Source organism: Enterococcus sp. DIV1315a, assembly GCF_051712325.1.
In the GTDB taxonomy this organism is placed as follows: domain Bacteria; phylum Bacillota; class Bacilli; order Lactobacillales; family Enterococcaceae; genus Enterococcus; species Enterococcus faecalis.
Window position 1 is genome coordinate 1,048,186 of record NZ_JBIOOS010000001.1, and the last position, 115,343, is coordinate 1,163,528.

The 115,343-nt window shown below is 37.3% G+C and carries 103 protein-coding genes, 3 tRNA genes and 2 riboswitches (2 of these 108 only partly in view); of the genes, 82 read left to right on the plus strand and 24 right to left on the minus strand.

Translation table 11 applies throughout. The features are described 5' to 3' along the window. The 23 genes from IGJ03_RS05085 to IGJ03_RS05195 form a co-directional block, all read left to right on the plus strand. Positions 1–122, plus strand: partial view of a hypothetical protein gene (locus IGJ03_RS05085; RefSeq protein WP_002369529.1) — the 3' portion only. It extends 61 nt beyond the left edge of the window; the window shows 122 of its 183 coding nt (coding positions 62–183); its start codon lies off the left edge, out of view; it ends in the stop codon at positions 120–122. Positions 123–167: 45 nt separating this feature from the next. After that, entirely contained in the window at positions 168–923 is a 756-nt protein-coding gene (locus IGJ03_RS05090; RefSeq protein ID WP_025190711.1) for a DnaD domain protein, read from the plus strand. A gap of 18 nt (positions 924–941) precedes the next feature. Beyond that, positions 942–1,784 (plus strand): ATP-binding protein, encoded by an 843-nt coding sequence (locus IGJ03_RS05095; RefSeq protein ID WP_002384644.1) that lies wholly within the window; start codon positions 942–944, stop codon positions 1,782–1,784. Positions 1,785–1,850: 66 nt separating this feature from the next. Then, on the plus strand, positions 1,851–2,243 hold the full coding sequence (locus tag IGJ03_RS05100; protein ID WP_002360492.1) for a hypothetical protein: 393 nt from the start codon (positions 1,851–1,853) through the stop codon (positions 2,241–2,243). 19 nt (positions 2,244–2,262) lie between these two features. Beyond that, positions 2,263–2,670: a RinA family phage transcriptional activator gene (locus tag IGJ03_RS05105; RefSeq protein ID WP_002360491.1), complete on the plus strand. Its 408-nt coding sequence runs from the start codon at positions 2,263–2,265 to the stop codon at positions 2,668–2,670. Positions 2,671–2,891: 221 nt separating this feature from the next. Next, positions 2,892–3,308, plus strand: coding sequence for a hypothetical protein (locus tag IGJ03_RS05110; RefSeq protein ID WP_002382237.1), 417 nt, complete (start codon positions 2,892–2,894; stop codon positions 3,306–3,308). A 12-nt stretch (positions 3,309–3,320) separates the two neighbouring features. Further along, complete coding sequence (locus IGJ03_RS05115; RefSeq protein ID WP_002369526.1) at positions 3,321–3,833, plus strand: phage major tail protein, TP901-1 family; 513 nt, start codon at positions 3,321–3,323, stop codon at positions 3,831–3,833. 32 nt (positions 3,834–3,865) lie between these two features. Beyond that, complete coding sequence (locus tag IGJ03_RS05120) at positions 3,866–4,225, plus strand: tail assembly chaperone (protein WP_002357848.1); 360 nt, start codon at positions 3,866–3,868, stop codon at positions 4,223–4,225. Positions 4,226–4,242: 17 nt separating this feature from the next. Further along, a complete protein-coding gene (locus tag IGJ03_RS05125) occupies positions 4,243–4,611 on the plus strand; it encodes a hypothetical protein (protein ID WP_002366558.1) in 369 nt (122 codons plus the stop codon). Further along, the gene (locus IGJ03_RS05130; RefSeq protein ID WP_429861468.1) at positions 4,601–7,534 is read left to right on the plus strand and encodes a phage tail protein; all 2,934 of its coding nucleotides are present in this window, start codon (positions 4,601–4,603) and stop codon (positions 7,532–7,534) included. The genes IGJ03_RS05125 and IGJ03_RS05130 overlap by 11 nt, the downstream gene beginning before the upstream one ends. Position 7,535: 1 nt before the next feature. After that, positions 7,536–8,462, plus strand: a complete 927-nt coding sequence (locus tag IGJ03_RS05135) for a distal tail protein Dit (RefSeq protein WP_002377703.1) — start codon at positions 7,536–7,538, stop codon at positions 8,460–8,462. A gap of 12 nt (positions 8,463–8,474) precedes the next feature. Next, a complete protein-coding gene (locus tag IGJ03_RS05140; protein ID WP_002397217.1) occupies positions 8,475–9,932 on the plus strand; it encodes a phage tail protein in 1,458 nt (485 codons plus the stop codon). A 32-nt stretch (positions 9,933–9,964) separates the two neighbouring features. Next, positions 9,965–11,734: a hypothetical protein gene (locus IGJ03_RS05145; RefSeq protein WP_375804698.1), complete on the plus strand. Its 1,770-nt coding sequence runs from the start codon at positions 9,965–9,967 to the stop codon at positions 11,732–11,734. A gap of 23 nt (positions 11,735–11,757) precedes the next feature. Beyond that, entirely contained in the window at positions 11,758–12,153 is a 396-nt protein-coding gene (locus IGJ03_RS05150) for a phage holin family protein (RefSeq protein WP_002357842.1), read from the plus strand. Between the two features lie 118 nt (positions 12,154–12,271). Continuing rightward, positions 12,272–13,396, plus strand: coding sequence for an SH3 domain-containing protein (locus tag IGJ03_RS05155; protein WP_375804699.1), 1,125 nt, complete (start codon positions 12,272–12,274; stop codon positions 13,394–13,396). Between the two features lie 153 nt (positions 13,397–13,549). Then, entirely contained in the window at positions 13,550–14,470 is a 921-nt protein-coding gene (gene truB / locus IGJ03_RS05160) for a tRNA pseudouridine(55) synthase TruB (RefSeq protein ID WP_375804700.1), read from the plus strand. A gap of 25 nt (positions 14,471–14,495) precedes the next feature. Then, the gene (gene ribF, locus IGJ03_RS05165; RefSeq protein ID WP_375804701.1) at positions 14,496–15,446 is read left to right on the plus strand and encodes a riboflavin biosynthesis protein RibF; all 951 of its coding nucleotides are present in this window, start codon (positions 14,496–14,498) and stop codon (positions 15,444–15,446) included. Continuing rightward, complete coding sequence (locus IGJ03_RS05170) at positions 15,446–16,042, plus strand: GNAT family N-acetyltransferase (RefSeq protein WP_174125739.1); 597 nt, start codon at positions 15,446–15,448, stop codon at positions 16,040–16,042. The genes ribF and IGJ03_RS05170 overlap by 1 nt, the downstream gene beginning before the upstream one ends. Before the next feature lie 280 nt (positions 16,043–16,322). After that, positions 16,323–16,646: a PadR family transcriptional regulator gene (locus tag IGJ03_RS05175; RefSeq protein ID WP_002357837.1), complete on the plus strand. Its 324-nt coding sequence runs from the start codon at positions 16,323–16,325 to the stop codon at positions 16,644–16,646. A gap of 3 nt (positions 16,647–16,649) precedes the next feature. After that, entirely contained in the window at positions 16,650–16,991 is a 342-nt protein-coding gene (locus IGJ03_RS05180) for a DUF1048 domain-containing protein (protein ID WP_002361700.1), read from the plus strand. A gap of 25 nt (positions 16,992–17,016) precedes the next feature. Next, entirely contained in the window at positions 17,017–17,277 is a 261-nt protein-coding gene (locus tag IGJ03_RS05185; protein WP_002360471.1) for a DUF2087 domain-containing protein, read from the plus strand. A 158-nt stretch (positions 17,278–17,435) separates the two neighbouring features. Further along, positions 17,436–18,611, plus strand: a complete 1,176-nt coding sequence (locus IGJ03_RS05190) for an FtsW/RodA/SpoVE family cell cycle protein (RefSeq protein ID WP_002357834.1) — start codon at positions 17,436–17,438, stop codon at positions 18,609–18,611. Continuing rightward, complete coding sequence (locus tag IGJ03_RS05195; protein ID WP_002357833.1) at positions 18,577–19,725, plus strand: FtsW/RodA/SpoVE family cell cycle protein; 1,149 nt, start codon at positions 18,577–18,579, stop codon at positions 19,723–19,725. The genes IGJ03_RS05190 and IGJ03_RS05195 overlap by 35 nt, the downstream gene beginning before the upstream one ends. Positions 19,726–19,786: 61 nt before the next feature. Here IGJ03_RS05195 and IGJ03_RS05200 read toward each other — a convergent pair whose 3' ends face one another. Together IGJ03_RS05200 and IGJ03_RS05205 are read right to left on the minus strand one after the other, a co-directional pair. Beyond that, on the minus strand, positions 19,787–20,674 hold the full coding sequence (locus tag IGJ03_RS05200) for a LysR family transcriptional regulator (RefSeq protein WP_010824580.1): 888 nt from the start codon (positions 20,672–20,674) through the stop codon (positions 19,787–19,789). 23 nt (positions 20,675–20,697) lie between these two features. After that, on the minus strand, positions 20,698–21,573 hold the full coding sequence (locus IGJ03_RS05205) for a LysR family transcriptional regulator (RefSeq protein ID WP_002382245.1): 876 nt from the start codon (positions 21,571–21,573) through the stop codon (positions 20,698–20,700). Between the two features lie 252 nt (positions 21,574–21,825). Further along, positions 21,826–21,996: riboswitch (M-box (ykoK) riboswitch) on the plus strand. 113 nt (positions 21,997–22,109) lie between these two features. On the opposite strand from IGJ03_RS05205, the gene mgtA (IGJ03_RS05210) reads away from it, so the two are divergent. The 12 genes from mgtA (IGJ03_RS05210) to IGJ03_RS05265 all read left to right on the plus strand — a co-directional run bounded on the left by mgtA (IGJ03_RS05210) (position 22,110) and on the right by IGJ03_RS05265 (position 36,796). Beyond that, positions 22,110–24,770 carry a magnesium-translocating P-type ATPase gene (mgtA, locus tag IGJ03_RS05210; protein ID WP_002357830.1) on the plus strand — a complete coding sequence of 887 codons (2,661 nt, stop codon included), beginning with the start codon at positions 22,110–22,112 and terminating at the stop codon, positions 24,768–24,770. A gap of 243 nt (positions 24,771–25,013) precedes the next feature. Beyond that, a complete protein-coding gene (gene hemW, locus IGJ03_RS05215; RefSeq protein WP_181366911.1) occupies positions 25,014–26,162 on the plus strand; it encodes a radical SAM family heme chaperone HemW in 1,149 nt (382 codons plus the stop codon). Between the two features lie 225 nt (positions 26,163–26,387). Continuing rightward, the gene (gene hrcA / locus IGJ03_RS05220; protein ID WP_002357828.1) at positions 26,388–27,431 is read left to right on the plus strand and encodes a heat-inducible transcriptional repressor HrcA; all 1,044 of its coding nucleotides are present in this window, start codon (positions 26,388–26,390) and stop codon (positions 27,429–27,431) included. Between the two features lie 54 nt (positions 27,432–27,485). Next, positions 27,486–28,025: a nucleotide exchange factor GrpE gene (gene grpE / locus IGJ03_RS05225; protein WP_002357827.1), complete on the plus strand. Its 540-nt coding sequence runs from the start codon at positions 27,486–27,488 to the stop codon at positions 28,023–28,025. A 59-nt stretch (positions 28,026–28,084) separates the two neighbouring features. Continuing rightward, positions 28,085–29,914, plus strand: coding sequence for a molecular chaperone DnaK (dnaK, locus tag IGJ03_RS05230; protein WP_002357825.1), 1,830 nt, complete (start codon positions 28,085–28,087; stop codon positions 29,912–29,914). A 114-nt stretch (positions 29,915–30,028) separates the two neighbouring features. After that, a complete protein-coding gene (locus IGJ03_RS05235) occupies positions 30,029–30,151 on the plus strand; it encodes a hypothetical protein (protein WP_002357824.1) in 123 nt (40 codons plus the stop codon). Between the two features lie 54 nt (positions 30,152–30,205). Further along, the gene (gene dnaJ / locus IGJ03_RS05240) at positions 30,206–31,375 is read left to right on the plus strand and encodes a molecular chaperone DnaJ (RefSeq protein WP_002357822.1); all 1,170 of its coding nucleotides are present in this window, start codon (positions 30,206–30,208) and stop codon (positions 31,373–31,375) included. Between the two features lie 238 nt (positions 31,376–31,613). Continuing rightward, positions 31,614–32,348 (plus strand): metallophosphoesterase family protein, encoded by a 735-nt coding sequence (locus tag IGJ03_RS05245; protein ID WP_002369513.1) that lies wholly within the window; start codon positions 31,614–31,616, stop codon positions 32,346–32,348. A 97-nt stretch (positions 32,349–32,445) separates the two neighbouring features. After that, positions 32,446–34,638: a Tex family protein gene (locus IGJ03_RS05250; protein ID WP_002366578.1), complete on the plus strand. Its 2,193-nt coding sequence runs from the start codon at positions 32,446–32,448 to the stop codon at positions 34,636–34,638. 26 nt (positions 34,639–34,664) lie between these two features. Further along, the gene (locus IGJ03_RS05255; RefSeq protein ID WP_002365561.1) at positions 34,665–35,126 is read left to right on the plus strand and encodes a SprT family protein; all 462 of its coding nucleotides are present in this window, start codon (positions 34,665–34,667) and stop codon (positions 35,124–35,126) included. Between the two features lie 68 nt (positions 35,127–35,194). Continuing rightward, positions 35,195–35,278: transfer RNA gene (locus IGJ03_RS05260), tRNA-Leu, on the plus strand. Positions 35,279–35,578: 300 nt separating this feature from the next. Beyond that, positions 35,579–36,796: a pyridoxal phosphate-dependent aminotransferase gene (locus IGJ03_RS05265; protein ID WP_429861503.1), complete on the plus strand. Its 1,218-nt coding sequence runs from the start codon at positions 35,579–35,581 to the stop codon at positions 36,794–36,796. 65 nt (positions 36,797–36,861) lie between these two features. Here IGJ03_RS05265 and IGJ03_RS05270 read toward each other — a convergent pair whose 3' ends face one another. Further along, positions 36,862–37,038: a hypothetical protein gene (locus IGJ03_RS05270; RefSeq protein ID WP_002357816.1), complete on the minus strand. Its 177-nt coding sequence runs from the start codon at positions 37,036–37,038 to the stop codon at positions 36,862–36,864. A 177-nt stretch (positions 37,039–37,215) separates the two neighbouring features. Here IGJ03_RS05270 and IGJ03_RS05275 point away from each other — a divergent pair, with 177 nt between their 5' ends. Continuing rightward, complete coding sequence (locus tag IGJ03_RS05275) at positions 37,216–38,043, plus strand: helix-turn-helix domain-containing protein (RefSeq protein ID WP_002381942.1); 828 nt, start codon at positions 37,216–37,218, stop codon at positions 38,041–38,043. A 100-nt stretch (positions 38,044–38,143) separates the two neighbouring features. Beyond that, positions 38,144–39,292, plus strand: a complete 1,149-nt coding sequence (gene nagA, locus IGJ03_RS05280; protein ID WP_002357814.1) for an N-acetylglucosamine-6-phosphate deacetylase — start codon at positions 38,144–38,146, stop codon at positions 39,290–39,292. A 42-nt stretch (positions 39,293–39,334) separates the two neighbouring features. Here nagA and IGJ03_RS05285 read toward each other — a convergent pair whose 3' ends face one another. Together IGJ03_RS05285 and IGJ03_RS05290 are read right to left on the minus strand one after the other, a co-directional pair. Continuing rightward, a complete protein-coding gene (locus tag IGJ03_RS05285) occupies positions 39,335–39,721 on the minus strand; it encodes a hypothetical protein (RefSeq protein WP_002357813.1) in 387 nt (128 codons plus the stop codon). A gap of 13 nt (positions 39,722–39,734) precedes the next feature. Then, a complete protein-coding gene (locus tag IGJ03_RS05290; RefSeq protein WP_002363828.1) occupies positions 39,735–40,394 on the minus strand; it encodes a DNA/RNA non-specific endonuclease in 660 nt (219 codons plus the stop codon). A gap of 160 nt (positions 40,395–40,554) precedes the next feature. On the opposite strand from IGJ03_RS05290, the gene IGJ03_RS05295 reads away from it, so the two are divergent. From IGJ03_RS05295 to IGJ03_RS05330, 8 genes are all read left to right on the plus strand, one after another. Then, a complete protein-coding gene (locus tag IGJ03_RS05295) occupies positions 40,555–41,256 on the plus strand; it encodes an ABC transporter ATP-binding protein (protein WP_002363831.1) in 702 nt (233 codons plus the stop codon). Positions 41,257–41,265: 9 nt separating this feature from the next. Beyond that, positions 41,266–43,902 (plus strand): FtsX-like permease family protein, encoded by a 2,637-nt coding sequence (locus IGJ03_RS05300; RefSeq protein ID WP_023895309.1) that lies wholly within the window; start codon positions 41,266–41,268, stop codon positions 43,900–43,902. A 192-nt stretch (positions 43,903–44,094) separates the two neighbouring features. After that, on the plus strand, positions 44,095–44,619 hold the full coding sequence (locus IGJ03_RS05305) for a hypothetical protein (RefSeq protein ID WP_002388852.1): 525 nt from the start codon (positions 44,095–44,097) through the stop codon (positions 44,617–44,619). 16 nt (positions 44,620–44,635) lie between these two features. Then, positions 44,636–46,105: a flotillin family protein gene (locus IGJ03_RS05310; protein WP_002357808.1), complete on the plus strand. Its 1,470-nt coding sequence runs from the start codon at positions 44,636–44,638 to the stop codon at positions 46,103–46,105. A gap of 146 nt (positions 46,106–46,251) precedes the next feature. Beyond that, positions 46,252–46,485, plus strand: a complete 234-nt coding sequence (locus IGJ03_RS05315; RefSeq protein WP_002357806.1) for a DUF2969 domain-containing protein — start codon at positions 46,252–46,254, stop codon at positions 46,483–46,485. A gap of 96 nt (positions 46,486–46,581) precedes the next feature. After that, positions 46,582–46,662, plus strand: a tRNA-Tyr gene (locus IGJ03_RS05320). Between the two features lie 9 nt (positions 46,663–46,671). Then, positions 46,672–46,743, plus strand: a tRNA-Gln gene (locus IGJ03_RS05325). A gap of 154 nt (positions 46,744–46,897) precedes the next feature. Next, entirely contained in the window at positions 46,898–47,077 is a 180-nt protein-coding gene (locus IGJ03_RS05330; RefSeq protein WP_002357804.1) for a hypothetical protein, read from the plus strand. A gap of 55 nt (positions 47,078–47,132) precedes the next feature. Here IGJ03_RS05330 and IGJ03_RS05335 read toward each other — a convergent pair whose 3' ends face one another. Beyond that, complete coding sequence (locus IGJ03_RS05335; protein ID WP_002357803.1) at positions 47,133–47,744, minus strand: TetR/AcrR family transcriptional regulator; 612 nt, start codon at positions 47,742–47,744, stop codon at positions 47,133–47,135. Between the two features lie 175 nt (positions 47,745–47,919). Here IGJ03_RS05335 and IGJ03_RS05340 point away from each other — a divergent pair, with 175 nt between their 5' ends. The 8 genes from IGJ03_RS05340 (at position 47,920) to IGJ03_RS05375 (ending at position 58,843) form a co-directional block, all read left to right on the plus strand. Then, on the plus strand, positions 47,920–52,167 hold the full coding sequence (locus IGJ03_RS05340) for an acyl-CoA dehydratase activase-related protein (protein WP_429861486.1): 4,248 nt from the start codon (positions 47,920–47,922) through the stop codon (positions 52,165–52,167). A 206-nt stretch (positions 52,168–52,373) separates the two neighbouring features. Further along, positions 52,374–53,081: a GntR family transcriptional regulator gene (locus IGJ03_RS05345; RefSeq protein WP_002357800.1), complete on the plus strand. Its 708-nt coding sequence runs from the start codon at positions 52,374–52,376 to the stop codon at positions 53,079–53,081. A 661-nt stretch (positions 53,082–53,742) separates the two neighbouring features. Further along, positions 53,743–54,876: a ThiF family adenylyltransferase gene (locus tag IGJ03_RS05350; RefSeq protein ID WP_375804703.1), complete on the plus strand. Its 1,134-nt coding sequence runs from the start codon at positions 53,743–53,745 to the stop codon at positions 54,874–54,876. Then, complete coding sequence (locus IGJ03_RS05355) at positions 54,840–55,712, plus strand: hypothetical protein (protein ID WP_375804704.1); 873 nt, start codon at positions 54,840–54,842, stop codon at positions 55,710–55,712. The genes IGJ03_RS05350 and IGJ03_RS05355 overlap by 37 nt, the downstream gene beginning before the upstream one ends. Positions 55,713–55,734: 22 nt before the next feature. Further along, a complete protein-coding gene (locus IGJ03_RS05360) occupies positions 55,735–56,679 on the plus strand; it encodes an ABC transporter ATP-binding protein (protein ID WP_002363836.1) in 945 nt (314 codons plus the stop codon). Continuing rightward, entirely contained in the window at positions 56,657–57,415 is a 759-nt protein-coding gene (locus tag IGJ03_RS05365) for an ABC transporter permease (protein WP_002382254.1), read from the plus strand. The genes IGJ03_RS05360 and IGJ03_RS05365 overlap by 23 nt, the downstream gene beginning before the upstream one ends. An 8-nt stretch (positions 57,416–57,423) precedes the next feature. After that, positions 57,424–58,137, plus strand: a complete 714-nt coding sequence (locus IGJ03_RS05370) for an ATP-binding cassette domain-containing protein (protein ID WP_002378341.1) — start codon at positions 57,424–57,426, stop codon at positions 58,135–58,137. Next, the gene (locus IGJ03_RS05375) at positions 58,109–58,843 is read left to right on the plus strand and encodes a hypothetical protein (protein ID WP_002382255.1); all 735 of its coding nucleotides are present in this window, start codon (positions 58,109–58,111) and stop codon (positions 58,841–58,843) included. The genes IGJ03_RS05370 and IGJ03_RS05375 overlap by 29 nt, the downstream gene beginning before the upstream one ends. Positions 58,844–58,864: 21 nt before the next feature. Here IGJ03_RS05375 and IGJ03_RS05380 read toward each other — a convergent pair whose 3' ends face one another. Both IGJ03_RS05380 and IGJ03_RS05385 read right to left on the minus strand, forming a co-directional pair. Continuing rightward, on the minus strand, positions 58,865–59,896 hold the full coding sequence (locus IGJ03_RS05380) for a sensor histidine kinase (protein ID WP_224785632.1): 1,032 nt from the start codon (positions 59,894–59,896) through the stop codon (positions 58,865–58,867). Between the two features lie 278 nt (positions 59,897–60,174). Then, positions 60,175–60,879: a LytR/AlgR family response regulator transcription factor gene (locus IGJ03_RS05385; RefSeq protein ID WP_002399975.1), complete on the minus strand. Its 705-nt coding sequence runs from the start codon at positions 60,877–60,879 to the stop codon at positions 60,175–60,177. A gap of 575 nt (positions 60,880–61,454) precedes the next feature. On the opposite strand from IGJ03_RS05385, the gene IGJ03_RS05390 reads away from it, so the two are divergent. Continuing rightward, on the plus strand, positions 61,455–61,886 hold the full coding sequence (locus tag IGJ03_RS05390) for a cupin domain-containing protein (RefSeq protein WP_104806596.1): 432 nt from the start codon (positions 61,455–61,457) through the stop codon (positions 61,884–61,886). Positions 61,887–62,054: 168 nt separating this feature from the next. Then, on the plus strand, positions 62,055–62,969 hold the full coding sequence (gene trxB / locus IGJ03_RS05395) for a thioredoxin-disulfide reductase (protein WP_002357780.1): 915 nt from the start codon (positions 62,055–62,057) through the stop codon (positions 62,967–62,969). A 42-nt stretch (positions 62,970–63,011) separates the two neighbouring features. Here trxB and IGJ03_RS05400 read toward each other — a convergent pair whose 3' ends face one another. The 3 genes from IGJ03_RS05400 to IGJ03_RS05410 all read right to left on the minus strand — a co-directional run bounded on the left by IGJ03_RS05400 (position 63,012) and on the right by IGJ03_RS05410 (position 66,629). Then, positions 63,012–63,473, minus strand: coding sequence for a phage tail protein (locus IGJ03_RS05400; RefSeq protein ID WP_104846116.1), 462 nt, complete (start codon positions 63,471–63,473; stop codon positions 63,012–63,014). A 196-nt stretch (positions 63,474–63,669) separates the two neighbouring features. Further along, positions 63,670–64,170 (minus strand): plasmid sex pheromone cAM373 precursor, encoded by a 501-nt coding sequence (gene camE / locus IGJ03_RS05405; RefSeq protein WP_002358931.1) that lies wholly within the window; start codon positions 64,168–64,170, stop codon positions 63,670–63,672. 119 nt (positions 64,171–64,289) lie between these two features. Then, the gene (locus IGJ03_RS05410; RefSeq protein WP_375804705.1) at positions 64,290–66,629 is read right to left on the minus strand and encodes an ABC transporter ATP-binding protein/permease; all 2,340 of its coding nucleotides are present in this window, start codon (positions 66,627–66,629) and stop codon (positions 64,290–64,292) included. A gap of 124 nt (positions 66,630–66,753) precedes the next feature. Here IGJ03_RS05410 and IGJ03_RS05415 point away from each other — a divergent pair, with 124 nt between their 5' ends. After that, complete coding sequence (locus IGJ03_RS05415) at positions 66,754–67,263, plus strand: MarR family winged helix-turn-helix transcriptional regulator (protein ID WP_002365578.1); 510 nt, start codon at positions 66,754–66,756, stop codon at positions 67,261–67,263. 37 nt (positions 67,264–67,300) lie between these two features. Here IGJ03_RS05415 and IGJ03_RS05420 read toward each other — a convergent pair whose 3' ends face one another. From IGJ03_RS05420 to IGJ03_RS05430, 3 genes are all read right to left on the minus strand, one after another. Then, positions 67,301–68,164: a sugar ABC transporter permease gene (locus tag IGJ03_RS05420; RefSeq protein WP_002360454.1), complete on the minus strand. Its 864-nt coding sequence runs from the start codon at positions 68,162–68,164 to the stop codon at positions 67,301–67,303. A 3-nt stretch (positions 68,165–68,167) separates the two neighbouring features. Then, a complete protein-coding gene (locus IGJ03_RS05425) occupies positions 68,168–69,511 on the minus strand; it encodes a carbohydrate ABC transporter permease (protein WP_002357775.1) in 1,344 nt (447 codons plus the stop codon). 85 nt (positions 69,512–69,596) lie between these two features. After that, complete coding sequence (locus tag IGJ03_RS05430; RefSeq protein ID WP_048736998.1) at positions 69,597–70,847, minus strand: extracellular solute-binding protein; 1,251 nt, start codon at positions 70,845–70,847, stop codon at positions 69,597–69,599. 259 nt (positions 70,848–71,106) lie between these two features. Between IGJ03_RS05430 and IGJ03_RS05435 the strand changes: the two genes are divergently transcribed. From IGJ03_RS05435 to lpdA, 9 genes are all read left to right on the plus strand, one after another. Further along, a complete protein-coding gene (locus IGJ03_RS05435; RefSeq protein ID WP_033599063.1) occupies positions 71,107–72,873 on the plus strand; it encodes a glycoside hydrolase family 13 protein in 1,767 nt (588 codons plus the stop codon). 27 nt (positions 72,874–72,900) lie between these two features. Beyond that, positions 72,901–74,526 (plus strand): glycoside hydrolase family 13 protein, encoded by a 1,626-nt coding sequence (locus tag IGJ03_RS05440; protein WP_002394410.1) that lies wholly within the window; start codon positions 72,901–72,903, stop codon positions 74,524–74,526. Between the two features lies 1 nt (position 74,527). Next, positions 74,528–76,141: a glycoside hydrolase family 13 protein gene (locus IGJ03_RS05445; RefSeq protein ID WP_141439622.1), complete on the plus strand. Its 1,614-nt coding sequence runs from the start codon at positions 74,528–74,530 to the stop codon at positions 76,139–76,141. Between the two features lie 169 nt (positions 76,142–76,310). Then, positions 76,311–76,892: a TMEM175 family protein gene (locus IGJ03_RS05450; RefSeq protein WP_141439625.1), complete on the plus strand. Its 582-nt coding sequence runs from the start codon at positions 76,311–76,313 to the stop codon at positions 76,890–76,892. An 81-nt stretch (positions 76,893–76,973) separates the two neighbouring features. Continuing rightward, positions 76,974–77,141, plus strand: a riboswitch (M-box (ykoK) riboswitch). Positions 77,142–77,364: 223 nt separating this feature from the next. Further along, on the plus strand, positions 77,365–79,977 hold the full coding sequence (mgtA, locus tag IGJ03_RS05455) for a magnesium-translocating P-type ATPase (protein WP_002413922.1): 2,613 nt from the start codon (positions 77,365–77,367) through the stop codon (positions 79,975–79,977). A gap of 598 nt (positions 79,978–80,575) precedes the next feature. After that, on the plus strand, positions 80,576–81,691 hold the full coding sequence (pdhA, locus tag IGJ03_RS05460) for a pyruvate dehydrogenase (acetyl-transferring) E1 component subunit alpha (RefSeq protein ID WP_002357768.1): 1,116 nt from the start codon (positions 80,576–80,578) through the stop codon (positions 81,689–81,691). A gap of 2 nt (positions 81,692–81,693) precedes the next feature. Continuing rightward, positions 81,694–82,671 carry an alpha-ketoacid dehydrogenase subunit beta gene (locus IGJ03_RS05465; protein ID WP_002357767.1) on the plus strand — a complete coding sequence of 326 codons (978 nt, stop codon included), beginning with the start codon at positions 81,694–81,696 and terminating at the stop codon, positions 82,669–82,671. 142 nt (positions 82,672–82,813) lie between these two features. Further along, on the plus strand, positions 82,814–84,433 hold the full coding sequence (locus tag IGJ03_RS05470; RefSeq protein ID WP_425135833.1) for a dihydrolipoyllysine-residue acetyltransferase: 1,620 nt from the start codon (positions 82,814–82,816) through the stop codon (positions 84,431–84,433). A 7-nt stretch (positions 84,434–84,440) separates the two neighbouring features. Then, positions 84,441–85,847 (plus strand): dihydrolipoyl dehydrogenase, encoded by a 1,407-nt coding sequence (gene lpdA / locus IGJ03_RS05475; protein WP_002357765.1) that lies wholly within the window; start codon positions 84,441–84,443, stop codon positions 85,845–85,847. Between the two features lie 112 nt (positions 85,848–85,959). On the opposite strand, the gene IGJ03_RS05480 is transcribed toward lpdA, so the two are convergent. Further along, complete coding sequence (locus IGJ03_RS05480) at positions 85,960–86,946, minus strand: PocR ligand-binding domain-containing protein (protein WP_375804707.1); 987 nt, start codon at positions 86,944–86,946, stop codon at positions 85,960–85,962. Positions 86,947–87,106: 160 nt separating this feature from the next. Between IGJ03_RS05480 and IGJ03_RS05485 the strand changes: the two genes are divergently transcribed. The 5 genes from IGJ03_RS05485 to IGJ03_RS05505 all read left to right on the plus strand — a co-directional run bounded on the left by IGJ03_RS05485 (position 87,107) and on the right by IGJ03_RS05505 (position 91,162). Next, the gene (locus tag IGJ03_RS05485; RefSeq protein ID WP_002363858.1) at positions 87,107–88,246 is read left to right on the plus strand and encodes a glycerol dehydrogenase; all 1,140 of its coding nucleotides are present in this window, start codon (positions 87,107–87,109) and stop codon (positions 88,244–88,246) included. A gap of 12 nt (positions 88,247–88,258) precedes the next feature. Further along, entirely contained in the window at positions 88,259–88,657 is a 399-nt protein-coding gene (gene dhaM, locus IGJ03_RS05490; RefSeq protein ID WP_010712393.1) for a dihydroxyacetone kinase phosphoryl donor subunit DhaM, read from the plus strand. After that, entirely contained in the window at positions 88,658–89,641 is a 984-nt protein-coding gene (gene dhaK / locus IGJ03_RS05495; RefSeq protein ID WP_002357760.1) for a dihydroxyacetone kinase subunit DhaK, read from the plus strand. 12 nt (positions 89,642–89,653) lie between these two features. Beyond that, positions 89,654–90,256, plus strand: coding sequence for a dihydroxyacetone kinase subunit DhaL (gene dhaL / locus IGJ03_RS05500; RefSeq protein ID WP_002357759.1), 603 nt, complete (start codon positions 89,654–89,656; stop codon positions 90,254–90,256). Positions 90,257–90,379: 123 nt separating this feature from the next. After that, positions 90,380–91,162 carry a hypothetical protein gene (locus IGJ03_RS05505; protein ID WP_181366861.1) on the plus strand — a complete coding sequence of 261 codons (783 nt, stop codon included), beginning with the start codon at positions 90,380–90,382 and terminating at the stop codon, positions 91,160–91,162. A 72-nt stretch (positions 91,163–91,234) separates the two neighbouring features. Here IGJ03_RS05505 and IGJ03_RS05510 read toward each other — a convergent pair whose 3' ends face one another. Then, a complete protein-coding gene (locus tag IGJ03_RS05510) occupies positions 91,235–92,386 on the minus strand; it encodes a hydroxymethylglutaryl-CoA synthase (protein ID WP_375804708.1) in 1,152 nt (383 codons plus the stop codon). Positions 92,387–92,571: 185 nt separating this feature from the next. Here IGJ03_RS05510 and IGJ03_RS05515 point away from each other — a divergent pair, with 185 nt between their 5' ends. Beyond that, positions 92,572–94,983, plus strand: a complete 2,412-nt coding sequence (locus IGJ03_RS05515) for a hydroxymethylglutaryl-CoA reductase, degradative (protein ID WP_375804709.1) — start codon at positions 92,572–92,574, stop codon at positions 94,981–94,983. Between the two features lie 19 nt (positions 94,984–95,002). Here IGJ03_RS05515 and IGJ03_RS05520 read toward each other — a convergent pair whose 3' ends face one another. The 6 genes from IGJ03_RS05520 to IGJ03_RS05545 form a co-directional block, all read right to left on the minus strand. Continuing rightward, complete coding sequence (locus IGJ03_RS05520; protein WP_002357754.1) at positions 95,003–96,055, minus strand: AI-2E family transporter; 1,053 nt, start codon at positions 96,053–96,055, stop codon at positions 95,003–95,005. A gap of 16 nt (positions 96,056–96,071) precedes the next feature. Further along, a complete protein-coding gene (locus IGJ03_RS05525) occupies positions 96,072–97,277 on the minus strand; it encodes a YdcF family protein (RefSeq protein ID WP_010817250.1) in 1,206 nt (401 codons plus the stop codon). A 155-nt stretch (positions 97,278–97,432) separates the two neighbouring features. Beyond that, positions 97,433–97,633, minus strand: a complete 201-nt coding sequence (locus tag IGJ03_RS05530; protein WP_002357750.1) for a cold-shock protein — start codon at positions 97,631–97,633, stop codon at positions 97,433–97,435. A gap of 297 nt (positions 97,634–97,930) precedes the next feature. Beyond that, positions 97,931–99,052, minus strand: a complete 1,122-nt coding sequence (locus IGJ03_RS05535; protein ID WP_002357749.1) for a baeRF6 domain-containing protein — start codon at positions 99,050–99,052, stop codon at positions 97,931–97,933. A gap of 288 nt (positions 99,053–99,340) precedes the next feature. Continuing rightward, a complete protein-coding gene (locus IGJ03_RS05540; RefSeq protein WP_010777601.1) occupies positions 99,341–100,477 on the minus strand; it encodes a hypothetical protein in 1,137 nt (378 codons plus the stop codon). After that, positions 100,478–101,173, minus strand: coding sequence for an ATP-binding cassette domain-containing protein (locus IGJ03_RS05545; RefSeq protein WP_010777602.1), 696 nt, complete (start codon positions 101,171–101,173; stop codon positions 100,478–100,480). It abuts the gene before it with no gap. 142 nt (positions 101,174–101,315) lie between these two features. Between IGJ03_RS05545 and IGJ03_RS05550 the strand changes: the two genes are divergently transcribed. Continuing rightward, positions 101,316–101,684, plus strand: coding sequence for a hypothetical protein (locus tag IGJ03_RS05550; protein ID WP_010777603.1), 369 nt, complete (start codon positions 101,316–101,318; stop codon positions 101,682–101,684). Positions 101,685–101,844: 160 nt separating this feature from the next. On the opposite strand, the gene IGJ03_RS05555 is transcribed toward IGJ03_RS05550, so the two are convergent. Further along, the gene (locus tag IGJ03_RS05555) at positions 101,845–102,195 is read right to left on the minus strand and encodes a helix-turn-helix domain-containing protein (RefSeq protein WP_002377642.1); all 351 of its coding nucleotides are present in this window, start codon (positions 102,193–102,195) and stop codon (positions 101,845–101,847) included. Between the two features lie 191 nt (positions 102,196–102,386). On the opposite strand from IGJ03_RS05555, the gene IGJ03_RS05560 reads away from it, so the two are divergent. The 5 genes from IGJ03_RS05560 (at position 102,387) to IGJ03_RS05580 (ending at position 107,447) form a co-directional block, all read left to right on the plus strand. Then, a complete protein-coding gene (locus IGJ03_RS05560; protein ID WP_002357746.1) occupies positions 102,387–103,820 on the plus strand; it encodes an MFS transporter in 1,434 nt (477 codons plus the stop codon). A 204-nt stretch (positions 103,821–104,024) separates the two neighbouring features. After that, on the plus strand, positions 104,025–104,699 hold the full coding sequence (locus IGJ03_RS05565; RefSeq protein WP_375804710.1) for a metal-dependent hydrolase: 675 nt from the start codon (positions 104,025–104,027) through the stop codon (positions 104,697–104,699). A gap of 9 nt (positions 104,700–104,708) precedes the next feature. After that, complete coding sequence (locus tag IGJ03_RS05570) at positions 104,709–106,028, plus strand: DRTGG domain-containing protein (RefSeq protein ID WP_002357743.1); 1,320 nt, start codon at positions 104,709–104,711, stop codon at positions 106,026–106,028. 13 nt (positions 106,029–106,041) lie between these two features. Next, complete coding sequence (locus IGJ03_RS05575; RefSeq protein ID WP_010712398.1) at positions 106,042–106,995, plus strand: DHH family phosphoesterase; 954 nt, start codon at positions 106,042–106,044, stop codon at positions 106,993–106,995. 113 nt (positions 106,996–107,108) lie between these two features. Then, the gene (locus tag IGJ03_RS05580) at positions 107,109–107,447 is read left to right on the plus strand and encodes a zinc ribbon domain-containing protein YjdM (protein ID WP_002357741.1); all 339 of its coding nucleotides are present in this window, start codon (positions 107,109–107,111) and stop codon (positions 107,445–107,447) included. Positions 107,448–107,504: 57 nt separating this feature from the next. Here the strand turns inward: IGJ03_RS05580 and IGJ03_RS05585 are convergent, their stop codons facing one another. Beyond that, a complete protein-coding gene (locus tag IGJ03_RS05585) occupies positions 107,505–107,906 on the minus strand; it encodes a hypothetical protein (RefSeq protein ID WP_375804724.1) in 402 nt (133 codons plus the stop codon). A 55-nt stretch (positions 107,907–107,961) separates the two neighbouring features. Between IGJ03_RS05585 and IGJ03_RS05590 the strand changes: the two genes are divergently transcribed. The 5 genes from IGJ03_RS05590 to IGJ03_RS05610 form a co-directional block, all read left to right on the plus strand. Beyond that, complete coding sequence (locus IGJ03_RS05590) at positions 107,962–109,143, plus strand: VanZ family protein (protein WP_002377637.1); 1,182 nt, start codon at positions 107,962–107,964, stop codon at positions 109,141–109,143. Between the two features lie 53 nt (positions 109,144–109,196). Beyond that, on the plus strand, positions 109,197–110,555 hold the full coding sequence (locus IGJ03_RS05595) for a DEAD/DEAH box helicase (RefSeq protein WP_002385937.1): 1,359 nt from the start codon (positions 109,197–109,199) through the stop codon (positions 110,553–110,555). A 546-nt stretch (positions 110,556–111,101) separates the two neighbouring features. Then, positions 111,102–111,785 (plus strand): helix-turn-helix domain-containing protein, encoded by a 684-nt coding sequence (locus IGJ03_RS05600; protein WP_002381934.1) that lies wholly within the window; start codon positions 111,102–111,104, stop codon positions 111,783–111,785. A 345-nt stretch (positions 111,786–112,130) separates the two neighbouring features. Continuing rightward, entirely contained in the window at positions 112,131–114,773 is a 2,643-nt protein-coding gene (gene alaS / locus IGJ03_RS05605; protein WP_002366615.1) for an alanine--tRNA ligase, read from the plus strand. A 202-nt stretch (positions 114,774–114,975) separates the two neighbouring features. Next, positions 114,976–115,343, plus strand: the 5' portion of a protein-coding gene (locus IGJ03_RS05610; protein ID WP_425135834.1) for a tRNA (adenine(22)-N(1))-methyltransferase. It continues 349 nt past the right edge of the window; 368 of the gene's 717 nt are visible here — the first part of the coding sequence; the start codon lies at positions 114,976–114,978; its stop codon lies off the right edge, out of view.

Here is a 115,343-nt window from a genome sequence, read left to right on the forward strand (position 1 = left end):
ATAAAAAAACGTTGTCGGATATGTTACTTTTAGCAATTATTTTATTAATAAGCAGTGTCTCAATAAAAATTGGGGCCATCGTGATTGGTATGATTGGCCTCATGGAATTACTAACAGAGTAACAATAATTTAGTCAAAAGGAGAGAAGCGGATTGGCAGAACGACGCATGTTTGCAAAAACGATTATTGATAGTGATGCGTTTTTAGATATGCCCTTATCAAGTCAGGCCCTGTATTTTCATTTAGCGATGCGTGCCGATGATGATGGATTTATCAATAATCCCAAAAAATTGCAGCGAATGGTTGGTTGTGGGGAAGACGATCTAAAATTGCTAATGGTTAAAAAATTTATTCTAGTATTTGAAAGTGGTGTGATCGTTATCAAACATTGGAAAATTCATAATTATATTCGCAGTGATCGTTACAAACCAACCTTGTATCAAGAAGAGAAAAATCAGATTGTTGAAAAAAATAGCAAAGCTTATACGTTTAAAGCAGAATCGTCTGTCAGTGGTCAACCAGCTGACTACCAACGGTTACCACAGGAAAGCATAGTCCAGTCTAAGTTAGGTCAGAGTCAAGGTAGTAGTTCAGAAAACGATTGTTTAAAGATGATTTATCATTTTTATGAGGAAAACGGCTTTGGTACACTGGCCTCAAAAACAAGCCAAGATTTTAAGTATTGGTTGCAAGATTTTATGCAAAAAGGGGCTAGCCAAGAGGAAGCATGCCAATTAATCTTGCATGCTTTAGGAATTGCCGTCGATCGAAATAAACGGAATTACGGCTATGTAAATGCTATTTTGAAAAGTTGGGAGCAACAAAATTATTTATCCGTACATGAAGTTCTGATAAATGATAAAAAACAAGTGTTGGAGCATACGCCGCAAATGACAGAAGAATATCAAGAGTTAGGTTTTTAAAGAAAGGAGGAAATCAGTATGCATGCGACAGATCAAACTTTTCAAATACTATTGAGTCAATTGTTAGAAAAAGTTGAAGACCGTTGTCCTGAATGTGGCAGTGAACAATATGTTTGGCAACAAAAAAATAAAGATGGCACAGAACGTTGTGCCCCAACTTGTTGGTCGTGTGGGTATAAAATGCTAAAAAAACATGAACAAGAAGCTACTCAACAACGTTCTCAAGAGAGTTTTATGGCACGTACACAAAAATTTTTTCATCAAGGGTCCTTAATTGCTGATGATGCGCTACGGCAATGTCGTTTAACCAATTACCAAACCACTGAATTAGAAACAAGACAAGCAAAAGAACGGGCCTTAGCAGCAGTTTCAGCGATTGTTGAAGGAAAGCCAATCCACGTTATTTTTTCAGGGAAACCTGGTGTCGGTAAAAGTCATTTGGCTATCAGTATTTTAGTTGAAGTCTTAGAACGCTCTGCATATCAAAAGTATTGTTTATTTGTCAGCTACTCTGAGTTATTAGAAAAACTAAAAATGTCCATGAATGAATCGGCCAAAAGCCAAGCAAAGGCTCAAGCGTATATTACTAGAATGAAAAAAGCAGACGTTTTGGTCTTAGATGATTTAGGTGCTGAATTAGGAATTAAAAATAAAGTTAGTACGGATTTTAATAATGATATCTTAAACCGAATTTTAGAAGCTAGACAGAATAAAGCAACTATTTTTACTACTAATTTTTCTGGAAAACAACTGGTGGAGGCCTATGGAACACGCATTATTTCTCGTCTAATGAAGCACGCCAGTGGCTATGTTTTCCAATATAAAGACACAACAGACAAACGAATGAGGAGTGTGAAATAAATATGTTAACAATTATTATTGGGTTTATCTTTTGGACAATGACACTAATGTTAGGTTATCTAATTGGTGAAAGAGAAGGCCGTAAACATGAGTAATTTAACAAAACGTAAAAAAGATTTATTTGAAATGAAAAGCGTTGTATTTAAAGATATTTCAAAGCAACAAAGCGAAAAAGCACAAAAAAGAAAACGACTCTTACAACTAATGAATCAATATCCCGATTGGGCAAGTCAAAAAAATAAACTTATTATGCAGGAAATTCAAGAATTAGGACAAGCAATCGGTAATTGGTCGATGGATCAATCAAGACCCATCCAATCCATCAAGGCCGCATCGTTTACAAAAAGCGAGTATCTCTATTTAATTTGGCTCGGTTATTCAGATGAAGCGATTCGTCACGGCTTAGACATGTCGAAAGAGTGTTATTTTATTTATCGATTAACACTTTTAAATGAATAAAAGTAAAGGAGATTAACCAATGCGTACGTCAACATTTAATTATATCAAAGATATTTTAGCAGACTTTTATAAAACAGATGAGTATATCCGGCAACGGGAAGAAGAATTACGGCACCCTTATCAAGAAGCAGATTTAAATGCTGGTATTAGAGGACAAGGACTTCACTCTGTAGTGACCGAACGAATGGCGATTACGATAGCTATGGATCGTCGTCTGTGGAACTTAGAGAGAAATCGAGACATTATCAAAAATTGTTTAGCTGAAGCGGATGAACAAACGCGCGTGATTATTGAAGAACTATATATGAAAAAACGGCCCTCTTTAACATTAATTGGACTTGCCCAGCAATTATTTATTAGTAAAAGCCAAGCCTATAAATTAAGAAATCATTTCTTTGAAGCGGTGGCGGATGAACTAGGGATGTAAACATGGAAAAAGCGTGGAATTTTTTCAGGTGTCAACATGGTAAATTAATAGTGTCGAAAGAGATAGATAAACGTGAGGCAACCAAAAAAATGAAGACACGGAATTCTATGATTTTGACTGCTTTCTTGTGTCAGCTATGAAGGAGCAGAAAATGCCGGCTACTTTCAAGATCCTTCATTTTGACTAGAAGAGAGCCAATTTGTTAACCAATCCTGAATTTTTTGAATGGAAAGGTGGCGCTAAAAATGAATGAAGCGGAACAAGAGTTATATGAAGCCCTTGTTGCAATCTGCCAGACGTCAGGATTTTTGTTGCTAGAGGAACTGCCGACAGATTTACCAGATCAGCCATTTGTTTACTTAGGTGATAGTAAAGAATTACCTAAGCCAACTAAATCAGCTATTTTGGGAGAAATTGAATTAATAATGCATGTTTATGGTGCGTTATCTGAACGACAACAAATTTCTACAATTAAAGGAACGATTTTACGGCAGGCAACCAGTAACTTAAAACGAACGGCTCATTTTAATTGGGGTATCAAACATCAAGAAGTCAAAGCACAAATGGTAAAAGATACCAAACAAATGAAAAAAACAATTTGGCATGCTGTACTACCATTACACATGCAATTTTACTAGGAGGAATTATCAATGGGAGAAGTTATGCAAGGAAAAGACCGTATTTTATTAGTTCGTCGCTTGGACGAAGCAGCGACAAAGAAAGCAATGAAACCCTTATTTCAAATTGAACATGAATGGGAATTCTCACGTGAATCGAGCGGTACGCAAACAAAAGATGGCGTTGCGAATGCTGTATCTGGTTTAGAAGTTACGTTATCGTTAAGCGGTTTAGCCTCTCGAGATGATGAAAATTTATACATGAAAGACGCAGTTGAAGATGGCATCTTAATGGAATTTTGGGACGTTGATTTAAAAGGTGAAAAAAATGCGGAAGGTAAATATCCAGCAATTTATGCCCAAGGTTATGTAAATTCATGGAGTTTACCAGCCAATGTAGAAGAATTAGTAGAAATCGAAACAGAAGCCTCTATTAATGGCAAGCCACAAGATGGCTTTGCAACAGTAGAAGCAGATATTATTGCGGAAGCACAATATGCGTTCCAAGATACCGTTCCAGAGAAAGCACCACAACCTGGCGAATAATCAAAAAGTGTTGAATTTTAGGAGGATAAAAAATGAATTTAGAGATTAACGGAAAAACAATTGAAGTGAAATTTACGATTGGCGCGATTCGCGAATTAGATAAACGTTACCAAATTGAAAATGGCGCTGCCAAATTCGGCATGGGCATCAGTTCAGCAATGATTTATTTACGCCAATACAATCCAGTAATCTTAGTTGACATCATGGAAGCTTTACAAAGTGGGCAATTAAAAATAGGTAAGTCGGAAATTGAAGCATGGTTAATGACCCAAGATGTCAAAAAACTTTCAGATGATTTGCTTAAAGAAATGGGAAAGCAACCTCTTACAAAACCAATGATCGATCAGTTCAGCAAAGAAGCGAAGAAAGCAGAAGCGCAAGCGACCAACTAATTAAAACGAGCGATGACGTGTATCACGACATCGCTCTTTCTGCTTTTCGCTACTTAGGCTGTCGTTCATTTGAAGAAGTGGATCGGATGACCATGTCTGAATTTGAATTACGAATGATTGCTTTTAATTTAGCAGAAGTAGATGAAGAGCGGAAAAGGCACGAGCTTGCCTACTTAAATGTTAAAGCGCAAGCGACAAACAAAAAAGGAAAACCCGTTTTTGAAAGCTTTAAAAGTTTTTATGATTATGAAAAACGAGTTGCTGAAGTTCTGGTAGCTAACCAGCCACAACGAACGAAATTAAATGAGCGGAAAAAAACGCAACTTGCCACTGTGGCAGAGCGTCTACGCCGCTATCGAGAAGGGAGGAGAGTAGATGGAGAATGACAAAGAAAAAACGCCGTTGTCGGAGGCAAAGAAAAGCCTTGCAGGCGTCCAACAAGCATTAAAAAGTATGAGCGGTGAGTATGCCTTATTAAGTGGATATTTAGGGAAAATTAGTGCGGGTGTCAATCAGTCAGCCACGGTCATGAACACATTTAAAACCGTCATGCAACAATCTGGAGAAACAGTGAAAAAAACAGGAGACGAAACAGCAAAGGCAGCAGATCAAATGAACACAGCGTTAACAGATTCTGCTGAACAAGCCGGTGAAGCAGCTAAAAAAGCGGGGAAAGAAACCTCTGATGGCTTTACTAATGCACAAAATAATATGCTGAGCTTTGGGACGGCCATGACTAGTGCCGTTTCCTTACCTATGCTGAACGTTTTAAAAACAGCTATGGGCGTCGGTGCTGGGGTCAGTGGCGAATTTCAAGGAATGCAAGGACTGATTATGGCCAGTGCAGGAGGGATTTCTGATTCATTGCAAGGCGAGTTGCAAGAGGCATTGACTCAGATGAATCAATCATTTGAAGCGGCAGCACAAGTGATTCAAAGCGTGATGGCTCCAGGAATGGAAATTTTGGTTCAAGTGGTTATCACAGTCGTCAAAGGCATTACAGCTTTGGTGAATTTATTTATCAAATTACCAAAAACCGTCCAAGTTTTTATTGTTGCCATTATGGGCATTTTAGCCGCCATTGGGCCCATGTTGATTATGGTAACGATGGCTCAGCAAAAATTTCAACAGTTTAGTGATGGTTTGGTTCTTGTAAAAGGAAACATTGGGAAGTTAGGTGGTGGCTTATCAAAACTAAGTGCTAGTTTTAGTGCCTTAAGTGGAGGACCATTAATTTTAATTGTAGCAGCCGTTTTAGCAGCGGTAGCAGCGTTTGTTTATTTCTATAAAACCAATGAAACATTTAGAAATAGTATCAATAGCTTAGCTAGTGCCATTCAAGGAGCTGTTTCAGCGGCGTTTGGCAAATTGGTAGGACTGCTACAACAGATCCAGCCGGCCTTTCAGCAAGTAATGGCAGTTTTTAAACAATTTTTTGCAGTAGGCTTAGAGAAAATGGCGACTATTTTTTCAACAATTGGTCGTGTGCTAACAGGCGTTTTTGCCAGCGGTTTGCAATTAGGTAGTAACTTATTAGGGCAATTTGGTGGCACCTTTGACAAAGCTGGTTTAGCGGTTGGTCTTTTGGTAAAAGTTCTGACAAAGGTTGCACTGGCTGCATTAGGAATTTCCGGGCCGTTTGGTCTAATTATTTCCTTGATTGTTTCATTCGTGACGGCCTGGATGAAAACCGGTGATTTGAGTGCGGGTGGTATTACCCAAGTCTTTGATAATTTAGGTAACACGATTACATCGGTTACAACAATGCTGGCAGCTAATCTACCGAAAGTTATACAACTTTTTACAACCGTCTTAACCAGTATTCTCGGGAAAATAACAGAAGCTATTCCAAGCATCGTCACCGCGTTATCTAGTTTAATTACGTTAATTGTTGGTGCGATCGTTGCCAATTTGCCAGTCTTAATTGAAGCGGCAACACAAATTATTACTACGTTGATTCAGGGGATTACAACAGTCTTACCAATGTTGATAGAAGTTGGTTTGAGCTTATTAATGACTTTAGTTAATGCGATTGTCACCGCCTTGCCAACAATTACAACTGCAGCGATTAATATCATCACTACATTAGTGACAGCTTTTGTCACAGCGTTACCAATGCTAGTTACAGCAGGTGTTTCAATTATCACGGCCTTAGTCAATGCATTTGTTACGATGTTACCGTTGATTTTGACTGCTGGTTTACAAATTTTGATGGCATTAATCACTGGGATTATGACGATTTTACCTCAGTTAATTCAATCAGCGCTGACGATTATTCTAGCGTTAGTGACAGCGTTGATAGGTGCCTTACCACAGATTATCAGCGCAGGTGTCAAATTGTTAATGGCGTTAATTCAAGGAATTATTTCGATTTTACCAACCTTAGTTGCGGCAGCTATTACCTTAATTTTGACATTGGTAAATGCCTTAATAGGTGCCTTGCCACAAATCATCAGCGCAGGCGTCAAATTGCTAATGGCTTTGATCCAAGGGATTATTTCAATTTTACCGCAACTGGTTACTGCAGCAATTACGCTCATTACCGCTTTAATGGGTGCGTTAATCAATGCGTTGCCACAGTTATTAAGTGCTGGGATTCAACTGATTCAAGCCTTAATTAATGGTGTACTCAGTCTATTGGGTGCCTTGTTGTCCGCAGCAGGAACATTAATCTCACAAATGATCACGAAGATTGGTTCTTATTTTGGTCAACTGTTAGCTTCGGGCGGACAGTTAGTTGAAAATATCAAAAATGGGGTTACCAATGCAGCCGATCAGGTAAAAAATGCCATTGGTTCTGTAATTGAAGGTGCTTGGCAAGCAATCCAAGGTTGGTTTTCAAAATTCACCGATGCCGGTGCGAATATTGTCGGTATGATTGCTGATGGAATTACAGGCGCAATTGGAAAAGCCAAAGAAGCAATCGATGGGGTCGTCAGTAAAATTCGTAACTTTTTACCATTTTCACCAGCAAAAGAAGGTCCCTTATCTGATTTGCATAAATTGAATTTCGGCGGCACGATTGCCACGGGGATTTATGCAGGCGAAACAGCCGTTAGTAGAGCAATGGCTTCTATTTTAGATTTACCGCTGTTAAATGATTTTGCCTTGGACTTAGCTGGTCGAGGAAACTTCACGGCAACGATTGACCATCGTTTAGAAAATGATGCATACAATCGACCATTATTTGTGACAGTAGAGTCAACGTTAGATGGAAAAGTTGTCGCAGCAACTACGGCGCCTTATTTAGCAACAGAGTTACAACGACAACAAGTGAAACAAAATAACCGCTTAGGAAGGAGAGGATAACATGTATAAATTTGTTGATACCAATCAAGCAACTCATTCAACGCCTCTTCCTTCAGAAGCGTTGAATTTTAACGGCCAATTTTTAGAAAAAGTCATCCCTGGCTATCAAACATTATCAGTTTCAGGACGAGAATTAGTTCCAAGCGAAATTGAAAGCTATCAATTAGGGATTCGTGATGGTAAACGTCACGTTTATGCGCGAATTCCAGAACGAGAATTAACAGTCAAATATCGCCTTTCAGCTGTGAATAATGAAGCGTTTCGAGATGCATTTAATCATTTAAACGTTGCTTTGTTTACGGAAAAAGACGTTTCTATTTGGTTTAACGATGAACCGGAAATGCTGTGGTTTGGCAGTAAGTCTTCAGTGAGTGATGTACCCGAAGGTGTTAACCAAGTAACAGGCACCTTTACTTTATTGCTTTCTGATCCGTATAAATATACACGGAGTGATGCGACTAGTGTGATGTGGGGTTCGCCAACCATTACATTTCAAGCGAATTACTTAATGGGGAATACAGGCTCAGGTGCAGTTGATTTTCCAATTTTAATTGAAGGCGGGGCTTATTGGGGATCAACCATGATTACCTTTCAAAATCGGGCCTACACGATGGGGGATTTAGGCAAAGAAGTTCGGCCAATTGAAATTTATCCTACGGTCGAAGGATTAAAAGTCAAACCGACCATTATTTTATCAGGAACCGGACGTGGTGTTTGGATTAAAACACGGAACGATACAATTAACTTAGGAGACTTTGATCGTTCGGAAATTATCATTGATACTGAAAATTTTTATCTGACAAAAAATGGTGCACCGATGATTCGACCAATGAACGATTTTTATCTATATCCCAATGAACCGCTGTATATTCAAGCCAAAGATAGCGACTTCCGCTTGACGATTCGCTATCCTAACCGATTTGTGTAGGAGGGTGATTAAATGTTAATGGCGCTGGATTTGAAAAGAACATATACGGCAATCTTGGATAATGCCTATCAAGTCAGTTATGAAAAAATAGAGAACAAAATTGGCAGTTTAGATTTTACCATGCCGCTAGATGATCCTAAAAATGAATTTATTGCAGAAATGCAATGGGTGGAACTGACCGACAATGAGAATGAATATATTGGTTTATATCGCGTGATGCCAACCACAATTAAGAAAGATGCGAACAATAATCAAATTCACTACTCTGCCACAGAAGCATTATGTACCTTAGGCGATACTGTCCTATTTGGTTGTCACGAAATTAAAAACAAAACAACGAAAGAGGCCATTCAATTTCTATTAAATAAACAAAAAACAAAGCATTGGGTCCTAAAAAAATGTGATTTTTCAAGGAAATTAACCTATAAATGGGAGAATGAAAACGGGCTAGTCGAGCCTTTATTTAGCATCCCAGCCGATTTCGAAGAGGAATATCTTTGGCAATGGAATACAGAGGTCTATCCTTTTGAACTTTCATTAGTCAAACCACCAACAGAACCAGTTGCGCGAATTCAAGAAGGTTACAATATGCAAGGATTTGAAATAGAACGTAATCCCAAGATGCTAATCAATCGGATTTATCCATTAGGTTCAGGCGAAGGTGTTAACAAAGTCAATATTCGCTCGGTCAATCAAGGGGTTCCGTATTTAGAGAACAAGGCCGCAATTGACCGCTATGGTTTATTGGAGTCAATTTGGGTAGAACAGCGTTTTTCTGATCCCAAGGCATTAAAGGAAAATGCTTTGCGAATGTTAGAAGAATGGACCAAGCCACAAGTTTCTTGGGTAGTGACTGCAGCTGATTTAATTAAATTAACAGATCAACCTTTGGCAATCGATCGTTTGCGGTTGGGTACGGTTATCATGATTAATACGAATGAATTTGGGAGTGTCAACCTTCGTATCAAAAAAGAAAGTAAAAAAGATGTCTTTGGTGCCCCCCAAGACATTCAGCTAGAGTTGGGAAATCTGCAAGAAACAATTCATAGTACCATGACAGCTTTCAGTCGGAAACAAGAGATTAGCGAAACTTACGCACAAGGGGCGACGACACTTTTAAATCGTTCAATACAAGGAGAACTTAGCAAGACACAGCCAGTGGAGCTGAATTTATACTTTGACGAGGACATTCTTTATATAAACACCGCAGAATTAACGTTCAAGGCAACTGCTAAAGGACCTTCGCATTCTGTAACGAATATTGATTTGGTAGTGGATGGCAAAAAATTACCCCAACTATCATTGCAACAACAACGGCTAAATATTTTGAGTTATTTACGAAAAACAACAGATGGAAAAATCGAACGCGGCAATCACACGCTTCAATTTTTCTCTCATCAGCCACTATGGTTGGATGCTTCGGTCATCTGTCGTGTGTATATTCAATCCCAATTGGGTGGCCAGTTTTAATAAAATAATGAAAACTAGAGGAGTGTGACGAAATGTCAGTAGAACATATTGAAGAATTAGATACCCTGAATCAAGGTCGCCTTAAAATCAATGCAATCTTGGATCAGTCGAATGCATCAGCTGAGAAAGTTGATGCTTACCAAGTCCAGTTAACGAATGGAATTTCTGAAGCGAAAAACATCGCAGATGAAGCTGGCAAAGAAGCCGTACAAATTGCCACCGATGCAGGCAATCAAGCAAATGAAACAGCCAACCAAGCGATGAACAATGCCAAAACAGCCATCACGATGGCAGGAAATGCAGTTTCAACGGCAAATAATAATAAACAAGAATTTGATACTTTACGAAATGATTTCGATCAATTAGTAGCAGAAGCAGGTGATAGTAATCCAGAAATTGTCCAAGCACGCACAGATACACAAGGCATCAAACAAGCTACCTTAGCGAATCGTCTTCAAATTGATTTGAATGACCGTATGACAAAAGCAGATGGTATTTCTTTATTGGCTAAGCCAACCACTGTCAAATTGAAGTTAGACTTTAACGGTAAAACGGCCGGCAATACAGCCACCAATGCAAACAGTTATTCCACTGATTTTACGGCTAAAATTCTTAAGAAGCCAACAGACGTTTGGGAGGAAGTTTCCCAAGCGGACTACAATAAAATGGCCAGCCGTGATGATGAGGGTGTGAAAACAGGTTCCACCCAAAGCGGTGTGATTCCGCAACAATTAGCGGCCTTCAATCTCGTTGAAGCCGCTAAAAAATTAATTCCACAAATGTTTGAAACATTCACAACTGACGAGGCGGTGGCGTTTATTCGCCAGAACGTTCAATTTTTTACGATTAATCAACGTGTGAAAGCCGCTGCGCCCAATAATCAAACGATTAAAATCGCTACGTATTTACCAACTACGGATAATTGGGTAACTCAAATCCAAGAATCAGCAAAAGAGTTCGGCGATTTTTCAATTCAAATCAATGATCAGAATTTTATCACAGATGAAGGTTTCATTTATTTAATGAGCTATACAGATTCATCAAATGGGGTAACGCCAGCCAGCGTAGAAGTTGATTACGTGGGGCTTCATATTGGTCTGTCTGTTGATGCCCAAGCGGTTTTAGCGAAGAGTGGTTTTGTTCAAGCAGAGCAACTCAAGACCCATGTGGAAAATCAAGATAATCCGCACCAAGTAAACGCTGAACAAGTGGGGCTAGGCAATGTAGAAAATTATGGCTTCGCATCAGACAGCGAAGCAGTCGCGGGAACTTTAACGAGTAAATATATGCACCCGAAAAACGTTGCGGAAGCGATTAAAGGTCAAGCTGTGACACAAACAGGTGATCAAGAGATTGCTGGGGTGAAGAATTTTGTAACTATGCCAACCGTCAATGGTTTGCCTTTGGAATCCTCTAGAATGGCCATTTATGAAGCTAGTGGAGTCGGTGAAGTCGAGGCAAAATATCAGGCGGCCTTTAATAAGGATAATATGAAATTTGTATTAATTAGGGTAGGAAATCGTGTCGATGCATTTGTAAGATGTAATTTGAGTGATCCAACGAAATTGAATAATAATTTGGTTAAAGTGTTTACTGTTCCAACAGGATATACATTATCGACGAAGATTACAAAGGGAATATGGAATTTGGCGTTAACTGCTATGCAATATACATTCCCTCAACCGAATTGTGCTGGTTTATATGAGATGGGAAATCAAGGAATTCTTTTTGGTGCTAACCGTGCTGGAAATATTTACCTACAAGGAAGTTGGTACACGGACGATCCGTTTCCGACAAAATAACAAGCTAGTTTAGGAGACTTTTTATGGAACGTTATCTCAACACAATAACAATGCTTTTAAGCATTTTCGGTGGGATTGTCGTACGTTTATTAGGTGGATTAGATCAATTGTTGGATGTCTTCCTCTTTTTAATTATTGTCGATTTCATCACAGGTTGGATTAAGGCAATCGCCACAAAAGAATTGTCCAGTCGGATTGGTATGCTCGGAATTGCGAAAAAAGTGACGATGTTATTTGTGGTTGCTGTAGCGGTTCGTGTTGAAAAAGTTGTGGGGAACAATTTGCCAATTCGGGAAATGGTTCTGATTTTTTACATTGCGAACGAAGGACTTTCTTTTTTTGAAAATATTGCGACCTTTATTCCTATGCCGAAAAAGTTAAAAGAGTTATTTATTCAGTTAAAAAATAAAGATGATTAAGTAGAAGTGGTCGGGACAAACGTAGAACTTTCGGCTGATCGCCGAAGAAATTACTTCTGTCCCGCCATTTATCTGCAGGTTTAAGCCATGAAAGGGAAGTTATTTTGACTTTCCTTTCATGGCTTTTTTAAGAAAGGAGCATGCTATGTTTAAAAAATTAATGATTCAACTTGCTTTAGTGATTGGCTTAAGTTTAACGATTCCGATGATGGCTTGCGCTTACACCATCGAAGCGGATCCAATCAACTTTACTTATTTTCCAGGCTCTGCAAGCAATGAATTAATTGTTTTACATGAATCAGGAAACGAGCGGAACCTAGGACCACACAGTTTAGACAATGAAGTAGCCTATATGAAACGAAATTGGTCAAATGCTTATGTCTCATATTTTGTCGGATCTGGTGGACGAGTGAAACAATTAGCTCCTGCTGGCCAAATTCAATATGGCGCAGGTTCTTTAGCTAATCAAAAAGCCTATGCGCAAATCGAATTGGCTCGAACGAATAATGCGGCGACATTTAAAAAAGATTATGCTGCCTATGTTAATTTGGCCCGTGATTTGGCTCAGAACATTGGTGCTGATTTTTCGCTGGACGATGGAACAGGTTATGGCATAGTCACTCATGATTGGATTACAAAAAATTGGTGGGGAGATCATACAGATCCTTATGGTTATTTAGCGCGTTGGGGGATTAGTAAAGCGCAGTTGGCACAAGATTTACAAACGGGCGTTTCTGAAACAGGTGAGACTGTCATTATTCAGCCGGGTAAACCTAATGCACCAAAATATCAAGTAGGACAAGCAATTCGTTTCACTTCAATCTATCCAACACCAGATGCTTTAATCAATGAACATCTATCAGCAGAGGCACTTTGGACACAGGTAGGAACAATTACAGCGAAATTACCCGGCCGACAAAACCTTTACCGTATTGAAAATAGCGGACATTTGTTAGGTTATGTGAACGACGGCGACATTGCTGAACTTTGGCGCCCGCAAAAGAAGAAATCATTTCTAATTGGTGTGGACGAAGGCATTGTTTTAAGAGCAGGACAACCTAGCCTGTCAGCCCCAATTTATGGTATTTGGCCTAAAAATACTCGCTTTTATTACGATACGTTTTATATTGCAGATGGGTATGTTTTTATTGGTGGAACAGATACGACAGGCGCGAGAATTTATTTGCCAATCGGACCAAACGATGGCAACGCACAGAATACATGGGGATCATTTACTAGCTAAAAAAAGCCACAAACTCTGATAAAAGCAGAGTTTGTGGCTTTTTTTGCATTTAACAGAGATTTTGCCAAAGGGAATAAGCAACGGAGACTGCGAAGCTAGGTACTTTTATGCTATAATGACAAAGTTAGTATTATCGGAACTGGAGGAACTATAATGGACGGCATTTTACCGTTATGGAAGGAACGTGGCATGACAAGTCATGACTGCGTATTTAAATTGAGAAAAATTTTACATACCAAAAAAATTGGTCATGGTGGTACGCTAGATCCAGATGTCGAAGGGGTCTTACCCATCTGCGTTGGCAAAGGAACGAAAGTGATCGAATACATGGTAGATTCTGGCAAAACCTATGAAGGTGAAATTACACTTGGATTTGCTACGACAACCGAAGATGTTAGTGGCGAAATTGTTGAAAAAAAACCAGTTACAGCACCTCTGTCAACTGAACAAATTGATCAAGCAATGGCCGAAATGACAGGTGAAATCACACAAATCCCACCGATGTTTTCTGCGGTGAAAGTCAATGGTAAACGTTTATATGAATATGCGCGGAACGGGGAAGAAGTTGAACGGCCCCAACGAAAAGCTATGATTTATTCATTTGAACGCACTAGTGAACCAATTTTTAACGAATCCGCTCATACACAAAGTTGGCGGTTTAAAGTGCTCTGTGGCAAAGGAACCTATGTGCGGACACTATCAGTGGATACTGGCAAAAAATTAGGCTATCCTGCCCATATGTCGGATTTAACGAGAACGGCAAGTGGCGGTTTGCAAGCTGCGCAATGCTTAACGTTAGAAGAAGTAGCCAAACAAATGGCTGCTGAAACAATCGATCAATGCCTGTTGCCCATTGAGACAGCAGTAGAACAATTCCCACGAATTGATTTATCAGATGAATTGTATCAAAAAGTAAAAAATGGCATGCGTTTGCACAAAAAAGAATTAGGAATAAAGGCAATGCCAGAATCCTTAGTCGCCTTATTTTACCAAAATCAAGTGGTTAGTTTATACATGCCACACCCAACGCATGATAAATTATTGAAACCAAGTAAAGTTCTACGGAACAATTAAATAAAAAAGAAGGAAGTTTTTGCACATGCAAGTTATTCAACTACATCATCCCTATGAACCCAATCAAATTCCTAATGAAGAAGTCGTGATGGTCCTAGGCTTTTTTGACGGTGTTCACAAAGGCCACCAAAAAGTAATTGAAACAGGTAAAAAGATTGCTGAGGAAAAAGGCTTGAAGTTAGCTGTGATGACCTTCAACCAACACCCGTCAATCGTTTTTCAAAAAGTTTTACCAGAAAATATGAAATATTTAACTAGCTTGGAACAAAAAGAACGCCTAATGGCCAACTTGGGCGTTGATATTTTATATATTGTCGAATTTACTTCAGCGTTTGCTCAATTAAAACCGCAAGATTTTGTCGATCAGTATATCGTTAATTTAAATAGTGCAGTGGCAGTCTCTGGGTTTGATTATACGTATGGTCCTAAAGAAATCGCTGGAGTCAAACAGTTACCAACTTATGCGCAAGGCCGTTTTGAAGTGGTGACAGTACCAAAAGAAGAAATGACTGGTGCCAAAATTAGCTCAACAAGAATTCGCGAAAAAATGGAAGCCGGCGAAATGGAGGAGGTCACGGAGTTGTTAGGATATATTTATGAAACAGAAGGAACAGTTGTCCATGGCGATGCTCGTGGCCGTTTATTGGGTTTCCCGACCGCTAATGTCAAAGTGAAAAGCACCGTGCGCTTACCAAGAATTGGTGTCTATGCTGTGCAAATCGAAGTCGGTGGCAAATGGTATGTCGGCATGGGCTCAATTGGTCATAATGACACCTTTGGAGAAGGACGCGATTTAACCGTGGAAGTCTATATTTTGGACTTCCATCAAGACATCTATGGTGAGCAAGTGGTGGTTCGTTGGAATCATTATTTACGTGACCAAGTGAAATTCAATGGGGCTGAAGCTTTGATCGACCAATTAAAACAAGATGAACGAGATGCGGCTGACTATTTCCAACAATCTGAGGACAAATAATGAAGATTCGTCAAGAAAAACCTGCAGAGTATCAAGCTGTAGAGCGTTTAACGTATCAAGCGTTCAAGGAATTAAACTTGACCGAAAACTGGCGTCCCACAGAGCATTTTATCGTGCATTTATTAAGAGAAAGTGCCGACTTTATTCCGGAGTTGTCCTTAGTTTCAGAAACTGATCAAGGAAAATTAACGGGTCATATTATGTCTTCAAAAGCCAAACTACGATTACCTGATCATACAGAAAAGGTTGTTTTGACCGTTGGGCCGCTAAGTGTCCATCCAGAAGCACAGAACACGGGCGTAGGCTCAGCGTTAATTAAGCATTCTGTGCAGAAGGCCAAAGAATTAGGCATCGGCGGATTGATTATCCTGGGCCATCCAACTTACTATACGAAGTTCGGTTTTGTTCCAGCGACTACTTTTCAGATTACGTTACCGGAAAAAGAAACATCAGAAGCATTATTGGCTTTGGAATTACTGCCAGGTTATTTTGGCACAAGTGGTGGGGAGTGGCATTTTTCAACATGCTTTGCTTATCCAGAAACACACCCTGCAGAATTAGAAGCCTTTGAAGCAGAACTCGGAATAAATGAATAAAGAATAATAAGGAGGTCGGGACAGAAGTGTTTAACTCCGAGAAATAAGAAAGAATTTCCGAAAATTGTTCTATAATTTTTGGAGAATTTCGGCTTATTTCCGAAGGAGTTGCTTCTGTTCCCGCCGTTTATTAGTTTTTGAGCGTGGAGCAAAAATCCAAAGTGATTTTTGTCCCACGCTCCTTTACTACTTTTTATTACAAAGTAGTTGACAGAACCGGTACTCAGTATTATTATGTAGTGGTACATAGTACTAAAGAGTAGTTTAGGGAGGAAAAGCAGTGAAGCAGACAGAGTTGCTAAAAGGCATTTTAGAAGGTTTAGTTTTAGCCATCATCCAAAGGAAAGAAACATATGGTTATGAAATTACAAAAATTTTAAATGACCAAGGGTTTACTGAAATTGTTGAAGGAACCGTTTATACGATTTTACTGCGTTTAGAAAAAAATCAATGGGTTATAGCTGAAAAAAAGCCTTCAGAAAAAGGACCAATGCGGAAGTTCTATCGCTTAACCTCATCAGGAGAAGCAGAACTCGCTGATTTTTGGCAGCGGTGGACGTTGCTTTCAAAACAAGTAAACAAGATGAAAAAAATGGAGGGATAGAGCATGTCAGATTTTAAAGCGTTGATCAAAAAAGTTGTTGGGGATAAAAAAGAGTACAAAGAATATAAACGACGGATTGCAGCATTACCAGCAGAGTATCGACAAGTATTTCAAGAAATTGAAAAATATGCATGGCATTTTTCAGATCATAGCGGAGCCAATATGTTCAATGCGTTGACTGATTTACTTGATTTGTTTGAAGAAGGAGCTGCTAACGGAACACCTATCAAAAATATTACGGGAGAAAAAGTAGGTGATTTTGCTGAAACAATTGTCAATGAAGTCGCTGGCAAATGGACCGATAAACAGAAAGAAAAACTGAATCATCAATTTTCTAAACAATAGTCAAAACAAAAAAAGGAGAATAAACATGGTTGAAAATTTTTTTAAAGAAGGAAAGTTGCTGGTTATTCCCAAGAAAAATGCGAAAAAAGTCCAAGTGTTTCAACGTGTGGCCAACCAATTTGAATTTGGGAAAGAATATACGGAAAAAGAAGTCAATCAGCGACTTAGAGAAATCTATGAAGATTATGCACTTTTGAGACGGTATTTAGTAGATTATCAGTATTTAGAAAGAGATAAGTTTGGAAAAATTTATCAGAAATGTGAGCAACACACAAAAATTATATAAATGGCTTTTTTTAAAAGTAGCGAAACTAGGTGAAATGAACCAAGTCTAGCTACTTTTTGTTATGTAAGCTTAGTAATAGTTCTATAAAAAACTCTCTATTTGTTTTCTAACTCAGACTGGTAAGATTGATTTAATTAGAAAAAGATAGAGGTGAGAGAATGAATCTACGTACTTTAGGTCTAACAAAAATTCTTTTGACCTTTATTATATTAAGTATTATTGGCGCGTTAATGATTTATAGCGCCAGTAGCTATGACTTGTTGATGCAAGGCGTGAAGCCCACTGCTGTGTTTATTAAACAAGGCATTATTATGTGTCTCAGCTGGGTGCTAATGTTCGTGATCTACAAAGTTCGACTAGAAGTGTTATTTAATAAAAAAATTGCGATTGGTCTGCTTTTAGTTTCGGTACTATTACTGTTAATGGTTCGACTACCTTTTTTTGGTGTAGCAGCGAATGGCGCACAACGTTGGATTTCTCTCTTTGGGATCCAATTTCAGCCATCAGAACTTTGTAATTTTGCGATTATTTATTACTTGAGCTGTTATTTAGGTGAAAAAGAAAATGGCTTGACAACGAAGCAGTTAAGGAAACAATGGCTGTTTGTTTTGGTCGTTGCATTTTTAGTTTTGATTCAACCCAAAGTTGGCGGGGCTATTCTTATTTTAGTTATTGGCAGTGTCTTGATTTTCTCAGCAAGTATTCATGCAAAATTTAGTGTAATTGCTGCGGGGATTGTCGTTGCTAGCGCGGCGCTTCTTTCTAAAATAATTATTTTTCTAGGCGATCACCGCTACTTACCACATTTTTTTGCGCATGTGTATGACCGCTTAGTTGTTTTGAAAAATCCGTTTTTATCCTTTCATGATCGCGGATTTCAGCCTTCAATGGCCTATTTAGCAATGTATAACGGTGGGTTTTGGGGCACTGGATTAGCCAATGGTATGGTAAAAAAAGGTGGCTTGCCAGAAGGTCAAACCGATTTTATTTTTGCGGTGATTGTGGAAGAACTTGGTTTGATTGGCGGCTTACTATTACTATTTCTTTTGTTATTTTTAGCGGCCTCGATTTTGCGGAGTAGTTGTGTAATAAAAAATCATTGTTACGGCTTGTTTTTGTTAGGAGTTGGGACCTTGATTTTAGCTCAAACGGCGATTAACATTGGTGGCGTTTTGGGTTTGATTCCAATGACGGGAATTCCTTTACCGTTTGTTAGTTACGGTGGGACAAGTTATTTAATCTTTTCAGTGGCATTAGGAATCGTCATTAAAATTATTGCAAACGAAAGGCGGCAGTTAAATGGTCAATACAAAAAAATTCAACTTACATCTTAATTATGATTTATTATTGCCCATTTTTTTACTCACACTTTTATCTTCTGGTGTGCAATATTGGATTGCCGTTAATGAAGGAAAAGATGGAACTGTGCCAGCATTAAAACAACTTTTCTTTATTTTTGTTGGCTATGCAGGCATGTTTTTAGCTAGTCGGCTGTCACAGAAGTTTATTTGGAAAGTAGCTCCTTTTTTCTATGGGTTTTCATTAATCTTAATGAGTGCTTTGTATTTTTCCTATGACAAAGGAATGTATTTATTGACGGGCACAAAGCGCTGGTTAGATTTAGGGTTTATTAAATTTCAGCCATCAGAAATTGCGAAAATTGCGTTTATTTTAATGTTGGCAAAAATTATTGTCCAACACGAGCAACAAGACTGGTCCGATAAATGGCGTTCAGACAAGCAACTTCTAAAAAAAATCGTTGCGGTTAGTGTCCCTGTTTTTTTCTTGATGGCGGTACAAAAAGATTTTGGGACATCCCTTGTTTTCGTAACGATTATTCTATCTCTTTTAGTTATTTCAGGAATTGATCGCAAAATTTTAATCATTATTTTCAGTGCTTTAGCAACGTTAGGCGTGGTCTTGATTCTGTTAGTCTTTACAGAGTGGGGGCACAAAGTACTCTTCTTTTTACATTTTAAACAATATCAATTGGATCGAATTTTAGCATGGATTCATCCCTATGATTATGTCGATAAAATCTCCTATCAACAAGTACAAGGTTTATTGGCAATTGGTTCGGGTGGTTTATTTGGCAAGGGTGTGCATGGGATTGAAGTGTATGTTCCTGTTCGTGAGTCTGATATGGTTTTTACTTTTATCGGGGAAGCCTGGGGCTTTGTGGGCAGTGCCACTGTTGTTTTTCTCTATTTTTACTTGTTTTATCAAGTTTTAGTAGCTGGCTTGCGGAGCAATTCGCGTTTCTGTATGTACATCTGTGTCGCCCTTATTTTTTCGCTGGTCTTTCAAACGGTGGAGAATATCGGTGCGGTGATTGGACTGTTGCCGTTAAAAGGTATTCCGCTTCCGTTTTTAAGTCAAGGAGGCACTTCGTTAGTAATGGCTATCACTTCTTTAGGATTTGTCAAAGGAAGAGAAGCCGCTACCTGAAAACACAAATAAAAACCAAGACTGGAACTCGCTTGCCGACAAGCTCTAGTCTTGGTTTTTACTATTGAAATTGTTTTTGGCATTCAGCCAAAAGTTGTTGAAGTTGTCGACTCATGTAACGTTCTTTTAAATAATAAACTGCCATGTTTCGTTTAGGTAGTTCTTGGTAAGTTAGTGTATGAATCGAATTGTCTAAAAGTTGAATATTTGTGTATTCGGGGACAATAGCGAAACTATCGGAATGAGACACCAAGTGAGTAATAAGTGAAAGAGTATCCACTTGAATGACTTTCTCTGGAGAAAAATTAGAAAACGTAGTATCTAGCCAATTGGTTAATTTGTTTTGCTCGGAAAATTCGGTATTTAAACGGACGAAGGGGTACATTGTTAGTTCTTTTAAAATTTCTTCCGTCGTGGCGTTTGCCAAAGCTGGATGATCGTTTCTTAAAATGAATTGATAATTTGCTGTAAATAAATCAATTTTACCAATATGTTCAGGTAATGGTAAGTCAGCAAAGGAAATACCAAAATCTGCATCCATTGTTTCCAAGGATTGAAGAATATTTTCTGTAATAATAGTGTGGACTTGTAAGTTGGATGAACGATCCGTTAATGTTGTCATTAGTAAGTCATTCAATTTATATTCTAAATCACAGAGATAAGTGGCTACATAAATATGGTTGGAAGAATGATTAATTTCTTTTAGCTCTTCTTCAATTGAGACCAACTCATTGGTGATGCGCCAACAATATTTTTCTAAAATTAATCCAGCTGGTGTTAAGGTGGTAGTTTGACCTTGGCGATTAAAAAGTTCAGCGCCTAACGTTGCTTCAAGAATTTTTATTTGCTTACTTAATGCAGCTTGAGAAATTGCTAAATTTTCGGCTGCTTTAGTAAATTGTTTCACTTTGCATAACTCTAAAAAATAATGTAAACGAAATAGTTCCATGGGAATTCCTCCTTTTTCTATTCCTAGAATAAATAACGTAATTGTTCGAATAAATAACGGTGTGCTTCACAATGTCCGTGATGATTATTCTGAACTAAATAGATGGCTCGTTCTGGACTATCTTCCAGAGGAATACCAACTAAGTTACGTCTGTTTAGTTCATCAGTGAGTGAATAGGGAAGGATGCTACAGGCTTTTTCTCGTTGGACCATGTCTAAGACTAAATGAAGAGAAGGGAGTTCGATGACGATTTGCCGATTTTCCCAATTGATTTTACGTTCCCAACGTTTAAACACTTTTTTTTCATATACTTGATCGGAATATGCAGCAAAAGGTAAAGAACGAATTTCGTCAATCGTCACGCTATCGGCATGGGCTAAAGGATGATTTTTATTGACACAAAGGAGATAGCTTTCTGTATAAATTAATTCTTTCTCTAATGGAATCGAGGTATCCAAAAATATCCCAATCCCAATGTCAATTAAATCTGTTTCCAAGGCTGTTTCAAGATCGTAATAATACTTAAAATCAATACTTACATACGGATAGGATTGATTAAATAACAACAAGACTTCTCCAAATGCTTTATCTATATCAATTAAGTTTGTTCCAATCCGAATGGTCGTTGTCGAACCTTGGGTCACTAATTCATTAATTTCTTCTTGCGCTTCCTTAATGAGTGCAAAAATCATTTCTGTTCGCTTGGCGACGACTTCGCCTGCTGGAGAAAGCCGACAATGTTTCTTGTCTCTTAAAATTAATGAAGCACCTAATTCACGTTCCAACTCCTTGAGCTGGGTACTTAAATAAGGTTGACTCGTATGGAGCTTTTGAGAAGCTAAAGTAAAACTCGCATACTTTGAAACTGCCATAAAATATTCTAGTTGTTGTAATTTCATTTTCCTCACCGCCGTTTCTTTAACTATACAAAAAATAGCAGAAGAAAAGCTTCTCGACAAGGCTATCTGACGGTCTTTAGATTAATTTAACCAGTTATGATTCTATGAATAAATACGAATCATACCAGAAAACCATAGTAAATAAGCGGATTATTTTTCTTTTTGTTACTGAAGGGACAAAAAGTTATCTGCTAAAAACTTTTTCTATATCGTTATTTTTTCAAGGAAGAATTATACTTGCTGTTGTAATTAAATAAGATTTGTTAGGTGAGGCTCCTATACAAACATAGGCTACTGCCCAAAAATGTCGAGAGACGCCAATGGGTAGAACAGGAACTGTCGAATGAAGGCTTTTCTTAAGGTAGCTAAAAGCAATCGCTTTTTACGTTGTATAGTGCTAAAGCTCAACGATAAGAACGATTATTCTTTGACACGTTGAGTTTTCAGCGTGTCTTTTTTTGTGGAAAGGGTGAGGAAAATGGAAGATGAACCGATCGTCAATTCAAGTCAACAACAGATAAATGAGGTGAAAGAAAATGGAAAAGAAAATGCGTCACTTGGGCCATGACTATAGTTACAAAAAGTTTGCCCATTCAGAAGTAGAAAAAGTTTTACAACGTTTCGGCTCAACTTGGGATGGCATTAAACACCAAGATATTGAAGAATTACAAGAACGTTATGGCCGCAATAAAATTATGAATGAAAAAAAAGCTTCACGGCTGCGACTTTTTATAAAATCGTATATCACGCCGTTTACTTTGGTGTTATTAGCACTAGCCACGATTTCATTTTTTACAGAATATGTCTATGCTGCGCCAGAGGAAAAAGATGTTACTGGCGTGTTAATTATGTTAGCGATGGTCATCTTAAGCGGCACGATGAGTTTTGTACAATCAGTCAAATCAAGCAATGCAGTTGAAAAATTACAAAATATGATTAAAGTTACAGCGACAGTCATTCGTGACAAGAAGCAAATGGAAATTCCTATTGAGGAAGTTGTGTGTGGCGACTTAGTCCAACTATCCGCTGGCGATATGATTCCAGCCGATTTACGTTTAATCCAATCTAAGGACTTATTTGTTTCCCAATCATCCTTGACTGGAGAGAGTTTTCCCATTGAAAAACACGCGACTCATCAAAAAGATAGTGATCAAATTGATACAGAATACGACAATCTTTTGTTTTTAGGAACAAATGTCATTAGTGGCACTGGTTTAGGCATTGTCATTAAAGTTGGTAATCAAACTTTATTCGGACGGATGGCTTCTGATAACGGAGAAGAGCAGCAGCAGACGAGTTTTGAAACAGGAATTAATAAAACAACGTGGGTGCTGATTCGCTTTATGTTGGTCATTACGCCGACTGTTTTTCTAATTAATGGGTTAACAAAAGGCGATTGGGTGGAAGCATTAATGTTCGCGATTGCCACAGCTGTCGGCTTGACACCAGAAATGTTACCTATGATTGTAACAACCAATTTAGTCAAAGGTTCTCGAGAAATGGCTAAAGAAGGCACGATTATGAAAAATGTCAATGCCATTCAAAATTTTGGCGGGATGGATGTACTTTGTACGGATAAAACAGGTACCTTAACACAAGATAAAGTAATTTTAGAATACCACTATAATATTGGGTGCCAAGAAGATCAAAAAGTCTTGGATTTAGCATTTCTAAACAGTTATTTTCAAACAGGTTTGCGTAATTTAATGGATAACGCCGTTATTCAAGCGGCGACACAAGAAAGTGATATACAATCAGATGATTTTTATAAAGTAGATGAAATTCCTTTCGATTTCAATCGACGTCGAATGAGCGTGATTATCAAAGAGTTTAAAACGCGAGAAACACGCTTAATTACCAAAGGTGCGGTTGAAGAAATGCTCTTGGTCTGCACACAGGTACTTTTAGATGGCGAAATTGTGCCTTTAACAGAGACGCTACGTCAAAAAATTACCAAAGACGTTGAAGCTTTAAATCGAGATGGTTTGCGCGTTCTAGCAATTGCCGATAAAAAAGTCGAAGCGGCTGAATGGGAGTATACAACTAAAGATGAATCAGAGTTGATTTTACAAGGTTATCTTGCCTTCTTGGATCCGCCAAAAGAAACAGCAGCGGCAGCTATTCACGCCTTGCATCAACATAATGTAGCTGTGAAAGTATTAACGGGGGACAATCAGTATGTGACGCATTCTGTTTGTAAAGAAGTTGGTCTGGCTGGCGAAAAAATTATTACAGGAAATGAACTTCAACAATTAAACCAAGAAGAATTAAGAAAAACCGTTCAAGCGTATAATATTTTCGCCAAAATTACGCCTGACCAAAAAGTTCGTATTGTAAATGCGTTAACTGAAAATGGTCAAACTGTTGGCTTTTTAGGTGATGGAATAAATGATGCTGGAGCAATGCGTGCTGCTGATGTAGGAATCTCTGTTGATACAGCTGTCGATGTGGCAAAAGAATCGGCAGATGTAATTTTATTGAGAAAAGATTTAATGGTTTTGGAAAAAGGAATTTTATCTGGACGGCGCGTGTTTACGAACACGATGAAGTACGTCAAATTAACAGCAAGTTCTAATTTTGGCAATGTTTTTTCCGTGATCCCAGCAAGTATCTTTTTACCATTTTTACCGATTGCTCCGATTCAATCGCTATTATTAAATCTTATTTACGATACTTCGTGTATGTCAGTTCCTTGGGACAAAGTAGATGAAGAATACGTAGAAAAACCAAAAAAATGGGAACCAAAATCAATTGGTAATTTTATGCGTTGGTTTGGTCCAACGAGTTCTATTTTTGATATTGTTACCTATTTATTTATGTATTTCATTGTGTGTCCGGCTATCCTAGGTGGCTCATTCTTTGAATTAAATGGAGCAGATCAATTGCTCTTTATCGGTATTTTCCATGCAGGGTGGTTCATTGAGTCCTTATGGTCCCAAATGCTCGTCTTGCATTTCCTACGAACAGAAAAGATGCCTTTCCTTCAAAGTAGTGCTTCTGGAATTATGACGTTAGTCACTACAGCAGGGATTGTTCTCGGAACTGTTTTACCCTTTACCGCTTTCGGTGCAGAACTAGGATTTGTCGGTTTATCACCAAGCTATTTCTTGTATTTAATCCCGACAATTGTTGCTTATTTAGCACTGGTTGCGTTCATTAAAGTTTTATACGTCAAACGTTACGGTCAATTACTGTAACTGATTTGTACTATTATATATAGAAAAATTTTTTTACTTTTCTTTCAAGGTTGAGGAGGTGTCGGTTTTTATGACAGCTCCTCGTTGTTGTTTTAAGTGGCTGCGCGAATTTTTTTATGGATTTATTTGTCATTTACAGTTAGTATGGCTAGTAGAGACTTTCCAAAAAGAACGAGCTTTTTGGTAATAAGGAGATAAAACGAGCTAATGACCAAAACAAACCAACTTTCAACTTCAACGCCGATGTTCAATCGGTCGGCCTATATTCATATTCCATTTTGTGAGCATATTTGTTATTATTGCGATTTTAACAAGGTCTTTTTAGAAGGACAACCAGTTGATGAATATATTCAGAGTTTATTAAAAGAAATTCAACTTACGCAAGCATTGTATCCAGAACAAGAAATGAAAACCATCTATATTGGCGGAGGCACGCCAACTTCATTATCAGCGAAACAGTTAGATGTGCTACTAAAAGGGGTTCGCGAACAGCTAACGTTTGATGACCGAAATGAATTTACGGTGGAAGCAAACCCTGGAGATTTAACCCAAGAAAAATTACAAGTCATGAAAAACTATGGCGTCAATCGTCTTTCGATGGGCGTTCAGACATTTGATGATCGCTTGCTCAAAAAAATCGGTCGCAAGCACACCGCCGCAGATGTTTATGAAACAATGAAATTTTTAGAAAAAGAAAATTTTACCAATGTCAGTATCGACTTAATCTATGCTTTACCTGGACAAACATTGGAAAGTTTTCGCGATACTTTGACAAGAGCCTTAGCATTGGACTTGCCACACTATTCGCTTTATTCATTAATTCTTGAAAATAAAACAATGTTCATGAACTGGGTTCGCCAAGGACGGTTACAGCTGCCTGAAGAAGAAATCGAAGCACAGATGTTTGACGAAACGATTGAAGCAATGGAGAAAAAAGGACGGCATCAATATGAAGTCAGTAATTTTGCTTTAACAGGAAAAGAAAGCCAGCATAATCTAGCTTATTGGAATAATGACCACTACTATGGATTTGGCGCAGGTGCCAGCGGCTATCTTGGGCAAACTCGTTACAAAAATCACGGTCCAATCCAACATTATTTGAAACCCTTGCGAGAAAATCAATTGCCAATTGTGGAGACTGAAGAATTAACTCGTCTAAATCAAATAGAAGAAGAGCTATTTTTAGGCTTACGTAAAAAAGTAGGCATTTCTAAACAAAAATTCCAACAAAAATTTCAGGAACCAATTGAAGCAATTTATGGAGAGGTCATTCAACGCTTAATCAAAGAAGAATTATTAATTGAAGAAGCAGATATCTTACGTTTAACGAAAAAAGGACTATTTGTGGGGAATAATGTTTTTGAAGCATTTTTGTTAAGTGAAAAAGAGTAAAAAAATAAAAAAATCATCGAAGTGTGACCAAGCATTTCGATGATTTTTTTATTACAAAAGTTGGTATTGATGGTTTTTGAAGGTGGTTTGCAGCGATTAGCACTCTTGCGTTAAGAGTGCTAAAAAGTTGCGTATTTCCCTTGACAAAAAGGTAAGGACTTGTTATATTAGTATATGTAGTTAGCACTTAGATGTTAAGAGTGCTAATGAAGGGTGGTAATAACGATGATTACAGAAAGACAACAAAATATCTTGAGACTTATCATCCAAAATTACACGAACACGGGCTTACCTGTCGGTTCTAAGAAATTGATGGAGGATGGCATTGCCTCTAGTTCTGCCACAATTCGTAATGATATGAAAGCATTAGAAGAATACGGCTTATTAGCTAAGACTCATTCTTCTTCAGGGCGAATTCCCTCAATGGCTGGTTATCGTTACTACGTGGATCATCTTTTACAACCAACACAAGTAGAAGAGAACGAACTTAGAAGAATCCGTCAATCTTTTGGAAAAGAATTTCATGAGATTAATGATATTATTCGACAATCAGCTGAAATTCTATCAGAATTGACAAGTTATACTGCTTTTTCATTAGGACCTGAAGTGAAAGAACGGAAATTAACCGGCTTTCGAATGGTTCCTTTGAATGATCGGCAAGTCCTTGCTATTATAGTGACAGATAAAGGCAATGTTGAAAACCAAGTATTTGCCATTCCTGCCGCTGTTTCTAGCCAAGATCTTGAAAAAATGACACAAATCATCAATGATAAGTTGGTTGGACAACCTTTGTTGACCGTTTATCATCGTTTGCGGACGGAGATTCCGATGATTTTACATCGCTATTTCCAAACGCCAGAAGGAATGATGAACTTATTCGATGAGATGTTAGGACATGCCTTTGAAGAAAAAGTCTTTGTCGGTGGTCGCATGAATTTGTTAGATTTTGGCATCAAACAAGATATTGAACAATTGAAATCTGTCTATTCCTTTATGCAAAATTCTGATGAGCTGACGCATTTATTAAATGGTTCTGCAACAACAGAAAATCCAATTGTTTTTCGTATCGGCTCAGAAATTGGCAACAATCTCTTAGAAGATATGAGCATGATCACTGCTACGTATGAAGTATCAGGACATGGCAAAGGAACAATTGCCCTGCTAGGACCAACCAGTATGCCGTATTCAAAAATATTCGGTTTGGTAGACACGTTTCGACATGAGCTAGCTTCACAACTAGGTGACTATTACCGTTTTTTAGGTAATTAAGCAAACCTTGTTAGGATAAGAAGTAGATGCATAAAGAGAAAGGAAGTTGCTGAAGTGAGTAAAAAAGAAGAGAAGCAAGAAGAATTACAAGAAGAAATGGAAGCTGTTGATGCTGCTGGCGTTTCTGAAGTAGAAGTTGAAGCAACAGAGATTGAAAATCTTAAAGCAGAGCTTTCCGAAATGGAAGACAAGTTCTTGCGGGCAAGAGCCGAAATTGCTAATATGAGCAATCGAAATAAAAACGAACGAGAATTATTAGTTCGTTACCGCTCACAAGATTTAGGTAAAAAGATTTTACCATCCATTGATAATTTAGAACGAGCAATGGCCATTGAAGTATCAGATGAACAAGGCGAAAGCTTGAAAAAAGGTATTTCGATGGTGCTAGAAAGTATTACTGTGGCTTTAAAAGAAGAAGGAATTGAAGAAATCCCAGCAATGGGTGAAACCTTTGATCCAAATTTACATCAAGCCGTTCAAACAGTCCCTGCTTCTGAAGAAACCCCAGCAGATACCATTGTTGAAGTTCTACAAAAAGGGTACAAATTACAAGATCGTGTGTTACGACCATCAATGGTCATTGTTGCACAATAACAAACGTTAATTAAAAATATATTATTATAGAAAACTAATACAGATTGGAGATATTCACTATGAGTAAAATTATTGGTATTGACTTAGGAACAACAAACTCAGCTGTCGCAGTGCTAGAAGGCGGCGAAGCGAAAATTATTGCAAACCCAGAAGGTAACCGCACAACTCCTTCGGTCGTTTCATTCAAAAACGGTGAAATTCAAGTGGGCGAAGTAGCAAAACGTCAAGCTGTTACAAATCCTAACACGATTTCATCTATTAAACGTCACATGGGTGAAGCTGGCTACAAAGTTGATGTTGAAGGAAAATCATATACACCACAAGAAGTTTCTGCAATGATCTTACAATATTTAAAAGGTTTTGCTGAAGACTATTTAGGTGAAAAAGTTGAAAAAGCAGTTATTACAGTTCCTGCATATTTCAACGATGCGCAACGTCAAGCAACAAAAGATGCTGGTAAAATTGCTGGTTTAGAAGTAGAACGGATCGTTAACGAACCAACAGCAGCAGCTTTAGCTTATGGCTTAGATAAAACAGACAAAGATGAAAAAATTCTTGTCTTTGACCTTGGTGGTGGTACATTCGACGTGTCAATCCTTGAATTAGGCGATGGCGTTTTCGATGTATTATCAACAGCCGGTGATAACAACCTAGGTGGGGATGACTTTGATAATAAAATCATTGACTACATGGTTGCAGAATTTAAAAAAGAAAATGGCATTGACTTAGCTAACGATAAAATGGCATTACAACGTTTGAAAGATGCTGCTGAAAAAGCGAAAAAAGACTTATCAGGTGTAACAAGCACACAAATCAGCTTGCCATTTATTACTGCTGGCGAAGCAGGACCATTGCACTTAGAAATGAACTTAACTCGTGCAAAATTTGATGAATTAACAAGTGATTTAGTTGAACGTACAAAAGTACCAGTACGTCAAGCCTTGAAAGATGCTGGTTTAAATCCTTCTGAAATCGACGAAGTTATCCTAGTTGGTGGTTCAACACGTATTCCAGCTGTAGTTGAAGCTGTTCGCAAAGAAACAAACAAAGAACCAAACAAATCAGTTAACCCTGACGAAGTAGTAGCAATGGGTGCTGCAATCCAAGGTGGCGTAATCACTGGTGATGTTAAAGACGTTGTCTTATTAGACGTAACACCGTTGTCATTAGGGATTGAAACAATGGGTGGCGTATTTACAAAATTAATTGATCGTAACACTACGATTCCAACAAGTAAATCACAAGTCTTCTCAACTGCTGCTGACAATCAACCAGCTGTTGATATTCACGTTTTACAAGGTGAACGTCCAATGGCCGCTGATAATAAAACATTAGGTCGTTTCCAATTAACAGATATTCCTGCAGCTCCTCGTGGTGTGCCACAAATTGAAGTAAGCTTTGACATTGATAAAAACGGGATTGTAAATGTTCGTGCGAAAGACTTAGGCACTCAAAAAGAACAAACAATCACGATTAAATCTTCTTCAGGTTTATCTGATGATGAAATCGAACGTATGGTGAAAGATGCTGAAGCAAACGCTGAAGCAGATAAACAACGTAAAGAAGAAGTTGACTTACGTAACGATGCAGATGCTTTATTATTCACTGTTGATAAAACATTGAAAGAATTAGAAGGCAAAGTAGATGCTGAAGAAGTGAAAAAAGCAGAAGATGCGCGTGATGAATTAAAAGCAGCCATCGAAGCAAACGATATCGAACAAATGAAAGCAAAACGTGATTCATTGAATGAAATCGTCCAAAACTTAACAGTAAAACTTTACGAACAAGCTGCGCAACAACAAGCACAAGAAAATCCTGAAGCTGCCCAAGGTGGCGCTGATGATGTTGTTGATGCTGATTTTGAAGAAGTAAATGGTGATGACAAATAATCAATAACAATTGATTTTAGGGACTGGATCATTAGTACAATGACTAATGTCCCAGTCCCTTGTCTTTTGTGAGAAAATCAACCACAATCAAGTTAGCAAGAAACTATTTAGGTTTTGAAAGAACTGTGGTATGATTACAACGATGTTAAACAAGCTGAAAATACCTATTCACAGCTAGTAACACTGATTCAAGGTGTGACAGATAATCCAACCAGAGAGACCGAAAGCAATCGATGAATTTGGCTGGTTCTAAACACATTGTAAAGTTTGAAGAAAGTTGGAGGGAAGTCAATGGCGACGAAACGAGATTATTATGAAGTGCTAGGATTAGCAAAAGGTGCTTCAGATGATGAAATTAAAAAAGCATACCGCAAACTTTCCAAAAAGTACCATCCAGATATTAACAAAGAAGCCGATGCGGAAGAAAAATTTAAAGAAGTTTCTGAAGCGTATGAAGTATTAAGTGATCCACAGAAAAAAGCGGCCTATGACCAATATGGCCATGCAGGAACTGATCCTAATTACGGTGGCGGCGCTGGTGGCTTTGGCGGTTTCGGTGGCGGCGGATTTAGCAGTAGTGGTTTTGGTGGATTCGAAGATATTTTCGATTCATTCTTTGGTGGCGGCGGTGGCCGTTCTGTTGATCCAAATGCACCAAGACAAGGCGCCGATTTACAATATACAATTCAATTGAAATTTGAAGAAGCTATTTTCGGTGTCGAAAAAGAGATTAAGTACAATCGAGAAGATACTTGTGCAACCTGTGGCGGTAATGGCGCCAAACCAGGCACACACCCAGAAACTTGTCATAAATGTCATGGCTCTGGAACAATCAATGTTGAACGTCAAACGCCATTAGGTCGTATGATGAGTCGTCAAACTTGTGATGTGTGTCATGGCACAGGGAAAGAAATTAAAGAACCATGTCCAACTTGTCATGGCACAGGTCATGAGAAAAAAGCACATACTGTCAAAGTAAATGTGCCTGCTGGAGTAGAAGACGGCCAACAAATGCGCTTAGCTAACCAAGGAGAAGCGGGTACCAATGGTGGACCATATGGTGATTTATATGTAGTCTTTCGTGTTGAAGATAGTGATATTTTCGATCGAGATGGCGCAGAAATCTACTACGATTTACCAGTAAGTTTCGTTCAAGCGGCTCTAGGGGACGAAGTAACTGTCCCAACTGTTCATGGTGACGTGAAATTAAAAATTCCGGCTGGAACACAAACTGGCACAAACTTCCGCTTAAGAGGCAAAGGTGCGCCACGTTTACGTGGTGGGGGCAATGGTGATCAACACGTGAAAGTGAAATTAATAACACCAAAAAATCTTAATGAAGAACAAAAGGATGCCCTACGAGCTTTTGCAAAAGCTGGCGGACAAAATGTAACTGAACAACAAGAAGAAGGCTTCTTTGATAAAATGAAAGATGCGTTTGGCGGTAAGAAGAAAAAATAAAACAAACGAGTCAGAGACAAAAGCAGTTAGCTCCAAGTGTTCATCACTCTCGAAGGCTAAATTGCAACGAGTAATTGCAGGTGCTGCTTTTGTTCAACTGATTATTTTAAGATTTAGAGAGTGGGACATAAGTCGTTTTGACTTATGTCCTATTTTCGTTTTTTATTTCCAAACATTTTACGAGAATATTTTAAAATTTAGCGTATACTTAATATAAGCAAGTTAGGAGGGCTTATTTATGAAACCATATGTTTATGTAATCAGTGATATTCATGGACAAGCAGATTTGTTTGATGCCTTACTCACAGACTATGACCCAGTCGAGCATCAGCTAGTTTTAATTGGTGATTTAAACGACCGTGGTCCGCATTCTAAAGCCTGTTTTCTCAAAGGAAAAGAACTTGTCGAGCAACACGACGCTGTTTATTTACGAGGCAATCATGAAGAATATTTTTTGCAGTTTCTTCAAAATCCAGAGGACTGGTTTGCAGGATATGTTCGCAATGGTGGCAAGGAAACAATTGAAAGCCTCTTGCATCCAGGAGCTACTGCAGAATACTCACCAACAGAAATGGCCTTAATGATCCGTAGTCGCTATCCAGAGTTAATTGATTTTTTAACAAAACGACCGCTTTATTTTGAATGGCAGCATTACTTATTTGTGCATGCTGGGGTTGATTTAACGATGGAAGATTGGCGGCAAACAGCACCTAAGGATTTTTTGTGGATTCGCGAACCCTTTCATCAAGGGAAAAATAATACAGGCAAGACCATTGTTTTTGGTCATACCATTACCCCGATGTTACATGGTGATATGCAGACCACGGACCTTTGGCAAAGTGATGGAAAAATTGGGATAGATGGTGGTGCTATTTTTGGCGGCTCTGTACATGGTGTGATTTTTAATGAAAAAGGCATTGTCCAAGATATCGAATATCAAAAACGCACCCCTGCATGGCAACCAGAATTTTGATTCCTTAATCGCACGAATCAGTTACCTCACTTCTATATTTAGAAGCAAAAATATGCTAAAATAGATAAGTATGCATAAGAAAAGAGGTATCTAGTTAATGGCAGAAGCTTATAACGAAGAAGTAGTAGCGCTACTTCAAAAAGAATTGACAACGTATCGTTCAAAACAAATAACAACGGTTTTAACTTTATTAAATGAAGGAAATACAGTTCCTTTTATTGCCCGTTACCGGAAAGAAATGACTGGAAGTTTAGATGAAGTCCAAATCCGTGAAATAGAAGAACGTTATCATTATTTACAAAACTTGAAAAAGCGGAAAGAAGAAGTTCTCCGTTTAATTGAAGAGCAAGGAAAACTAACAAAAGAACTCAAAACAGATATTCAAAAAGCAGTAAAAATGCAACAAGTGGAAGATTTATATCGACCATATAAACAAAAACGTCGGACTAAAGCGACTATCGCGAAAGAAAAAGGGTTGGAACCATTAGCAGATTGGTTGCTCTCTTTACCTGAAAACGCGGATATCTTAGCTAAAGCGGCTACTTTTATTAATGAAGAAAAAGAAGTTGCAACCGCCGAGATAGCCTTGCAAGGTGCTCATGAAATTTTAGCAGAACGTATTAGCGATGAACCAAAATACCGAACATGGTTACGTGATTATATGGTTAAACATGCGCAATACGTTAGCGTAGTTAAGGATGAAGAAAAAGACGAAAAGCGGACCTATGAAATGTATTACGATTTTGCAGAACCAGTTAGCAAAATGGTGCCGCACCGTGTCTTAGCAACGAATCGTGGTGAAAAAGAAGACATTCTAAAGGTTTCCCTTGTCGCTGATGAAACAAAAATTAATGATTATTTCCAACGTCAACTAATCGGCAAACAAGCAACAAGCTTAGCTGCTCCATACATTGAGGCTGCTTATTTAGATAGCTATAAACGATTCATTGGACCAGCGATTGAACGGGAGATTCGCAATGAATTAACAGAAAAAGCTGATGAACAAGCGATTGCAATTTTCGGTGAAAATTTACGTAATTTATTATTACAGTCACCACTTAAAGGAAAAGTTGTTCTAGGATTTGACCCAGCTTATCGGACAGGTTGTAAATTAGCAGTTGTCGATGAAACGGGTAAAGTTTTAGCAATTCAAGTGATTTATCCACATAAACCAGCGACTGCTGCGAAACGTGAAGCCGCTGGTCCAGCCTTTAAAAAAATCATTGAAGACTATCAAGTGGACATGGTAGCTATTGGAAACGGAACGGCAAGTCGTGAATCTGAATTGTTTGTGGCAGAGCAATTAAAAGCGGTGAAGCGTGACGTCTTTTACGTGATTGTTAATGAAGCAGGGGCTTCCGTTTACTCTGCGAGTGAAGTGGCTCGTAAAGAGTTTCCTGATTTACAAGTCGAAGAACGAAGTGCGGTCAGCATTGCACGTCGTTTACAAGATCCGCTGGCAGAATTAGTAAAAATTGATCCCAAAGCAGTCGGGGTTGGTCAATATCAGCATGACGTATCGCAAAAACGTCTTGCCGAGCAATTGGATTTTGTTGTGGAAACTGCAGTAAACCAAGTTGGTGTTGATGTGAATACAGCGAGTGCTCAACTTTTACAACATATTTCTGGCTTAAATAAAACAACGGCGCAAAACTTAGTCACTTATCGTGATGAAAATGGTGTCTTCACAGCACGAAATCAAGTAAAAAAAGTACCTCGTTTAGGACCAAAAGCATTTGAACAAGCAATTGGCTTTTTACGAATTCCTAATGGCAAAAATGTGTTAGATAACACTGGCATTCACCCAGAAAGTTATCCAGTAGCACAAGCAATTTTAGAAAAAGCAGAGATTGCTTCTAAAGAATTAGGGACAGCAGAAGCTATCGAAAAATTGAAACAGTTACCAGTGAATCAATTAGCTACTGAGTTAGAAGTAGGTTCAGAAACACTCACAGATATTATTGCTAGTTTAATCCAACCAGGTCGTGATATGCGCGATGAGATGTCCGCGCCACTTTTACGTAAAGACGTGTTGACAATGGAAGATTTGAAACCAGGAATGGAAATGCAAGGGACTGTTCGAAACGTAATTGACTTTGGCGCGTTTGTCGATATTGGTGTGAAGCAAGATGGCTTAGTCCACATTTCTAAGTTAAGTACTAAATTTGTTAAGCACCCAACGGATGTTGTTGCGGTGGGTGATGTAGTCACAGTTTGGGTAGAAGATGTTGACTTGAAAAAGGGGCGTATTAGTTTAACCATGTTGCCTCGTGCTGATAGAAAAGAGTAACAATGAAAGAGTCTCAACCAGTCTTGATGACAGATCAAGCGCTTCAAACGCTAGTGGAAAAAATTTCAATCGTATTTTTTCAGAAACCTTTTCTGCATCAAGCTACATTTAATCGGCGGTTAAAAACTACGGGCGGTCGCTATCATTTAGCTTCGCATCACCTGGATTTTAATCCAACTGTCTTTTTAAAGTATGGACAAGAGGAACTGGAAAAAGTCATTAAGCATGAGTTATGTCACTATCATTTACATTTAGCTGGCAAAGGCTATCAGCATAAAGATAAGGACTTTAAAGAGTTATTGGCTAAGACTGGCGGTGCCCGTTACGCACCGCCTCTGGTAGAACGGAAAAAAGCAGTTTTCCATCAGTACCAATGTCAGTCTTGTGGAGAAGTCATCCTCAGAAAACGACGAATTGATACGACACGATATGTCTGTGGAAAATGTCATGGGCGTTTGTCCTGGCAAGCGAAAAAAGAACAAATCTAACGATTCTGGTCTTTGTTATCTTGACAAAGACCAGTAATTATTTTAGGATAAATAAGTGCTCTTAAAATGCAGATGTGTTGGAATTGGCAGACAAGCATGATTGAGGGTCATGTGGACAGATGTCCGTGTGGGTTCGAGTCCCATCATCTGCATCAACTAGTATAACAAAATGTCGGGACAGAAGTGTTTAACTCCGAGAAATAAGAAGGAATTTCCGAAAATTGTTCTTTAATTTTTGGAGAATTTCGGCTTATTTCCGAAGAAGTTGCTTCTATTCCCGCCGTTTATCAGTTTTTGAGCGTGGAGCAAAAATCCAAAGTGATTTTTGTCCCACGCTCTTGTTTATTACGGAAAAACCATCAATTTTTTATTAAATTCTGATATTTATTATTGCTTTTTCATTATAGTTGTCGTAACTTTAGAGTATAAATTTGTGAAGCGAGGGAGTCCGTGTGAGAAATTTTAAAAAATCTGATAAATTAAATAACGTAAGTTACGATGTCCGTGGTCCTGTTTTAGAAGAAGCAGAACGCATGCAAGAAGAGGGCATACGTATTTTGAAATTAAATACAGGGAATCCAGCGCCATTTGGTTTTGATGCCCCAAATGAAATTGTGCGCGACATGATTGTAAATGTTCGCGATTCAGAAGGTTATTCCGATTCAAAAGGTATTTTTTCTGCAAGAAAAGCGATTGAACAATATTGCCAATTAAAAAAATTTCCTAATGTAACGATTAATGATATTTACACTGGTAATGGCGTGAGTGAACTAATTACCATGTGTATGCAAGGCTTGTTAAATAACGGCGATGAAGTACTTGTGCCAATGCCAGACTATCCTTTATGGACTGCATCTGTTTCTTTGGCGGGCGGTACGCCCGTTCATTATATTTGTGATGAGCAAGCAGAATGGTATCCACACATTGATGATATAAAATCAAAAATAACTTCGAATACAAAAGCAATCGTTATTATAAATCCAAATAATCCGACTGGTGCTTTATATCCGAAAGAGTTATTACTAGAAATTGTCGAAGTGGCACGTCAAAATGATTTAATTATTTACTCCGATGAAATTTATGATCGTTTGGTCATGGACGGTTTGGTTCATGTACCGATTGCTACATTAGCACCTGATTTATTTGTCGTAACATTGAATGGTTTGTCAAAATCACATCGAGTGGCAGGCTTCCGATGCGGTTGGATGGTGTTAAGTGGAGATAAATCACGAGTAAAAGGGTATATCGAAGGGCTAAATATGCTTGCTTCCATGCGGTTATGTTCGAATGTGTTGTCACAACAAATCATTCAAACCGCATTAGGCGGCTATCAAAGTGTCGATGATTTACTTTTACCAGGTGGCAGAATTTACGAACAACGAGAATTTATTTACAATGCGATAAATGATATTCCTGGTTTATCAGCCGTGAAGCCTAAAGCAGCTTTCTATATTTTCCCGAAAATTGATACGGCCAAATTTGACATTTATGATGATGAAAAATTTGTTTTAGATTTCTTACACAAACATCATATTTTATTAGTCCATGGTGGTGGGTTCAACTGGCAACAACCAGATCACTTCCGTATTGTTTATTTACCGAAGATGGAAGACTTAAAAACTACAGCAGATAAAATGCGTGAATTTTTAAGTACCTACAAACAAAAATAAAAGAACTACCAAAAAATAGCCTCTAACGAAGCTATTTTTTGGTAGTTCTTGTTTTATCAACAATACTATTCTGCGGTTTCACATGCTTTTTTACTAATAATCATTCGGTTGGTATATTTTTCTTCCATATCAGGACTAGGATTTGCTACTACGATGAGATAAGAATTTTCATACTCCTTCTCCACAAAGCCTGAATAATTTGTTTTTTCCCAAATGAAGTGAACCTTTTTCTCTTCGGCCATACAATAACACTCCTTTTTAATAAAAATGAACCTATTTATTTTCTAAGAAAACCTTAGATAATGTTCTTGCAGTATATTATGCAATAAAGTACAATAAAAGCATAATGCGAATTCGCATATTTTGACAAAATCCCCATTTTGCAAGGAAAATGGCCGATATAAATAGGAGCTATTGTGATGAATTCTTTAGGTGCAGTTATTAAAGAAATTAGAAAAAATAGAAAATTGACACAGAAAATGTTATCAGAAGACATCTGTTCGCAAAGTGTTTTAAGTCGCATTGAAAACAATGAAGAGTTGCCAAACGTTCTCGTAATGCAACAACTTTGTGATCGTTTAGGTGTGACTGTTGACCAGATTATGCGTTATAAATCTGGTGATGTGCACGTTGTTACGTATTCATTTGAAAAAATGGCTGAATATTTTCGCCATAAAAAATATCAATTATTATTAAATTATTTAAAGGAAAATCGTATTGAAGAACAATTGTATTTAGATACGGACTGGCAAAAATATTATTATTATTTAGGTAGTTGTGAATTGTTTGTTCTAAATGATTATGAAAAAGCTATTGCTAGCTTGCGTAAAGGGTTATCTTTCACCTATAAAGCCGATAAGTTAAATGTTTCTGATTTAGAGATTCAATTAATTAGTTGTCTAGGTGCTACTTATGGTTACATGGGCAATCGAGTAGAAGCAGAACGATTTTTAAGTTTGAGTATTCATTATTTTAATCAATTGCCAAATGAACGCAGTAATGCAGAATTAACGAAAATATTTTTTAATTATGCTGATTTCTTATTTAAAAATTATACAGAAAAAGATGCCGAAATTTATGTGGATCAAGGAATTACTTGGGCCCGCAAAAAAAATAGTTATTATTATTTAAGTGAATTATTAAATCTAAAATATTTAGTTTTAATGAGAAAGAATAAACATGAAGAAGCAGAACGTTATCTGAACTTAGCACAACAAATGAAAAATGTGGAAAGTGGCAATCTTTAAAAAATCCTCAGAATTGCTTAAAAGGTCTACACCATTTCTTGACTTTTGTACTGATTAAGAGTACTTTTGAAGTAAGTAAAATAAAGAAAGAAGGATGAAGATGAAAACATTTATCTTTGCAGACAAGTTCTTTTTAAAAAGCGATGTTAAAGGACCTGGTTATTTAGAAATCACGGATGGTATCTTTGGTAATTATACAAAAGATGAACCGCAAGGGGACGTAAAAATTATTCGTGAGGAAGGCAAATGGATTGCCCCAGGTTTAGTCGATACTCATATTCATGGTTACATGAATCATGACGTAATGGATAACGATGCAGAAGGCATTAAAGTGATGTCTGAAGGCTTATTATCTTGTGGTGTAACTTCATTTTTACCAACAACATTAACTTCAAGTAAAGAACGTTTAACAGACGTTGCACGTACGATTGGTCAAGTCTACCAAGAAGTACCTGGTGCAAAAATTCAAGGGATTTACTTTGAAGGACCTTTCTTTACTGAAGAACATAAAGGCGCACAAAATCCAAGTTATTTTGGAGATCCAGACCTTGATACATTCCACGAATGGCAAGAAGCTTCAGGCGGAATTATTAAGAAAATTGCGTTGGCACCAGAACGTAATGGTGTGAAAGAATTTGTTGAAACCGTTACAGATGAAGGTGTCGTTGTTGCTTTAGGCCATAGTAATGCGACCTTAGAAGAAGCTGATGTGGCAGTTGAAGCAGGCGCTAGCGTTTTTGTTCATGCATATAATGGGATGCGTGGCTTAAATCACCGTGAACCAGGGATGGTTGGTGCATTGTTAACGTTACAACACGTTTTCTCTGAATTAATTTGTGATGGACACCATGTACATCCGCAAGCGGCTGAAGTATTGATGGAAAAAGCGGGCCATGATCACGTTGCGTTAATTACAGACTGCATGATGGCTGGCGGTATGCCAGATGGCAACTACAATTTAGGTGAATTTCCTGTTGTGGTAGCAGAAGGAACGGCTCGTTTGGATACTGGGAACTTAGCAGGTAGTATTTTAAAACTAAAAGAAGCAATTAAAAATGTAGTTGATTGGGGTATTGCAACACCTGCACAAGCAATTATGATGGCTTCATTAGTTCCTGCGATCAGCTGTAAAATTGATGATCAATGCGGCATGATTGCAAATGGTCGTGATGCTGACTTTATCGTATTAGAACCAACCATGGAATTAGCAGCCACTTATTTAGATGGCGTAGAACGTTATCGAGCATAAGACACAAGAAAAAGCTTGCGGAAATTTATCCGCAAGCTTTTTTTATAATTCTTTTGGTAAAATCGCAGAAGTGATTTCTTTGTTTTCATAGGCAATAAAAAAATCGATTAATTGCTTGTCAAATTGCTCAATATCCTCTTTGTAAAGGGAGCTAGGAATCACAAAGGTTTGCTCTAGGGTGCCTGCTAGATAATCGCCATCTAAACTTTGGGCGACAACTAAAAATTCTTGTTCGCGCCAATGTTCCACATCTGTTTCAGAAATGGTTTCCGGAGAGGCTAAAAATTTACAATTTTCGACAAACTGTTCATCAATTTCTTCACTGAAAGTTAATTCAGCATCCTCTTCTTGAGGTTGAGAGAGGATTGCTTGCAAAAATGTTTGTGGTTTTGCATCGGGTAATGTTTCTTTTAGCTGTTCAAAATCCAATGAAAGTTCCTCCTTATTGTTTGTTTAAAATAGTTACTGAAAAATCAATGGGTGAATTTGTTTTAAGGCTTTTGGCTTCTAAGATGATTTTTTCAGCCAACAAATCGTTTCCGTTATATACAGGTGTCACGCGATAACGAACGGTTTCGCCGCGATCAAGAGCTGCCCGAATCTGATTTTCATATTTCGTCATATAAGGAGTGTTGACAGGATTCTGATACAAGGTGGTTAAGTTACGTGGATCATCACCACTGCCTCCCATTTGACGGCCGATTAGGTGGCCACGCGAATGATTAGCTTTTCCTGAAATGAAACCAGCTGGTCGAATATCTTTATTAGCGGAAGTTCCTGTATTGACCATTGCGGGTTTTAATAGCGCATCAGCGCCTGTCGCTCGTTTTAGACGATCTAGAGAATGATAAGTAATCCAGCCGTTTGAGCTATCCTTTAATTCCTCTGCTGAAAATGTGGCTTTACCATTTTCAATGGGTCCAGGATTATCTCCTTTTGGTGCTGGTGTGCTTGAGGGGGTGGTTGTTTGTGGTTGAACATTAAATAAATCTTGTAAAGCATCAGGAACTTTAACGCCAACCGCGCCTAAAATTAAAATGATTAATGCGCCAATCAGCATGATGGTTGAATTAAATGGTGGTTTCTTCTTTCTGTTTGCCATAACGTGCTCCTCTAATTTTATACTTGCAATAGTCCAAATTTAAGTGGACCATCTTTTCTATTATACGTAAATTTGCTAAAAAATCAAAAAAGGCTTTTCTTTGAAAGACTTGTATTCTCAGATATGTTACTATTTTAATGTAGAAGGGAAGGGATAGTGGATGGCCTATATTGAAGTCAAAAATGAATACAAGCGTTACCAAATGGGAGAGACAACTATTACTGCGAATGACGGCATTTCTTTTGAAGTGGAAAAAGGAGAAGTAGCGGTTATTTTAGGCCCCAGCGGTGCTGGAAAATCAACTGTTTTAAATATTCTTGGTGGAATGGACAGCTGTGATGAAGGGGAAATTATTATTGATGGCACAGATATCGCTCAGTTTTCAGAGAAACAATTAACCACTTATCGACGCAATGATGTCGGGTTTGTTTTCCAATTTTACAATTTAGTCCCAAATTTAACGGCAAAAGAAAATGTCGAATTGGCTTCGCAAATCGTTGCGGATGCGTTGGATTCGACCAATGTTTTACAATCGGTGGGTTTAGGGGAACGTTTAGATAATTTTCCAGCGCAACTTTCTGGTGGTGAACAACAACGAGTAACCATCGCCCGTGCGATTGCTAAAAAGCCCAAGTTACTTTTATGTGATGAACCGACAGGAGCACTGGATTATGAAACAGGGAAACAAATTTTAACTATTTTGCAAAATACTGCTCGTGAAACTGGAACGACCGTCTTAATTATTACCCACAATTCAGCCATTGCAGAAATGGCCGATCGGGTAATTCGAATTAATGATGCAAAAGTTCGCGAAATGACTGTGAATGATCAGCCTAAATTGGTTGCTGAAATTGAATGGTAGGTGCCTAAAATGAAGAAAACAGCGCTAATTAAAACAAGCTTACGTGAAATTAGACAATCTACTACACGATTTTTATCGATTATGGGGATTATTTTCCTTGGTGTAATGGTTTTTGTTGGTTTGAAAGCTACTGGACCAGATATGATTAAAACCGCGAATAATTATTACCAGAAAGAGCAGCTTCCAGATGCGCGAATAATTTCTACAATGGGACTGGAAAAGAAAGATTTAACAACTCTACAGTCTTTAAAAGATGTCGAAACAGTTGTGCCGCGCTATACAATAGATGCCACGATTGGGCCGCAAAATAATGCAGTAAAATTGTTTGGCTATCGAAAAAATCAAGCAGGATCGGTTAACTATCAAGTAGTTGACGGTCGGTTACCTAAACAAACAAATGAAATTGCATTAGATACATTAGCGAAAACTAGATATGACTATAAAATGGGTGATAAAATCACTTTAAACGATGCAGCGATTAAAGAAAAAGGGCTGAAACAAACTCATTTTACTGTTGTTGGATTTATCAATTCACCAGAATATATTGATAATACATCCAGGGGAACCACAACGGTCGGGTCTGGAACGTTAAACTTTTTTGGCGTGGTTTCGGAAAAAGCCTTTGACAGTCAACGGTATCCAGAATTGCTAATCTCATTTCGTTCATTAAAACATCAAAATACGTATTCCTCTGATTATGAAAAGAAAAGAGAGCAGGCCTTAAATCAAGTAAAAGAGGCACTGAAAAATCGGCCAGAAGAACAGGTTGCGGCTCTGCGTGATTCGGCTCAGCCGGACATTAACCAAGGTCGGCAAGCGCTGGAAACGGGAAAACAAGCACTTGCGCAGTTGGAGCAACAACCAGGAATTCCAGCTGAGATGCTTGAAAAGCAAAAAGACGAATTGGCTAAACAAGAACAACTGTTGGCTGAAAAAGAAACAGAGCTAGCCAATTTGAAAGCCCCAACGTATTATTATTTTACTAGGGAAGACAATCCAGGATTTTCTGAATATCAAGATAACGCTGATCGGATTTCTTCTTTAGCCACGCTGTTCCCGTTGTTCTTTTTCCTAATTGCGGCATTAGTCAGCTTAACTACCATGACACGTATGGTGGAAGAAAAAAGAATGGAAATTGGTAGTTTGAAAGCTTTAGGTTATCGTAATCGTGAAATTGCTTCGATTTTTATTACCTATGCAACTGTTGCCAGCCTAACAGGTGCATTATTAGGATTGGCAGTTGGCTATTATCTATTCCCTAAAATAATTTTTGATGCCTACGGTCAAATGTACAATATTCCTGATTTAGTTACACCGTGGTACTTAAATTACAGTTTATGGGGCATCATTGTAGCCTTAGCTTGTACTGTGGGAGCGGCCTTAGTGACATTAAGAATCGATTTATTAAGTACCCCAGCTACCTTGCTAAGACCCAAAGCGCCGAAAGCAGGCCAACGGATTTTATTAGAACGAATCCGCCCTTTATGGCAACGCATGAGCTTTATTCAAAAAGTGACCGCTAGAAATCTGTTCCGCTATAAACGACGGATGCTGATGACCGTTATCGGAATAGCTGGTTGTATGGGGCTGTTAATTGTTGGTTTTGGTTTACGCGATTCAATTGTGGATGTCGCTACAATTCAATTTAATAAAATCTGGCATTACCAAGCAGTCGTGACTTTTAAAGAGCAAACAACATCTGAAGAGACAAAAGAGTATCAAGAAACGTTGCGCAAACTGGATGGTTTGAATAAAACAATTCCGTTATATTCAGAAATCTTTAAAACGAAGGGCAAAGGCGCACCAACTCAAAATATTACTCTTTATGTGCCACAAAATCCTTCGAAAATGGCTGATTTTCAGTTATTTAATGATCGAGTCACTGGAGAAAAATATTCCCTCAACGATGACGGTGTAATCATTAATGAAAAATTAGCTAAATTATTTGGCTATAAAGTCGGAGATCAATTAAATTTAGAAAATAGTGATAATCAAACCTATCACGTGAAAATTGCCGCGATTGCAGAGAACTACACGGGTCATTTTGTCTATATGACGCCGAAACTCTACCAGACGATGACGAAACAGAAGCCGGAGTATAATACAGAATTCCTACTTTTTGACAAAAAGTTATCCTCAAAACAAGAAACCTCAATCGGAGAGGCGTTGACAAAACAGCCGAAAGTGTTGAACATTACGTTTTTAACTGCGATGAAAGGTTCGTTTGATGATATGCTGAAAAGCCTTGATATTGTCATTTGGGTACTAATTGCTGTTTCTGGTTCTTTAGCGTTAATTGTGTTATATAATTTAACCAACATTAATGTTTCTGAACGGATTCGAGAACTTTCCACGATTAAGGTTTTAGGGTTTTACGATCGTGAAGTCACCACCTATGTTTACCGTGAAAACATTATTTTAACGTTCATTGGTATTATTGTTGGCTGCTTCTTTGGGAAAATTTTGCATCAGTATATTTTAGCAACCGTTGAAGTTGATTTAATTATGTTTTCGCCAATTATTCATTGGCCAAGTTATCTATATTCCGCAGTCATCACCATGTGTTTCACGTTGTTTGTGATGGTCATTATGCATCGGAAATTGAAGAAAATCAATATGATTGAAGCGTTAAAATCAAATGAATAGCACATTTTAAAAAACGAGGAGTCCGTAGAAGTTCGATAATTCTAGGGCTGCTCGTTTATTGTTGCTTCTTTTATTAAGAAAAAATAGGTCTTAAGATGTATCTTTTGAGATTTATTTGGAAATTGCTACTCTTTTTATTTAAAAATTGGTACACTATTACTAGGTTATAGCACAGAAAGGAGTGTAGGAAAAGTGTTAGAAGGTCTACCATTGGAAACGGTTTATTTTTATGCATTAGTGGGGAGCGCGGTCCTCGCTTTTTTACTAATTATTTTTGGGGATGTTTTTAATTTTGATGGACCGGTGGACCCAATGCTGATTATTCCATGGATTGCTTTTACCTCGCTGTTTGGGTACCTTGGGGAAGAATTAACAGCGGTAAATAGTTGGCTTATTTTAATTGTCAGTGGTATTCTTTCAACCATTATTGTTTTCTTCCTAAATTTTTATGTGTTGGTCCCTTTGAAAAATTCGGAGGCCACAATTTCTATTTCGGAAAAAGACATGGAGGGTCGTGTTGCTACTGTGATTACCCCAATTCCTGTCCGGGGAATGGGCGAGATTCAATTGAAGAGTGTCACAGGTTCGTTAAGTCGACCAGCAGCATTTTATGTGCCACAAGAAGTGGCTGCGCCAAGAGGTAGTGAGGTATTGATTATTGAATTGAAAGAACGGGTTTGTTATGTCATTCCTTACGAAGGCAGTCTAAAAATATAGAGTAGGAGAGAAGAAAATGGGGATTTTGTTACCGATTATTATTGCAGTTTTAGTATTATTAATGTTATTAATTGTGTTTGTTTCTAAATATCAGACAGCCAAACCTGATGAAGCGTTAATTATCAGCGGGAGCTATCTAGGGTCTAAAAATGTTCATGTAGACGAAGGTGGCAACAAAATTAAAATCGTTCGTGGCGGTGGTGCGTTTGTCTTACCAGTGTTCCAACGTTCAAATCGAATTAGTTTGCTTTCAAGTAAATTAGATGTTTCCACACCAGAAGTGTACACAGAACAAGGGGTTCCTGTAATGTGTGATGGGACATCAATCATTAAAATTGGTTCGTCAGTTGAAGAAATTGCGACAGCAGCGGAACAATTTTTAGGAAAAACAACGGAAGAATTAGAAAATGAAGCACGTGAAGTATTAGAAGGACATTTACGTTCGATTTTAGGTTCAATGACAGTGGAAGAAATTTACCAAAATCGTGATAAATTTAGCCAAAGTGTACAAGAAGTTGCCAGTGTTGACTTAGCTAAAATGGGCTTAGTTATTGTGTCGTTCACAATTAAAGAAGTTCGTGATAAAAATGGATACTTGGATTCATTAGGGAAACCAAGAATCGCTCAAGTTAAACGTGATGCAGATATTGCTGAAGCAGAAGCTTTGAAAGAAACTCGCATCAAAAAAGCGGAAGCAGAAAAAGAATCACAACAAGCGGAATTGCAACGTCAAACAGAAATTGCAGAAGCTTCAAAAGAAAAAGAATTGAAATTAGCGTTATACAAACAAGAACAAGATATTGCCAAAGCCAAAGCAGACCAAGCCTATAACTTGGAAAGCGCGCGTGCACAACAACACGTGGTGGAACAAGAAATGGAAGTCAAAGTTGTTGAACGTCAAAAACAAATTGAGTTAGAAGAAAAAGAAATTACGCGTCGTGAAAAACAATACGACTCAGAAGTGAAGAAAAAAGCCGATGCAGATCGTTACGCACGCGAACAAGAAGCTCTTGCTCAAAAAGCACGCGAAGTAGCAGAAGCCGAAGCAGAACGCTTCAAAGTTGAAGCATTAGCCGAAGCGGAAGCCAATAAAACGCGTTTAACAGGTCAAGCGCAAGCCGAAGCTATTTTAGCTCGTGGTGCAGCGGAAGCCGAAGCCAAACAAAAGATTGCTGATGCCTTCAAAGAATATGGTGAAGCAGCTGTGTTAAGTATGGTGATGGAAATGTTGCCACAATTAATGAAAGAAGCAGCACAACCATTGGGCAACATCGACAAGATTTCAGTGGTAGATACAGGCGCAGGTGGCGAAAATTCTGGCGCCAACCGTATTACAAATTATGCAACAAATTTGTTGGCTGGTACACAAGAAACACTAAAAGAAACAACGGGCCTCGACGTGAAAGAGCTAATTGAAAACTTTTCTAAAAAAGGTACCTCAAATAGCGTGAACTATCATGCAACAGAAGGTTCAGAAAAAGAATAGAAATCAGTCTTTGAGGAGTAGCGAATCGCATTTCGTTACTCCTTAATGCTGCATTGAAACGATAAACGAACAAGCTGACAGAGAAATAGCGGGTGCTTGTTTTGTTTTAAAGATTCTGATAACATAGAGTTCTTGGAGGGATAGAGATGTCAAAAAAGAATAAAGATATTGAAGTACGTGTCGAAGAAGAAAAAGCCCAATACAATGGAGCAAATGTTTTAATGAACAAATTATTTATTGGTAAAAAAGAAATCGGTCGTGTCATTCCGCAAAATGATAAAAAATTCATCATTGAAATTGATGGTAAGCAAGAAGGTACAGCAAAAAATCTGGACGAAGCCTTTGAAACAATTATTCGTCAATGGAATTTAAGTGAATAAAAAATAAATAACAATTTTTTTAAAAAAAGGGTTGCTTTTTTCTGGAAAAGATTGTATTATAACTAAGTCAGGTCGTTACAGCGACAATGACTTTTTGGAGGAATAGCGAAGTGGCTAAACGCGACGGACTGTAAATCCGTTCCTTAGGGTTCAGTGGTTCGAATCCACTTTCCTCCATTTTCTTTTTGGGGTATAGCCAAGCGGTAAGGCAACGGACTTTGACTCCGTCATGCGTTGGTTCGAATCCAGCTACCCCAGTTTTCAGAACATTTCTGGTAGAGAGATGTTCTTTTTTTGTATAATTATATAACAAAAATGAGGTAAGATTTTCCTCATGTACAGGCTAGAAAAGTTTTCATTTATATAAGAATATGCTAAAGTATTAAGAAAGAATAGTCTGGAGTTGATAAGAATGAACTTTAAAGAAAAAATTACAGAAATGGTTGAAAATGTTTACGATTTAGCACGCGATGGTAAGTATGATGTCAAAGTTGACTTAATTCCTCGTAAAAAAGGCAACATCAAAAGTGGTGTTAAAGTCACTTCTTCAAGAAATACAGCCCACAATATCAAATGGCGTTCAAAAAACTAACTCGTCTTTAACAGAAACACCGGTGCAGACAACATTATTGTCTACTCCGGTGTTTTTATTTTTCTAATTCGATGCCTAAGACAGTTAAATGCCCATTACCAACTAATTTGATAACTAATTGGGCTAAGTGGTTGGGTGTCATATCCGTCTCGCTAGTAATCCACCAATGAAGGGTACCGATGAAGATAGAGGTCATGTATTCAATAACAAAATCTATCGGTACATCAATATCATTTTCGGTAATACGCAACTGCGAAAAAATCGTCGCATATTTTTCTTCGATAATTTCAGCTAAGCGTTTTCGAAAGTGTTCGTTGAAATTATTGTCCATGATAGTTAAGAAGAAAGATTTGTTCTCTTGAATATTAATATAGAGTTGCGTCAGAAGTTCTTCAATGTGCTTCACGCGGACACGGTTGCCATTAACCAGTTGTTGCGAATCAAGAATAGCGGTAAAAGCACTAAGCGTAAAGGTGAAGATTGCATCATATAAATGCTGTTTGTCTTTAAAGTGAGCATAAAAAGTCGCACGATTAATCATAGCTTCATCAGCAATATCCTGAATCGTCACCGCTTCGTAGCCTTTCGTTTCTACAAGTTTAAAAAAAGCTTCAATAATCATTTTTCTGGTTCGTTGTACTCTAAGGTCTGTTTTCTTTGCCATCATAAATTCCTTTCGAGATAGTCAACATTCGCGGAAACTTTGTTGTTTATCTCACAAAATAGGGTAAATTGCTTGTTGCAAATCATTTAGAACCTTTCTAAAATAGGTATATCTATTATAACAAACAGTTTGTATAATAATCAACAAACTGTTGGGAAATGAAGGGGTATTTTAATTGATGGTTATGAGAGCAGGGATTGATGTTGGGTCAACGACAGTAAAATTAGTATTTTTAAATAAACAAAATCAGCCTATTTTTACAAAATATGAACGCCATTTTTCAGATGTCAAAGCAGCAACGGAACGCATTTTAAAAGAAGGGCTAGCAAGGATTGGTGCAGACCAACCTGTGACAATGAGCATAACTGGCTCTGGTGGTATGGGGCTGGCTGAGGTATTAGGGATTCCCTTTGTTCAAGAGGTTATCGCGTGTACACGAACTGTTGAAACAATAATACCAGAAACGGATGTTGCTATTGAACTTGGCGGAGAAGATGCAAAAATCACTTTTTTTGATGGTGCTTTAGAGCAACGAATGAATGGTAGTTGTGCAGGTGGGACAGGCGCCTTCATCGATCAAATGGCTGTTTTACTTAAAACGGATGCCAATGGAGTAAATGAATTGGCGAAGAATTATCAAACTATTTATCCGATTGCTTCCCGCTGTGGGGTTTTTGCCAAAACGGATGTTCAACCTTTAATCAATGAAGGAGCAGCGAAAGAAGATATCGCGGCAAGTATTTTTCAAGCGGTAGTTAATCAAACAATCGCCGGGTTAGCTGCTGGTCGCAAAATTAAAGGTAAAGTAGCGTTTTTAGGGGGACCCTTATTTTTCATGTCAGAATTGAGAAAACGGTTTATTGAAACCTTAGCAATTCAGCCAGAAGATGTTATTTTTCCAGAACAACCGCAACTGTTTGTAGCAATGGGTGCAGCACTTTATTCAGAAGATGCAGCCGAATGTACATTGGAAGAATTAATTCAGCGCTTAGTGAACAGCCAGGCTACTGATTTACAGCCGAGCGACACGTTACCACCGTTATTTAACAGCGCAGAAGATTTGGCAGATTTTCGAGAAAGACACGCGCAAGCTCAAGCAACGGAGAAACCTTTATCTCAACATACTGGCGTGACCTTTTTAGGGATTGATGCAGGCTCTACAACGACAAAAGTCACATTGATTGATGAAGATGGTCATTTGTTGTTTTCTTTTTATGGTAATAACCAAGGGCAACCTTTAGAAACCACCATGACAGTACTGAAATCACTTTATCAACAACTGCCTGAAGAAGTTTTTATCGGAAAAGCGGCTGTTACAGGATATGGAGAACAGCTAATAAAAAATGCGTTAAAAGTCGATATTGGTGAAGTTGAAACGATGGCCCATTACAAAGCAGCCAACCATTTTCAGCCAGGTGTGGATTTTATTTTGGATATCGGAGGACAAGATATGAAAGCGATGACCATTAAAAATGGCGTGCTTTCCTCGATACAATTAAATGAAGCTTGTTCTTCTGGGTGCGGTTCCTTTATCGAAACCTTTGCGCAATCTTTAAAATATAATGTGAAGGATTTTGCTTTGGCGGCTTTAGAATCGCAAGCGCCTGTTGATTTAGGTTCTCGGTGTACTGTTTTTATGAACTCAAAAGTGAAACAGGTTCAAAAAGAAGGGGCCTCTGTCGGCGATATTTCTGCTGGACTATCTTATTCAGTCATCAAAAATGCCATTTATAAAGTCATTAAAGTTCGCCGACCTGAAGAGTTGGGAGAAAAGATTGTCTGCCAGGGAGGAACATTTTACAATGAAGCGGTCTTGAGAGCTTTTGAAAAAATTAGCGGTCGTGAAGTGGTTCGTCCATCTATTGCTGGTTTGATGGGGGCCTATGGAGCAGCGCTGATTGCTTTGGACGCTTATGAAATTGGGGAAGAAACCACGCTTCTTTCTTTAGAAGAGTTAGCGGCATTTACCTCTGAAAAGGAATTTACTCATTGCGGCTTGTGTGAAAACAATTGTCAATTAACGGTCACAGTGTTTTCAGATGGGCGCCAATTTATTACGGGAAATCGCTGTGAACGTGGTGCACGAATTAAAATTAAACGAGAAGAACGCAAAGTGAATTTGGTTGATTATAAGTACCGCAAGTTATTTAAGTACCGACCTTTGCGGGAAAATAAAGCGTTTCGTGGGCGCGTGGGTATCCCTAGAGTCCTAAACATGTATGAAAATTATCCTTTGTGGCATACATTTTTTACTGACTTGGGCTTTCGGGTCGAATTATCGCCACGTTCTAATAAGCAAATCTATGAACAAGGCCTTGAAACGATTCCCAGTGATACGGTTTGTTACCCAGCGAAAATGGCGCATGGACATATTCAAGCATTAATTGATGCGCAAGTGCCAATTATCTTTTATCCTGGTGTCGTTTTTGAACAGCAAGAAACAGTGGAAGCGGATAATCATTTTAATTGTCCAATTGTGCAAAGCTACCCAGATGTCATTCGAAATAATGTGGATGCCATCAGAGAGGGCCAAGTAGATTATCGAAATCCCTATCTTAATTTAGCGAATGAAGCTGCAGTTGCCAAAGTTTTAGCTGAAAATTTTGCTGATTTAGGGATTTACTTAGAAGAAATTCAAACAGCGCTGCATCATGGTTATCAAGAATTAGCAGCTTTTAAAAAAGAAATTCAAGAAAAAGGCGAAGAAACGTTAGCCATGTTAACTGAAAAAGGCCAGAGAGGAATTGTCTTATCGGGACGACCGTATCACTTGGATCCAGAAATTAATCACGGCATTGCCGAAGTCATTACACAGGAAGGATTCCATGTCTTGACAGAAGACAGTATCTCGCATCTTGGAGACGTGCAGAATTTACGTGTGGTGAATCAATGGGTCTATCATTCTCGCTTATATGCGGCGGCTAAAGTAGTGGCTAAGACGAAAAATTTAGAACTTGTCCAACTGAATTCCTTTGGTTGCGGCTTAGATGCTGTGACAACCGATCAAGTAGAAGAAATCATGGATCGGTCTGGCAAAATTTATACAGTCCTCAAAATCGATGAAGGTGCGAATTTGGGCGCAATTCGTATTCGGTTGCGCTCCTTGAAAGCGGCTGTCAATGAGCGGGAGAAGCAACAGTTTGTTCCGCATATGCAAATGGAAGAGCCGGAGAAAATTGTGTTTACAAAACAAATGAAAAAAACACATACCTTACTGTTACCAATGCTTAGCCCGATTCATCAATCTGGATTAGTCGATGTAGCATTACAAGCTTCTGGCTATCATGTCGTCTGTTTGCCTGCGCAAGACAAAGAAGCTGTGAATGTCGGGTTAAAATATGTCAATAATGATGCGTGTTACCCAGCAATTATTTCCATCGGACAACTAGTTGAAGCTTTGGAAAGTGGTCAATATGATTTGGATAATGTCAGTGTCTTAATGACGCAAACAGGGGGCGGTTGTCGCGCAACGAATTACATTCCCTTATTACGAAAAGCTTTAAATGATGCTGGTTTTTCTCAAGTTCCTGTAGTTTCAGTTTCGATGGGCAATAAAGGAGTCGAATCCAATCCAGGATTTAAATTTACGTTGCCAATGATCAAGCGCTTAGTAGTTGCCTTTTTATATGGTGACTTATTCGAACGAGTAGTTTATCGAACAAGACCTTATGAAACAGAAAAAGGAATGGTGGATCAACTGCACCAAGATTGGCTAAAAAGAGTGGAAGCCAATGTCCGGAATGGTTCGCTGACACAATTTAATCACTTCATGAAAAAAATTATTCGGACGTTTGATGAAATTCCTTTACAAGAGATAAAAAAACCAAAAGTCGGTGTGGTCGGGGAAATTTTAGTGAAATATTCGCCGACAGCGAATAATGATATTGTGCGTTTGCTAGAAGAAGAAGGTGCTGAAGCAGTTGTGCCAGATATTGTTGGCTTTATGAACTATTCTTTGTACAATCAAATTTGGAAATACGAAAATATGGGCATGTCAAAACAAAGCAAACGTTTAGCAGAATTTGCGATAAAAATCATTGAATTGGTAGAAAAACCAATGGATAAGGCATTGAGAAAGTCGGTCCGTTTTGATGGCATTCATTCCATTTATGATATGGCAGCAGACGCAAGTAAAATTTTATCAATTGGCAATCATACGGGTGAAGGTTGGTTTTTAACAGCTGAAATGATTGAGCTCTTAAAACATGAGGTGAATAACATCGTTTGTATGCAGCCGTTTGGATGTTTACCAAACCATATTGTTGGAAAAGGGGTCGTGAAAGAGCTACGACGTCAATATCCGCAAGCAAACATTGCGGCGGTGGATTATGATCCAGGGGTATCTTTGGTTAATCAGTTAAACCGAATCCGTTTGATGATGGCCACAGCGAACAAGTTGTTGAAAGAAGAAAATGTAAAAAGATAATAACTAATAGCAATTCGTTTAAAAACATTTGACTTGGTCACTTTTTACTGACTAAGCCAAATGTTTTTGTTATAAAAAGAAAGCATGCAACTAGACCAACTTTGATAAAAATTCCAATTCCTCTTTTATTTATCATTTTTTGGTTGTTTACACGGTCTATACCAGTTATAATAGAAGAGGAGATGAACGAAGAGGAGGAAGCGTAAATGGTTCAAAATATACCAATTTATATTCAAATTCACGATAAAATCAAAGAAGATATTGAAAAAGGTGTCTGGAGTATCGGGGATCGTTTGCCCTCTGAGCGAGAATTAGCCTTGAAATTTGATGTTAGTCGAATGACCTTACGCCAAGCCATTCAGACTTTAGCAGACGAAGGGATTTTAGAACGAAAAATTGGTTCAGGAACGTATGTAGCACGTAAGAAAGTTCAAGAAACAATGACAGGTACCACTAGTTTTACAGAAATTACCTTGTCTCAAAATCGCGTTCCTTCTAGTCGGACGGTGTCTTATTTTGTAGCGAAACCTAGTTCTAGTGAGATGGAAAAATTACAACTAGGTCCAGAAGATTCAATTTTACGAATGGAAAGAATTCGTTTTGCGGATGACATTCCGATTTGTTTTGAGGTGGCGAGCATTCCTTATTCATTGGTCTCGCAATATGGCAAATCTGAAATCACGAACTCTTTTTATAAAACACTTGAAGCCAAATCTGGCCACAAAATTGGCCACTCTAACCAAACAATCTCTGCTGTTCAAGCATCGGAACAGATCGCAGAATATTTAGAGATTAAACGAGGCGATGCGATTCTGCGTGTGCGCCAAGTATCCTATTTTGAAAACGGACTACCTTTTGAATATGTTCGTACGCAGTATGCAGGAAGTCGATTTGAGTTTTATTTAGAGAAGTAGAGAAATGATAAGTATGGAAAAATGCCAAGAAATAGGCTGAGGTAAGATATTTTAACCTCCAAAAGTTGTATCTGAAAAATACAATTTTTGGAGGTTATTTTTTATGAACTTATCAGGTAGAATTCAAATTAAAATTAGTGAAAGCATCTCAATTCAAATAAATATTGAATAGAGTAGCAAGTCTGAATACCAGAAAAGTGAGATGGTTTGTCCCGCTATAAATATTGTTAAAAAAACTTATAATAGCTGCTAGTTTATTTGCTTTTATTCTTTTTTTGGCTGTAGTTCATTTTTGTCCATTTTTTACATTTCTTTTTTAAACTGTAACCTAATATAAGATATACCCGTTCAACGCTTTAATCAAATAGTTGCAAAATCAGCAGTTGTTTTGCAAATTGTTACATTGAAATTGTTAGTTATTACCAATCAATAATACTTATGATTGTCAAAGTTATTATATAGATATACTGAAAGAGAAATTTATTTTCTTTTTCAATAAAAAGTTTAGCAGAAGGAGTGATGCGGAATGAAAAAAATTAACGTACGTAAAGCCGATACAGTTGATGCAACAGCATGGTGGATTATTATCTAATTTGATAACCAAATAACGGTTAGACGAGATAGAAATATCTCGTCATTTTTTTAATAAGGAGTGAAAAAAATGAAGTATAAATATCCCAGAATAAAACCAATCTATCCATTATATCAATTAAATAAAGAGAGATTTAGAGTTGGGGCCCAATTAGGAATCACTATTGAATTTGATGATGATGAAGGTCAATTTTGGACATTATCTAATTTACTCGATGGAGTTAGATCGTTTGATGAAGTTGTCACAGAAATGAAGAGGAAATATCCGGAATTAACAGTAAAAGATATCGAAGAAGGGATAGATTTTTTAAATGATGAAGGTCTAATCGAGGAGACGTTTCCTGGTAGAATGATTGAAGATAGATACTTAGCTAATGTGAATTACTTTAGTAGGTACTGTAAAGCTGATGATGATAGATTTGAAATACAGGAAAAGATAAATAACTTGAAAATACTATTATTAGGTCTTGGTGGAGGAGGATCAAATAATCTAACGTTACTAGCGGGTCTTGGCCCCAAGATGATCAGAATGGTGGACTATGACCGAGTTGAAGCAAGTAATTTAGGTCGTCAATTACTATATAGAGAAGCAGATATTGGTGAGAAGAAAACTGTAGTTGCTAAAAGAGCCATTAATGAAATGAACTCAAATATTAACGTTGAAACTGTAGATAAAAAAATAATAGATGTGAATGATGTTGTTGAATTGACAGAAGGAATAGATATCATTGTTTGCGCTATTGATGAACCCCCTTTCCTTATACATAGAATTGTGAATGAAGCTATTGTAAAAGTTGGTTTGCCGTGCGTGTTTGGTGCCTCACAGGTTAGCCGAGGAAGAGTATACACTGTAATACCCCAGAAAACAGGATGCTTTGATTGCATGAATTTGAACTTCAGTAAAAATGACCCTAAATTTGTTGAACAATTTGTAGGTTTTAGAAATATTCAATTTGCTCCTCCATCCATAGCTTATGGTCCTGGTATCTTTCAATTAACAGCATCAATTGTAGATGAGTTAATAAGAGTGGTAACAAGATATGCTGAGCCAAAAAGTTTGGGAACGCAATATGAAATTAACTATGAGGACGGAAACTCGTTCACGCATAAAACTTGGCCAAGGTTTGAGAGTGAATGTCCAACTTGTGGTAAAGGAGATGTCTCCCAATGGGAAATATTTCAATATTATCAAGAGAAGAAATAGGCCGAGACTATACCGAAGCTCGTACGTTAAAACGTAAGCTAAACAATGGCGATTGGGTTTATGTATCAGAAGAAAATCAACTATTAGTGTTGAGTGATGAAGTGGCGAGACAAATTAATTCATCCGAACTAATCGAAGAAGAGGTACTCAATGAATTAGTTGAAAATAAAATTATGATAAAAAAAGCCGATCAGAGAGATGATTATAAGCCGCTATTTGTCGAGCCTAAGAATATCTTATTTAAAAGCTCCTCTTTCCTGATTGATGTTAACGGTATTATTGCGTTTACGATTAGCATATTTTTATTCGTAATCAAGGGGTCTCCTTTTGGAAGTGCAGTAAATGTTTTGTTTACAAATCCTTTAAAATTTCTTCTAATTGCTATTCTTGTCTCAATCGTATCTACAACTTTTCATGAATTTATGCACATTATATTTTCAAGGAATTCAAGGAAAATCAATTTAAACATAGTTAAAGCCGTTGCTACGATACCTATGACTCATGTATGGACGTGGAGTAGGTTTGGTAGAATCACGGCGATCACCTCTGGAATGTCGTCAGATGCAATATTCTTGTTATTTTTTTTGATTATGAATAATAAAAGTGTTGGAGTTAATTCTATTGCGGCATCAATACTTATAACAAGGATATTGTGGCAATTTATCATTATACAAAAAACAGATATTAACATTTTGATTTCTTTTGTGGTTGATAATCCTTTCTACTTTGAAGAGGTCGCAATTATGAAATTAATCATTATTAAAGTAATAAGCATAAGTGTGCTAGCAATGATAATTTGGTTATGGTTCCAACCTGTTATCAATCAATTTAATTAAGTCTAAATATAGGAGGTTTGCTTTGAATCAACAGTTAGAATTACATTCGCTAAGTAAAAAGTACAAGAAATCAGAGAGTTGTGCAAATGATAATATAAATTTGCGCTTTAATAAAGGTGAAATAACTGCCATAGCTGGACATAACGGCGCTGGTAAAACAACAATGTTGAATCAGATTATAGGTATAACGAAATCAACAAAGGGCTCTATAACATTTAATGGTCTATCATTTGCGAGAGATAGTAAAATTGCAAGAGAATATGTCTCTATGATGCCTCAACTACATGCTCCCTTGGCAGGTATAACGATGGCTCAATCTGTCGAGTCAATAATAAGAATAAGAGGAGGCAGTCAGAAAATAGCTGAAGAAGAGTGTATTAAAATTTTAAAAGAATTAAAAATAGATGGATGGAAAGATATACCAGGACAGAAACTTTCAGGCGGACTTAGAAGGCTCACTTCATTTGCAATGGCCGTTGTGTATCCTTCTCCAATAATAGTCCTTGACGAACCTACTAATGATGTGGATCCTATTAGACGGCAAAAAATATGGAGATATCTGAAAAAATTATCTAATAAGGGGCATATAATCATCGTGGTCACACACAATATTTTAGAAGTTGAAAAATATGCTGATAGATATATTTTAATGAATCATGGAAAGGTTCTTGAGGATAAGAACTTAAAAAAACAGTCTATAAAAATAAACGATCGAAATTATATGACTGTTAACTTTCTTAATCTAAGTGATTTGAAGAGTGTAATAGTACCGAGTGCAATTCAGACTAACATAAACGATGAGGAATTAATGATAGAAATGGAATTAGAGAACAGTCAAGTGTTAGAAGCAGTTGACTGGGTCATGAAATTAGTAATAGAAAGAAAAGTTCAAAATTATAAAGTTTCCCCAAAATCCTTAAATGAAACCTATGGAGAGTTAATAGATGAAAATGATAAAAAATTATAGAAGAAAATCAATGATTAAGGAATTATTTGCTTTAGTAGGGTGGAGTTTATTAAGACATAAATACTTATTGCCTGTTTTTACATTAACTCAAGTATTTCTATCATTAGCAATTGTCTACGGGTTAGCACTTCTAATACCAGATGTGAATAATCAGACAGCTATCTATCTGTCATCTGGAGCAACTACTCTTGGGATTATTGCGGTAGGGTGCGTTCTTGCTGCTCAAATAGTAAGTACAGCAAAACAGGAGGGCATTGTGGACTATCAAAGGACATTGCCAGTTTCTCGGTTGAACATATTAATTTCCGACTTTATAATTTGGGGAATGGCCTCACTACCTGGGGTGTTTATGTCATTTTTAGCGGCATATTTAAGATTCGATGTCCAAATTAGATTCTCAATGAAGGCCCTAGCTATTCTTAGTCTAATTCAATTATGTATGATCTCTATAGGTTTTGCTTTGGCATATTGGCTAACACCTAATGTAGTAGGATTAGCAACTCAGATAATTATGATAGGTGGACTTTTATTCTCGCCTATTACTTATCCAACAGATAGATTGCCTTCTGCTTTAGTGAACTTTTTTGAATTTTTACCATTTGTTCCATCGAGTAATTTGATAAGATCACTGTTTTATGAACAGAATACTGTTAATGTTTCTAATATTATTGTAGTTTGTTTTTGGTTCGTGTTAACTACATTACTTTCACTTATTTCATTGTCAAGAAGGGACTGAATTGCAAAATGCAAACAATAAATATAAATAATTTATATAAAAAAGTAAGTGATACATTCAATTTAAAGGTTGATCAATTAGATTTAGAAGTAGGGAAAATTTATGGATTAGTTGGTCCGAATGGTGCAGGTAAAACAACTTTGATGAAATGTCTATGTAGTTTGCTTAGACCTGATAGTGGAATACTTAAAATAGACAATCGGCAAGTAGAAATAGCAGACCCTAAAATATTATTGCAGGTGGGTACTAACTTTGTTAACTCAGATAGTTTAAATGGATTTATGCTTGAAGATATATACAATGACCATGCTTTTTATTACAAGTTAAAAAATTTGTTAATGATAGAGACTCTATTAATGGATGTTGGTCTAAATGTAAATAAAAAAAGAAAGTTTAATACAATGTCTTTAGGAATGAAACAAAGGTTTTTGCTAGGTCTTGCTACAGCTCACAACCCTTCATTAGTATTATTAGATGAGCCATTTAACGGTTTAGATCCTGATGGTGTAGAGTTATTTATTGAGAATGTTAAGACCTTGTCCGAAAATAGAGTGTTGATAATTAGTAGTCATATATTGAGAGATATGGAAACATTTCTTGATGACGTTATATTTATAGAGAAAGGCAATGTACAAGAACCAAAATCAATGGTTGAGATTCGAGAAGAGTATAGAGAGGGGTTGAAAGAGTATTATGATGAACAAAAGAGAAAACATGATTAGTGACTCAAAATTGAATGTTTATAGATATGAATTAGATAAAATTAAAAATGTTTGGTTTAAAGTTTTCTTAATTACACTGGTAATCCAAATGTTATTTTTTATGTTTTTCTCATTTGTGGGGATATTTGATGAAAGTGCTGATACGATCTCGTCATTTCAAGGAATTATAGCATTATCGAACACTGTTTCTATGTGCGGCATATCAATTTATGGAGCTGTATTACTAAGGAAAGAGCTTGTACGATTTTATGTTGGCAATCACCGGAATAGAACGTTTCTTTTTCCGATTGATCGAAAAGAGCTTCTCGTAAAAAAAACAAGTTCTTTTTACGTAATAATCTTATCTAGCTTTGGAAGTGCGCTTCTTATTTCATTTGTGACTGAAGTTTTGCTTAACTTAATTTTGAAGTTTCATAGTTCAAATTTATTTTTTGAAATTTACCTTGGTCTTATTACCATAGTTACAAGTTGTAGTCTACTATTCGTAATTTTGATATTGTCAGAAATAATTTCAATTTGGAAACAATCGGAAATTGCTTCAATAATAACGTCAGTGGTACTAATGCTAATATATTCGAATTTTTCTGCTATGGGTCTTATGAATTTTCCAACTATAACGTTCCTATTTTCAACGATTATGGGATTGATGCTTGTTTGGTTATTTTTGAAATTTTCTGATAAATTATGCGACATGGAAGTATACTAAAAAATGCGGTGATTTACTTGATTAGTTATCACCGCATTTGTTTCCTTTGTATACATTAAATATAACTATAGTTACAAAATATCTACGTTCTTTCGTCCAGTGACGTTGAATACCACCTAATTGTTGTAAGAGATCACCAATGTTTTTCATTCCTAAACCTTTATCTTTTCTATGTTTTCTTGTAAAAATTTCTTCAGAATTATAGTTATTAGATACTTCAATAAATAAATCATTATTGACTTGCTTGATAATTATATTGACATATCTGTCAATCGGCTTGATTCTCTTCGATGCTTGTATGGCGTTATCAATTATATTTCCAATTACAATAGTTAGAACGTCATTATTAATTTTTATATTTTTAGAGACAAATATCTGATGATCAACATTAATTTGATTCTTTCTTGCTTCAGCAAGCTTTTCATTCAATAGGTAGTTTAATACTCCATCGGCAGCATAAGTTTTTGTTGGTGGTTCTAAAATATCAAAACTACTCTTAATATAATCGATAGCTTCATTAACTTCTTCATTTTCGATAAGTCCGAGGATTGTTAAGTATTGATTCTTCAAATCATGTTTTAATTTTAAAACGTTAGTTCTGTTTCTCTTTATTTCATTTAAAATTCTATACTCCACTTCGATATTTTTTTTTCTCAAAGTAAGATCATATTGATTTTTTTGATATTCTATAGTGATTTTATAAAGAAAAATTACACAGATGTTTAAAAATATGACACTAATCGTAATAGTAATCTCAGAAATTTTGTCATTGTTGTTTCCTATTAAAAGCCCAAATAAAATGATTATTGATAGTATGGGAATAGGTAATAAAATCACAATAAATGATAAGTTTGTCGATAATTCAGACTTTGCTTCTTTAACTATTGAAAATTTAAGTATGACTATCCAGGCTACCCCAATCAAAGTTGTAATTGTTATTGAAGTTATGAAAAAAGTAGGGCTACCATAGGATGTTAATTCTGCATTTAAAATTATTTTCGTAAAGTGTAACGACAATACTTCACAGATTAAATTTATTGATATAAGTGTCATTGTCCATACGGCCGAGTCGAGATAAGGGACCGAGTGTAGCATAGCAATAGTGTAAGTTAAAATGAAACTTAGTAATAAGTTAAGATACGGTAAATAAATGTTCGGTATGTAAGCATTGGATAATATAATCGTAACCATGGCTGATATGATTATAACAATCCAGATGACATTATAAAATTCTCTATGACTTTTAATAGCTGTTGACCAATTAGAAAAAAAATAAGAGATAAGAAATAAATAAACTAACAAACTTAGGCTTCGTAATGTTATATCAAGCATTATATCTTTCCTCTCATGGACATAACTATACTTTTATGAGCGGCGGCTTTGAAGCGCCTACTTATTGGTATTTCAATACATTTTTCTTTAGAATCCATTAATAGGAAATTTTTTCCTAACTCTTTTATATAAGCGCAATTTATTATGAAAGAAGAGTGGACTTGCACAAAATTCGTATCAAGTTGTTCGTTTATCTGATTCGTTGACATATAGGGTTTGTAGATTTCTCCAACTGTATGAATCAATACTTGTCTTTTATCTTTTTCGAAATAAATGATATCTTTGGTTGGTATTTTATAAGTAACTTTGTTACTAGAAAATACAAAATAATTTCTTTTTTTTTCTAGCTGTTGTCTCAGTTTTTCCAAAACTTGGTGCAACCGATCTTCCGTAGGCGGTTTCAATAAATAATCAAAAGTTTGTACTTGGAAGACTTCTTCCATGTATTCTTTGTAACTCGTCAAAAAAACGATAGGTGATAAAATATCACGTTCTCGGATTTTTTTTGCCAAGTCTATTCCGCTCATTTCACTCATTTCTATATCTAAAATAAAAAAGTCAAAATTTTCTTGGTCAAGTTGATTGACTAACTTGAGAGGATTGTAGTAGGTATAGGTTTCAAATATATTTGGGTTATAATTAAATAGCATCGTGTTTATTTTTTCGGTTAACGTTGGATTGTCATCACAAATAGCAACTTTCAACAATAAAACCTCCTTTTTTTCATTCTATATATATTATGAATTAAATTATCTTTAAAAACAATCATTTTTTGTTAGCACAACTGATAAACCGACATAAGTAATCTGGATAAAAATATCAAAAATTCAGGTTACTGACAAACATTTAATTAGCATCTAAAAAATAATCATGTAAATTAAATGAGCAACGAAAACATCTGTTAGGGTGCTATCAATTTTTTTAAAATCTACATATGATTAAAACTTGATGCTATAATGTTACTAGTAAGGTCAATGTATACCATAGCAGTACTTGAGAAAAGTAGAAGTGTTTCTGATGTTAGATATGTGGGCTGTGTGTTGACTGATTTTCCTTTGAAGTTGAATAATAAGTTCGTGAATAATCGGAAATACTATATTTTTTCTGGTGAACAGATGGATTAGTGAAGATTGATACTGAACAGTCAATTGTTTTAAAAAAAGTGATTTTCAAATGGTAATAAAAGTATATTTAAAGGAACTCGAATTTTCAGAAAGTAGCTTCAAACTTAGTTTGAAAGAATAGCTTTCGGCTATAAAAAAGTTAAAAGGAGCCTGCCATGTTACAGAAATACATAGAAATTTTAACAAGAGACGAGGCCATCTTTCGTAAAAAGCCAGATGGAACAGAAGTAAATTATTTTCTATTTCCAGAGTTTGAAATACATATAAATAGCTTGCCAGGAAAAACTGTGCAAGGTTGGCATAAGCATCACAAAATCGAGGAAGTTTTACTTGTGCAGTCGGGAAAAGTGAAAATAGAAGAGGTAGAAAATCAGCAAATTATTTCAAGAATTTGTGCAGAAGGAGAACTTATTCGGATGCATAAAAGTCTTCATCGGATTAGTAATCCTGATACGTTATCTGCATCATTTACAGTATTTCGTTTTGTTCCACAAGGGCAAAATCAACAAGAATGCATAAAAAATGATAAAGAAGAATTCTCTGATGCGGCAGTACAACGGCTTCTAAAAATAAATGATTCGTTGTGATCGTTATTTTTAAACTTTTCTTTTCCCCCTCCTAGAAAACACAAAACCGTGGTACAATAACTTACGTAATAGACACACCTACTCCGAATGTCAAAAAAGGGCAGAAAAGTAGACAAGAAATTGTTTAAGGAGTAAAGTAAACTTACTTAAAATTTTGGGGGAAATAAAATGTATGATGTAATTATCATTGGTGCCGGTCCTGCTGGGATGACGGCAGCACTTTATGCATCACGGTCTAATCTTTCTGTATTGATGATTGAACGCGGTGCGCCTGGTGGGCAAATGAACAACACTGCTGAGGTAGAGAATTACCCAGGCTTTGATTCTATTATGGGTCCAGAATTGGCCTATAAAATGTATGAAAATGTAGAAAAATTTGGTACGGAAAATGCGTATGGCATTGTGATGGGCATCGAAGACCACGGATCCTATAAAGAAGTGATTTGTGATGACAAATCTTATGAAGCTAAAGCGGTAATTATTGCAACAGGCTGTGAACACCGAAAATTGGGTGTAAAAGGCGAAGAAGAATTTGCTGGCCGTGGTGTTTCTTATTGTGCCGTTTGTGACGGTGCCTTCTTTAAAAATAAACGCTTAGTAGTTGTTGGTGGCGGCGATTCTGCAGTTGAAGAAGCAATCTATTTAACACAATTTGCTTCTGAAGTAGTGATTGTTCACCGTCGTGATGAATTGCGTGCGCAAAAAATCATTCAAGATCGTGCCTTTGCAAATGAAAAGATTTCCTTTGTTTGGGATACAGTTGTCGAAGAAATTGTTGGCAATGAAATGGTCGTGACAGGTGTGAAAGCCCGGAATGTCAAAACAGATGAAGTTTCTGAAATTGAAGCAAACGGCGTGTTCATTTACGTGGGGCTAGATCCATTAACAGAACCATTTAAGAAAGCTGGTATTACGAATGAGGCTGGTTGGATTGAAACAGACCAAGAAATGAGAACAAAAATTCCTGGTGTTTATGCCATTGGTGATGTCCGTGAAAAAACATTGCGTCAAATCACGACAGCGGTCGGTGAAGGCGGTATTGCTGGACAACAAGTATTTAACTATATTGAAGAATTAAAATAAAAAAATGCTTTTGCCTTTAAGAATAAGGGCAAAAGCATTTTTTTAATAGGTTCCTTTAATGACAAAATAAGAGCCGCGAATGGTTCCAGCTAATTTTGATTTTTGACGAGCAAATTTGAATTTTCCTTCAAATTCTGCAGGGATTGCCATACCATCTGAAAGTTTAAACCCAACGGCGCGTTTGCCTTCCTCAGCTAATGTGTACATCACGTTAACTGCTAAGCCGTTTTCATAAAATACATAGGCCATTTTTATGCCATCTAAAGTGAAAGAAGAAATTTCAAGTGGCTTGTAAGGGAAATGTAATTCTCGTTCTAATAAAATTTTTTCAATCCAGGCCAATGTTTCTGGAGCTTCAGCGGCAGGGACGGTCGTAAAGCGATGTTTGTATTTATTCCAAAAATAGCGAGCTTCATTCGCTCTTAGTCCAGCAAGAGCAGGTGCCACTGGTGAACTTTCTAAACCAATAGTAGTTACTTCTTTAAAATCAACTGTATAAACCATGATTTGATACTCCCATCTTTTCTTTTAAACTAAGTATAACGGTAGCAGGGGGAACGAACAATTATTATTACTTAAAAGAATGAAATTGGGACAGAACAATCGGCTTCGGAAAATGTTAAGATTTCCGAAAGCGTAGGTTCTGTCCCAAAGAGTATTTTAAGATTTGGTTATTTCGTGATAAGTTATACGCTTGTGCTTATTTATTGGCATCTAAGGTAACTTTTTCATCTGCCGTAGTCGTTTTAACATCTACTGTATAAACAAGTTTATTGTTATTTTTGGTTAACTTCCAAGTCAAAATACGTGGAGAAAGTCCTCCAACTTCTTTTTTTGCTTTGGCTAAAACGTCGTTAACAGCGCCTAATTCTTTGACTTCAGCAGCTGAAAAGGCTGTCTCGTTTTCGCCAAGTTGATTTGCTTCAGTATTTTTGGTGACTTTTCCTGTTTCAGGATTCACGTAAAGTGTTTCTGTATCGTTGGTAAAGATATAGCTGTAGTCACTTGCTGGTTCTGTATCAAATTGGACATTTACTAATGGTTTGCTGTTGCCAGCTTCTTTTTCATAGATTTCAGCAGCTTGCTGCAAACTAACTTTGTACTTAGTATCAGTGACAGCATCTTTTCCTATGCCACAACTAGCTAAAATAAAAATAGCTCCTAAAAGTGAAAAAAATAGTAAAAATGGTTTTTTTAACATGAAATTACCTCGTTTCCTTTTATTAAGTATTCACAATCATTTAGTATACGGAGGTTTTATAAGAAATACAAATAAAAAAATAATCCTTTAAGAGAAATTAAAGGATTATTTTTTGTTATTTATTCTGCACGTAAAGCAACTGCCGCATCTTTTTTCGCTGCCATTCGGGCAGGAATATGGCCACCAATCATGGTTAAGATTGTGCTAATTACAATCAAAATAATCCCGTGAATTGGATTTAAGGTGGCAACATTTTCTAAATCAGTCAGGTTATAGAGCACTGCATTGATCGGAAATGTTGCGAGAAAGGCAATCACAACACCAAGAATACCAGAGGCAACGCCTAAAATAGCAGTTTCGGCATCGAACACCCGGGTAATATCTTTTTTACGAGCTCCTAACGCTTTCAGGATACCGATTTCTTTGGTCCGCTCAATGACAGAAGTATAGGTGATAATCCCAATCATAATCATACTTGTAACAAGGGAAATCCCAGCAAATGCAATCAGCACATAAGTGATGGCATCCATTAAACCACCTGTTAAGCGGGTCATTGTTCCAGCTAAATCAGAATAGATGATTTGGTCTTTTTTATCTTTTCCTTTGTTATAAGCATCTAAATAATCAAGAATTTTATCTTTTGATTTGAAATCGTTTGGATAAATCATAATACTTGAAGGGATTTCGTTCGCTCCTAAATAAGACAACAGGTTTTCTTTCGCGGAAGCATCTAATGTTTCGTTAGTCATAACGTTAGTGTTGCTGGCTTCTTGCGCTTTAACAATGTCAGAGGTTTTGTTTTTGGCAATCATATTAGTTGAAAGTGCATCGCTATAAGCAATTCCAGGTGCTAATAGATTCATTGTTGAAGAATCTTTAATTCGCAAAATCCCTGAAATTGTTAATTCAGTATTTTCTGGGTTATCGTAAACAGTTTGCAAATCTTGGTTAGGAATGAAGTTGCCTGTCGGTAATTTGGTGTAAAATGCATTATTATTGGCTAATTTCATTTTTGTGCCAACAATGTCTGAAAAGGCAATCTTTTGATTATCTTTCACGTCAAAGCCAAGATTTTTTAAAGCATTAATATTGGTGGTATTGTTACTATCGACGATTAAAACGACATCGGTTTCTTTTTCTGGATAATTTCCTTCAAGCAACGAGTAATTGTCTTTTAAGAAATTGTTTTTTCCATTTTCTAGTTGTTTAGGAAAAGCAGAAACGCCGACACCAGTTTGGGCAGCCATCATAGAAGCCATCGCGTTTGATTGGCCGTCGGGTGCATCGTTTGAAAATTTGACAGCTTGTGCTTTCCCGTTGATTTCTCTTAATAAGTTCATATTGACTAGACGAGTATAGCCGATATTATTACTTAATTCAGGATCAATGTGATTGACATAGTCAATAAACTTTTGATCAATTAAATTCGTGTGTTGCGCACGGTCCGCATCGCTAATTTTAGCAGTCACTTCTTTTTCTTTCGGGAAGGTGCCTTTTTTGTCCTGATTATTGAAACTTTCTGGATCTTGATCGGTCGCTATTTTAGAAATGGTAATCGGAAATTGCGCTAACGTTTCCGACTGAGTTTTATCAATTTGTTTCTGGAATCCTGTTGAAAGAGAAAGGACAATCGCAATACTGATAATTCCGATACTTGAAGCAAAGGCGGTTAAAAAAGTTCGCCCTTTTTTAGTGCGGATATTATTAAAAGATAAACGCAGCGCAGTCGTGAATTTCATTTTGGTGCGTTTCAATTCGAAAGGTTCTTTTTTTTCATGTTCAATATGAGGACGCGAGTCATGACGAATTTGGCCATCTGAAAATTCAATAATTCGATCAGCGTATTCGTGAGCTAATTCAGGATTGTGGGTCACCATAATAACTAATTTTTCTTTCGAAAGTTCTTGGATAAGTGCCATAATTTGCAGACTGGTTTCTGAATCCAATGCACCAGTTGGTTCATCACAAAGTAAAATATCGGGATCATTAGCTAAAGCGCGAGCAATGGCAACCCGTTGCATTTGACCGCCAGATAATTGGGAAGGTTTTTTATGGATATGGTCCTTCAAACCGACACGGATGAGTGCATCTTCGGCTTTTTGGCGTCTTTCTGCTTTTGAAATACCACTCAGTGTCATACCAAGCTCGACATTATCCAAAATCCCTTGATGACTAATTAAGTTGTAACTTTGAAAAATAAAACCAATTGAGTTATTCCGATAAGCATCCCAGTCGGCTTCTTTAAAATTTTTTGTTGATTTGCCGTTAATGATTAAGTCACCAGAATCGTAATTGTCCAATCCGCCAATCACATTCAACATCGTCGTTTTACCAGAGCCGCTGGGACCCAGAATGGCTACAAATTCTTGTTTTCGAAAAGCGACAGAGACGCCATCTAAAGCTTTAGTGGTCGTTCCGCCGACAGTATAATATTTTTTTATCTCTTTGAGTTCTAGCATATTTTTCGCATCCTTCTTCCAATTTATCAACAATACAACCTTAAGTTAGTGTATAACGTAACATAATAGTTAACAAAAATCAATCATTACCATTTGATAATCAAGTGAATTTAGTATACACTAGGTGGGAAACGAGGGAGAACATATGGATAAAGAGAAGCATTCATCAAATTTAGATATTAGTGTCTTTACTGAAATTTTTTCATATATGAGCCAATTGCTTTTTAAAGACCTAGACTTGGAGGATCTAAAATTAACCAAGTTAGACATGTTAATTTTATTAATTGTGGCAACAAATGAAGGAATTAGTATGACGGAGTTAGCCAACCAAGTAGGAACGTCGAAAGTTCAAGTGAGTCGCTCTATTGCGGGGTTAGAAGAACGAGCGATTGTTCAACGTCGCCATAATCAAGAAAATCGCCGCGTGGTTAATGTTTATACGACAAAAGAAGGCGAGAAGCTCTTTAAGCAAAAAGAAAATCAAGTAAAACAGCAACTATCTGAAACGCTTAGTGTTCTTTCCTTAGAGGATTATCAAGAGGTCAATCAACACTTTTTGGCGGTCATGAAAATTTTGTCCAATTATCAAGCGCTACGAAGAAAAACGTGTAAGGAAAACAACGCCAAAAAATAAAAAACATCGTTTGGCTATAAACCAAACGATGTTTTTTCTAGCCTTTGACAGAGCCAGAAGTCACGCCTTCTACATAGAAACGTTGCATTAATATAAATAAAATAGTAATTGGAATGGCAATCAGCACACATCCTGCTGTAAAAGCCATGAATAGTGAATTGGCTGTTGATTTGGTCATCATCGAAAAGAGACCAATCGCAACGGTGTAATTTTCAACTTTATCACCCATAATAACTTTTGCGAAAATAAAATCCATCCAAGGGCCCATGAAGGCGGTTAAAGAAGTATAGACAATAATTGGTTTCGACAATGGCAACGTAATTTTTGTGAAAATTTGCCACTTGTTGGCACCGTCAATCATAGCCGATTCGTCTAAAGCCATCGGAATGGTATCGAAGAAACCTTTGGCGATGTAAAAACCTAGCGCCGAGCCTGCAGAGTAAACCAGAATTAAAGCGAATAAACTTTCAGTTAAATTTAAGGCTTTTAAAATATAGTAAACGGCAATCATGCTCATAAAACCAGGGAACATATTTAAAACGAGCGCCACTTTTAAAAATGGTTTTCTTAAGCGGAAACGCAACCGTGACAGCGCATAAGCCATTGCGATTGTAATAAAAGTTGATAACAGACAGCTTGCGATGGAGACGAACAAGGTGTTCAAAAACCAACGGACAAAGGGGAAGTTGCCAGTCTGATTTGTTAATAATACTTTATAATTTTCTAAAGTGAATGTTTTGGGAATGATATAGGGAACAAATGCACCGCCTTCGCCACGAAAACTTGTTAAGATAATCCACACAATGGGGAACATCCAAAAAACTGCTAAAATGGTTAGAATGATGTAAACGCTGGTAAGTGCAGTGCGTTGTTTTTTCTGGTAACTTTTTGCTTTAGCCATAAGTTACGCCTCCTTAAATGAATTCGTCCGTGTATAGGCAATTAAACTGAAGACTGCGGAGAGAATGAAGATTAAAATACCAATCACAGAGGCTAAATTGTAATCCATTGTATCGACAGTCAATTTGTATAGCCAGGTAACTAAAAGGTCAGTTGAGCCTGCACCGTAGAAGTTAGAATTGGCTGGCCCACCGCCTGTTAATAGATAAATGACATTGAAGTTATTGATGTTGCCAATAAACTGTTGAATCAGCGCCGGGGTCATCACAAATAGAATTTGTGGAAACGTAATACTTTTAAAAATTTGCCATTTATTGGCACCGTCAATTCTAGCTGCTTCGATTTGATCTTCAGGAAGATTTTGGATAATCCCTGTAGAGATTAACATCGTAGCAGGAATACCAATCCACATATTGACAACAATAATGGTTAATTTTGCCCAATTCGGATCTGTTAAGAAGGGGATAGAAGAATCGATTAAGCCCCAGTTTAACAACAGAGCATTGATAGGTCCGGAACCATTTAAGAGGTTTCGCATAATTAAAAGTGAAACAAACGGAGGTACGGCCATCGTGATAACAAAAATAGTCCGCCAAAACGCTTTATATTTTAAGCCTTTTGTATTGATAAGCAAGGCTAAAATGATTCCAAAAAAGAAACAAGTTGCGGTTGCGAAAACAGCCCAAATCAAGGTCCAGCCAAGTACTGGAAAGAACGTTGAAGCCATATCGCCTGTGATTACATTACCTAGATTTGCCAATCCAACCCAAGTAAAAAGGTTTTTCGGTGGTAAATGGTTATGGTCGTAGTTGGTAAAAGCAATTGAAATCATATATAACAACGGCAAGATGGTAAAGAAAAGAACGCCTAGTAAGGGGATCGTCATTAAAGTTGCATGGAAACGTTCGTTTAACAAGCTGCGTAAATCATCCATAGTTGTTGGAATTTTTTTGCCGGCTGTCTTTAATTCATATAGGTGACGGGCGCTTTTTAAATTGATTACATATAAAATGATTAGCGATAAACAGACTAAAATTGCTGCAATTCCGAATAATAATAAGAGCATTGAATTATCGCCTTCTTTTAGAACTTCAATCCCTAAAGAATCATCATATACTAATCCTTGCTGTTGGGTCCCTAGTGTTCCTAGCATCATTAATGCATGGAAACCATTACGGATTAACCAATAGATAAAGCCAATTTCAGCTGTTAAAAAGATGATTCCCTTTAACCACTGCTTGTTGGCGAAGTTTGCAGCACCCATAACTAAAAAAGATAGTTTTGTAGCGAAGTCGCCTTTTTTAAAGACCTCTCGAAATGACGTCTGGGCTTTCTTTTTCTTGAACATCTTCGTTCACTCACTTTCTACTTAAATAAAAAAGATAGAGGAAATGGGACAGCAGATTGAAGCTCGTCCCATTTCTTTACTCTTTTTATTCTTTTGCTTCTTTTGATGTGTCTTGGACTAATTTATCTAATTTTGCTTGATAATCCGCAGGTTTGATATTGCCTTTGTACGTATCATTGATCACTGCATCCATCGCAGGCCAGAATGAAACGATTTCTGGGATTTTTGGCATTACCACAGAGTGGGTTGGTTGCGCCATTTCTAAGATAGCTTTTGCAACAGTATCTTGTGTAACTTCTTCGTTTGTTTGTAATTTTTTGTTTGAAGGGACAAAACCGATTTCTTTGAAGTAAGTCATTTGTGATTTTTCACTGGTTAAATAGTTTGCTAATGTCATTGCGGCCAATGGTGCTTGTGTTTGTTGGTTGACAGCAAAACTACGAACGCCCAAGAAAGCTTTCATTTGTTTTTCTCCATTGCCAAAATCAATGGTTGGATAGGCAGCAGCCCCCATTTTGTCGCCAAGAGCTTTTTCTACATCGTTTTTAGACCAAGGACCAGAAAGGAAGGCATCCGTTTTGCCAGAACCTAGATTAGACAATGCTTCTGTATTTGATTGGATCACACCAGGATTATTTTTTTGATCGGCAATCCATTGTAATACTTCTATACCTTGTTGGTTGTTAAAGTTGGTACCTTTTGGATCTTCGCCATTTTCACCATATAAGTAATCGCCGTTACTCATAAATAGAGGACCGAAGATATAATTTGCGCCATCTTCGCCAAAATTGGTACCGATTTTGCCTTTTTCAGTTAAAGACTTCCAAGTTTTGATTTCCTCTGGAGAATACGTATCTTTGTTATAATAAAGAACTTGTGACTCTACGGCATAAGGGTAGGCATAGACTTTGTCTTTCCAAGTGACTCCTGCGACTGCCGAATCGATATTGTTTTCTTTGACTTCTTTTTCATATTTTGTGTTAGGGTAAATCAGACCAGCTTCTGCCATTTGACCAATTTGATCATGTGGCATCATGAAAACATCTGCGGCAGCTTTAGGATCTTTTGCAATGTCTTTTTTAGCATCTGCCGAATTTCCAGCAGTTAAGTTAACTTTAATATCGGGGTTTTCTTTTTCGAAATCGGCGACAACTTTTTTAAAGACGCCCATATATTCAGTATCAACCCATAATTTTACGTCACCAGCTGCTTTATTTGCTGAACCGCTTTCATTTTCAGCTTTCGTTTTTTCTGCGCCACCACAGGCAGTAAGTAAAACCGCGGAAGCACTTAAAAGGATACCGCCCATTAAAATCTTTTTCCAATTCGCTTTCATTTTTGAACCCTCCAAAAATTATTTTTTACAAGTCTTATTATGCAACCGATTGCGGAAATAATCAAGTGTTTTTCATCGAGAAAGTTAAAAAAGTTTTTTTGTTATAAATAACATACTGTTTATTTAAAGTGGTGTATACCACTAATTAAGCATTTTAAATAAAAAAATAAAAAAGGGTATACAAATGCAATCGTTTGCGCTAAAATGTGTTCGAGTATTAGAAAATACACGAAAAGCGACAATTAAAGGAGAGAATTAAATGAACACTGCTGCAATCTACCATCGTCCAGAAAGTGAATTTGCTTATCTTTATACAGAAGAAACCATGCATATTCGTTTGCGTACGGCAAAAGGCGACATTGCCTCTGTCCAATTAGTGCAAGGAGATCCTTATCTTTTAGGAAAAGAAAAGTGGTACCAACAGTCGTTAACCATGGAGAAGTTAGTATCTACGGAGTTATATGATTACTGGTTTATTGCATTAAGTGCAAAATTTAAACGCCTTTCATATGCTTTTACTTTAGTAGGGACGGATGGCTTGACGGCGTTTTATGGCGAACACGGCATTTATCCTTTAGAAGAAAAGTATTTAGCGATGGCGAATAATTATTTTCGGATGCCGTATTTTCATGAAATCGATCGTTTTAAAGCACCTGAATGGGTAAAAGAAACGGTTTGGTATCAAATATTTCCAGAGCGTTTTGCAAATGGTGATCCCGCCAATGATCCTGAAGGGACGTTGCCGTGGGGATCTAAAAGACCAGATCGACAAGATTTTTTTGGTGGGGATTTGCAAGGGGTGCTAGATCATCTTGATTACATTGAAGATTTAGGTGTTAATGGCTTATATTTTTGCCCGGTTTTTGAAGCGTTTTCTAATCACAAATATGATACGATTGATTATTTAAAAATTGACCCAGCTTTTGGTGATGGCGCTACCTTTAAGCGTTTAGTCGAAGAGTGTCATCGACGGGGCATTAAGATTATGTTGGACGCCGTTTTTAATCATATGGGGGACACTTCGCCTCAATGGCAAGATGTGTTAAAAAATGGCCAGGACTCAATTTATGCCGATTGGTTCCACGTAAATGAGTTTCCAGCTAGCTATGAAGAAAGTGCTGATTTTGAAGAAGCAAGCAACATTACCTATGATACTTTTGCATTCACTCCGCATATGCCTAAATTAAATACAGCAAATCCAGAAGTGCAAGCCTATCTTTTAGAAATTGCTCGTTATTGGATTGAGGAATATGATATTGACGCTTGGCGTTTAGATGTGGCAAACGAAGTGGATCATGCGTTCTGGAAAAAATTCCGGCAAACATGTGATGACGCAAAAGAAGATTTTTATATTTTAGGAGAAATTTGGCACTCGTCGCAAAGCTGGCTCCAAGGAGACGAATTTCATGCAGTGATGAATTATGCATACACAGATGCGATTATGGGATACTTTGTCAAGCAAGAACTGTCCTTGGAAAAGATGCTTTCTGAAATGAACAACCAGTTAATGCTCTATCGACAACAAACGAATCAAATGCAGTTTAATGTTTTAGATTCCCACGATACACCACGCTTATTGCATGAAACGAAAGAGGATAAAGAGCTGATGCGCCAAGTGTTAGCGTTTACGTATATTCAACCAGGCGTCCCTTGTCTTTACTATGGTGATGAAATTGGTATGACAGGTGATATGGATCCTGATTGTCGTCGTTGTATGGTTTGGGAGGAAAATCAGCAAGATTTGGATTTGAAGGAATTTGTAAAATCATTGATTGCCCTTCGCAAAAAGTATGCGGCTGTTTTTTCTGGTGGAACAATCGATTGGACAGGAACTTCTTTTGAAACGGGGTTGATTAGACTCGCTTGTCGTTTGGATGAACAAACGATCTATGGGATTTTTAATACTGGCCAAGAGACACAATTTGTTGATAGAACTGATCGAGAAGTTTTGCTAAGTTCTTCTATCGAAACTGCTTCAGAACAGATAATGGTTTTACCAAAAGGTTTTCTTTTATATCAAGCATAATAATTAAGCAAAGGAATGTGAAGAAGAATGGAAAAACATTGGTGGCAAGAAGTCGTGGTTTATCAGATTTATCCTCGCAGTTTTAAGGATAGCAATGGAGATGGCATTGGAGATTTACCAGGAATTATTGAAAAATTGGATTATTTGGAAACGTTAGGCATTGGGGCTATTTGGTTATCACCAGTTTATCAATCACCCAATGATGACAATGGTTATGACATTTCTGATTATGAAGCGATTATGACAGAGTTTGGGACGATGGCGGATATGGATCGTCTAATTGAGGAAGCGAAAAAGCGAAAGATTGAAATTATTATGGACTTAGTGGTTAACCATACGTCAGATGAACATCGTTGGTTTATTGAAGCGAAAAAAAGCAAGGAGAACCCCTACCGAGACTATTATGTATGGGCTGATCCTGCTTCAGATGGCGGTGTGCCTAACCGATTGAAATCTGCCTTTTCGGGTTCGGCGTGGACGTTTGATGAAGCGAGTGGGCAATACTATTTGCATTTGTTTAGTAAAAAACAACCAGATTTAAATTGGGAAAACCAACAAATGCGTCAGTCGGTTTACGAGATGATGAATTTTTGGATTGATAAAGGAATTGGCGGTTTCCGTTTAGATGTAATTGACTTAGTGGGTAAAATTCCAGGAGAAGAGATCACCGCGAATGGACCTCATTTACATCGTTATTTACAAGAAATGAACGCCGCGACATTTGGCGGCAAAGAGCTGTTAACTGTGGGTGAAACATGGGGGGCCACACCTGAAATTGCAAAAATGTACTCTAGTCCAGAGCGTCATGAATTATCTATGATTTTTCAGTTTGAACATATGAGCTTGGATCAACAACCAGGTAAAGAAAAATGGGACCTTCAGCCAATGGAAGTTGCCAAGTTGAAACAGGTTTTTGCAAAATGGCAAACAGAATTAGGAAATGATGGCTGGAATTCTTTATTTTGGAATAACCATGATTTACCGAGAATGATTTCACGTTGGGGAAATGATCAAGAATATTGGTTGGAAAGCAGTAAGTTATTCGCTATTTTACTGCACATGATGAAAGGCACACCTTATATTTATCAAGGGGAAGAAATTGGTATGACCAATACGCCGATCACAGATATTCGTGAAGCACGGGATATCGAAACAATTAACATGTACCATGAGTATTTGGAAAAAGGATATTCTAAAGAAGAAATTTTGCTGAAAATTAATACTAAAGGTCGCGACAATGCACGCCGGCCTATGCAGTGGACCGCTGAAAAAAATGCGGGCTTTACGACGGGTACACCTTGGATTGATGTTAATCCCAATTATCAAACGATTAACGTCGCTGCTGCTTTGGCAGATAAAAATTCACTATTCTATACGTACCAAGAAATGATTCGTTTGAGAAAAGAACATCCTTTAATCGTTTGGGGCAACTTTGAATTGCTGGAAACAGTGGAGGAAGTGATCAGTTTTTATCGTACCTATGGTGAGGAACGCTGGCTTGTTGTAACGAACTTTTCTGACAAAGTTCAGCCATTTTCTGCAGACGTTTCTGTAGAACAAGTAATGATTGAAAATATGCCGACAGATGTCACTGCTTTAGCAGACTATTCGTTAGCGCCTTGGCAAGCATTTGTTGTGAAAGTGAGTCAATAAGATGGACCAATGGTGGAAAAATGCTGTCGGTTATCAAATTTATCCTCGGAGTTTTAAAGATAGCAACGGGGATGGTATTGGTGATTTGCAGGGAATTATTGAGAAATTACCGTATTTAAAAGAACTAGGGGTCGATTTTTTATGGTTAAATCCGATTTACACTTCGCCAAACGTTGACAATGGTTATGATATTGCGGATTATCAAGGGATTCAGCCAGAATTTGGTACGATGGAAGATTTTCAAGAACTTTTGGACCAAGCGCATCAATTAGGTTTGAAGATTATTCTTGATTTAGTGGTCAATCATACCAGTGATCAACATCCGTGGTTTGTTGAAGCGAAAAAAAGTTTAGATAATCCGTATCGTGAGTATTATTTATGGGCCGATGCGACACCAGAACGTATGCCGAATGAATGGCAAAGCTTTTTTGGTGGCTCGACTTGGACGTATGACGCGGGTACAAAACAAGCATATTTTCATGTGTTTGCAAAAGAGCAACCTGATTTGAACTGGAAAAATCCTAAAGTTCGTGAAGAGATTTATGCGATGATTCGCTGGTGGTTAGATTTGGGAATTGATGGTTTCCGATTAGATGCGATTAGTCATATCCAAAAAGAACCTTGGAATTTTAAGATTACCACGAATCCATGGGCTCCCTTTATGAATGTAAAAGGCATTGAAGACTATATGCTGGATTTGAAAGCTATTTTTGCTGAGTATGACATCATGACAGTGGGGGAAGCTAGTGGCGTTTCAAGTAAAAAAGCGGTGGAATGGACCAATGATGCGGGCTATCTGAATATGATTTTTGAATTAGAGCACAATGTTCGAGAAGGAAAGCCAGGAGAAGAACGGTTAAATATTTTAGGCTATAAAAAAGTAATGGCTCGCTGGCAAAAGCATTTAGGGACAGAAGGCTGGAATGCATTATATGTAGAAAATCATGATAATCCCAGAATCAATTCAATTTTAGGCAATGAAACCTCTCATTCTGCTAAGGCGATTGGAACAATCGCCTTGCTCTTGCGAGGAACGCCGTTTATTTATCAAGGACAGGAAATCGGCATGGTTAATTATCCGTTTCAACAGATTGACGAGTTAGATGCTAAAGATTCCCATAACCATTATCGTTTGCTTATAGAAAATGGCTACGATGCGAAACAAGCATTAAAAGAAGTGGCGCATTGGACGCGGGACCATTCGCGTACGCCTATGCAGTGGACGAATCAAGAGGCAAGTTCATTCACCTCGGGGCATCCTTGGTTAGCAATTCATCCCAATTTCAAAGAAATAAATGTGGCTGATCAAGAAACGGATGCACAATCCGTGTTGAATTATTATAAAAAGTTAATTGCGCTGCGGAAAGAAAATCCAGTCTTTACAGATGGACAGTTTGAACTATTAGCGCCCAATCATCCGTCTGTTTTTGCTTTTTTAAGAAAAACAACTGAGGCAACAGCGTTAGTGATTGTCAATTTAAGTGGAGAAAAGTGCCAATTTGACTTGCCGAATAAATTACTAGGCAGAAAGTGGCAACAATTGTTAGGGAATCAAGATTTTACGGTGAAAAAACGGATGCAGTTAGCACCTTATCAAGCAGGGGTCTTCCAATAACTGATTTGTTCTATAACGAGTGCAAAAGGCTTACTTTTAAGTGGGGCTCTTGCACTCGTTTTTAGGAACTTCAACAACCGAGAGACTTCATAAATAATTGAATTTTTGCAGAAATGCGTTATACTTACTTTGGGTAAGTTATTTAATTTTATGAAAGTAGGGGGAAATGATGCCGAAAACACGTGTAGAAGCATTTACAGATGCAGTCATTGCGATTATTTTAACGTTGTTAATTTTAGAATTAAAAATTCCTGAAAAAGCAGATTGGTCTGCTCTGACCCAATCTGGACACAAAATCATTATTTATTTAATTAGTTTTATTACTTTATTAATTTATTGGAACAATCATCATCATTTATTTCAAAGTGTCCGTAAAATTGATGGACGTGTCCTTTGGATGAATAATTTATTAATTTTGACGTTGACGTTTTTCCCGTTTGTTACTGGTTGGGTAGGTGAACATCCGTTTTCTTGGCCGCCACAAGCTTTGTATGGCTTAGTAGTATTAGGAGCTGATGTTGCTTATTATCTAGTGGTGCGGGCATTGATTCAGGCAAATGGGCCCAAATCCGAAGTACAACGTTTGTTTGGCCACTATCCAAAATTAACGCTTTCGATTGTGTTGAATATTATTGCGTTGATTGTGGGTAAACTGGTAGCGCCAATCGCTGTCCTGATTATTGATACGATTGTTTTAGTCATGTGGTTTATTCCTGAGCGAAAAGCAGAAATAAAGGAAATTTTAAAGTAGTTATTTTTTATTTATAACAAAAAAGTCATAAATCTTTTGACAAGAATGTCAAACTCCTCTATTATAAGAAGTGGATAAAAACTGAATAATTGTTAGGTGAGGCTCCTATTTGGACAAATGCTGCTGCCGCGAAAGGATCGAGAGACCCTTAGTTGGTTGAACAGGAATAATCGTGAAGGTTATTCATAATGTAGCTGATACATGTTATCTACGCCCTATAGTGCTAAAGCTCAACGATAGAGAATCTTATTTAAAGATGATATTTTGGGACGTACTCTATTGTTGGGTAGGTCCTTTTTTGTGTGTTTGGCAAAAAAGCAATTATTCACTGGAAGTATAAATAAGAAAAAGAAAGGATGACTGTCATGGAAGACCCTGGAAGTGAACAGAGAAACAAAATACAGTCACCAATGAAAGGAGAAGATTTTAGCGCTCTTTTCGGCAGGTGACCACAACCTTGGAGGAAAAGAAAATGATGAACAAAAAAACAATGGATATGAGAAAAGCCACCAAAGATCAAGAATTACGTAAATTGGCTTTGCTTTCTGAACGGGAATTAATGATGGAATTACGGACATCTGAAAAAGGACTCTCGAATGAAGATGCCGAAAAAAGATTAGAGGAATTTGGACCAAACGAAGTTTCTGCACAAAAGCCAACCCCAGCAATTATTTTATTTTTAAGTGCATTCAAAGATCCGTTTGTCTATGTCTTAGCCTTATTGATGGTCGTTTCAACATTAACGAAAGATTTCGAAGCCGCTATCGTGATGGGCGTGATGATTTTAGCCAGTGTCTTGATTGCTTTTATACAAGAATATCGTTCTCAAAAAGCGAGTTTGGATTTAAAAGAATTAATTGAAAACACCGCTGCAGTGACACGGGAAGGAATTACGAAAGAAATTCCAATGGACGAAATTGTTCCAGGAGACATTGTAACTTTAGCTACAGGAGACATGATTCCTGCAGATGCCGTGTTGATTTGGACCAAAGATTTATTCGTTAATCAATCGTCGCTAACAGGCGAATCCATGCCTGTCGAAAAATTTGTGGATGCAGGTGTGGATCGTCAACAAACAGAGGTTTCTGCATTAGATATGCAAGACCTAGTGTTTATGGGCACAGATGTCTTGAGTGGACAAGGAAAAGCGATTATTTTAAAAACTGGGCAACATACATTTTTTGGTGATATTGCTAAAAATGCTACAACACAACGAGGAAAAACTAGTTTTGACTTAGGCTTAGCAAAAGTCAGTAAGTTTTTATTACGAATGGTAATGATTTTGTTTCCAATCGTTTTCTTGATTAATGGTTTAACTAAAGGTGCTTGGGGCGAAGCGTTTTTCTTCGCGATTGCCGTTGCAGTTGGTTTGACACCAGAAATGTTGCCAATGATTGTTACGAGTAACTTAGCCAAGGGTGCATTATCCTTATCGAAACATAAAGTCATTGTTAAAGAATTAGCGGCTATCCAAAATTTGGGTGGTATGGATGTGCTCTGTACAGATAAGACTGGAACGATTACCGAAGATCGTGTAGTTTTGGTTCAACATTTGAATCCATTAGGTGATTTGAGTGACGAGGTTCTAAATTTAGCCTACTTAAATTCTTCTTATCAAACAGGTTGGAAAAATTTAATGGATATTGCCGTTATTAATTTTTATGAAGAGCATCAATGGAAAACGCCGTTTAAAAATGTCACTAAAATTGATGAAATTCCTTTTGATTTTTCCAGACGCCGCTTAACGGTTGTCGTGAATGCAGATGATCATCAATTGATGATTACGAAAGGCGCCGTGGAAGAAATGGAAGAAGTGTGCACGCATGCGCAAATTAATGGCGAAATTGTACCATTAAGCAGTGCTGTACGAGAAGAACTACGCCGAGTGAATGTTCAAATGAACAAACAAGGGATGCGTGTGTTAGCGGTAGCTGTAAAAAAAGATGTCCACAAAGAAGCAGTTTATTCAGTTGAAGATGAAAAAGAGATGACATTGATTGGATTTATGGGTTTTCTTGATCCAGCAAAGGAGTCAGCCGTCAGCGCTATCCGCTCCTTACATGAACATGGTGTCAACGTGAAAGTGCTAACGGGCGATAATGATATTGTCGCCAAAAAAGTCTGTAAAGATGTAGGTATTGAAGTTTCCCATGTGTTATTAGGTTCTCAAATTGAAGCAATGACAGATGAAGAGTTGCGGGCGCAAGTGGAAGAAACTAATTTATTTGCCAAATTAAATCCGATGCAAAAATCTAAAATTATTGAATTGCTACAAGCAAAAGGTCATACGGTTGGTTTTATGGGGGATGGCATTAATGATGCACCGGCATTACGAAAAGCTGATGTGGGCATTTCAGTAGATACTGCAGCTGATATTACTAAAGATGCTAGTTCGATTATTTTACTGGAAAAAAGTTTAAATGTACTGGAATCTGGTGTGATTGAAGGACGAAAAGTATTTAGCAATATGATGAAATATATTAAAATTACCATCAGTTCTAATTTTGGGAATGTCTTTTCAATTTTAGTAGCCAGTGCCTTTTTACCATTCCTACCAATGCTTTCCTTACAACTCTTGATTCAAAATTTGATTTATGATGTGGCTCAGTTGACAATTCCTTGGGATAATGTCGATGAAGAAGAGTTATTAAGCCCTGTTCGGTGGGAAACGAACGGGCTAGCGAAATTTACGGTATGTATTGGCCCGGTAAGTAGTATTTTCGATATTCTAACGTATCTTGTCATGTGGTTTGTGTTTAGCGCCAATAGTTTGGCAACTCAACATTTATTCCAAACAGGTTGGTTTATGGTGGGACTTGTTAGTCAAACGTTAGTTGTTCATATGGTCCGGACGCGGAAAATACCATTCATTCAAAGTCGTGCATCAATGCCTGTGATGTTAAGTAGTTTAGGCGCAATTTTACTCGGTTTCCTGATTGTAGCAACGCCTATAAGAGAGGTTTTTGACTTTGTGAAACTTCCGGCTAACTACTGGCCATGGTTCTTTGGAATCATCATTGCGTACATGTTAACTGTTGAAGTAGCTAAACGTTTATATATTAAAATTACCAAGGAATGGATTTAGTAAAATCTACTGAAAGAGAAAAGAAATTGCTAAGCTGTATTACTCGTTTTGCGAAAATTTGGTGATTTTACGTAATGAATGTTCGTGATAAAACCTAAGGTAAAGTATTTGTTAAAAAAACGAGCCCAAAAAAATAAAAATTAACGAAAAAAACTTTGTTCTCTAAAAAATAAAAAACCGCATGCTGAGTAGGTTACTCGGCTGACGGTTTTTATTTTTTGGTTTTTTCAAGATAATTTTCATGAAAACGCAAAGTTCGGAAATCAGATTACTAGCCAGCTCGGGGATGAGAGAGCTCGAATTAATAGAACTGTTATATAATATTTTCAAAATAGAATATAACAGTTAGGAGAAAAATAGTACAGAAGAAGTGTAGAACGGAAACCGTTTTCTTGTTTGTGAAAATTATCACTAAACCGCAAAAACATGCGGTTTTGCTCTTTTGTGAAAAAATGAAGAAATTAGAGTTTTTTTCTTGCGCTTTTTCGAATTTAGTGATAATTTGTTAAGTGTAGTCGATAAAAAGTAATACAGTTTCGCACTCTGTTTTACTTTTATCGAAATTAAAGAAACGTAATAGAGAGGATTGTGTGACAAAATGGCAAAGGCTAAGAAACAAAAACCTATTGACTTTAAAGAGCTAATGGCTAAAGTCGACGCTGATTTCCCAACTTTCCAAATCTTGGATCAAGATGGAAAAATTGTGAATGAAGATTTAGTACCTGATTTATCGGATGAGGAATTAGTTGAATTAATGACACGCATGGTTTGGTCTCGTGTGTTAGACCAACGTTCTACTGCATTAAACCGTCAAGGACGCTTAGGATTCTTCGCGCCAACAGCTGGACAAGAAGCAAGCCAATTGGCAAGTCAATTTGCAATGGAAAAAGAAGACTACTTATTACCAGGTTACCGTGATGTACCTCAATTAGTACAACATGGTTTACCATTAAGAGAAGCTTTCTTATGGTCTCGTGGTCACGTAGCAGGGAACTACTACGCGGAAGATTTAAATGCATTACCACCACAAATTATCATTGGTGCTCAATACATCCAAGCAGCTGGTGTTGCTTTAGGATTGAAAAAACGTGGAAAAGAAAATGTTGTCTTCACTTATACTGGTGACGGCGGTTCTTCACAAGGGGACTTCTATGAAGCAATTAACTTTGCTGGTGCTTACCAAGCAAACGGTGTCTTCATTATCCAAAACAATGGTTTTGCGATTTCTACACCTCGTGAAAAACAAACAGCGGCTAAAACTTTAGCTCAAAAAGCTGTTGCAGCAGGAATTCCTGGTATTCAAGTTGATGGTATGGATCCATTAGCAGTTTACGCAATTGCAAAAGAAGCACGCGATTGGTCAGCTGCAGGAAACGGTCCAGTTTTAATTGAAACATTAACCTATCGTTATGGTCCACATACTTTATCTGGAGACGATCCAACACGTTACCGTTCAAAAGAAATGGATGACGAATGGGTACAAAAAGATCCATTGACTCGTTTCCGTAAATATCTAACAGATAAAGGCTTATGGTCTGAAGCAAAAGAAGAAGAAATTATTGAAAAAACAAAAGAAGAAATCAAAGTAGCGATTGCAGAAGCGGATAAAGCGCCAAAACAAAAAGTTTCTGATTTCTTGAAAAATATGTTTGAAGTTCAACCTCAAACAATTAAAGAACAAATTGCATTTTATGAAGCGAAGGAGTCGAAATAAAAATGGCACAAAAAACTATGATCCAAGCAATTACAGATGCCTTAGCTCTTGAATTAGAGAAAGACGAAAATGTCTTAATCTTCGGTGAAGACGTTGGTAACAACGGTGGGGTTTTCCGTGCAACTGAAGGTTTACAAGAAAAATTTGGTGAAGACCGCGTCTTCGATACACCTTTAGCTGAATCTGGTATCGGTGGATTGGCTTTCGGTCTTGCCTTGCAAGGTTACCGTCCAGTTCCTGAAATCCAATTCTTTGGTTTCGTTTTTGAAGTATTTGACGAAATCGTTGGTCAAATGGCTCGTACGCGTTACCGTATGGGTGGAACTCGTAATATGCCAATTACTGTTCGTGCCCCATTTGGTGGTGGTGTTCATACACCAGAACTTCACTCAGATAACTTAGAAGGATTAATCGCACAATCACCAGGTGTTCGTGTTGTTATTCCATCAAACCCTTACGATGCAAAAGGACTATTAATTTCATCTATTCGCAGCAACGATCCAGTTGTCTACTTAGAGCACATGAAATTATACCGTTCATTCCGTGAGGAAGTGCCAGACGAAGCTTATGAAGTACCTTTAGATAAAGCGGCTGTAACTCGTGAAGGAACAGACGTATCAATCATCACTTACGGCGCTATGGTTCGTGAAGCGATTAAAGCAGCTGATAGCTTAGCGAAAGACAATATTTCAGCAGAAATCATTGACTTACGTACAGTGGCTCCTTTAGATGTGGAAACAATTATTAACTCTGTTGAAAAAACTGGCCGTGTGGTTGTCGTTCAAGAAGCACAAAAACAAGCTGGCGTTGGCGCTATGGTTGTTTCTGAAATTTCTGAACGTGCCGTATTATCATTAGAAGCACCAATCGGACGTGTATCTGCTCCAGATACAATCTTCCCATTCGGACAAGCAGAAAATATCTGGTTACCAAATGCGAAAGATATCGAAGCAAAAGCTAGAGAAATCGTCGAATTTTAATAGTTATTCGAAGTAGATAAACGAAGAATTAAACAGGTGGAATACGGCTATAGGCATGAAATGTTCAGCTACTATAGTCGTTTCCCCGCGTTTTGCTCCTAAGAAAATAGACAGATCCAACGAAGAAGGGAAGACTTAAAAAATGGCTTATCAGTTTAAATTACCGGATATCGGTGAAGGGATTGCCGAAGGCGAAATCGTTAAATGGTTTGTAAAACCTGGCGATACAATCAACGAAGACGATACGTTATTAGAAGTACAAAATGACAAATCAGTGGAAGAAATTCCATCACCAGTAACAGGTACTGTAAAAAATATTGTTGTACCAGAAGGAACAGTTGCAAACGTTGGTGACGTGTTAATCGAAATCGACGCACCTGGTCACGAAGATAACGATGCAGCACCAGCAGCTCCTGCACAAGAACAAACACCAGCACAACCTGCTGCTGTACCAACAACAGAAGCAGCTGGCGGATTTTTCCAATTCAAATTACCAGACATCGGTGAAGGAATTGCCGAAGGCGAAATCGTTAAATGGTTCGTTAAAGCTGGCGACACAATTAATGAAGATGATTCATTATTAGAAGTACAAAATGACAAATCAGTAGAAGAAATTCCATCACCAGTAACAGGTACTGTAAAAAATATCGTTGTACCAGAAGGAACAGTTGCAAACGTTGGTGACGTGTTAGTTGAAATTGACGCACCTGGTCATAATTCAGCAGCACCGGCAGCCGCAGCACCAGCTACTGACGCTCCTAAAGCGGAAGCATCAGCTCCAGCCGCTTCAACAGGCGTAGTTGCAGCCGCTGATCCAAACAAACGCGTTTTAGCAATGCCATCTGTTCGTCAGTATGCGCGTGAAAAAGACGTTGATATTACACAAGTAACTGCAACTGGTAAAGGTGGCCGTGTCATTAAAGCGGATATTGATGCCTTTGTCTCTGGTGGTTCTCAAGCAGCACCAGCTACTGAAGCTGCCGCAACAGAAGCAGCACCTAAAGCGGAAGCAGCTGCACCTAAAGCAGCGCCAAAAGCCTTTACTTCTGATTTAGGCGAAATGGAAACACGTGAAAAAATGACACCAACACGTAAAGCAATTGCTAAAGCAATGGTTAACAGCAAACACACTGCTCCTCACGTAACATTACATGATGAAGTAGAAGTTTCTAAATTATGGGATCACCGTAAGAAATTTAAAGATGTTGCTGCTGCAAATGGTACAAAATTAACATTCTTACCATACGTTGTAAAAGCATTGACTTCAACTGTTCAAAAATTCCCAATCTTGAATGCATCAATCGATGACGCAGCACAAGAAATTGTTTACAAAAATTACTTTAACATTGGTATCGCTACTGATACAGATCATGGCTTATATGTACCAAATGTTAAAAATGCTAATACGAAGAGCATGTTTGCTATCGCTGATGAAATCAACGAAAAAGCAGCAATGGCTATCGAAGGTAAATTAACTGCACAAGATATGCGTGATGGTACAATCACAATTAGTAACATTGGTTCAGTCGGTGGCGGCTGGTTTACACCAGTAATCAACTACCCTGAAGTTGCTATTTTAGGCGTTGGTACAATTGCACAAGAACCAGTTGTTAATGCAGACGGCGAAATCGTTGTGGGACGCATGATGAAATTATCATTAAGCTTTGACCACCGTATCGTTGACGGCGCAACTGCTCAAAAAGCAATGAACAACATTAAACGCTTATTAGCTGATCCAGAATTACTATTAATGGAAGGATGATTAACAAATGGTAGTAGGAGATTTCGCCATTGAACTAGATACAGTCGTAATCGGAGCTGGTCCTGGAGGATACGTTGCCGCAATTCGTGCCGCAGAAATGGGTCAAAAAGTTGCGATTATCGAACGTGAATACATCGGAGGCGTTTGTTTAAACGTTGGATGTATTCCTTCAAAAGCTTTAATTGCTGCTGGACATCATTACCAAGAAGCACAAGATTCTTCAACTTTTGGTGTAACAGCTAAAGGAGTCGAATTAGACTTTGCAAAAACACAAGACTGGAAAGATAACACAGTTGTTAAATCATTAACAGGCGGCGTTGGCATGTTATTGAAAAAACACAAAGTAGAAATTATTGAAGGCGAAGCATTCTTCGTTGACGAAAATACATTGCGTGTTATTCACCCAGACTCAGCACAAACTTACTCATTCAATAATGCTATTGTAGCAACAGGTTCTCGTCCAATTGAAATCCCAGGATTCAAATTTGGCGGACGCGTGTTAGATTCTACAGGCGGTTTAAACTTAAAAGAAGTTCCTAAAAAATTCGTTATTATCGGTGGCGGTGTCATCGGTGCTGAATTAGGTGGCGCTTATGCTAACTTAGGTTCAGAAGTAACAATTTTAGAAGGTAGCCCATCAATTTTACCAACTTATGAAAAAGATATGGTTAAAGTTGTCACAGACGACTTCAAGAAGAAAAACGTAACAATCGTGACTTCTGCAATGGCTAAAGAAGCTGTTGACAATGGCGATAGCGTCACTGTTAAATATGAAGTTAACGGAAAAGAAGAAAGTGTTGAAGCAGATTACGTAATGGTCACTGTTGGACGTCGTCCAAACACAGACGACTTAGGCTTAGAACAAGCGGGCGTTGAAATTGGCGAACGTGGTTTAATCCCAGTTGACAACCAAGGACGTACTAACGTGAAAAACATCTTCGCAATCGGCGACATCGTACCAGGTGCTGCGTTAGCGCATAAAGCAAGCTACGAAGCAAAAATTGCTGCTGAAGCAATTTCTGGTAAGAAAGTTGCAGTTGATTACAAAGCAATGCCAGCTGTTGCCTTTACTGATCCAGAATTGGCAAGCGTTGGTATGACTGTTGCAGAAGCAAAAGAAGCGGGAATCGAAGCAAAAGGCTATAAATTCCCATTTGCTGGTAACGGCCGTGCAATCTCTTTAGATAAAACTGAAGGATTCATGCGTTTAGTTACAACTGTAGAAGACAATGTCATCATCGGTGCACAAATTGCCGGTGTCGGTGCAAGTGACATGATTTCTGAATTAGCTTTAGCTATTGAATCTGGCATGAATGCAGAAGACATTGCTTTAACAATCCACCCACACCCATCATTGGGCGAAATTACTATGGATACAGCTGAATTGGCTTTAGGTTTACCAATTCATATTTAATAGTATCACTTTGTCGCACGACAGATATAATGCGCCTTTTGCACTTGTTGCATTAGCCACAGCAAGAGCAAAAGGTGTAAAAAAACAACGACTTCTCTAAGTCGTTGTTTTTTTATGATCTGTTCTTTCTTTTACGGTATTTAAGAGGTGTTTCACCCGTTTCTTGTTTAAAGATACGGACAAAATAGCTATCTTCAACAAACCCTAAATCTTCACTGATTTGGGCAATTGTTTTATCTGTCTCCAAAAGAAGCTGTTTAGCCCATGTGATTTTTAATTGTCGATAAAATTGACTAAAGGGAATACCAAACTCCTCTTTTAATAAACGACTTAAATACGTCGGTGTCAAATGAACAAAGTCTGCCAGTTCTTGTAAATTTAAACGCAGCGATTTGTTTTCCCAAAGGGCATCTAAAACCGGTTGTAATTGCTTATTTTTAGTTTGATAGGCACTTGAAGGAGTTAATTGAGCAGTTAATAAAGTTTGTTGAATATCTTTTTGGATCATATTCAATGGCTCCAGCTCTTCTTTTCGCGAACTAATCTGTAAGGATTGTTTGTACGTATTGATTAAATAATCTTTTTTGATGGCTTCAGAAATAATATATTGGCTTAAATCTGCGATTAATGTCGCGCTCTTTTCTAAGTCTGCTAGTTCTAAAACAGGGTATTGTTGATACAGCTCTTGGTGTGTTACTAAAAATTCTTGAATGAAGGCATCATTCATGGTTAAAACCTGTTCTAACTCTTCTTGGTGATCTTCGAGCAAAACTTCACCAGCCATAATGGCTCCTACATACTGGTCATCAACAATAATGGGGATGGCCATATCAACGATATTAAAGTGACAACGGTAGATAAAAGGCTGACCAGTGCGAACGGCTTCCAAGCCACCACGAGCATCACATTTTTCACAAAGTTTCGAGAGCTCAGGGGAGTTACGTACCAGTTGGCAAAAGGGTTGAACTTGACTATGTTTCGTCACAGGACGACCTTTATAATCGACTAAAATAATGGCTAAACGAGTGCTTAAGGCCAATGATTCTTGCAATTTTTCCCACTTTTCTAAATCTAAAATATTTTTTAATTCTACAGTCATAAGGCAATCCTTCAATCTAAAGTTTAAAAATCATAATATTTTATTATTTCACAAAATAATTCTATCATTTTTTGCAAGAAAACGATACCAAAAGTTCAATGCTTTTTGAATGAAAGCGTTTTATACTATGTATGTAAACAAAATATAGGAGGCTATCAACATGAGAAAAGCATTGATTTTACCAACGAAATATGTTCAAGGGGAAGATGAATTACTAAACTTAGGTTACTTCGTTTCAACTTTTGGAAAAAAAGCGTTACTAATTGCAAATCCTGCTGACGTTGATCGTGTACGTCCACAATTGGAAGAAACAGCGAAAAAGTTTGACATTACCTTCGTAGAGGGTGGCTTTAGTGGAGAAGTAACGCGTGAAGAAACAAAGCGCTTGCAAAACGTTGGACAAAAAGAACAAGCAGACTGTATCATTGGTTTAGGTGGCGGTAAAGCAATCGATGCTTCAAAAGTCGTAGCAGAAGGTGAAAACTTAATTATTGTACCAACGATTGCGGCTCAAGATGCACCAACTTCGCATTCAGCTGTACTATATCATGAAGATGGCTCATTTGATGATTATGCTTACTTTAAACAAAGTCCAAGCGTCGTTATGGTTGATACAAAAGTGGTTGCCAAAGCGCCAACTAGATTTTTAGTTGCTGGAATGGGGGATGCCTTATCCACATATTTTGAAGCACGCGCAACACACAATTCATATTCTCGGGTTAATGCTAGTTTGCCCATGGGTTCAAGAGAAGGCTTAACGCCTGCTGCTAGCGGCACATATGCAGCTTTGGCCATGGCAAAACTTTGCTGGGAAAACCTCCAGGAAGATGGGTTAAAAGCGAAATTAGCTTGTGATGCAAATGTGGTTACTGAATCATTGAATAAGATTATCGAAACAAATATCTTACTTTCAGGTTTAGGTTTTGAAAGTGGTGGTTTAGCTGCAGCGCATGCGATTCATAACGGTATGACAGTCTTACCTGGTGCGCACAGTTATTTACATGGTGAAAAAGTAGCCTTTGCAACAATTGCACAACTTGTATTAGAAGATGCAGCTAAAGACGAATTAGAAGCTGTTTTAGACTTTAGCGCTTCTGTAGGTTTACCATTAACGCTTTCAGACATTGGTGTCGATGAAATCACTTATGAAGAAGCGTTGGAAGTAGCCAAAATTGCTTGCATTCCAGAAGAATCAATTCATTCAATGCCATTTCCAATTGTCGTTGAAGAAGTAGCGAATGCAATCATTGTTGCAGATAAAGTCGGACAAGAATATAAAACAAGACATAAATTAGATTAAGGAAGTGTCCACATGAAAGCAGATATTTTACTCGTTTCACATAGCAAAATGATTACAGATGGTATTAAAGAGATGATTGAACAGATGAACGCCAGTGAAGAAATTAAGATTCATTCACTTGGTGGCACATCAGATGGTTCATTAGGTTCAGATCCAATGAAAATCATTGACACGATTAACGAAGCGGACTCTGACCGAGAATTTTTAATTTTTGCCGATTTAGGCAGTGCCGTTTTAAGTTCAGAATTAGCTTTTGATATGCTAGAAGAAGACCAACAGAAACATTATCATTTAGTCGATGCCCCATTGGTTGAAGGTGCCTTTGCGGCAGCAATTACTGCAGGTGTCTCAGATGATTTGACGCAAATTTTAGCAGAAGCTCAAAATGCTGGTAAGAAAGGGTGGAACTAAATGAAAAAAATTATTAATGAACCTGGTAAAATTGTCGAAGAAATGCTCCAAGGAATTGTGAAAAGCTATGGAAACCTTGTTCATCAAGTCGAAGATTCTCGCGTGATTGCTCGCAACGACTCAAACAAACAAGTTGGGTTAGTATCTGGTGGCGGAAGTGGTCATGAGCCTGCACATGCTGGGTTTGTTGGTGATGGAATGTTAAATGCCGCAGTTTTAGGTGATGTCTTTACTTCACCAACACCAGATCAAATTTTAACAGGGATCCAAGCGGCAGACCAAGGGGCCGGTGTTCTGTTAATCGTAAAAAATTATACAGGCGATATTTTGAACTTTGAAATGGCCAAAGATATGGCTGATATGGAAGACATTCATGTAGAAATGGTCGTTGTCGATGACGATATTGCAGTCGAAGATAGCACCTATACCGCTGGAAAACGCGGCGTTGCCGGGACTGTTCTTGTCCATAAAATTTTAGGACATCATGCCCGCCAAGGTGCTTCTTTAGAAGAGCTCGTTTCTTTAGGAGAAAAAATTGTAGCAGCCACGAAAACAATTGGAGTGGCTTTAAAAGCAGCCACTGTGCCTGAAGTTGGCAAACCAGGTTTTACTTTACCAGAAGATGAAATTGAATTTGGCGTAGGGATTCACGGAGAACCAGGCTATCGTCGTGAAAAAATCCAACCATCGAAAGAGTTAGCGAAAGAATTAGTTGAAAAAACATTAAGTAGCTATGAACAACAACCACAAACAGTGGGGGTACTTGTCAATGGCATGGGCGGCACGCCATTAATGGAACAATTTGTATTTATGAACGACGTGCTAACATTATTAGAAGATAAAGGTGTTCAAGTGACCTTCCATAAAGTGGGTAACTATATGACGTCTATTGACATGCAAGGATTATCTTTAACGATGATTGACTTGGCGACAAAAGACTGGCAAACAGCGCTAGAAAGCAATGTAACAACAATTTCTTGGTAAGGGTGATAAAAGATGGAATTAACAGTACAAGACATTCAAACATGGTTAGACAACTATTCAAAAGTTATTGAAGAAAAAAAAGACTATTTAAGTGAATTAGACACGCCGATTGGTGATGGGGATCACGGTAACAACATGGCTCGTGGTATGGCTGAATACAAAATTGCGTTTGACAAAAAAGTACCAACAACAATCACGGAGACATTTAAAGTCCTATCCATGGCTTTGATTTCAAAAGTTGGCGGAGCTTCTGGTCCTTTATATGGTACTGCGTTTATGAATATGACTAAAGCGACAAAAGATTTGGAAACCATCAGTTCGCCAGAGCAATTAAAAGAAATTGTTCAGCAAGGTCTAGCTGGGATTCAGATGCGTGGCAAAGCTGAACCAGGAGATAAAACGATGGTTGATGTCTGGGCACCTGTTGCTGAAGTGATTGGAACGGAACAATTTAATGAAGAAAAAATTGAACAATTTGCTGAAGCAACAAAAGATTGGGTGGCGAAAAAAGGACGTGCCTCTTATTTAGGGGAACGAGCAATTGGTCATATTGATCCAGGAGCAGCATCTAGTGCATTATTATTTGAAGAACTAGTCAAAGTAATCAATCAATAACAGTGAGAAAAAAGTTTAGCAAGTGCCTCTCTTGAAGCGCTTGCTAAACTTTTTTATAAATAATGGTTTCTTTTGTTCATCTATGGGATAATTTAAGTAACAAAAAATAACAAAGATAGACAAATGGGGGATTTAAAGATGAAAAAGCATGTGATTGTGGGATGTTTATTAATCGTTAGCTCAATGTTTGTAAGTGCTTGTGGAAATTCGTCAGACGTGACCACGGAAAAAACCAGTGTCACAAAACAAGTCGAAGCTACGGGACAAAGCACATCCTCTTCTGTAGACCAAACCAAGTATGATGCCATTATTACAGAAGCTAAAAAGTTAACGGCAGAGGGGCAATATAAAGAATCAGAAGAAAAATTAGCTACGATCCCTGTTAGCGATTTAGGGAAACCACACTATTCGATCATTAAAGAAACGGTTGAGAAACTAAATAATCAAAATAATGAAGGCTTAAAAAGACAAGAAGAAGTCGCGGTTGAAAAGCAAACGAAGTCGAGTCCGGCACAAACAGAATCACTTAAACCGATTCCAGATGAATTTGCTAAATGGGCAACCACGTATCTTTTTTATTATCCACGAGGAGATCAAAAGCAAGCGGGGTTAATCATTGAAGCGAATGGAGCGGTCACGCAGACGAATACGAATGGCGAAATTTACACAGGAAAAGCCGAAATAAGTGGAGCTTCGGGCACTATTTTAAGTTATGATACGACTAGTTATCGCCCGACGACCCAACCAGCTACAAAATCGATTACTCCAAATGTTAAAATCACTGTTACTTGGAACAATGGCGGCGGTGTTGATGTTTATTATGGCTACGTTTCTTATTCACAACGTTTAGCTTTGACAGATGGTATCGCCGTGACAGACGGGGTCAAAGAAGTTTGGCTTTCATAAAAAGAGCTAGACATTTAAGCAAAAACTTGAATGTCTAGCTCTTTTGTTGATTGAATCGGGGGATTTAAATACTTAGTTTCGATAAGAACGAACGGTATTATTAATAGCAGAAATACTATATTTTAATTCATCTTCTAACGTTTGATCAATGTCTGTGTCTAAAGTTTCTGCAAACATGGCTTCATATTCAGCGATAGAAAGTTCTGTCCGATTATTCAGCAGTGCTAAATGAGTTTCTTTTTGTAAATGATTTTGATAACCAGCTACTAATTCACCAGTGAAAAATTCAGCGACAGCACCAGAACCATAACTGAATAACCCAATTTGATTGCCTGCGGTTAAAGTCGTTGCATTTTCTAAAAGGGAAATGAGTCCCAGATAAAGTGAACCCGTATACAAGTTTCCTACGCGACGACTATAGATGATGCTTTCTTCATAACGAGCTAAAATTCGTTCCTGTTCTGCTTCAGTTTGGTCGGAGATTTTTGCTAATAAGGCTTTTTTGCCCATTTTTGTGTAAGGAATATGGAACGCTAAAGCATCATAATCTGCAAAATCAAGACCGGTTCGTTTTTTATGTTCATCCCAGACTTGGGCAAAAGATTGGATGTAGGTTTCGTTTGACAAAGGACCATCGACCATAGGATATGGATGGCCTGTTGGACGCCAAAAGTCATAGATATCTTGCGTCAGCATCACATTATCCTCTTTTAAAGCCAAGATGCGCGGTTCACTAGCAACTAACATCGCAACCGCCCCAGCTCCTTGTGTAGGCTCACCGCCAGAATTTAAGCCATATTTTGCAATATCTGCCGCTACGACCAAGACTTTTTTATCTGGATGTAAGGCTACGTGATTCTTAGCTAACTGTAAGCCTGCTGTTGCTCCGTAACAAGCTTCCTTGATTTCGAAAGAGCGAGCGAAAGGTTGAATCCCCATTAAACGATGTAAGACAACTGCGGCCGCTTTTGACTCATCGATACTGGACTCAGTCCCGACAATCACCATATCAATGGCCTCTTTATCTTCTTTGGTCAAGATCGCTTCTGCGGCATTGGCTGCAAATGTCACAATATCTTGGCTGATTGGGTTCACCGCCATTTGGTCTTGCCCAATACCAATATGAAATTTTCCAGGGTCTACATTTCTGGCTTCAGCCAGTGCCGTCATATCAATATAATAAGGGGGCACAAAAAAACTAATTTTATCAATCCCAATTGTCATTTCTTTAACTCCTTTACGATAAATAGATTCATTATATAAAATAGCACGAAATGAACCAAAATGGGGAATTTTTGTATTAACTTCATAGATTATTAAAAAATATCTTATAAGTCTGTTAACATTCAGTAATTGGCACTTGTGATTCTGGGATTTTATGATATATTTCAAGATGGAGGTGCATTTAGTTGAAAACAGTAGTTATTATTGATGCATTACGAACACCAATTGGAAAATATAAAGGCAGCTTAAGTCAAGTAAGTGCCGTAGACTTAGGAACACATGTTACAACACAACTTTTAAAAAGACATTCCACTATTTCTGAAGAAATTGATCAAGTAATCTTTGGAAATGTTTTACAAGCTGGAAATGGCCAAAATCCCGCACGACAAATAGCAATAAACAGCGGTTTGTCTCATGAAATTCCCGCAATGACGGTTAATGAGGTCTGCGGATCAGGAATGAAGGCCGTTATTTTGGCGAAACAATTGATTCAATTAGGAGAAGCGGAAGTTTTAATTGCTGGCGGGATTGAGAATATGTCCCAAGCACCTAAATTACAACGATTTAATTACGAAACAGAAAGCTATGATGCGCCTTTTTCTAGTATGATGTATGATGGGTTAACGGATGCCTTTAGTGGTCAGGCAATGGGCTTAACTGCTGAAAATGTGGCCGAAAAGTATCATGTAACTAGAGAAGAGCAAGATCAATTTTCTGTACATTCACAATTAAAAGCAGCTCAAGCACAAGCAGAAGGGATATTCGCTGACGAAATAGCCCCATTAGAAGTGTCAGGAACGCTTGTGGAGAAAGATGAAGGGATTCGCCCTAATTCGAGCGTTGAGAAGCTAGGAACGCTTAAAACAGTTTTTAAAGAAGACGGTACTGTGACAGCAGGGAATGCATCAACCATTAATGATGGGGCTTCTGCTTTGATTATTGCTTCACAAGAATATGCCGAAGCACACGGTCTTCCTTATTTAGCTATTATTCGAGACAGTGTGGAAGTCGGTATTGATCCAGCCTATATGGGAATTTCGCCGATTAAAGCCATTCAAAAACTGTTAGCGCGCAATCAACTTACTACGGAAGAAATTGATCTGTATGAAATCAACGAAGCATTTGCAGCAACTTCAATTGTGGTCCAAAGAGAACTGTCTTTACCAGAGGAAAAGGTTAACATTTATGGTGGCGGTATTTCATTAGGTCATGCGATTGGTGCCACAGGTGCTCGTTTATTAACGAGTTTAAGTTATCAATTAAATCAAAAAGAAAAGAAATATGGCGTGGCTTCTTTATGTATCGGCGGTGGCTTAGGACTCGCTATGCTACTAGAGAGACCTCAGCAAAAAAAAAACAGCCGATTTTATCAAATGAGTCCTGAGGAACGCCTGGCTTCGCTTCTTAATGAAGGCCAGATTTCTGCTGATACAAAAAAAGAATTTGAAAATACGGCTTTATCTTCGCAGATTGCCAATCATATGATTGAAAATCAAATCAGTGAAACAGAAGTGCCGATGGGCGTTGGCTTACATTTAACAGTGGACGAAACTGATTATTTGGTACCAATGGCGACAGAAGAGCCCTCAGTGATTGCGGCTTTGAGTAATGGTGCAAAAATAGCACAAGGATTTAAAACAGTGAGTCAACAACGCTTAATGCGTGGACAAATCGTTTTTTACGATGTTGCAGATCCCGAGTCATTGATTGATAAACTACAAGTAAGAGAAGCGGAAATTTTTCAACAAGCAGAGTTAAGTTATCCATCTATCGTTAAACGCGGCGGCGGCTTAAGAGATTTGCAGTATCGTGCTTTTGATGAATCATTTATATCTGTCGACTTTTTAGTAGATGTTAAGGATGCAATGGGGGCAAATATCGTTAACGCTATGTTGGAAGGTGTGGCCGAGTTGTTCCGTGAATGGTTTGCGGAGCAAAAGATTTTATTCAGTATTTTAAGTAATTACGCAACGGAGTCGGTTGTTACGATGAAAACGGCTATTCCAGTTTCACGTTTAAGTAAGGGGATCAATGGCCGGGAAATTGCTGAAAAAATTGTTTTAGCTTCACGCTATGCTTCATTAGATCCCTATCGGGCAGTCACGCATAACAAAGGGATCATGAATGGCATTGAAGCTGTAGTTTTAGCTACAGGAAATGATACACGCGCTGTTAGCGCTTCTTGTCATGCTTTTGCGGTGAAGGAAGGTCGCTACCAAGGCTTGACTAGTTGGACGCTGGATGGCGAACAACTAATTGGTGAAATTTCAGTTCCGCTTGCTTTAGCCACGGTTGGCGGTGCCACAAAAGTCTTACCTAAATCTCAAGCAGCCGCTGATTTGTTAGCAGTGACGGATGCAAAAGAACTAAGTCGAGTAGTAGCGGCTGTTGGTTTGGCACAAAATTTAGCGGCGTTACGGGTCTTAGTCTCTGAAGGAATTCAAAAAGGACACATGGCTCTACAAGCACGTTCTTTAGCGATGACGGTCGGAGCTACTGGTAAAGAAGTTGAGGCAGTCGCTCAACAATTAAAACGTCAAAAAACGATGAACCAAGACCGAGCCATGGCTATTTTAAATGATTTAAGAAAACAATAAAAAAACAGTTCAGCAGAAATTATTCTGCTGAACTATTTTTTTTCACATTAGGTAGCCGTTTCAGGCCACGAATTGGTTTTACTTTTAAGACATCTAAGAAGAAAGTGAACACAGGGATTCCTACAATAAGTCCCCATACACCAAAAAGACGCTCACTAACTAATAAAATGACAAACGTATAAAAGATTGGTAACTCTGTTTTACTAGACATGAATTTAGGATTTAGCACGTAAGATTCAAATAAATGGACGATTGTAATTAAAGCTAAGATATAAATCACATCGTTCAAGCCACCTTGGGAATAAGCGATGAAACTTAGCGGAATGCAGGAAATAATCACACCAGCAACTGGGACTAAGCTCAAAATGAAGATCATAATGGCTAAACTAGGTAGCTGAGTAAAGCCGATTATCGCCAAAGCCAAGGTAGTAATGACTGTATTCACCACAGCAATGAAAAACTGAGCTTCCATCACGACACCAAATGTGTTGACGAACTTGTTGGCAAAATAATAGATATCCTGAAAAAACCAATCAAAATCACTTTTTAAAAATAACTTAGAAAAATCGGCCATTTGCTTCTTCTCAATCATAAAGAAGAAACTTAAAATAAAGGACATGACAAATGATAAACCGACAGCACCAATATCTTGAATGTAGCGTAAAATCATTGAAGCACCATTCTGGAGTTGAGAGAGTAAGTTAGATTTTTCCAAGTATTGATCAATAAATTGCAATACTTGATTTGTATCTGTATGTGGACTTTGATAAAAATCAACTACAGAATTAATCATTTGAGTCGTTTGGTTAACTAGAACGGGAACATATTTAGTAATCGCTAAATAGATTAGAAAAACAACCAATGCATAGGTTAAGAGAACGATGACAATCGTCGGGATTTTCATATAGCGTTGAACAAAATGGACCAAACGAACAGCTAAATAGGTAAAGATAAATGTTAAAAGAATTGTTGTAATCATACTTCTGGATAAATAAAGCACAAAAATAATCAAAGCAAGGACGCAAAAACGTCGCAAACGTTCATTTTGAATAAATTTTTGATACAAACTCATAGGGGAAACTCCTTCTTTACTGAATAATCAATCCTGTTAAGAATAACATAACCATACCGATGGCAGCTAGGCCGCAAACAATAATATGGCGGCGTTTGTACATCACTACAATGGCGATGAACTCTCGAATAAACGCGTTAGGTAAAAAATAAAAAGCGGTTTTTGCACCAATGCCATCAGCTTTTAAGCCAGCCATTCGAGCGAAAAGACCCGCTCGGAAAAGGTGATAATTGTTTGTAGTAAAAATGGCTTGGAAATTAGCATTTCCAAAATCCTCAATCATTGTTTCTTTGGAAAAACGCATATTTTCTAGTGTGTTTTTTGAATGAGCTTCTACTAAAATATCATCATCAGGAATACCTTGTGTCAAAGCATACATTTTCATCGCGACACTTTCAGGAAGTAATTCATCGGGGCCTTGACCACCAGACATGACGATTTTTGGTGGATTTAACGTTGCGCGATTTTGAGCCTTGTAAAATTGAATGGCTTTGTTGATGCGGGCTTGCAATAACGGTGGCACAATCTCACCATTGATTAGCCCCGAACCTAACACAACAATATAATCCTGTGTATATTTTGGCTGATTAAATTGATACAACGTAGAAACAGTTAAAAAATTATAAAAAACAAACGCGAAATAAGTCAAAATAAATGGCGCAATAGTTAAGGGTAAGGAGAGCCAAGTTGGTAACAACGATTGAAAAAAGAAATTATAAATTAATAGTAATGTTAAGCCAATTGCCAGCAACAACGTCAACAAGTTCCCTAGAGACCGACCTTCTTTTCTCATAACAACGACCGCATTCCAATAGAGGAAAATAATTAAAGCATAGATTCCTAGAGCCAAAGCAATTAAAATAGCTAGAATTGCAATAATTGCTAAGGTTATTAAAAAGTAGTTGTTTGTACGAATCGCAGTAATCCCTAAATAAGTCGCTAGAACCACAAGAAAAATATTAAATAATGTTCCATTCAGTAAACGTCTTTTTTCTTTGAAGTAGAAGAGCGCAAACAAGCCAAAAAAAGCAATGGGGATTAAAAAGAAGGCTGTACCACGAATGATTTCTAAATATAAAACATATGAGAAGAACATAAAGACAGTCCAGCCAAACATCCACGGTAACCAATCGTGTTCTTTTTTCTTTTTCCGCCACGAGGGAATGAAAAAGAGACCCAATAAATAAACACCTAAAAAGGTTAAATCACCATAAAATTGCATAAATAAACTCCTTTAAAACATTTTTCCTCTTCAGTATAACGAAAACTCTTCAAAAAAAATAGAGGAAGCACTTAGTTTCAGAAAGTTTTCTTGTTCTTTTTTTTATAAAAAAAACCTGACGATTAACGTCAGGTTTTTGAGTCAGTATTGTTTAATTAAGCTTTAGTAACGTTAGTTGCTTGAGGGCCACGTTGACCTTCTTCGATTTCGAAAGTTACTGCTTGACCTTCTTCTAAAGTTTTGAAGCCGTCACCTTGGATAGCTGAGAAATGTACGAATACATCGTTTCCGTTTTCTGCAGTGATGAAGCCAAAGCCTTTGTCTGAGTTAAACCATTTTACTGTACCTGTTTCCATAATAAATATCCTCCTAGATGTGTGTTATAACACATTCATATTTTGCAATTACTTGAAAGGTGAAAAATGTGGAAGATGTTTATTTGAAACAGCTACCCATATTACCGAACAAAAACTACATCTATTACTATAGCATACTAACTGGTTTTTGTATAGCGATAACCTTATTTTCTTTTTTATCGGATGTTTTTTAAAAACTAGAAAGTGAAGATAAGGCTGTTATAGTGCTGTTTCAATAAGGCTCAGAAAAAAAGCCCATTGTAAGGCGCTTTCTTACAATGGGCTTTTTGCCTGTTTTTAATAACGGAGGATAGCCGCTAAAGATTTTTCATCTGGTGCAGCTTTTTGGTCTAAAACAAAAACTTGACCGCCGTTTTGAATGACTTGGTAAGCAATGGTGTTTAAAAGTTTGCGACGATCGTACTCTTCAGATGACATTTCATTGTTTTCAGTAACAAAGAGTGACGTTGCAATAAAAAGATGGGAAATTTTGCCGTCAGCTGCCGCTGGCGAAATATCTGTAAATTGATCTAAGAATTTACGATCTAGTAATTTGTTATAAGAAGCTGTTTCTTTTTCTGTTAACTCTGCAGCTATTTTTTCACTAGCGCTGCGGATATCTTGAATGGTTGCTTGTGCAGGTGAAGCAGCAACTGAAATTGAGCAATCATAATAAGGATTTTTAGCAATCTTTTTAAAGAGTGTTTGGTTTTCTGGTAAAGCATAAAGATAAAGCGGTAATTTTTCAGGATTATCCAGTTGATCTTTTAAGAAAGTATCGACTGCTTGATAGTAGTTCACCCAATCAATTTCAACTTCTTTATCTTTAGTATTGATGCTATGATAAGCGACACCTTCTTTAGAACCGTTAGAACTACCTTGAGTTGAAAAGTTTAAATTACCACCCGTTAATTCATCACCTAAAGCTGTGACCACGTCTGTTGGTGCATCTTTAGGCAATTCAACAGGGGTCACAGTCGTATGATCAACCTTGTAAAGTTTCATTGAATCGCGATTTAGAGCAAGTAGGTAATAATGGTAGTTAAATTGTTTGTCTTTGACTAGTCCAAGTAAATAAGGAATCGTGTCCACGTAATATTGATCGTCAACGGGCACATCTAATCGTTGAACAAAGGTGTTCTCTGGAGATAAGATGATTGAAACACTTGCTGTGCCGTTGCGCCAGAAGGAAGCATCAGCTAGAAGTGCGTCAATTTTTTCTTGGAAAACAGCCCATTTTTCCTCAGGAAATTTTTTTTCAAAGCGTGTTTTTGCCGCTTTTGCAAAATTTTTCAAAACAAGCGAATCTTTTTCTACGTTTTGATGAGCGACATGGGTGTTAAACAAGAAAGTAACAAACGGTCCATGAACTTCTTCAGAAAATAATGTTGATAAGCTATCTTTTTTTTGATTTGCCATAATAAAATCCCCCTTCTAAAAGTAAGTGTAGCACAGGAAATCGAATGTTTAAAACAATATGTTCAATAAAAGAAAACGCTTTAAAGAATCTAAATAAAGGACTGTTAATGGTGTTCTAATAAAAGTTTTATAAAAAATATAGCTGAAACTCATGATAAAAAAGGCACAAACTACTATACTTACGTTATGCCAATTATCCCGAATTGGTTTTTTCATACTTACTCCTACCAAGAGTAAATAACAACCTTCATTTCCACCACAGACGACGGTCGTGGTGGTTTTTTTTGTTTAGGTTCTAGTTTTTTTTGCTATTAACTTTTGAGAAGGACAGAGTAAGATAGTTAGAGAGATTATGACAAGTACGAGAATGGTGAGAAGAGTTATTAAGATCCCGTTTTGATAGTTTAACAATGGATTTCGCAAAGGTCTCATAATGTCACCACCTAATAGAATATGAGGCATATCCAAGTAGCTTAAGAGAATGTAAGGTTTTAAGTTCTCGTTAAGTAACGTATTGAGTACATCGTATTGTCCAATCACTAATGGAATAATTAAAACAGAGAGATTTAGAATTAAATTACTTGTTAGAATGCTGAATACTAAACTTAACAATGCTAGAAATACTAGAAATAATATAAAAAAGAAGATTGTTTTAACGACAAAGTCATTTGTTGCTATCAAACTGACTTCCGTATTTTTCGAACTGGTGGCAATCGGGTAATTAAACACACCCAGTCCATTTTTTAGAAAGACAAATGCAAGTACAAGGAGAAATGCGCTGAGTAGGTTTGCAAAGAGCGACAAAACAATGGCAAAAAGTTTGGTGTAATATGTTCGTACATAAGAGTTAGGAGAAACACAATACCAAATGAAATTATGTTTTTTATAGTCTAAATTAAATAAATAAGCAATCTGGAAACTAATCAGAATTAAAATAATTTGCATTAATTGAGGAGAAGAAAAAACCAAATTTAGATATTGGATCACGCCCATCTTTTTTGGATTATCACTCGTTTTATTTAGCCCATTGTTTTTTAAATACTCCAGTACGGCCACTATACTTTTTTGTTCACTAATTGATCTAGCTTGCAAACTACCATCTAGAATTCCTTCTAGCGTTTTTTTTTCCAAGTTATACTCATTTTCAACAATCGCTTTTTGATCTCCTTTCTTTAGAGAATCAATGAGTTTTTTTAAATAACCATTTGTTTCCTTGATGTCTTCAACGATTTTTGTTGCAGTTGGGTCATCTTTGATACTTTCAATCGTTGTTATGCCGGCATAGTAATTATCTTCGTAATATTTTACATAATTAAAATTGGCATTTCCTAAAAAAAAAGGAACGCTAATAACGAGAACGAATAATGCAAACAGAAAATAAGTGGTTTTCTCTCGAAAAATTTTAATTAGTTCAAATTTTATCATTTAGGCACGACCTTTCGTTGCATATAGTTCGTAGTATTCTTCTTTTAATTGTAGATAGTCTAGTGACGCTGATTTCAGAATACCGCTATCTAAAAAATAAATTGCATCACAAAGCTTGCTTATTTCGAAAATATTATGAGATGACAAAAGTAATGTTTTTCCTTGCTCTTTTAAAGTAAGAAAGACGGTTGTTAGGTACTCAACATTTTCAATATCGAGACCATTTAATGGCTCATCAAAAATCAGAAAAGACGCACCACTAGCGATGGCGACTGAGAGCAAGGCTTTTTGCTTCATACCTGCAGAAAGGTGTTTAATTTTTTTGTTTATGTACGTGTTAACACCGACTAAGTTAATGATTGATTCAAAATTAGCATCATGTTTCCATAACTTGGCCGCTACTTGCATATTCTCGTAAACGGTAAGATTTGCAAATAATTGATTCGCGGATTCTATGAAAAAGATTTTTTTATTGTAGTCAGTTCTGTTTTTGATTGATGTTTTGTCAACTATTACTTCACCAGATTCGAGCGGGATAAGTTGGACGATTGATTTAAAAAAAGTCGTTTTTCCTGTACCATTTGGGGCAACAATACATGTGATTGATCCCGTATTTAATGTAAGCGACAAGTTATTCAAGATGTTTTTATTGTTCAATGCTACGCAGATCTTGGTTATTTCTATTGAATTATTCAATTTTTTTCTCCTTTTATTAGAAATTAGTTATATAGATTATATTAACATTAAATTAAAGAAAGAGAAAGGTTGTTTTTTAAATAATTATTTGGTAGTATAAAATTATAAATAGTGAAAATATATTATGTTAGGAGTAGAAACAATGGAAAAGAAAGTTGTGTATGGTTGTGTTCTAACAAATTTGTTGGGTGTTAGTTTGGTGTTTAATTCACCAGTAGAGGCAGAAGAAGTCATTCAAAATGATGCGTTAGTTGAATTGCAAAACGAGATTGGTAGTCAATCTGTTAACCCAAGAAACAGAGCTTATGTTGGTTGGGTCGTGAGGTATTTCCATCAATATCAAACTCGAGCAACAGGGAACTGGGCGCCAAATTTACATGGATATGTTTATGGGAAAATCAATGTGCGTAATGGTTATTCTGCGAATGGATGGACGTATTTGGGAACAACGAATAATTCTAATTGGTTTACGATTGAACACAAGTTTAGACAAAATTATCGAGTATGGTGAATCGATTATTTTATAAGTAAGGATAAATAAAGAAGATAAACCAAATAAATGCCAGAAGGTGTCTCCTTCTGGCATTTATTTGGTTTATTACAATGAATATGCTAGTGGCTGAATAAATTAATAAGTACAAAGAACACAGAGCCGCTGACTGTCGCATTACTTAAGAATTTGTCATTTCAAATTTACGGAACCGCAAGAAACGATTTGCTTCTTCCTCTAACTGAGTAATTTCTTCTTCTGTTAACTCTTCCGTAGTAATCTGAATATGTAACTCTTTTTGTGTGCTTGTCATAGGTGCCTGATGATTGATCTCTGTTTGTTGGGTGCGGCCCATTAAATAGTCCAAGGAAACAGAAAAATAGTCTGCTATTTTTAAAAGATTCTCTACTTTAGGCGAAGAGGTATCCCAACGACGAATTTGTCCATTGGAAATGCCGACGTTTCTTTCTAATTGGGCGAGGGTTAATTGCTTTGACTGAGCTAATTGTTTAATGCGAGAAATTAAGGTCATTTCAAGTCCTCCTTGCGTTTTCCGTTTGCTAATTTTAAATTAGCGTAAAAGCGAATGGTTGTCAATTGCGAGCGTGTAATAAGAAGGTGAACATCTCATGAGTGATTTTTTAGAAAATTTCCGATGAAAAAAAGAAGAAATAGAGTTATTATTAGTAAGTAAACTGTTTTGGAGCGAGAGGGGATGAATCAATGGAGAAAATTAAAAGTTACCAAGAGGATTCTGAAGTGCAGAAAAATCGTTGGTGGATCTTAGTTTCTGTGGCTATGTTTACCTTCATGTCTACATTAGATTCCAGCATTGTAAATATTGCTTTACCGACTATTTCAAAAGAAATGTCCGTACCCATGAATCAAGCGGAATGGGTCGTATCTATTTATTTAATGGTTGTCTGTGCTTGTTTATTATTATTTGGAAAAATTGGCGACAGTTTTGGAAAAATAAAAGTTTATCGAATTGGCACGGTTATTTTTACGATTGGTTCGTTACTTTGTGGCTTTAATCAATCGCTGAGCTTTCTATTATTTGCGCGGGTCGTTCAAAGTATTGGTGCTAGCATGACCATGGCGACCAATTCAGGAATTATTACGGAAGTATTCCCTTTAAATGAAAGAGGGCGGGCGCTTGGTGCAGTAGGTGCCTTTGTCTCTTTAGGCGCGATTGCTGGTCCTGGGATTGGTGGATTGATCTTATCAAACTTTTCTTGGTCGTATATTTTTTGGATTAATGTTCCTGTGGGGCTAGTTACAATTTTAATTGGCGAAAAGTTTCTACCAAAAGATATTACAAAAACAAAAGAAAAAATAGATTTTTCAGGATTTGCTTGTATTGCCATTGCGATTATGACGTTCTTCGGCGGGATTTTCCTCGGACAAGAGAGCGGGTTTGGCTCGTTACAATCCTATTTATTGTTCATTATTGCAGTAATCGCATTAGGATTATTTATAATGGTTGAACGAAAAAGAAAAAGCCCACTTATTAAGTTCGCAATTTTTAAAAACAAAATTTTTACTTTAAGTTTATTGTCCGCTGTTTTAATTTTTGCCTCAAACTTTTTTGTAAATGTTGTCATTCCATTTTATTTGCAGGATGCACGCAAACTAAGTGCTAGTTATGCTGGTCTATTAATGATGGTATTTCCGTTATTAATGGTGGTTGGGGCTCCTCTGAGTGGCTATTTGACGGATAAAATTGGCCCAGGTATTTTAACATTTGGCGGATTGTTGCTTTTGTGCTGTACGTCGTTAATGTATATGTTTTTAGATATGAATTCGCCCATCTGGTATTATGTGATTGCAACAGCCATTATGGGCTTGGGAAATGCACTTTTCCAGTCTCCAAACAATACAATGGTTATGAGTAGTGTTGAAAAGCAAGATTTAGGTGTAGCAGGAAGTATGAATTCTTTTGCTAGAAACTTAGGAATGGTCATTGGGATTGCGTTGTCAACGACCATTTTATATCGTGGTATGAGCGAAGCCTATGGTGAACGAGTAACCACGTATCTGGCTAATCGCCCAGATATATTTATTGTGGGAATGCGTGAAACCTTTTTTGTCGCCTTTCTATTATGTGTGGCGGCCTTTATATTAACGATTTTACGTTTTCGGAAAACAACCAAATAAGTAAAAAGAAACAGACGAGAAAGATTCATGATTTTTCTCGTCTGTTTCTTTACTAGCTAAGAAAATAAGCAAATGCGATTGTATATTTCTAATTCTCTGTTACAATAAAGAAAGTAAACTGTACTAAACTGTACTACTTTTAAGAATGAATTTGACGATTAATTATCATAAGAGTGTGTAGAAAATACCGTAGGAGGAATACAAATGGAACTGATAGGACATGGACATTCATGTATTGAAATTCGTCTAAACGACGGCACGAACCTTTTATTTGATCCTTTTATTAATGGCAACCCTTTAGCGGACGTTTCACTTGAAGATTTACACCCTGATTACATCTTAATCACCCACGGACACAGCGATCATATTGGCGATATGCTAGCAATTGCTCAAGCCAACAAGGCAACGATTATTGCGATAGCTGAAGTGGCTACGTATGCGCAGTCGCAAGGGGTAAAAGCGCATGGAATGAATCTAGGTGGGCGTTATGTCTTTCCTTTTGGTTCGGTTAAATTTGTGCCAGCTTTGCATAGTTCTGGTTATGAAATAGACGGCGTAATGACCTACATGGGCGAAGCAAGTGGGATTATTTTAGAAGCAGAAGATAAAAAAATTTATCACGCTGGTGATACGGCGTTGTTTTCAGATATGCGTCTTTTTTCAAAAGACAAATCCATTGATGTAGCGTTCTTACCAATTGGCGATAATTACACGATGGGACCAGAGGATGCGCTACAAGCAGTCTCTTACTTAAATCCCGAAATAACAATTCCAATTCATTACAATACCTTTCCTGTTATCCAACAAAATCCAGCAATATTCGTAGAGCAAGTAGTTGGCGGGAAAGTATTAAACCCAGGAGAGACGATCCTAGTTTAGGAGGAAATTATGGCGACGAAACATGATCAAATTTTAAAACATATTGAAGAATTACCAATTGGCGATCGAATCTCTGTTCGAAGCATTGCCAAAAGTTTAAGTGTTAGTGAAGGAACAGCGTATCGGGCCATCAAAGATGCAGAAAATATTGGGCTTGTTTCCACCATTCAACGTGTTGGTACGATACGAATTGAGCGGAAGTTAAAAAAACATATTGAAAAATTAACATTTGGTGAAGTGGTCCGGATTATTGAAGGGGATGTGTTAGGCGGTAGCTCTGGTCTAGACAAAGTCCTTAATAAATTTGTAATTGGTGCGATGACAGAAACCGCAATGACGCGATATATTACTCCAGGCTCCTTAATGATTGTTGGTAACCGTCAAGGCGTGCAAAAGCTTGCTTTAGAAAATGGGGCAGCCGTTTTAATTACAGGTGGATTTGAAACATCTGAAGAGATTGCGCAGTTAGCAGATCGTCTGGGTATGCCTGTCTTGAGAACCACATATGATACATTTACTGTGGCTACTATGATTAACCGTGCTTTAAGTGATCAGCTGATTAAAAAAGACATTTTACTCGTCAGTGATATTTATACAGCGCTTGAAAAAACCAATTATTTGTTGACAACTCAAACGATTGCAGATTATCAGGCATTATCTGAAAGTACCCATCATTCTCGTTTCCCAGTAGTAAATAAGAAATTACGTTTAGTGGGGATTGTCACAGCCAAAGATGTCATTGGTAAAAGTGAACATTTAACCGTGGATAAAGTCATGACAAAGGATCCCAATGTTGTGAAAAAGATGATGAGTGTAGCGAGTGTCAGTCATCAAATGATTTGGGATGGTCTAGAAGTCATGCCGGTGGTGGAAGATGATTTAGCGCTTGTTGGAATTGTTTCTCGCCAAGATGTGATGAAAGCCATGCAATTGGTGCAACGACAACCACAAATTGCAGATACAATTTCAGATCAAATTTCCGGGGAAGTGATGCCTGTTGAAGAAAATGGCAAAGAAACAACCCGTTTTCGTTTTTCGGTTGCGCCCCAAATGGTTAACAGTGTTGGTACCATCTCGTTCGGTGTCCTAAGTGAAATTATTTCTAACGTGACACAACGAACAATGTTGATGAATCAAAAAAGAAATGTATTAATTGAACAAGTGAATCTACATTATTTGCGGCTAATCCAGTTGGAAAGTGAATTGGACATTCGTCCACGTATTTTAGAAATTGGTCGTCGCTCTGCAAAATTAGATATCGAAGTTTATTTAGAAAATGTCATTGTGGCAAAAGCAATTGTTGTTTGCCAAGTGATGGAGAGAACGTAGGAGGCTACAAAGAATGGACGTAGTAAAAGAAATTATGGCAGCAATTAAACAATATGAAACAATTATTATTCATAGACATCAAAGGCCCGACCCAGATGCGATTGGCTCACAGGTTGGGTTAGCAGAACTCTTAAGAGCGAGCTTTCCTGAAAAAAATATTTATCAAGTAGGCGGACCAGTGGAAGGCTTAGAGTTTTTAGCTGAAATGGACGTTATTACTGACGATGTCTATCGAGGTGCATTAGTCATTGTAACAGATACTGCAAATGCTCCACGAATTAGTGATGCGCGTTTTTCTTTAGGCGATCAATTAATTAAAATCGATCATCATCCGAATGATGAACCTTATGGAGATTTAGTTTGGGTGAATACAAATGCAAGTAGTTGTAGTGAAATTATTGTTGATTTTTGGCAACAGCATTTAGCAGAATTAACGATGACAGATAATGCAGCTCGTTTATTGTATGCTGGGATTGTGGGGGATACAGGACGTTTTCTTTATCCTTCCACTTCGGCGCATACACTCGCTGTCGCTGCGCAATTGCGTACGTTTAACTTTAATGCCGCAGACTTAAATCGTGAGTTAGACCAAATGCCTTTAAAGGTTGCTAAATTAGCGGGTTATATTTATCAAAATTTAGAAATCGACGCAAATGGCGCTGCTCGTGTCGTTTTACCACAAAGTATTTTAAACAGTTATGATATTGTCGATTCTGAAACGGCAGCTATTGTTTCAATGCCAGGAAAAATTGAAGATGTTCTCTCATGGGCAATCTTTGTTGAACAGCCAGAAGGTTATTATCGCGTTCGGTTACGTTCCAAAGGACCCATCATTAATACAATTGCTAAAAACCATCATGGCGGCGGCCATCCTTTGGCAAGTGGCGCTAATGCACGTGATGCAGCTGAAATTGAAGTGATTTACCAAGAAATCCAAGCAGCTTGCCAAGAGTGGGCTCAAAAATAAATAAGTAATTAGAAAGTAGTTATCGGACGTTGATAAATCATTAGGACTACTTTTCATTCACTAGAAAATAAGGTAAAATGAAAAAGAATTATTTTTTACAAAGGAGAACGTTAATGACAGAGCAATTACCAAACTGCCCTGAATGTGGGTCGGCATATGCCTATGAAGATCGCGGATTATTTATTTGTCCAGAATGCGGTCATGAATGGTCACCAACAGAAGAAGTTGCAGAAGAAGGCTTAGTAGTCAAGGACTCAAATGGCAATCTTTTAGCGGATGGTGACAGTGTTACTGTAATCAAAGATTTGAAAGTTAAAGGTGCCAGTGGCGCAATTAAACAAGGCACAAAAGTGAAAAACATTCGTTTAGTGGAAGGCGATCATAACATCGACTGTAAGGTAGATGGCTTTGGTCCAATGAAGTTAAAATCAGAGTTTGTTAAGAAAAATTAAATTTCATTTGAATGATGAGACAGTAAGAGTCTAGGACACAACCATCGTCCTAGACTCTTACTGATGTTTATCGGTCTTGTATTTTATCATTGTACGAAGGCCGTGCCAAGCGTTGTAAAGTGTGAGGATTAACCCGATACCTAAAGGAATCCATAACCATTGCGGAGAATAAGCGGCATCTTTTAACGTTTCAGGGTTGATGGTCCATGATTCTTGCAATACTTGGAAACTAAAAACCATGAGAAATGTTGAAATAAGTAACAAAATAAACCGTAAATAATGAATCGTTGTTTGACGGTGAATCAGTGCAAAGAGTAAGTAGAGCACAAGTAAAAATAGCGGCACTCCAAACGCAAAATATGGCTGTAACATGAGAACGTCCTCCTTTTTCTTAATGATACTGCAAAGGAGAGGATTTGCAAAATAAAATTTATTGTTGGTACATTTTTTTAGAAACAAGTATAGTGTTATTGAGGCATTCATACTTGAAATTGTTTATCTTGGAGGAATTTTTATGGCAGTATATAGCGAACCAATTAAATGGGCAATCATTATTTTCCCGTTTCTAGCATTTTTTATTTCTGGGGCATTATTAATCTATGAATACCGCAAATATGGTTCATTTGTTTGGACACGAGCAATGATTTTGTATTCATTTGTTTTTTATTTATTATGTGCCTATTTCTTGGTAATTTTACCGTTGCCATCTCGGGCAGAAGTGGCTCAATACACAGGACCAACAATGGAACTGCGGCCTTTTCATTTTATTTCAGGGATTTTAAACGAAACTGTTTTTTCGCTCAAAGATCCTAGTACGTATTTGCCAGCATTAAAACAGCATGCCGTTTTAGAACCACTGTTTAATGTTTTATTAGTTTTACCTTTTGGTGTGTATTTACGGTATTATTTCAAATGTTCATTTTTAAAAACAGTTCTTGCGAGTTTTTTATTGTCATTATTTTTTGAATTAACACAGTTATCTGGCCTTTATTTTATTTATCCACGTTCGTATCGCCTGGCGGATGTCAATGATTTAATTAATAATACCGTCGGAGGCATGGTCGGTTATTGGTTGACGCCGCTCTTTACCTTTTTATTGCCAACAAGAGAAGAAATTGATGCCACCTCTTATGAAAAAGGTCAGACAGTTAGCCTGTTAAGACGTTTCTTTGCATGGGGGATTGATTGGTTGGTGATTGGCTTTGTGCAAGGCCTGCTCGTTTTTGGACTAAATTTCATTCCAGCTTATAAAAATTGGGCAACCAATTATCCGATTTTTTCAGATCGGATGTGGTTCTTTATCATGGTGTTTGCGGTCTTTATCGTCATGATGAAACTGACAAATGGTCAAACGTTAGGGAAAAAAGTTGTTCGCATTCGGGTGGTTGAAACAGGACATGAAAAAATTCGTTTAAAAGCCTTGTTTGTTCGCTACGGTTATTTGTATTTTGTGTATGGTTTAATTAGTATTTATCTAGCCAATGCCACTGATTTATTGAATTCTTCTAATCGGATGTTGCAAATGGTGTCACTGCTTCTGTATTTGTTCTGTTTAATTTTATATTTACTGTTTTTGATCAACGTTTTGTTAACCTTGATTCGTAAAAAACGGCGTTTGTTTTATGAAAAAGCCAGCCATACTTATACAGTCAGTACATTAGAAGTTGCGAAAACAAAGGAATCAGCAGGTGAGTAAAAGTTGTTTTTGTGTTATAATGCCAAAGTGCATAAAGAATTTAACGAGAAGAGGTGAGGCAAGTGCCTTCATTTAAACAATTTCAATTTCAACCTTTTATCAACGAAGCACTCGCAGAAAAAGGGTTTGAAGAACCAACAGAAGTCCAAGAAAAATTAATCCCAATCATTAAGAAAGGGAAAAGTGTCATTGGACAATCGCAAACAGGAAGTGGAAAGACGCATACTTTTTTACTTCCATTAATGGATAAAGTTAAGCCAACTATCGACGAAGTACAAATTGTGATTACTGCGCCTAGTCGTGAATTAGCCAATCAAATTTATCAAGAAGCGCAGCAACTGGCTCGTTTCAGTCAACCAGAAATTCGAGTGTCAAATTTTGTTGGCGGAACAGATAAACAACGTCAATTAAATAAATTAAAGCATCAGCAACCTCATGTGGTGATTGGTACACCAGGGCGTATTTTAGATATGATGAATGAACAAGCCTTGAAAGTGCATACGGCTTTTGCCTTTGTTGTCGATGAAGCAGACATGACATTAGATATGGGCTTTTTAGCAGAAGTCGATCAAATTGCCGGTCGTTTGCCAGAAAAATTACAAATGCTCGTTTTTTCTGCAACCATTCCAGAAAAATTACGACCATTTTTAAAAAAATATTTAGAAAATCCAGTGATTGAACATATCAAACCAAAAGCAGTTATTTCAGAAACAATTGACAATTGGTTGATTTCCACCAAAGGAAAAAACAGCAATCAAATAATTTATCAATTATTGACTATCGGGCATCCTTATTTAGCGATTGTTTTTGCAAATACTAAACAAAGAGTTGATGAAATCACCGATTACTTAAAAGATCAGGGACTAAAAGTTGCCAAAATTCATGGAGACATCACACCACGCGAAAGAAAACGTGTGATGCGTCAAGTTCAAAATCTTGACTACCAATATGTGGTAGCTACAGATTTAGCCGCACGTGGGATTGATATTGAAGGGGTTTCACATGTCATCAATGCAGAAGTTCCACATGAATTGGACTTCTTTATCCATCGGGTTGGCCGCACAGGACGTAATGGATTGAATGGGACTGCCATAACATTATATTCACCAGCGGATGATGAAGCGATTACTCAGATTGAGCAGTTAGGTGTTTCTTTCAAACCAAAAGAAATTAAAAATGGTGAGATTGTAGAGACGTATGATCGCAACCGTCGAACAAAACGAGAAAAATCTCGAGAAGAATTAGACCCAACGTTAATTGGTTTAGTGAAAAAGAAAAAGAAAAAAATTAAACCAGGATACAAGAAAAAAATTAATTGGGCAATTGAAGACAGCAATAAGAAAAAACGTAAAATTGAACGTCGTCAAAAAGATCGTTCTGCTAGAAAAGCAAAAAAGAATTCTTCTAACTAAAAACGTTGTGGATTATAAAAAGTAAGGGACTAGAATCGTAAAGATTTTAGTCCCTTACTTTTTATATGATAAATATTTAAGTCACTTTTAAAATAACTCTTTTTTAAAAGTAGTTATCGTTAAAAGTAGAGAAAATTACCGATTAATTGTAAAGATTTTTGTCGAAAACATCAAAATGTTAGTGTTAAACATCAACATTTTGATGTTTTCTCGAGAAAAAAATAATAAAATTACAGAATTTTTGGCGTGTTTTAGCAAAAAGTAGGAAGTTTCGGCACTTTTTTTGTTAAAAAATCAGCTTTATTAGTTGATATTAAAGGAAATTCATTTTTTTTTACGGAGGATAAAAAAATTTTACACACAAAAAAAATCATTTTCTAATATAATATAAATAACCACCAAAATAAAGAATAAAGGAGCGAAGAGAGATGAAGATAAAAAGGTGTTTATTAACCAATCGATGGAGAAAACACGCGATTTGGTAACGTAGTTTGATTGGTGCGTTTAGTTATTGGTAGCAGAAAGAGTTCTAGGAGGAAAGAAGAAATGAGAAGGATTTTGGTATTAACAAAGAACATTTTAGTTGAGCAAACATTTCAGCAGCAATTACAACATTTAAATTATGAAGTCTTTTGTACGAACTGCTGTGAAGAAACTATAGAACATGAGTTAACTTTTTTTAATTATTTTGATGCAATTGTATTAAGCGAAACACTTTCTCAGAACGATTGCTTGAGATTATTAGGAAGTCTTTCATCGTTAGAGAAGCCGATTTATCGACGTTCACAATCGATGTGTAATAAACGTGAAGCGGAGATTTGGCAGGAAAGAGGTATTATCCGGTGGTTAGGCCTCAAAGATTCATTGGAAGATATTCGTGAAAAAATTGACACTGTCGATCAAAGTTTTGCCGAAGTCACTGCCGAGCTACTTGATGACCAAGTAAAAAAGATTCGCTTTACAAAAAACGAGCAACGCTTTTTAAAAATCTTGTATCAGCATGCCCATGAAGGGTTGGATCGTGATCAAATTTGTCGCTTGCTTTGGCAGAAAGAACCAGATGCTTCTACAAAATCGCAGCTGTCTTTCGTATGTAAACGAGTGAAACAAAAATTTAGTGATGCAGGTATGAACGAAGAGATTATTACAACCTCTTGGGGAAAAGGGTATCAAATAAATGAACAAATTTTGCCTTATTTAGAGCAAACGTTATTTGAAACAGCTCAGTAAGGAAAGATTCCTACGAAAACAATTGACTTTTTAGCAGATCTTTCTTATACTTTTGACTATAAGCTAAAGGATATGAGGAATCTTATTTTGATCACAGAAAGCCGTTCATTGCTGAGAGAAGGGCATCAGATAAATTTACTTGCTCCCTTTAGATGGACTTGATAGAAATATCAACGCGACTCTGCGTTATAGAGCTTAAGAGGTAATGATCCAACATCATTGCAATCAAGGTGGTACCGCGAGCAATCGTCCTTGACTGCAATGGTGTTTTTTGTGTTCACAATCTGCCACTTAAGAGGGTACAAAATATAAATAGTTAATTATTAATAGAAAGTAGGAAAATCAATGAAAGAATTAACAAGTAGTCAAGTTCGCCAAATGTATTTAGACTTCTTTAAGTCTAAAGGACATTCAGTAGAACCAAGCGCTTCTTTAGTACCAGTAAACGATCCAACATTATTATGGATTAACTCTGGTGTTGCGACCTTGAAAAAATATTTTGATGGCTCTGTTGTGCCAGAAAATCCAAGAATTACGAATGCTCAAAAATCTATTCGTACAAATGATATTGAGAATGTTGGGAAAACGGCTCGTCATCATACAATGTTTGAAATGTTAGGGAACTTCTCAATTGGAGATTATTTTAAAAATGAAGCGATTCACTGGGCTTGGGAATTTTTAACTGGTGCTGAATGGCTTGCTTTTGACCCAGAAAAATTATATGTGACTGTTTATCCGAAAGATACAGAAGCAAAACGCATTTGGCGTGATGAAGTTGGTTTATCTGAAGACCATATTATTGATGTAGAAGATAACTTCTGGGATATCGGTGCTGGTCCAAGTGGTCCGGATACGGAAATCTTTTATGATCGCGGCGAAGAATTTTTAGATATTCCAGAAGATGATCCAGAAAATTATCCTGGTGGCGAAAATGAACGCTATTTAGAAATTTGGAACTTAGTGTTCTCTGAATTTAACCATACACCAGAAGATACGTACGAACCATTACCACATAAAAACATTGATACGGGCATGGGCTTGGAACGTGTTGTATCTATCATTCAAGATGCACCAACAAATTTTGAAACTGATTTATTTATGCCAATCATTCATGCGGTAGAAGCTTTAGGAACCAACGTGAAATATGGAGATGCACCACAAACGGATGTTTCCTTTAAAGTGATTGCTGACCATATTCGTGCCTTATCCTTTGCAATTGGTGATGGTGCGCTTCCTTCAAATGAAGGTCGTGGCTATGTGTTACGTCGTTTATTACGTCGTGCGGTAATGCACGGGAAAAAATTAGGCATTAATGAAGCCTTTTTATACAAATTAGTGCCTGTTGTTGGCGAAATCATGGTAAGCTACTATCCAGAAGTATTACAACAAAAAGACTTCATCGAAAAAGTGGTTCGGACAGAGGAAGAACGTTTCCATGAAACCATCAATGAAGGTTTGAGCATGTTAAATGAGGTTATTAAAGAAGTTAAAGATGCAAAAGGCGATACATTAGATGGAAAAATTATCTTCAAACTTTATGATACTTTTGGCTTCCCCGTAGAATTAACGGAAGAAGTTGCAGAAGATGAAGGCTTGAAAGTCGACCATGCTGGGTTTGAAACAGAAATGGAAGCACAGCGTGAACGTGCTCGTTCTGCCCGCAGTAAAGAAACTTCAATGGGTGTTCAATCTGCTTTATTAACAGATATTAAAGTAGAAAGTAAATTTGTTGGCTATACAGAATTAACACATGATAGTGAATTATTTGTTATTATTCAAGGTGACGCACTAGTAAATGAAGCATCTGCAGGAACAGCCGAATTAATTTTTGCTGAAACACCATTTTATGCTGAAATGGGTGGACAAATTGCTGACCGCGGCTATGTAAAAAATACCGCAGGGGAAGTCGTTGCCAACGTGGTGGATGTGAAAAAAGCACCAAATGGTCAATTTTTACACAAAGTAGAAGTTTTGGCGCCATTAGCAGAAGGCCAAATTTATCAATTGCAAGTGGACGAACGGATGCGGACACGTATTTTGAAAAACCATACGGCAACCCATTTATTGCATCGTGCTTTAAAAGATGTGTTAGGGGAGCATGCCAACCAAGCAGGCTCATTAGTTGCACCGGGACATCTACGTTTTGACTTTACTCATTTTGGGCAAGTTACATCAGAAGAACTAGCGCGGATGGAAGCCATCGTTAACGAAAAAATCTGGGAAGCTATTCCTGTTGTCACAATTGAAACAGATATTGATACAGCGAAAAACATGGGCGCAATGGCGTTATTTGGCGAAAAATATGGCAAAGAAGTCCGTGTAGTTAATATTGGGGATTACTCTATCGAATTATGTGGTGGAACACATGTTGCTAATACAGAAGATATCGGGATTTTCAAAATTGTTTCTGAATCTGGAATTGGTGCAGGAGTACGCCGTATTGAAGCAGTGACGAGTAAAGAAGCGTATCAACTTTTACAAGAAGAAGAACGTCAATTGAAAGAGATTGCTACATTAGTTAAATCACCTCAATTAAAAGAAGTGGTTACGAAAACAGAGCAATTGCAACAACAATTACGTGATCTACAAAAAGAAAACGAACAATTGGCAGGCAAATTAGCGAACCAACAAGCTGGTGACATTTTTAAAGATGTCAAAGACGTCAACGGTGTTCGTTATATTGCCGCTCAAGTCAATGTTAAAGACATGAATCAATTACGCCAATTGGCCGACCAATGGAAACAAAAAGAATTGTCTGATGTACTAGTTCTAGCAACTGCACAAGATGAAAAAGTAAGCTTGTTAGCGGCTATGACAAAAGACATGAACGGAAAAGGCTTAAAAGCCGGTGACTTAATCAAAGCAATTGCGCCAAAAGTTGGCGGTGGCGGCGGTGGTCGTCCTGATATGGCTCAAGCTGGTGGGAAAAATCCAGCAGGGATTGCGGATGCTTTAGCAGAAGTTGAAAACTGGTTGGCAAATGCCTAATTAAAAATGTTTTCCCTATTATTAATATAAGGAGAATGCTCTTTATAGCAATAATGACAGCCCTCTTCAAAGTTATGAAATTGATTTTGAAGGGGGTTCTTTTTTTTAAATGATTAAGGAGAGGAAACAGTAGATTGCACGAATGTGTAAGTTTTCATCTTCAATTGACAATGGTATAATAAGCAACGGAGGAATCAAAAATATGAATGAAAATCAATTATCAAAACGTCTCGCAACGGTTGGTGATTTAATCCCTAGAGGAAGTCGCTTAGCAGACATTGGTTCAGACCATGCTTATTTACCAGTTGCTTTAATGTTAGAAAATAAACTGTCTTTTGCTGTGGCTGGGGAAGTGGTAGAAGGCCCTTATCAATCTGCCAAAACCCAAGTCAGTAAATCCAATTTGACGGATAAAATTATCGTACGTTTAGCGAACGGGCTAGATGCAATTGAACCTGAAGATCAAATAGACGTCATTAGTATTTGTGGAATGGGCGGCACATTAATCCGAGATATTTTAGAAGCTGGACGCAAAAAAAATCGTTTAACAGGGAAGGAACGCCTTGTTTT

Excerpts from the sequence above, each read along its gene's own strand:
- trxB (WP_002357780.1), top strand. The coding sequence starts at position 62,055 with ATGTATGATGTAATTATCATTGGTGCCGGTCCTGCTGGGATGACGGCA.
- IGJ03_RS05430 (WP_048736998.1), bottom strand. The coding sequence starts at position 70,847 with ATGAAAGCGAATTGGAAAAAGATTTTAATGGGCGGTATCCTTTTAAGT.
- IGJ03_RS05410 (WP_375804705.1), bottom strand. The coding sequence starts at position 66,629 with ATGCTAGAACTCAAAGAGATAAAAAAATATTATACTGTCGGCGGAACG.
- pdhA (WP_002357768.1), top strand. The coding sequence starts at position 80,576 with ATGGCAAAGGCTAAGAAACAAAAACCTATTGACTTTAAAGAGCTAATG.
- IGJ03_RS05350 (WP_375804703.1), top strand. The coding sequence starts at position 53,743 with ATGAAGTATAAATATCCCAGAATAAAACCAATCTATCCATTATATCAA.
- IGJ03_RS05600 (WP_002381934.1), top strand. The coding sequence starts at position 111,102 with ATGAGAAGGATTTTGGTATTAACAAAGAACATTTTAGTTGAGCAAACA.
- IGJ03_RS05400 (WP_104846116.1), bottom strand. The coding sequence starts at position 63,473 with ATGGTTTATACAGTTGATTTTAAAGAAGTAACTACTATTGGTTTAGAA.
- IGJ03_RS05365 (WP_002382254.1), top strand. The coding sequence starts at position 56,657 with ATGAAAATGATAAAAAATTATAGAAGAAAATCAATGATTAAGGAATTA.
- nagA (WP_002357814.1), top strand. The coding sequence starts at position 38,144 with ATGAAAACATTTATCTTTGCAGACAAGTTCTTTTTAAAAAGCGATGTT.
- IGJ03_RS05530 (WP_002357750.1), bottom strand. The coding sequence starts at position 97,633 with ATGGAAACAGGTACAGTAAAATGGTTTAACTCAGACAAAGGCTTTGGC.
- IGJ03_RS05555 (WP_002377642.1), bottom strand. The coding sequence starts at position 102,195 with ATGACCTTAATTTCTCGCATTAAACAATTAGCTCAGTCAAAGCAATTA.
- IGJ03_RS05205 (WP_002382245.1), bottom strand. The coding sequence starts at position 21,573 with ATGAAATTACAACAACTAGAATATTTTATGGCAGTTTCAAAGTATGCG.
- IGJ03_RS05580 (WP_002357741.1), top strand. The coding sequence starts at position 107,109 with ATGACAGAGCAATTACCAAACTGCCCTGAATGTGGGTCGGCATATGCC.
- IGJ03_RS05345 (WP_002357800.1), top strand. The coding sequence starts at position 52,374 with ATGGTTCAAAATATACCAATTTATATTCAAATTCACGATAAAATCAAA.
- ribF (WP_375804701.1), top strand. The coding sequence starts at position 14,496 with ATGCAAGTTATTCAACTACATCATCCCTATGAACCCAATCAAATTCCT.
- IGJ03_RS05420 (WP_002360454.1), bottom strand. The coding sequence starts at position 68,164 with ATGGCTAAAGCAAAAAGTTACCAGAAAAAACAACGCACTGCACTTACC.
- IGJ03_RS05525 (WP_010817250.1), bottom strand. The coding sequence starts at position 97,277 with ATGCAATTTTATGGTGATTTAACCTTTTTAGGTGTTTATTTATTGGGT.
- IGJ03_RS05540 (WP_010777601.1), bottom strand. The coding sequence starts at position 100,477 with ATGATAAAATTTGAACTAATTAAAATTTTTCGAGAGAAAACCACTTAT.
- IGJ03_RS05315 (WP_002357806.1), top strand. The coding sequence starts at position 46,252 with ATGTCAAAAAAGAATAAAGATATTGAAGTACGTGTCGAAGAAGAAAAA.
- IGJ03_RS05570 (WP_002357743.1), top strand. The coding sequence starts at position 104,709 with ATGGCGACGAAACATGATCAAATTTTAAAACATATTGAAGAATTACCA.
- IGJ03_RS05185 (WP_002360471.1), top strand. The coding sequence starts at position 17,017 with ATGGTTGAAAATTTTTTTAAAGAAGGAAAGTTGCTGGTTATTCCCAAG.
- IGJ03_RS05255 (WP_002365561.1), top strand. The coding sequence starts at position 34,665 with ATGACAGATCAAGCGCTTCAAACGCTAGTGGAAAAAATTTCAATCGTA.
- IGJ03_RS05170 (WP_174125739.1), top strand. The coding sequence starts at position 15,446 with ATGAAGATTCGTCAAGAAAAACCTGCAGAGTATCAAGCTGTAGAGCGT.
- IGJ03_RS05565 (WP_375804710.1), top strand. The coding sequence starts at position 104,025 with ATGGAACTGATAGGACATGGACATTCATGTATTGAAATTCGTCTAAAC.
- IGJ03_RS05390 (WP_104806596.1), top strand. The coding sequence starts at position 61,455 with ATGTTACAGAAATACATAGAAATTTTAACAAGAGACGAGGCCATCTTT.
- IGJ03_RS05510 (WP_375804708.1), bottom strand. The coding sequence starts at position 92,386 with ATGACAATTGGGATTGATAAAATTAGTTTTTTTGTGCCCCCTTATTAT.
- hemW (WP_181366911.1), top strand. The coding sequence starts at position 25,014 with ATGTTCAATCGGTCGGCCTATATTCATATTCCATTTTGTGAGCATATT.
- IGJ03_RS05470 (WP_425135833.1), top strand. The coding sequence starts at position 82,814 with ATGGCTTATCAGTTTAAATTACCGGATATCGGTGAAGGGATTGCCGAA.
- IGJ03_RS05445 (WP_141439622.1), top strand. The coding sequence starts at position 74,528 with ATGGACCAATGGTGGAAAAATGCTGTCGGTTATCAAATTTATCCTCGG.
- IGJ03_RS05450 (WP_141439625.1), top strand. The coding sequence starts at position 76,311 with ATGCCGAAAACACGTGTAGAAGCATTTACAGATGCAGTCATTGCGATT.
- IGJ03_RS05145 (WP_375804698.1), top strand. The coding sequence starts at position 9,965 with ATGTCAGTAGAACATATTGAAGAATTAGATACCCTGAATCAAGGTCGC.
- IGJ03_RS05115 (WP_002369526.1), top strand. The coding sequence starts at position 3,321 with ATGGGAGAAGTTATGCAAGGAAAAGACCGTATTTTATTAGTTCGTCGC.
- IGJ03_RS05140 (WP_002397217.1), top strand. The coding sequence starts at position 8,475 with ATGTTAATGGCGCTGGATTTGAAAAGAACATATACGGCAATCTTGGAT.
- IGJ03_RS05120 (WP_002357848.1), top strand. The coding sequence starts at position 3,866 with ATGAATTTAGAGATTAACGGAAAAACAATTGAAGTGAAATTTACGATT.
- truB (WP_375804700.1), top strand. The coding sequence starts at position 13,550 with ATGGACGGCATTTTACCGTTATGGAAGGAACGTGGCATGACAAGTCAT.
- IGJ03_RS05380 (WP_224785632.1), bottom strand. The coding sequence starts at position 59,896 with ATGACACTTATATCAATAAATTTAATCTGTGAAGTATTGTCGTTACAC.
- dhaK (WP_002357760.1), top strand. The coding sequence starts at position 88,658 with ATGAAAAAAATTATTAATGAACCTGGTAAAATTGTCGAAGAAATGCTC.
- IGJ03_RS05295 (WP_002363831.1), top strand. The coding sequence starts at position 40,555 with ATGGCCTATATTGAAGTCAAAAATGAATACAAGCGTTACCAAATGGGA.
- alaS (WP_002366615.1), top strand. The coding sequence starts at position 112,131 with ATGAAAGAATTAACAAGTAGTCAAGTTCGCCAAATGTATTTAGACTTC.
- IGJ03_RS05435 (WP_033599063.1), top strand. The coding sequence starts at position 71,107 with ATGAACACTGCTGCAATCTACCATCGTCCAGAAAGTGAATTTGCTTAT.
- IGJ03_RS05290 (WP_002363828.1), bottom strand. The coding sequence starts at position 40,394 with ATGGCAAACAGAAAGAAGAAACCACCATTTAATTCAACCATCATGCTG.
- IGJ03_RS05375 (WP_002382255.1), top strand. The coding sequence starts at position 58,109 with ATGATGAACAAAAGAGAAAACATGATTAGTGACTCAAAATTGAATGTT.
- mgtA (WP_002357830.1), top strand. The coding sequence starts at position 22,110 with ATGGAAAAGAAAATGCGTCACTTGGGCCATGACTATAGTTACAAAAAG.
- IGJ03_RS05480 (WP_375804707.1), bottom strand. The coding sequence starts at position 86,946 with ATGACTGTAGAATTAAAAAATATTTTAGATTTAGAAAAGTGGGAAAAA.
- IGJ03_RS05245 (WP_002369513.1), top strand. The coding sequence starts at position 31,614 with ATGAAACCATATGTTTATGTAATCAGTGATATTCATGGACAAGCAGAT.
- IGJ03_RS05270 (WP_002357816.1), bottom strand. The coding sequence starts at position 37,038 with ATGGCCGAAGAGAAAAAGGTTCACTTCATTTGGGAAAAAACAAATTAT.
- dnaJ (WP_002357822.1), top strand. The coding sequence starts at position 30,206 with ATGGCGACGAAACGAGATTATTATGAAGTGCTAGGATTAGCAAAAGGT.
- IGJ03_RS05275 (WP_002381942.1), top strand. The coding sequence starts at position 37,216 with ATGAATTCTTTAGGTGCAGTTATTAAAGAAATTAGAAAAAATAGAAAA.
- IGJ03_RS05105 (WP_002360491.1), top strand. The coding sequence starts at position 2,263 with ATGCGTACGTCAACATTTAATTATATCAAAGATATTTTAGCAGACTTT.
- IGJ03_RS05550 (WP_010777603.1), top strand. The coding sequence starts at position 101,316 with ATGGAAAAGAAAGTTGTGTATGGTTGTGTTCTAACAAATTTGTTGGGT.
- IGJ03_RS05090 (WP_025190711.1), top strand. The coding sequence starts at position 168 with ATGTTTGCAAAAACGATTATTGATAGTGATGCGTTTTTAGATATGCCC.
- IGJ03_RS05440 (WP_002394410.1), top strand. The coding sequence starts at position 72,901 with ATGGAAAAACATTGGTGGCAAGAAGTCGTGGTTTATCAGATTTATCCT.
- camE (WP_002358931.1), bottom strand. The coding sequence starts at position 64,170 with ATGTTAAAAAAACCATTTTTACTATTTTTTTCACTTTTAGGAGCTATT.
- dhaM (WP_010712393.1), top strand. The coding sequence starts at position 88,259 with ATGAAAGCAGATATTTTACTCGTTTCACATAGCAAAATGATTACAGAT.
- IGJ03_RS05425 (WP_002357775.1), bottom strand. The coding sequence starts at position 69,511 with ATGTTCAAGAAAAAGAAAGCCCAGACGTCATTTCGAGAGGTCTTTAAA.
- IGJ03_RS05330 (WP_002357804.1), top strand. The coding sequence starts at position 46,898 with ATGAACTTTAAAGAAAAAATTACAGAAATGGTTGAAAATGTTTACGAT.
- IGJ03_RS05190 (WP_002357834.1), top strand. The coding sequence starts at position 17,436 with ATGAATCTACGTACTTTAGGTCTAACAAAAATTCTTTTGACCTTTATT.
- IGJ03_RS05505 (WP_181366861.1), top strand. The coding sequence starts at position 90,380 with ATGGGGGATTTAAAGATGAAAAAGCATGTGATTGTGGGATGTTTATTA.
- IGJ03_RS05180 (WP_002361700.1), top strand. The coding sequence starts at position 16,650 with ATGTCAGATTTTAAAGCGTTGATCAAAAAAGTTGTTGGGGATAAAAAA.
- IGJ03_RS05560 (WP_002357746.1), top strand. The coding sequence starts at position 102,387 with ATGGAGAAAATTAAAAGTTACCAAGAGGATTCTGAAGTGCAGAAAAAT.
- IGJ03_RS05130 (WP_429861468.1), top strand. The coding sequence starts at position 4,601 with ATGGAGAATGACAAAGAAAAAACGCCGTTGTCGGAGGCAAAGAAAAGC.
- dnaK (WP_002357825.1), top strand. The coding sequence starts at position 28,085 with ATGAGTAAAATTATTGGTATTGACTTAGGAACAACAAACTCAGCTGTC.
- IGJ03_RS05335 (WP_002357803.1), bottom strand. The coding sequence starts at position 47,744 with ATGATGGCAAAGAAAACAGACCTTAGAGTACAACGAACCAGAAAAATG.
- mgtA (WP_002413922.1), top strand. The coding sequence starts at position 77,365 with ATGATGAACAAAAAAACAATGGATATGAGAAAAGCCACCAAAGATCAA.
- IGJ03_RS05590 (WP_002377637.1), top strand. The coding sequence starts at position 107,962 with ATGGCAGTATATAGCGAACCAATTAAATGGGCAATCATTATTTTCCCG.
- IGJ03_RS05200 (WP_010824580.1), bottom strand. The coding sequence starts at position 20,674 with ATGGAACTATTTCGTTTACATTATTTTTTAGAGTTATGCAAAGTGAAA.
- IGJ03_RS05370 (WP_002378341.1), top strand. The coding sequence starts at position 57,424 with ATGCAAACAATAAATATAAATAATTTATATAAAAAAGTAAGTGATACA.
- IGJ03_RS05300 (WP_023895309.1), top strand. The coding sequence starts at position 41,266 with ATGAAGAAAACAGCGCTAATTAAAACAAGCTTACGTGAAATTAGACAA.
- hrcA (WP_002357828.1), top strand. The coding sequence starts at position 26,388 with ATGATTACAGAAAGACAACAAAATATCTTGAGACTTATCATCCAAAAT.
- IGJ03_RS05465 (WP_002357767.1), top strand. The coding sequence starts at position 81,694 with ATGGCACAAAAAACTATGATCCAAGCAATTACAGATGCCTTAGCTCTT.
- IGJ03_RS05150 (WP_002357842.1), top strand. The coding sequence starts at position 11,758 with ATGGAACGTTATCTCAACACAATAACAATGCTTTTAAGCATTTTCGGT.
- IGJ03_RS05250 (WP_002366578.1), top strand. The coding sequence starts at position 32,446 with ATGGCAGAAGCTTATAACGAAGAAGTAGTAGCGCTACTTCAAAAAGAA.
- IGJ03_RS05155 (WP_375804699.1), top strand. The coding sequence starts at position 12,272 with ATGGCTTTTTTAAGAAAGGAGCATGCTATGTTTAAAAAATTAATGATT.
- IGJ03_RS05485 (WP_002363858.1), top strand. The coding sequence starts at position 87,107 with ATGAGAAAAGCATTGATTTTACCAACGAAATATGTTCAAGGGGAAGAT.
- IGJ03_RS05095 (WP_002384644.1), top strand. The coding sequence starts at position 942 with ATGCATGCGACAGATCAAACTTTTCAAATACTATTGAGTCAATTGTTA.
- IGJ03_RS05310 (WP_002357808.1), top strand. The coding sequence starts at position 44,636 with ATGGGGATTTTGTTACCGATTATTATTGCAGTTTTAGTATTATTAATG.
- IGJ03_RS05355 (WP_375804704.1), top strand. The coding sequence starts at position 54,840 with ATGGGAAATATTTCAATATTATCAAGAGAAGAAATAGGCCGAGACTAT.
- dhaL (WP_002357759.1), top strand. The coding sequence starts at position 89,654 with ATGGAATTAACAGTACAAGACATTCAAACATGGTTAGACAACTATTCA.
- lpdA (WP_002357765.1), top strand. The coding sequence starts at position 84,441 with ATGGTAGTAGGAGATTTCGCCATTGAACTAGATACAGTCGTAATCGGA.
- IGJ03_RS05195 (WP_002357833.1), top strand. The coding sequence starts at position 18,577 with ATGGTCAATACAAAAAAATTCAACTTACATCTTAATTATGATTTATTA.
- IGJ03_RS05340 (WP_429861486.1), top strand. The coding sequence starts at position 47,920 with ATGGTTATGAGAGCAGGGATTGATGTTGGGTCAACGACAGTAAAATTA.
- IGJ03_RS05520 (WP_002357754.1), bottom strand. The coding sequence starts at position 96,055 with ATGAGTTTGTATCAAAAATTTATTCAAAATGAACGTTTGCGACGTTTT.
- IGJ03_RS05135 (WP_002377703.1), top strand. The coding sequence starts at position 7,536 with ATGTATAAATTTGTTGATACCAATCAAGCAACTCATTCAACGCCTCTT.
- IGJ03_RS05535 (WP_002357749.1), bottom strand. The coding sequence starts at position 99,052 with ATGGCAAATCAAAAAAAAGATAGCTTATCAACATTATTTTCTGAAGAA.
- IGJ03_RS05575 (WP_010712398.1), top strand. The coding sequence starts at position 106,042 with ATGGACGTAGTAAAAGAAATTATGGCAGCAATTAAACAATATGAAACA.